An 86,729-nucleotide genomic window follows, 5' to 3' on the forward strand; every position below is an offset into this window, starting at 1 on the left:
GCGCCACCTCCTCGATCACGATCACCGTCGCCAGCGCATCCGCCCCCGCACCACCGAACTCCTCCGGCACGTGCACCGCGTGCAGATCACTGCCCCGCAACGCCTCCAGCGCCTCCTGCGGGAACCGCCCCTCCTCGTCCACCTCCGCCGCGAACGGAGCGATCTTCGCCTCGGCCAGCGAACGCACCGCCTCACGGAGCATCCCGTGCTCCTCGGAGATCCGGAAGAGATCGAAGTCAGCCGCCCCTGCGCTGCCCGCCATGATGCCTGCCTCGTCGTTCAGTGACCGGTGCCCGATCGAGGTCCGATCGGCGCCCGGTGCGAGTCGAATCCGCGGTTAACTACCGTTCAGTAGAGATCCTAGGGCGCCGACCTGCGGCTGCCTAGCGTTCAGGGCGGCCCCTCGGGCGTGCAGGTGATCCCGGCGCGCCCTCGGCGGGCGGATAGCATCAGGGCATCCGTACTGGTCGCGTCCGCATCCAAGGAGAACCCGTGACCCTCCGCATCTCCGTGATCGGCACCGGCTACCTCGGCGCCACGCACGCCGCCGCGATGGCCGAGTTCGGCTTCGAGGTGCTGGGTCTGGACATCGACCCCGACAAGATCGCCATGCTGACCGCGGGTCGCGTCCCGATGTACGAGCCGGGGCTCTCCGAACTGCTGCTCAAGCACGTGGCCGGGCACGAGGGTTCGACCGGACGGCTGCGCTTCACCACCTCCGCCCAGGAGGCCGCCGAGTTCGGCGACGTGCACTTCATCTGCGTCAACACCCCGCAGCGCAAGGGTGAGTTCGCCGCCGACATGTCGTACGTCGACACGGCGATCGACGAGCTCGCGCCGCACCTGACCCGTCCCGCCCTGGTGGTCGGCAAGTCCACCGTCCCGGTCGGCTCGGCGGCCCGGCTGGCCGAGCGGCTGGCCGCGCTGGCACCGGTCGGCGAGGGCGCCGAACTCGCCTGGAACCCGGAGTTCCTGCGCGAGGGGTTCGCCGTGCAGGACACCCTGCGGCCGGACCGGATCGTGGTCGGCGCCCAGAGCGAGCGGGCCGAGCGGGTGCTGCGCGAGGTGTACGCGGAGCCGATCGCGGCCGGGGTGCCGTTCATGGTCACCGACTACGCGACCGCCGAACTGGTCAAGGCGGCCGCCAACTCCTTCCTGGCCACCAAGATCTCCTTCATCAACGCGATGGCCGAGGTCTGCGAGGCGGCCGGCGCGGACGTCACCCAGCTCAGCAAGGCGCTCGCCTACGACGAGCGGATCGGCGGCAAGTTCCTCAACTCCGGCCTCGGTTTCGGCGGCGGCTGCCTGCCCAAGGACATCCGGGCGTTCATGGCCCGGGCCGGCGAGCTCGGCGCCGACCAGGCGCTGACCTTCCTGCGCGAGGTCGACTCGATCAACATGCGGCGCCGCTCCCGGATGGTCGAGCTGGCCCGCGAGCAGTGCGGCGGCGGCTTCCTGGGCCGCCGGGTCGCCGTCCTCGGCGCCGCCTTCAAGCCCAACTCGGACGACATCCGGGACTCCCCCGCCCTCAACGTGGCCGCCCAGATCCAGCTCCAGGGCGCCCAGGTCACCGTCTACGACCCGAAGGCCGTGGACAACGCCCGCAAGATGTTCCCGTCCCTCACCTACGCCCACTCCGCCCTGGAGGCCGCCGAGGGCGCCCACGTGGTCCTCCACCTCACCGAGTGGTCCGAGTTCCGCGAGCTGGACCCGTCCGCGCTCGGCGCCGTGGTCGCCGAACGCCGCCTCCTCGACGGCCGCAACGTCCTGGACGCCGAGGCCTGGCGGGCCGCCGGCTGGACCTACCGCGCCCTGGGCCGCCCGAGCTGACGAGTCCGCTCCCGAGCGCCCGTCCCCGACCCCGGGGACGGGCGCTCGCGCGTTCCCGGACCCAAGTATTTGAACATGTTCAACTCTCGTGCGAGGATCGGGCCACCCGCTGTCCGCCGTGGTCCGAAGACCGGGGGGTCCTTCATGCGCAAGTCGTTCATCCGGTCGGCCGTCGGCTGCGCGGCGGCCGCGCTCCTGCTCTTCTTCGCGAGCCGCTTCGTGCTCGCCCTCGACGACCTCGCCTCCGGCAAACCCGTCAAGGCCGACTGCTCGGAGGTCGTGGACTTCGCGGGCGGATCCATGCCCGCGCAGGCCACCGGGGCCCGCTGCACGGACACCAGCGGCTGGCAGGAGCAGGGGTACACCGGCGAGTTCCGGATGCCCCGGACCGACCTGGCCGCCCGACTGGTCGCCGCGTTCCCGCGCGTCCGGCTGATCAGCGACGAGACCTGGGGAATGACCCTCCGGAACCGCGACGAGACCGATGAGAACCGGCCCCGGGGGAAGGCCTGGGTCGTCGAACTGGAGATCACGTACGACAACGACACGACGGCCCTGGTCAAGCTCAACGCCACCAACATCTGAGCCCAGGAATCCGGCGCCCGCGAACGTCGTTGGTACCGGCATGACGAGCTACGGCGACGAAGCGGCGGTCCGCGAGATCCTCACCCGCACCGGCGACACCTGGGCAGTGGTGGGCCTGTCCAGCAACACCGCCCGGGCCGCGTACGGGGTGGCCAGGGCGCTCCAGGAGTACGGCAAGCGGATCGTGCCCGTGCACCCGAAGGCCGAGACGGTCCTCGGCGAGCAGGGCTACGCCTCGCTCGCCGAGGTGCCGTTCCCGGTCGACGTGGTGGACGTGTTCGTGAACAGCGCGCTCGCCGGGGAGGTGGCCGACCAGGCGGTGGCCGCCGGGGCGAGGGCGGTCTGGTTCCAGCTGGGTGTCGTCGACGAGGCCGCCTACGGGCGGACCCGTGCGGCCGGGCTCGCCATGGTGATGGACAGGTGCCCGGCCATCGAGATCCCCAGGCTTCAGGCCTGAGGGCCGTCCAGCTGCGCGATGGTGGCGATGGACGGGCGGCGGCTCGCGCGCAGCCCGGCGGCCGCCGATTCGGCGTCGCGCAGGACGCGCACGGCGTTGTGCCAGGTGAGCTTGGCCAGGTCGGCCTCCGACCAGTGGCGGCCGAGGAGTTCGGCGACCAGGTTGGGGTAGCCGGCCACCGAGTCCAGGCCGTCCGGCAGGAAGGCGGTGCCGTCGAAGTCGCCGCCGATGCCGATGTGGTCGATGCCGGCCACCTCGCGCATGTGGTCGAGGTGGTCGGCGACGGTGGCCGGGGTGGCGATCGGGCGCGGGTTGGCGGCCTCGAAGGCGCGCTGGCGCTCCATGGCCGGCGGGGTGGTGTCCAGCGGGTGGAAGCCGTGGGCGCGCATGTTCTCGTCGGCGGCCCGGGTCCAGTCGATGGCGGCGGGCAGGATGAACTTGGGCACGAAGGTCGCCATCGCCACGCCCCCGTTGGCGGGCAGCTGGGCGAGCACGTCGTCCGGGATGTTGCGCGGGTGGTCGCAGACCGCGCGCGAGGAGGAGTGCGAGAAGACCACCGGCGCCTCGGTCACCCGCAGGGCGTCGCGCATGGTGTCGGCGGAGACGTGCGAGAGGTCGACCAGCATGCCGAGCCGGTTCATCTCCCGGACGACCTCCTCGCCGAACCGGGTCAGCCCGCCGGCCACCGGCTTGTCGGTCGCGGAGTCCGCCCACGGCACGTTGTCGTTGTGGGTGAGCGTCAGGTAGCGCACGCCCAGCTCGTACAGGGCGCGCAGGGTGGCCAGCGAGCAGTCGATGGAGTGGCCGCCCTCGGCGCCCATCAGGGAGGCGATCCGGCCCTCGGCGCGGGCGGCCTCGATGTCCGCGGCGGTACGGGCCAGACGCAGCCGGTCCGGGTAGCGCTCGACCAGGGCGTGGACGAAGTCGATCTGTTCCAAGGTGGCGCTCACGGCGTGGTCGCCGGCCAGCGAGGAGGGGACGTAGACGGACCAGAACTGCGCGCCGACCCCGCCCTCCGCGAGGCGGGCGAGGTCGGTGTGCAGGCGGTCGCTCTGGTCGGCGGCGAGGTCGAGCGCGCCGAGGTCGTATCCGGCCTGCTCGCGCATCGCCCAGGGGAGGTCGTTGTGGCCGTCCACCACGGGGGCGGTGCGCAGCAGGGCGCGGGCGCGGTCCAGCGGGGTGGGGGAGTCCGTCCGAGAAGTCATACGGGTTGTTCTACCCCACCCCCACCAGGGGAATTACTTGCCGAAGCCGAAGGAGGAGGAACCGGCCACCTTGGCGCGCAGCTTCTGGCCCTTCTCGGTGGCCTGGTTGTTCAGCTCGGCCTGGAACTCGGTCATCTTCTCGGTGAGCTCGGGGTCGAAGGCGGCGAGCATCCGCACCGCGAGCAGGCCGGCGTTGCGCGCGCCGGCCACCGAGACGGTCGCCACCGGCACGCCGGCGGGCATCTGGACGATCGACAGCAGGCTGTCCATGCCGTCCAGGTAGCGCAGCGGCACCGGCACGCCGATGACCGGCAGCGGGGTGACGGAGGCGAGCATGCCCGGCAGGTGGGCCGCGCCGCCGGCGCCGGCGATGATCGCCTTCAGGCCGCGCAGGTGGGCGTTCTCGCCGTACGCGACCATCTCGCGGGGCATCCGGTGGGCGGAGACGACGTCCACCTCGTAGGGGATCTCGAACTCGTCGAGCGCCTGGGCGGCGGCCTCCATGACCGGCCAGTCGGAGTCCGAGCCCATCACGATGCCGACGAGGGGGGCGGTCGAAGCGGGGCTCATTCGGTGATCGTTCCTCGCAGGTAGGCGGCCGCGTGGCGGGCGCGCTCGCGGACGTCTTCGAGGTCGTCCCCGAAGACGTTGACGTGGCCGACCTTGCGGCCGGGCTTCACGTCCTTCCCGTACATGTGGATCCGCAGCCCGGGGTCGCGGGCCATGCAGTGCAGGAAGGGGCGGTACATGTCCGGGTAGTCGCCGCCGAGGACGTTGACCATGACGGTCCACTTGGCACGCGGGCGGGGGTCGCCGAGCGGGAGGTCGAGGACGGCCCGCAGGTGGTTCTCGAACTGCGAGGTGACGGCGCCGTCCTGGGTCCAGTGCCCGGAGTTGTGCGGGCGCATGGCCAGCTCGTTGACCAGGATGCGGCCGTCCCGGGTCTGGAACAGCTCGACGGCGAGGTGGCCGACGATGCCGAGGTCGCCGGCGATCCGCAGGGCGAGCTGCTGGGCCTCGTCGGACAGGGCCGGGTCGAGGTCCGGCGCGGGGGCGGTGACCTCGGCGCAGACGCCGTTCTCCTGGACGCTCTCCACCACCGGGTAGGCGACGGCCTGCCCGCTGGGCGAGCGGACCACGTTGGCGGCCAGCTCGCGGACGAAGTCGACCTTCTCCTCGGCCAGCACCGCGACGCCGGCCAGGAACGGGGCCTGCGCCTGCTCCTCGTCGTCGACGACCCAGACGCCCTTGCCGTCGTAGCCGCCGCGGACGGTCTTGAGGACGACCGGGTAACCGGAGCCCTCCTCGGCGAAGGCGGTGACGTCGGCCGGGTCGGCGACGATCCGGTGCCGGGGGCAGGGCACGTCGATGGAGTCCAGCTTGGCCCGCATCACGCCCTTGTCCTGGGCGTTGACCAGCGCGTCCGGGCCGGGGCGGACGGCGATGCCGTCGGCCTCCAGGGCCCGCAGGTGCTCGGTGGGGACGTGCTCGTGGTCGAAGGTGATCACGTCGCAGCCGGCGGCGAAGGCGCGCAGGGTGTCGAGGTCGCGGTAGTCGCCGAGGACGACGTCGGACACCACCTGTGCGGCGGAGTCCTGGGGCGTGTCGGCGAGGAGTTTGAACCTGACCCCGAGCGGGATGCCCGCCTGGTGTGCCATGCGGGCCAGCTGCCCGCCACCGATCATGCCCACCACTGGAAAATTCACATTGCCCGGGGAAGTCACGCGGCCCAGGATATCCGGGCCGGTCGGGGGCGGTGGAGCCGCAGGTGGGGCCGTCGGGGCGGACGCGCGTAGATGTCAACCTGTCGCCCTGGGGGCTGAGCCGTTCGATGGAAGCGGGTAGCCTGGACGGCCAGGTCCTGGTCTGCGCGGTCCGATCATGTGCGTGCACGCAGGGCTCAAGGGGTGGCCGCGCCGTCGCGGCAGGCCCTTTCGTCCCGCAGGCACATGGAGGCAGTCCGGTATGGCGACGACCGCAGCTTCGAACCCCCCGCTCGCACAGAAGATGCGTGGGATCACGGGCGAAGTCGTGAAGTTCGGCATCGTCGGCCTGAGCGGCGTGGTGGTCAACTTCGCCGTCTTCTGGGTCTGCATCAACGGCATGGGCCTGGCCTCGGTCCGGTCGAACATCGTCGCGACGGTGATCGCGATCGCGACCAACTACCTGGGCTACCGCTACTGGCTCTACCGGGACCGCGACGCCGCCTCCCGCAGGCGCGAGATCACGCTCTTCCTGGTCTACAGCGGCATCGGCATGCTGATCGAGACCGGCGTCCTCGGCTTCTCGGTGTACGTGCTCGACCTGCGCTCGCACTACGAGCAGATCGGCGCCAAGGTGATCGGCCTCGCCGTGGCCACCGTGTTCCGCTTCGTCTCGTACCGCACCTGGGTGTTCAAGGCCGTGCCGGAGCCCGTCGGACTGCCCGCCCAGCAGGCGGTGGACGCCACCAGCGGCCAGGAGCTGGCCGCACAGGCCGAGCTGATGCTGGCCACCGAGCGGATCCGCCTCGCCAAGGCCGAGTAGGCCCCTCGCCCCTGCGCCCCTCGCACCCCCTTCGCTCCTCGCAGCCCCGGCAGCCCGAACGCGGCCGCCGGGGCTTGCCGTGTCCGCCGGGCTTGCCGTGTCCGCCGCGACCGGAGGACAGTGGTTACCGAGGGCGAGCACGGCCGGCGGACGATCGTGGCCGAGGGGGTCCAGGAGGCTCGCCATGACGTTCGTCCAGATCATCGACTGCAGGACCGACAGGCTCGACGACCTCAACCGGCTGCTGGACACCTGGGTCGAGGCGACCCGGGGCAGGCGGACCGCTTCCCACGCGGTGATCGGCACCGACCGTTCCGACACCGCGCACGTGGTGCAGATCGTGGAGTTCCCCTCCTACGCGGCGGCGATGGAGAACTCCGCCCTGCCCGAGACCGACCGGATCTTCCACGAGATGGTGGCGCTCTGCGACGCGCCGCCCACCTTCACCGACCTCGACGTGGTCCGCGACGCGCAGTTCGACTAGGGCGTGTCCGACCATTCGAGTCGGCCCCGGGCCCGTTCAGTCCTGGTGGCTGCGTCCGAGGAAGAGCGCGAACACCGCCGGCTTCAGCGAGAGCAGTTCGAGCCGCCCGCCGTCCGCCTCCGCGAGGTCGCGGGCGACGGCCAGACCGATGCCGGTGGAGTTGCGCCCGCTGACCGCGCGTTCGAACACCCGGTTGCCGAGGTCCGCCGGCACGCCCGCGCCCTCGTCCTGGACCTCGACCACCGCCGAGGTGCCGGACGGCCGGACCCGCAGGGTGATCGTCCCGGCGCCGTGCATCAGCGAGTTCTCGATCAGGGTGGCCAGCACCTGGGCGACCGTCCCCGGGGTGCCGACCGCGGTGACCCCGTGCAGCCCCTCCAGGGAGAGCACCCGGCCCTGCTCCCGCAGCGTCGGGCCCCACTCCTCCACCTGCTGCTTGATCACCTCGTCCAGGTCGAAGGCGACGGCGGTGGGGCTGCGCGGGTCGCGCTGGGTGGTGAGCAGCCGCTGGACCACGTCGGTGAGCCGCTCGACCTGCTGGAGGGCGATGGTCGCCTCCTCCTTGACCGTCTCCGGCTCCTCGGCGAGGGCGGTGATCTCCTCCAGCCGCATGGAGAGCGCGGTGAGCGGGGTGCGCAGCTGGTGCGAGGCGTCGGCGGCGAGCCGGCGCTCGGCGGTGAGCATCCGGGCGATCCGCTCGGCGCTGGTGTCCAGCACCTCGGCGACCCGGTCGAGCTCGGGCACCCCGTAGCGGCGGTCGCGCGGGCGCGGGTCGCCGGAGCCGAGCCGCTCGGCGGTCTCGGCGAGGTCGGTGAGCGGCCGGGCGAGCCGCTTGGCCTGCCAGACGGCGAGGGCCACCGCGGCCTGGACTGCGAGCAGGGCGACCACGCCGAGCAGCAGCAGGTTGTTGGCGATCTCGTGGTCGACGTCCTCGCGGGACTGTTCGACGGTGACGGTCTCGCCGCTGTTGCCGCGCTCGACGGCCTTCAGCAGGTGGTTCCCGGCGGGGCGCTCGCCCGCGGAGACCACCGGCTGGCCGGGCACCTGCACCTCGACGTAGCTGCCCTCGGTGATCTGGCTCTCGAAGGCCCGCCCGGTGACCGGCTCCCCCGCGGCGAGCCGGCTCTCGACCAGGGCGAGCACCCGGACGGCGGCCGCGTCCACCCGGTCCTGGGCCGAGTTGACGATGGTCCGCTTCTCGACCAGGGCGAGCGGTACGCAGAACACCACGACGACCACCAGGACGACGCCCAGCAGCGAGTTGATCATCCTGCGTTTCACGCTGCCGCTCCCCGGGGTGTTCCACTGCCGCGGGCCGAGGGCCCGTTCTCCGTCAGGGACTAATTCTTCTCGAACCGGAACCCGACTCCGCGCACGGTGGCGATGTAGCGGGGGTTGGCCGCGTCGTCGCCGAGCTTCTTGCGGAGCCAGGAGATGTGCATGTCCAGGGTCTTGGTGGAGGTCCACCAGGTGGTGTCCCAGACCTGCCGCATGATCTCCTCGCGGGTGACCACCCGGCCGGCGTCCCGGACCAGGACCCGCAGCAGCTCGAACTCCTTGGCGGAGAGGGTGAGTTCCTCGTCGCCGAGCCAGGCGCGGTGGGACTCGATGTCGATCTTCACACCGTGCGCGCCGGTGGTGAGCTGGTCGACGTTGCCGCGCCGGAGCAGGGCCCGGACGCGGGCGAGCAGTTCGGCCAGGCGGAAGGGCTTGGTGACGTAGTCGTCGGCACCGGCATCCAGGCCGACCACGGTGTCCACCTCGTCCGCGCGGGCGGTGAGCACGAGGACGGGGCAGCTCTTGCCGTCGGCACGCAGGCGGCGGCAGACCTCCAGGCCGTCCATCTCGGGCAGGCCGAGGTCCAGGACGACGAGGTCGACCTCCTCGGTGAGGCCCGCGGCCAGTGCGGTCGGACCGTCCTCGCGGACGAGCACCTCATAGCCCTCGCGTCGCAGGGCCCGGGCGAGCGGTTCGGAGATCGCCGGATCGTCCTCGGCGAGCAGCACACAGGTCATGTGGTGATGGTAGTCCGCCGGGGTAACGCCGGATGCCCTGTGAGGTAGTTCACAGAGCGTGATCGTTATACAAGACCCCGATCGCACCCAACGGGCCGCAGCGGACCGGCCGTTCGGCGAAGAATCTCCGTTTGGATCTTGAAACCGAAGGAAGATGCGCCCATCTACCATCGATAGATCGGGAAGATCTAACGCCGACTTTGCCATTCCCATACCTGATTCAAGGCTTTTGTCATCTGATAAAGCCAAATGTCGCCACGTAGAGTGGTTTCGTCCACGTCCGCCGCCACCCCCCTAGGCGGACGCTGTCAGGCAAGGAACCACTACTCATGGCGTCGAAGACCCTGGACGCCGACATGACGTCGGCCTCTCCCGGCGGCAAGACCTTCCTCGGGCATCCCCGAGGTCTTGCCACCCTGTTCATGACCGAGATGTGGGAGCGCTTCTCCTACTACGGCATGCGCGCCCTGCTCATCTACTACCTGGTCTCCGGTGGCGCCGACGCCGCCGTGGGCAGCCAGGGCGGCGGCCTCGCCATGACGGCGACGACGGCGACGGCGATCTACTCCGTCTACGTCTCGATGGTCTACCTCATGGCCTACCCCGGCGGCTGGTTCGGTGACCGGGTCTGGGGTGCCCGCAAGACCGTCGCCATCGCCGGTTTCGTGATCATGTTCGGCCACATCGCGCTGGCCGTCCCGGGCCAGGCGGCGTTCTTCCTCGGCCTGCTCCTCGTCGCGCTCGGCTCCGGGCTGCTGAAGGCCAACATCTCCACGATGGTCGGCCAGCTCTACAACGGCCCCGAGGACCCGCGCCGCGACGGTGGCTTCACCGTCTTCTACATGAGCATCAACCTCGGTGCCTTCGTCGCCCCGTTCATCATCGGGACGATCGGCAAGGAGTACAGCTGGCACCTGGGCTTCGGTATCGCCGCGGTCGGCATGGCCTTCGGCCTGGTGCAGTTCCTGCTGGGCAGCCGCCACCTGAGCCCCAAGAGCAGCAAGGTCCCCAACCCGCTCAAGCCCGCGGAGCGCAACAGCCTGCTGGTGAAGGCCGGCATCGCCGTCGCCGCCACCGCCGTCTTCTACGCCGTGATCGTCGGGCTGGGCGTCTACACCCTGAACTGGGCCCTCGTCCCGCTCACCCTGGCCGGTCTGCTCATCCCGATCGCCGTGCTGGTCCGGATCAAGCGCGACAAGGACCTCAGCGCCGGCGAGCAGTCCAAGATGTCCGCCTACATCTGGTTCTTCGCCGCGGCCGCCATCTTCTGGATGATCTACGACCAGGGCGGGTCGACCCTCTCCCTGTTCGCCGACAAGAAGACCGCCGACAGCCTGTTCGGCCTCGGCTTCTCGGCCACCTGGTACCAGTCGCTCAACCCGCTGTTCGTGATGGCGCTCGCGCCGGTGTTCGCCTGGCTGTGGCTGTGGCTCTCCCGCCGCAACAAGGAGCCGAACACCATCGTGAAGTTCTCGATGGGCCTGGTCCTGGTCGGCGCCTCGTTCTTCATCTTCATCATCCCGATGAACATGGCGGACGGCGGCACCATGGTCTCCCCGATGTGGCTCGTCTCGATCTACCTGATCCAGACCATCGGTGAGCTCTGCCTCTCCCCGGTCGGCCTCTCGGTCACCACCAAGATGGCGCCGCAGAAGTACGCCTCCCAGATGATGGGCGTCTGGTTCCTCGCCGTCACCGCCGGTGACTGCACCACCAGCCTGCTCTCGCTGGCCGGCGTCAACCTCGACGGCAACGGGATCATCGCGATGCAGGCGTCGCTCGCGGTCCTCGCCGGGCTCGCCGTCTTCGGCTACCGCAAGCGCGTCCAGGCCCTCATGGGCGACGTGCGCTGACGGACCGGCCTACGGCTCACGACTCCGGGGCCGCCGTGGATTCCTGAGATCCGCGGCGGCCCCGGCCGTCTTTTCCCGGCCCCGGCCGTCCTCCGCCCCGGTCACCCAGGCCACCCGGGCCGCCCCGGTCTCCGAGGCCACCCGGGCCGCCCCCGCCGCCGGGCGTTACGCGCTCGACACGGGCCCGGCGGCCGTGCCTATGGTGCCCCTCATGACGACCCCCTCCTTACCCCGTCAGCTGGCCCGCACCCGGCGGTTCACCCTGGGCGTCCCCGTCCAGCCGGAGCCCTCGCCGGACGGCACCACCGTGCTCTTCCTGCGCGGCCGGTCCGGCACCGACCCGCTCGCCTGCCTCTGGGCCCTGGACACCGCCACCGGCGAGGAACGGCTGATCGCGGACCCGGCCGTGCTCGGCGCCGCCGAGGGCATCGCCGGGTACAGCACCGACGCCGCCGGCGCGCTCGCCGCCTTCGCGCTGGACGGCGCCCTGTGGCTGGCCGACACCGCCCGCGGCACCGTCCGTGCCGTCCCCGTCCCCGGCCCGCCGCAGGACCCCCGGCTCGACCCGGCCGGCCGCCGGATCGCCTACGTCGCCGCCGGCGCCCTGCGGGTGGTCGGCGTCGACGGCACGGACGACCGTCCGCTCGCCGAACCCGAGGCCGAGGACGTCTCCTACGGGCTCGCCGAGTACGTCGCCTCCGAGGAGATGTTCCGCGACCGCGGCCACTGGTGGTCCCCCGACGGCACAGCGCTGCTGGTCGCCCGGGTCGACAACCGCCCGCTCGCCCGCCTCTTCCTGGCCGACCCCGCCGACCCGCACCGCCCGCCGCGCGCCGTCCGCTACCCGCTGGCCGGCACCGCCAACGCCGAGGTCTCGCTGCGGCTGCTCGGCCTCGACGGCACGGACACCGGGGTCCGCTGGGACCGCGCCGCCTTCGAGTACCTCACCGCCGCCGGCTGGGACGGCCACGGCCCGTACGCCGCCGTGCAGAGCCGCGACCAGCGCACCGTCCGCACCCTGGCGATCGAGCCGGACGGCGCCACCCGGGTGCTCGCCGAACGGCAGGACGCGCACTGGATCGAGCTGCTCCCCGGCCTGCCGGCCCGCACCGGGGGCGGCGCCCTGGTGGACACCGCCGACCTGGGCGACACCCGGCACCTGACCGTCGACGGCAAGCCGGTCACCCCGCCCGGGCTCCAGCTGCGCGCGGTACTCGGGACGGACGGCGAGCAGGTCCTGTTCACCGCCTCCGACGAACCCACCGAGACCCACCTCTGGACGTACGGACCGGACACCGGCCCACGACGGCTCAGCAGCGGCCCCGGCCTGCACACCGGGGTGCGGCGCGGCGGCACGCTGGTCCTCACCACCCGCACCCCCGGGCACCCCGGCGGCTTCACGACCGCTCTACGGGAAGGGTCGGCACCCCTCCCGCTCACCTCGTACGCCGAGCCGCCCATCGTCACCCCGCGGCCCGAACTGCTCCGGCTCGGCCCGCACGCCCTGCGCGCCGCGCTCTTCCGCCCCGCCGGCCACCGCCCCGGGGACGGCCCGCTACCCGTCCTGCTCGACCCGTACGGCGGGCCCGCGCTGCAGAAGGCCACCACCGGCGGCCCCTGGTGGGACCACGTCTCGCAGTGGTTCGCCGACCAGGGCTTCGCGGTGCTCGTGGTGGACGGCCGTGGCACTCCCGGACGCGGGCCCCGGTGGGAGAAGGCCGTGTACGGCGACAAGACGACGCTCCCGCTGGCGGACCAGGTCGAGGGCCTGCGGGCGGCCGACCGGCTGCGGCCCGGACTGCTCGACCTCGACCGGGTCGGCATCCGCGGCTGGTCCTACGGCGGCTACCTCGCCGCCCTCGCGGTGCTGCGCCGCCCGGACGTCTTCCACGCCGCCTCCGCCGGGGCCGCCCCCACCGACTGGCGGTTCTACGACACCCACTGGCAGGAGCGCTTCCTCGGCCACCCCGACGAGCACCCCGAGCACTACGACAGCGGTTCGCTGATCTCCCTGGCGCCGGAGCTCCGCCGCCCGCTGCTGCTGATCCAGGGCCTCGCCGACGACAACGTCTACCCGGCCCACACCCTGCGGCTGTCCGCCGCCCTGCTCGCCGCCGGCCGCCCGCACGAGGTCCTCCCACTGCGCGCCACCGGTCACCGGCCCACCGACGAGGCGGTGGTGGAGAACCTGCTGCACCACGAACTGCACTTCCTGCGAAGCTCGTTGGACCTGGCATGAGCGAAGGCCCGCCCCCGGTCGCAGGACCGGGGGCAGGCCTTCCACGGACGTGCCCTCAGACCTCCCGGACGCCCGCCCGCCAGACCGCCGCCGTCAGCGGCACTCCCGGCCGGTAGGCCAGGTGGACGTGCGAGGGCGCGTCCAGCAGCAACAGGTCCGCGCGGGCACCGGGGGCGATCACCCCCACGTCACTGCGCCGCAGCGCCCGCGCGCCGCCCGCCGTCGCTGCCCAGACCGCCTCGTCCGGGGTCATCCCCATCTCCCGCACCGCGACCGCGATGCAGAACGCCATCGAACTGGTGAAGCTGGAGCCCGGGTTGCAGTCGGTGGACAGCGCCACCACCGCGCCCGCGTCCAGCAACCTGCGCCCGCTCGGGTACTCGGCCCGGGTGGAGAACTCCGCCCCCGGCAGCAGGGTCGCGACCGTCGCCGACCCCGCCAGCGCCGCCACGTCCTCGTCCGTCAGGTGGGTGCAGTGGTCCGCCGAGGCGGCCCCCAGTTCGACGGCCAGCTGCACGCCCGGCCCGTAGGTGAGCTGGTTGGCGTGCACGCGCGGCGTGAGGCCCTTCTCGATCCCCGCCGTCAGAACAGCCCGCGCCTGGTCCCCGTCGAACGCGCCCTTCTCGCAGAACACGTCCACCCAACGGGCGTGCGGGGCGCAGGCGTCCAGCATCTCGCCGGTGACCAGGTCGACGTACCCGGCCGGGTCCCCGGCGTACTCGGGGGCGACCACGTGGGCGCCCAGGTAGGTGGTCTCCGGGGTGTGCGCGGCGGCGATCCGCAGGGCGCGCGCCTCGTCCTCGACCGTCAGCCCGTAGCCGGACTTGCACTCGATGGTGGTGGTGCCCTGGCGCACCGCCTCCCGGACGAACCGGGCCAGGTTGGCGTCCAGTTCGGCGTCGCTCGCCGCCCGGGTGGCCGCCACCGTGGTCCGGATGCCGCCCGCCGTGTACGGCTGCCCGGACATCCGGGCGTTGAACTCGGCGGTGCGGTCGCCCGCGAACACCAGGTGGGCGTGCGAGTCGACGAAGCCGGGCAGCAGGGCCCGGCCCTCGGCGTCGAAGCGCTCGTCCGCCGCCGGGGCCTGCGCGGCCGGGCCGACCCAGGCGACGGTGCCGCCGTCGACCACCACGGCCGCGTCGGTGAGCAGGCCGAGCGGCCCGGCGCCCTGCCCGGGGTCGTTGGTGACCAGGCTGCCGATGCCCGTGATCAGGGTGGTCGTGGTGCTCAAGACAACGCCTTCCGAAGGGAGTTGAACAGGGTCAGTAGTCCAGTGCGCCGATCGCGGAGCGCAGCGCGCCCGGCACGTCGGTCACCAGTCGGTGCACGCCGTCCCGGACGACGTGCCGGCCGCCGACCACGACGTGCCGCACGTCCGCCGCCGAGGCCGCGAAGACCGCGATCTCGGCGCCGAGCCGGGGCGGCGGTCCCGCCGTGCGGACGGTGTCCAGCGCGATCACCGTGAAGTCGGCGAGCGCCCCGGCCTCGATCCGTCCGGCCTCCGGCCAGCCGAGCGAGGCGTGGCCGTCCTCGGTCCCGGCCCGCAGCAGCGCGTTCGCCGTCCAGTGGCCGCGGGTGCGGGTGCGCAGCCGCTCGTCCAGCTCCAGCGCGCGGGCCTCCTCGAACGGGTCGATCACCGCGTGGCTGTCGCTGCCCAGGGTGATCGGGGAACCCGCCGAGGCCAGCCGGCGGGCCGGGCCGATGCCGTCCGCGAGGTCCCGCTCGGTGGTGGGGCACATGCAGACCGTGGTGGAGGAGTCGGTGAGCAGCCGGACGTCCTCGTCGGTCAGATGGGTGGCGTGCACGGCCGAGGTGCGCGGGCCGAGCGCGCCGTGGTCGGCGAGCAGCCTCGTCGGGGTGACGCCGTGCGCGGCCAGGCAGGCGTCGTTCTCGGCGGTCTGCTCGGAGAGGTGGACGTGCAGCGGCGCCGCGCGCACCGACGCCCAGTGCGCGACGGTGCCCAGCTGCTCGGCCGGGACGGCCCGCACCGAGTGGACGGCGGCGCCGATCCGGGCGTGCTCGCGCGGCTTGAGCGCGTCCGCCCGGACCGCCCAGGCCTCCGCGTCGCCGTCGCTGAACCGCAGCTGCGGCCTGGTCGGCTCGGCGCCGAAGCCGGAGGAGAGGTAGCAGGTGTCCAGCAGGGTGATCCGGATGCCGGCCCGGGCGGCGGCCTCGATCAGCGCCTCGCCCATCGCGTTCGGGTCGGTGTAGCGGACGCCGCCGGGCGCGTGGTGCAGGTAGTGGAACTCGCCGACGGCCGTGATGCCGGCCAGCGCCATCTCGGCGTAGACGGCGGTCGCGAGCTCCAGGTAGCGGTCCGGGTCCAGCGCGCCGGCGAACCGGTACATGGTGTCGCGCCAGGTCCAGAAGGTGCCGGAGCCGACCTGGACGTGCCCGCGCAGCGCCCGGTGGAAGGCGTGCGAGTGGGCGTTCGCCTGACCGGGCAGCAGCAGCCCGTCGAGCCGGACGGCGTCGGGCGGGCAGGGGCCGCTGTCCGGGGTGACGGCGGCGATCGTGCCGCCGGGGCCGGTGGTGATCAGCACGTCCGGCTCGACCACCGGCCCGTTGTCGTGCGGCAGCCAGGCGTACTGCGCCCAGTAGCGCACGTGCTCGTTCACTGGCACGCCAGGTCCTCCAGTACGTCGGCGAGGGCGGCGACCCCGGCCAGGCAGTCGGCCTGCTCGGCGTGCTCGGCCGGGGAGTGCGAGACGCCGGTGGGGTTGCGCACGAACAGCATGGCGGTCGGGATCGCGGAGGCCAGGATGCCGGCGTCGTGTCCCGCGCCGGTGGGCAGCACCGGGGCGTCCAGCAGCTTGGCCAGCCGGTCGCGCAGCGGCCCGTCGAAGTCCACCACCGGGGTGTAGGACTCGCGGGTCAGCTCGACCCGGACGCCGTCGCGCTCGCCGCGCTCGGCGGCGGCCCGCTCGATCTCGGCGACCAGCTCGGTCAGGGTGCGCTCGTCGGCGGCCCGGGAGTCCAGCCAGCCGCGCACCAGCGAGGCGATCGCGTTGGTGCCGTTGGGCTCCACCGCGACCTTCCCGAAGGTGGCCAGCGCGCCCGCCAGCTTGGCCTTCTTGCGGGCGGCGAGCACGGTGTTGGCGTAGGTCAGCATCGGGTCGCGGCGGTCCTCGATCCGGGTGGTGCCGGCGTGGTTGGCCTCGCCGTGGAAGTCGAACCGCCAGCGGCCGTGCGGCCAGATCGCGCCCGCCACGCCGACCGGCTGCCCCTCGGCGAGGCAGCGGCCCTGCTCGACGTGGAGCTCGACGAAGGCGCCGATCCGGGCCAGCCGGTCGTCGTCCGCGCCGATCGCGGTCGGGTCGTAGCCGGCCTTCTCCATCGCGTCGGGCAGCCGCTGGCCGTCGATGTCGCGCAGCTCGTACGCGGCCTCGCGGGACAGCACCCCGGCGGTCAGCCGGGAGCCGATGCAGGCCACCCCGAACCGGGCGCCCTCCTCGTCGCCGAAGTTGACGATCGCCAGGGGCTTGGTGAGCTCCGTTCCCCTGGCGCGCAGTTCGTCCAGCGCGGCGAAGGAGGAGACCACCCCGAGCGGGCCGTCGAAGGCCCCGCCGTCCGGGACGGAGTCCAGGTGCGAGCCGGTGACGACCGCCCCCTGCCCGTTCGGGTCGCCCAGCCAGGCCCACTGGTTGCCGTTGCGGTCCAGCTCGTACGTCAGGCCACGGCTGCGGGCCTGCTGCTCGAACCAGGCGCGGCACTCGGCGTCGGCGGAGTTCCAGGCGAAGCGGCGGTAGCCGCCGGAGGAGGCGGAGCGGCCCACGGGGAGCAGCTCCGCCCACATCTCTTCGAACGACGGAACCGTCACAGCTCACCCATGGGAACGCGCACGCCGCGCTCGTCGGCGACCTCGACCGCCCGGTCGTAGCCGGCGTCGACGTGCCGGATGACGCCCATGCCCGGGTCGTTGGTGAGCACCCGGCGGATCTTCTCGCCGGCCAGCGGCGTGCCGTCGGCCACGGTGACCTGACCGGCGTGGATCGAGCGGCCGATGCCGACGCCGCCGCCGTGGTGGATGGAGACCCAGGAGGCGCCGGAGGCCACGTTGACCATGGCGTTGAGCAGCGGCCAGTCGGCGATCGCGTCCGAGCCGTCCAGCATCGCCTCGGTCTCCCGGTACGGGGAGGCGACCGAGCCGCAGTCCAGGTGGTCGCGGCCGATGACGATCGGCGCGGACAGCTCGCCGGAGGCGACCATGTCGTTGAAGCGCTCGCCGGCCTTGTCGCGCTCGCCGTAGCCGAGCCAGCAGATGCGCGCGGGCAGGCCCTGGAAGTGCACCTTCTCCTGGGCCATCTTGATCCAGCGGTGCAGCGACTCGTTCTCCGGGAAGAGGTCGAGCACGGCCTTGTCGGTCTTGGCGATGTCCTGCGGGTCGCCGGACAGGGCCGCCCAGCGGAACGGGCCCTTGCCCTCGCAGAACAGCGGGCGGATGTACGCGGGGACGAAGCCGGGGAAGGCGAAGGCGCGGTCGTAGCCGGCCAGCTGGGCCTCGCCGCGGATCGAGTTGCCGTAGTCGAAGACCTCGGCGCCGCGGTCCAGGAAGCCGACCATGGCCTCGACGTGCTTGGCCATCGACTCGCGCGAGCGGGTGGTGAACTCCGCGGGCTTCTCGGCCGCGTAGGTGGCCATGTCGTCGAAGGCGACGCCGATCGGCAGGTAGCTCAGCGGGTCGTGGGCGCTGGTCTGGTCGGTGACGATGTCGATCGGCGCGTCCATCGCGAGCAGCTGCGGGAAGAGCTCGGCGGCGTTGCCCAGCAGGCCGATGGAGAGCGGCTGCTTCTTGTCGCGGGCCGCGGTGGCCAGCTCCAGCGCGTGCGCGAGGTTCTTGGCCTCGACGTCCAGGTAGCGGTGCTCGATCCGGCGGGAGATCCGGGACGGGTCGCAGTCGATGCAGATCGCCACGCCCCCGTTCATGGTGACGGCCAGCGGCTGGGCGCCGCCCATCCCGCCGAGGCCGGCGGTGAGGGTGATGGTGCCTTCCAGCGAACCGTTGTACCGCTTGTTGGCGACGGCGGCGAAGGTCTCGTAGGTGCCCTGGAGGATGCCCTGGGTGCCGATGTAGATCCACGAGCCGGCGGTCATCTGCCCGTACATGGTGAGCCCGAGGCTCTCCAGCCGGCGGAACTCCTCCCAGTTGGCCCAGTCGCCGACCAGGTTGGAGTTGGCGATGAGCACGCGCGGCGCCCACTCGTGGGTCTGCATCACGCCGACCGGCCGCCCGGACTGGACCAGCATGGTCTCGTCCTGCTTCAGGCCCTCCAGCGTCCTCACCATGGCGTCGAAGGAGCGCCAGTCCCGCGCGGCCTTGCCCGTGCCGCCGTAGACCACCAGCTTGGACGGGTGCTCGGCCACCTCGGGGTCGAGGTTGTTCATCAGCATCCGCAGGGCCGCCTCCTGCTGCCACCCCTGCGCCGTCAGCCCCGTCCCACGCGCCGCGCGCACCTCACGCGGCCCGCTCGCCTGCTGCACCATAGTTCGGCCTCCCTGCGGATGGATTCATTCAAGCTATGTTCGATTGAATATAACTAAACAGTCGGCTTTCGACCAGACCCCGAAACCATCCGATCAACGCCCGAACCGGAACGCCTGCCGCCAGTAGCCTGCGACCGGAAGCACCAGCCGATCGGCCCAGCGGAGGACGCCATGGCAGCTGTTCCGGCACGCTCCGGCAGGCTGCGTCGCACCGCCGAAGGGATCGAGCGGCGCACCGGCCTGCGGGTCGAGATCATCGGCGGCACGCTGCTGATGTCGCCTCCCCGCCGAGGGAAACACGCCGGCACAGTGCGCCACCTGCGCGAAGACCTCGGACCGCAGCTGCCCGCGAACCTCGGCGCCTACGAGTCGTCATCGATCGCCCTGCCGGACGACGAGGACGACTACGCCACCCCCGACCTGATCGTGCTGCCCGTCGAATGGGAGAACGAGGACGACTGGCGGGCCGATCCCCGCCATGCCGCTCTCGCCGTTCAGGTCGTTCCCGGCCCCTCGCTCATCACCCACATCTCCACCAGGACCAGCTGGTACGCGATCGCAGGCGTTCCGGTCCTCCTCACGGTCGACCCCCGCAAGGGCGCCTGGACACTCCACACCCGCCCCCGCGACGGCGAGTACCAGGGCGTCCTGCACGGCACGTACGGCGAGGCCGTCCCGCTGCCCGCGCCGCTGCCCGCCGAGCTGGACACCTCCGGCCTTCCGCTGTACGCGCCGCGCGGCTGAGTCAGGCCGCCGCGCCGCCGTCCCAGTCGATGCCGATCTCGGCGAGCCAGCGGCGGTCGTCGGCGTCCGGGGCGGGCGGGGACGGCGGGCGGGGGATGTTCTGGACGGGGCCGAGGCCGTACTTCTCGGCGGCCGCGGCGGCGCGGGCGTCGGGTTCGATGACGCCGACGTGGACGGCCGACTCGTCGCCCGGGTCGAGGACGGTCAGTTCGGGTTCGGGCAGGCGCCGCAGGGTGACGCGGCGTCCGCAGGCGGGGCAGGACCATTCGTCGGCGCCCGAGGAGAGGCGGGCGACGAACTTCATCTCGTGGATCACGTGCATGGGTGGCACCCCCTGCAGGAGGGGATGCCCGGGTTTGTGACGGCTACTCCCCCGCCGCCGTTCCGGGCCGTGCTTGTTCCACGCTCATTCCAGGAAGAGGCCGCGCGCCGCCGCCGACTGCTCGATCGCCTCCAACCGGGCTTCCGCTCCCGGCAGTTCGTCGCACATGGACTGCAGCAGCACCCGGCCGAGCATCATCGGGGCGCACGCGGTGTCGAAGACCAGCCCGGTGCCGACGGCGGCCGGCAGCATCAGGTCGGACAGCTTGGCGACCGGCGCGAAGGCGCTGTCGGCCACGGTGAGCACCGTCAGCCCGCACTCGCGGGCCACCGTCAGCGCGTCCATCAGCTCCCGCGGGTAGCGCGGCAGCGCGAAGCAGAGCAGTGCGCTGGCCCCGGCCGCCCGGGCCTGTTCCAGCCGGTCGGCGAGCATGCTGCCGCCCTCGTCCAGCAGCCGGATGTCCGGGTGCACCTTGGCCGCGAAGTAGGCGAAGCCGCGGGCCTGCGCCGAGGCGGCCCGCAGGCCGAGCACCGGCAGCGGGCGGGAGGCGGCGAGCAGCCGGGCGGCCCGGGTGATCGGCTCCGGGTCGGCGAGGAGTTCGGCGAGGTGGCGCAGGTGGGCGATCTCGGCGAGCACGGCCTGCTGGTGCTCGTTGCGCACCGCGTCGTCCGGGGTCTCCGGCGCGGCCTGTTCGCCGCCGCCGAGTTCGCGCAGCTGCTTGCGCAGCGCCGGGTAGCCGTCATACCCGAGCGCGACCGCGAAGCGGGTGACGGAGGGCTGGCTGACGCCCGCGAGTTCGGCGACCTCGACGCTGGACAGGAACGGTGCCTCGGTGGCGTGCCGCACCAGCGAGTGGGCGATCCGGCGCTGGGTCGGCGTCAGCCGGTGCCCCTCGAACAGTTGGAGCAGCCGGGCGGAGGGGCCGACGCTGCCGGTCTCGTCGGTGGCGGTCATCAGCGGTACCTCCGGGTGCGAGGGGGTCGGACGACGACTGTGCAGGAGCGGGCCGCACCTGGCAAAGACGTCTCGTACGGCGGGACGTCCGGTGGGACGCCCCTTGGGTCGGACCGGTCGGGCGGGTCGGACCGGATCGGGCGGGTCGGACCGGGTCGGGGTAACCCTGATTTGTCCCTGAGCCCGCCCGGATTCCTCCTGCGAACGGATGGACCGGGGGCCCCGGCGGCCCCACCCTGGTTCCATGGACACTCGTCAGGACGAACTGCGGCGCGACCTCGACGCCACCCTCCAGGCCCGCAAGGAGCTCGGCAAGGAGTACGAGGAGGCACTCGTCGACTCCTTCATGAAGCGGCTCGACGCCCGGCTGGACGCCCGGGTCGAGCGGTCGGTGGCCCAGCGGTTGGACGACTACGAGCCGCGGTCCCCCCACCGGGGGCAGTCCCGCCGTTCGGGCTGGGGCAAGCGCTCCAACACCGGGCTCGCGGTGACCTCGCTGGTCCTCGGCATCCCGCTGACGGCGATCGCGGGCAGCCCGGAGAGCGGCGGCTTCGCCGGTCTGGTGGTCTGCTGGGCGGGCATCGTCGGGGTCAACCTGGCGGCCGCCCTGGGCGAGCTGCGCAACCGCCGGGACCGCGCGGAGCGCTCGCCGCGGAGCGACTGGGACTGAGCCCCCGTCACTCCGCGGCGACGCCACGACCCCGGCCGGCCGGGCCTCAGGCCAGCGGACCGGTGACCCGCTCGACCGCCCGCACCAGCTCGCCGGAGGCGACCAGCTCGGCGGCGGCCTCCAGGTCGGGCGAGAGGAAGCGGTCGCGGCCGGCGCCGCCGACGCCCGCCGCCCGGGCGGCGGCCATGGCGGCCGCGGTGGCCGGGGCGACGCGGCCCGACGCGTCGGCCTGCTGACGGATCTCCAGCGCCCGGGCGGACGCGGTGAGTTCGACGGCGAGGATCCGGCCGAGGTTGGCCACGGCCTGGCGCAGCTTGCGCGCGGCCGACCAGCCCATCGACACGTGGTCCTCCTGCATCGCGGAGGAGGGGATCGAGTCGACCGAGGCCGGGACGGCGAGCCGCTTGTTCTCGCTGACCAGCGCCGCCTGGGTGTACTGGGCGATCATCAGGCCGGAGTCCACGCCCGGGTCGTCGGCCAGGAAGGCCGGCAGGCCGTGCGAGCGGGCCTTGTCGAGCAGCCGGTCGGTGCGGCGCTCGGAGATCGAGCCGAGGTCGGCGGCGGCGATGGCGAGGAAGTCCAGCACGTAGGCGACCGGGGCGCCGTGGAAGTTGCCGTTGGACTCCACCCGGCCGTCCGGCAGCACCACCGGGTTGTCGACCGAGGCGGCCAGTTCGCGCGAGGCGACCAGCCGGGCGTGCTCCAGGGTGTCCCGGCCGGCGCCGGCGACCTGCGGGGCGCAGCGGATCGAGTAGGCGTCCTGGACCCGCGGCGCGTCGTCCTGGTGGTGGCCGGTGAGGCCGGAGTCCTTGAGGACGGCGAGCATGTTGGCGGCGCTCAGCGCCTGGCCCGGGTGCGGACGGATCGGGGCGTGCAGCTCGGGGGCGAGCACCTTCTCGGTGCCGAGCAGCGCCTCCAGGCTCATCGCGGCGGTGATGTCGGCGGTGGTGAACAGCCGCTGGAGGTCGGCGATGGCCATCACCAGCATGCCGAGCATGCCGTCGGTGCCGTTGATGAGGGCGAGGCCCTCCTTCTCCAGCAGCTCGACGGGCTCGATCCCGGCGGCGGCGAGCAGTTCGGCGGCGGGCTTCTCCACGCCGTCCGGGCCGGTGGCGGTGCCCTCGCCCATCAGGACCAGTGCGCAGTGCGACAGCGGCGCAAGGTCGCCGGAGCAGCCGAGCGAGCCGAACTCCCGCACCACCGGGGTGATGCCCGCGTTGAGCAGGGCGGCCATGGTCCGGGCGACCAGCGGCCGGACGCCGGTTCGGCCGGAGGCCAGCGTCTTCATCCGCAGGAACACCAGCGCGCGGACCACCTCGCGCTCGACCGCCGGCCCCATGCCGGCGGCGTGCGAGCGCACCAGCGACCGCTGCAGCTGGGCGCGCAGCTCGGGGCTGATGTGGCGCACGGCGAGCGCGCCGAAGCCGGTCGACACGCCGTAGACGGGGCGCGGCTCGGCCGCGAGGGCGTCGATCCGCGCGCGGGCGGCCGCCATCTCGGCCAGCGCGTCGGGGCCGATCTCGACCCGGGCGTTGCCCCGGGCGACGGCGAGGACGTCCTCCGCGCTGACGTCGGCCTTGCCGACCAGGACCAGCGGAGCGTCGGGGGCCACAGCACTGTGCATATCCATATACACCATCACATCAGGTGAATGAAGATATGACAACAGGTGCTCGCCATCCGGATTCTCCGCCCTCCGGACCGGCGCCGCACACCGCGGCCCCCGGGCCGCCTCCGCCTCACCTCACGAGTTCACCTCACGAGCTCGGCCTCGATCAGGTCCGCCGCCCGGGCGGTGCCGCCCTCGGCCCGCCCGGCGGCGGACAGCTCGCGCAGCCGCTCGGCCACCGCCGGGTCGCCGACCAGCTCCAGCAGGGCGGCGCGCAGCGCCTCCGCGGTGGCCTGCTCGGTGTCCAGCCGACGGGCGACGCCGAGCCCCACCAGGGCGTCCGCGTTGGCGAACTGGTCGGTGGCCTGCGGCACCGCGATCATCGGCACGGCGTGGAACAGCCCCTCGCTGGAGCCGCCCATGCCCGCGTGGGTGACGAAGGCGTCCGCCTGGGAGAGCACCGACAGCTGCGGCACCCACCGGTGCACCTCGACGGTGTCCGGCACCTCGCCGAGCTCGGCCGGGTCGGTGTGGCTGCCGATCTGGAGCACGGTGTGCCAGCCCGGCAGCTCGCCGAAGGCCCGGACGCAGGCCCGGTAGAAGGCGGGCTGGTGGGTGAAGGCCGAGCCCAGCGAGACCAGCAGCACCTTCTCGGCACCGGCCGGCCGCTCCCACCGCCCCTGGTGGGCGCGGTCGCCGAAGCAGGGCCCGACGAAGCTGATCCGCCGCTCGTCGACCCGGTCGGCGTTGGGCTGCAGGGCGCGCGGGACCAGGGCGATCGCCCGCTCCGGGCGGTTCTTGAAGGCGTCCACGTCGCGCTGCGCCGCACCGGCCTCGGCCAGCCAGTCGGCGAACCGGCGGTAGTGCTCGGCGCCGCCCGGACCGGTGCGGATCGCCTCGAACACCTCCGCGAGGTCCTGCTCGAAGCCCTCCCAGCCGACGAAGGTGGGCGACAGCTGCACGACCGGCACCCCCAGCCGTTCGCCGAGCGCCCGGGCCGCGAAGCCCGCGATGTCGCAGAGCACCAGGTCGGGCCGGTCGTCGGCGAAGGCCTCCAGGAGGACGGGCCACATGGAGAGCGCGTCGTCCAGGAACAGCTCCTGGATCGCCACTGGATCCTCCATCCAGCCGTCCGGGTCGTCGGCGAGCGGCAGCTTCGTCGGGTACGGGACGAAGGCGGCGCCGGTGGACTCGACGGTTTCCCGGAAGGACGGGTCGTTGACGTAGCTGACCCGGTGGCCGCGGGCGACCAGCTCGGTGATCACGGCGAGGCTGGGGTTGACGTGGCCATGGGCCGGAATGGAGACCATCAGGATGTGTGCGGGGCGGTTCACGGGCACCTCCGGGGATAGCGATGAAGACGAGACGGACCGTCTCGCGGTTGCTTGAGAAGACAATACGGTTCGTCTCGCTGTTTCGCATAGAATTTTTCCCATGGCTTCCAGAACCGCCCCCGACCCCGCCCGCCGCAGCGAGCGCGCCCGCGCCGCCGTCCTCACCGCGGCCACCGAACTCGTCGCCGAGGTCGGCTACGGCAAGCTGACCATCGAAGCGATCGCCGCCCGCGCCGGCGTCGGCAAGCAGACCATCTACCGGTGGTGGCCCTCGAAGGGGGCGGTGGTCTTCGACGCCTTCCTCGCCGCCGGCGAGCACGAGGGCAGCCTCGCCCTCCCCGACACCGGCGACCTCGCCGCCGACCTCCGCGCCGTCCTGCGCCCCACCAGCGACGAGCTCGCCGACCCGGGCGCCGACCGCACCTACCGCGCGCTCCTCGCCGAGATCCTCAACGACCCCGCGCTGCACGCCGAGTACCGCACCCGCCTGCTGGACCCGCTGCTGGAGGTCACCCGCGACCGCCTCCGCCGCGCCCGCGAGGCCGGCCAGATCGCCCCCGACGCCGACCTCGACCTGGCCGTCGAACTCTTCTACGGTCCGCTCAACTACCGCTGGCAGTTCCGGCTCGGCCCGCTCACCCACGAGCACGCCGACCTCCTGGTCGACGCCGCCCTCCGGGCGCTCAACCCGCCCGCCGCCGACGGCGGCCGCGGCGCCTGAACCAGCACGCGGCCACCACCGCGACCGGCACGCGGAGCAGCGGCACGAGGGAGGGCCGGGTGAACGGCCCGCCGGACCCACCGCGGGAGCCGTGCCGACGGCGAGGTGCCAGGGGCGCCGTCACCGGGTCCGCCGACGGGCCCCGACCGCGGCCGACGCCTCAGACCGCCGGCGGCGAGGCCGGCCCCGCCAGGGCGACCGAGACCAGGGCCCGCATGGCGCAGGCGGCCTGGCCCAGCGGCAGGGTGGCGTCGTCGGCGAAGAGCTCCACCAGCCAGCCGCCGGCCGGGTTCTGGCCGCCCGCCGCGACCATGCCCCGGTAGCCGGAGACGACGAGCATCGCCTCCTCCGCCGGGTCGTTGCCGGCCGCGCCCGACCGCAGGGCGAAGGCGCCGCCGCGCACGGCGCGGCGGGTCATCGGGTAGTGCCGGAGGTCGAAGACCGCGTCGGGGGCCTCGATCCGGGCCCGCTGGGTCTCGGCGCGGGCGTTGGCGGGGCCGCTGGTCATCCGGTAGACGGCGTGCTGGGCGGTGCGCATGAACTGGGAGCCGGGCGGAACGTACGAGACCCACCAGCCGACGGCGTCCAGCAACCGGGCGGCGGCCTCGGCGACCACGACCAGCTTGCCGAGGGTGTCCGCCGGGTGGACGGCCCGCGCCGCGGCGGCCCGGTCGAGGGAGGCGAGCACGGCGGTGAGCAGCTGCCCCGGGTCGGCGCTGTGGGCGGCGCCGCGGAACCGCCGCCGGTCGCCCGCCCCGGCCCGGCCGTTCGGCCCGCGCCGCCCGTCCGCCCGGTGGTGCGGGTCGGCGGCGTCGGCGAGCAGCACGGTGGGGTCGGGCGAGAATCCGGGGCCGTGGCTGCGCCCGGCGACCACGGGGTGGGCGGCCCGGGCCGCCTTGGCCCGGTACTGGGCGGCGTCGGCGAGCCGGAACAGCCGGTCGGGGGTGGTGACGGGCCCGATCGAGTCCCCGGTGGAGGCGACGCCGCAGGCCACGCCCTCGCCCTCGGAGAGCGCGAGCGCCCGGGCGCACAGCTCCTCGGCGACGGCGACCACCTCGTCGGCCTTCTGCCCCTCCACCAGCAGGCAGAACTCGTCGCCGCCGAGCCGGGCGGCGAGGCTGCCGGGGAGCTTGGCGGCGGCCAGCGAGAGCTGGTGGGCGAACCGCTCCAGCAGCCGGTCGCCCATCTCGTGGCCGAGCTGGTCGTTGACCCGCTTCAGTCCGTTGACGTCGCAGACCACCAGGGAGACCACGGTGTTGTCCCGGTTGTGCGCCTCCAGCGCGCTCTCCAGCCGGGCGTCGACGGCCCGCCGGTTGGCCAGGCCGGTGAGCGGGTCGGAGAAGGCGAGCCTGCGCAGGTCGGCGAGGCGCTCGGTCTGCGCCAGCCCGGCCGAGACCTGGGCGGCGAGCAGCGTCGCGTAGTCGGCGTCGCCCTCGGTGAACGCGGGCATCCCGGCCGACCGGGCGAGGTAGAGCTCGCCCCAGGCCTGGCCGTGCAGCACGATCGGCGCGACCACGCAGCAGGCCCGCCCGCGCCGGCGCAGCGCCGCGGCGCGCTCCTGGCAGTACGCGCCGGCGGTCGGGTGGGCGTGCCCGGCGTGCGGCTCGCTGTTCTCGGCGGTCTGCAGCCAGGCGCGCGGCAGCCGCCCGGTGGTCCAGCGTTCCTCCAGGTACGTGACGATCTCGGGGAAGTCGGCGACCGGGTACGACTCGTCCTCGGGCAGTTCCTCCTCGCCCGGCGCGAGTTCTCCGTGGTTGACCAGGACCCGCAGCCGGCCGGACTCCCGGTCCCAGACCGAGACGGCGGCCATCGTGGCGCCGAGCGCCTCGGTGGCCCGGGTGGCGGCGGCCCGGACGGCCTCCAGCGGGGTGAGCGCGGCGGCCATGTCCTGGGCGAGCTCGACCACGGACTGCAGCCTCAGGTCGGGCAGCGGGTCGGGGTTCCGCGGACGGCCGCAGTCGCAGTCGCGGTCCGTCATGATCGCCTCGCTGCTCACCGGCTCGCCTCGCTCCCTGTGCTCGGTCCTGCCAGACCCCCGCCGACCGGCCGCACCCGACCGGCCGCTTGCACCAAGACTATGGCGGTTTCATGCGGTTATGCCCCGTTTGCCCGGACGGACCCGCAGCCGACCGTACGGGTTTCAACCGTTCGGCACCCGGAAGCCGTACCCGCCGCGGGAGAGCCGCACCCATCGCGGGAGAGCCGCACCCACCACGGGTGAGCGCGCCCACGGGACCTCCGCACCGCGGACGGCTTCTCCGCTCCCACGCCTTCCCCGCTGGCGGAGCGCTATTCGCCTTCCCCGCGGACGGGCCGCCGTTCGCCCTCTCCGCGGGCGGAGCGCTACTCGGCCTTCAGCCGCCGGGTGAGCAGCCACGGCTCGACCAGTCCGAGCCCCCGCACCGGCCGCCGCCACATCGGCTGCAGGTGGAACCGGGCCCCGGCCTCCGGGGCCGGCATCGGCAGCCCGGAGGCGGGCATCCCGGCCGCGGCCGACAGCGCCTCGGCCAGGCCCGGCCCCTCCGAGTCGGCCGGGGCGACGCTGCCGTTCTGCTCCAGCGCGGCCGCGAACTCGCCGTCGATCAGCACCGCGTCCTTGGGGGCGATCGAGGTCAGCCGGCTGGCCAGGTTGACGGTGGTGCCGAAGACGTCGCCCATCCGCGAGGTGACCGTGCCGAAGGCCATGCCGACCCGCAACGGCGGGATGGTGTCGTCCCCGGCCAGCGCCTCGATCAGGCTCAGCGCGATCTCGGCGGCGGTCGCCGGGTCCTCGGAGACGTAGAGGATCTCGTCGCCGAGCGTCTTGATCACCCGGCCGCCCTGGCCGGCGATCAGGTCCGAACAGGTGTTCTCGAAGGTCTCGACCAGCTCGCCGAGCTCCTCCTCCTCCAGCCGCCGGGACAGCCGGGTGAAGCCGACCAGGTCGGCGAAGCCGACGGCGAGCCGTCCGCTGGTGATCTCGTTGTCCTCGGCGGCCTGTACCACCCGGCCGGTGACGGCCGCCAGCTGGCGCCGCCAGACGTACACCAGGAACTGCTCCAGCTCCGGCAGCAGCAGCTCGACCAGCGGGTACGCGACGTCGGCCCGGGTCAGCCCGGGCTCGGCGGACTGGGTGAGGTTCTCCAGGAAGGTGTCCATCTGCCAGCCGGCCAGCCGGGCCGTGGTCTGACCGGTGGAACGGGCCACCTGGATCGCCATCGACTCGCTGAGCAGCCCGGACTCCACCAGGCCGGCCAGGCGGCGCAGCGCGATCACGTCGCCGTCGGTGAGCGCGCGGGACTGGCCGATGTCGGGGAAGCCCATGGCGCGCCAGAACCGGGTGGCCAGCTCCATCGGGACGTCGGCGGCGCGCGCGGCCTGGTACGGGGTGTAGCGGCGCGGCGCGTCCAGGATCAGGCGTTCCAGTTCGAGCGCGACCGTGGGGTCGTTGCTGCCCGCCGTCGCGCCGCTGCTGCCGTCCTCTGCCACCGGTCCGTCCCCGTGCGATCGCCGCACTCGCCTCGTGTCCTACCTGTCCGGGCGCGCCGTCCGCCACCCGGGCGGACAGTGGCGCGCCTCACACCGCTGCCAGGTGGAATGTTCGCACGGAATCGTCGGATCCGGGGCATCAGCCCGGGTCAAGGGGTGGTGAAGACTGCCGTTCAGCGGGCCTCGGGGCGTACGTGGACGACGTCCCCGGCACCGACCGCCCGGCGTACGCCGTCGGGCGTGCGGACCACCAGCCGCCCGTCGCCGTCCACCGCCACCGCCTCGCCGACCAGCTCGCGGTCGCCCGGCAGGTGCACCTTCACCCGGCGGCCGAGCGTGGTGCAGCGGTCCGCGTAGGCGCGCAGCAGGTCGCTGGCGTGCGGGTCGCCCGCGGCGGCCGTCCACTCCCGGTACAGCTCGGCCAGCTCGCGCAGCAGGGCGCGCAGCAGGGTGCCCCGGTCGGTGGTGGAGGCGCCGGCCAGCGCGAGCGAGGCGGCGGCGGGGACGGGCAGTTCCTCCGTGCGCAGCGAGACGTTGAGGCCCATGCCGACCACCACCGCGCCGCCCGACAGCTCGGTGAGGATGCCGCCGAGCTTGCGCTCCGCGCCGTCGATCTCCGTCTGGAGGTCGTTGGGCCACTTCAGGCCGACCTCGACCCCGGCGACCCGGCCGAGCGTGCTGGCCGCGGCCACCCCGGCCAGGATCGGCAGCCAGCCGTACCGCTCGACCGGCACCCCCTCGGGGCGCAGCAGCACGGACAGGAACAGCCCGGAGCGGGGCGGGGCGGTCCACTGCCGGCCCAGCCGGCCGCGGGCGGCGCTCTGCGCCTCGGCCACCAGCACCGCGCCCTGGGCGGCGCCCGCCGCGGCCCGGGCGGCGAGGTCGCTGTTGGTGGAGCCGGTCTCGGCGACGACGTCCAGCGAGGTCCACAGGCCGCCCGGGACGAGCAGGTCGTGGCGCAGCGCCTCCTCGTCCAGCGGCGGACGGTCCAGGTCGGTCCAGGGCGACGGTCCGGCGTGGCCGAAGCCGCGCAGTCCGCTGCGGCGGGGGGTCTCGGGTGTGGTCATGGGAAAACCCTAGATCGGGTCCGGGACGCAGGCCGCCCCATCGTCCCGCAGAACACCCGTCAACAGAACTGTGTCGATGGTCATGACGCCAGGACGTGCCGCATCGCCCTCCGCGCTGGCTACGCTACCCAGCGGTAGTTCGTAGCGCCGCCCTGCCCTCATGCGCGGGCCCACCACCCGGCCCCGCGCGCACTCGAACAGGTCGCGGCCATGGATCAGGGAGAGCCACCGGATGACCGAGGCGTCGTACGACCCCCACACCACCGCCGGCAAGCTCGCCGACCTGCGGCGAAGGCTGGACGAGGCGGTGCACTCCGGCTCCGCGAAGGCCGTGGAGAAGCAGCACGCCAAGGGCAAGCTGACCGCCCGCGAGCGGGTCGCGGAACTGTTGGACGAGGACTCCTTCGTGGAGTTCGACGAGTTCGCCCGGCACCGCTCGACCAACTTCGGCCAGGAGAAGAACCGGCCGTACGGCGACGGCGTGGTGACCGGCTACGGCACCGTGGACGGCCGCCAGGTCGCCGTGTTCGCCCAGGACTTCACCGTCTTCGGCGGCTCGCTCGGCGAGGTGTTCGGCGAGAAGATCGTCAAGGTGATGGACTTCGCGCTGAAGACCGGCTGCCCGGTCATCGGCATCAACGATTCCGGCGGCGCCCGGATCCAGGAGGGCGTGGTCTCGCTCGGCCTGTACGGCGAGATCTTCCGGCGCAACGTGCACGCCTCCGGCGTCGTCCCGCAGATCTCGCTGATCATGGGCCCCTGCGCGGGCGGCGCGGTGTACTCCCCCGCGATCACCGACTTCGTGGTGATGGCCGACCGGACCTCGCACATGTTCATCACCGGCCCGGACGTGATCAAGACCGTCACCGGCGAGGACGTCGCGATGGAGGAGCTGGGCGGCGCGCGCACCCACAACGCCAAGTCGGGCAACGCGCACTACCTGGCCGCCGACGAGAAGGAGGCGATCGAGTACGTCAAGAGCCTGCTCTCGTACCTGCCGTCCAACAACCTGAGCGACCCGCCGTCCTACCCCGAGCAGGCCGACCTCACGGTCACCGAGGAGGACCTCGAACTCGACACCATCGTGCCGGACTCGGCGAACCAGCCGTACGACATGCGCACGGTGATCGAGCACATCGTCGACGACGGCGAGTTCCTGGAGACCCAGCCGCTGTACGCGGGCAACATCATCACCGGCTTCGGCCGGGTCGAGGGCCAGTCCGTCGGCATCGTCGGCAGCCAGCCGATGGACCTGGCCGGCTGCCTGGACATCAACGCCAGCGAGAAGGCCGCCCGCTTCATCCGCACCTGCGACTCGTTCAACGTCCCGGTGCTGACCTTCGTCGACGTGCCCGGCTTCCTGCCCGGCACCGAGCAGGAGTGGGACGGCATCATCCGGCGCGGCGCCAAGCTGATCTACGCCTACGCCGAGGCCACCGTCCCGCTGATCACCGTGATCACCCGCAAGGCCTTCGGCGGCGCGTACGACGTCATGGGCTCCAAGCACCTGGGCGCCGACCTCAACCTGGCCTGGCCGACCGCGCAGATCGCCGTGATGGGCGCGCAGGGCGCGGTCAACATCCTGCACCGCCGGGAGATCGCCGAGGCCGAGGCGGCCGGCACCGTCGAGGAGAAGCGGGCCGAGCTGATCGCCTCGTACGAGGACACCCTGCTGAACCCGTACCTGGCGGCCGAGCGCGGCTACGTGGACGCGGTGATCGCGCCGAGCGAGACCCGCCGGCACATCGTCCGCGGTCTGCGGGCGCTGCGCGGCAAGCGCGAGGTGCTGCCGCCGAAGAAGCACGGCAACATCCCCCTGTAGGCCCCGTCCCTGTCGGGAGAGAAGCAGCCATGTCCCCGATCCACGTACTGCACGGGCAGCCGACCCCCGAGGAGCTGGCCACCGTCCTGGCGGTGGTCCAGGCCCGGGCCGCCGCCGCGCAGGCCGCCGCCGAGGCGGCGCGCCTGGCCGGTGCCGGCCCGGCGTCCCCCTGGAACGACCGTGCCCGCCTGCACCGCCCCGCCGTCCGCCACGCCGTGAACGCCTGGCGGACCTCGGGCTGGGCGCACTGACACCCGCCGCGCGGAGCGGGCGGCCGGCCCCGCCGGCTGCCCGCTCCGCGTGTTCCCGGGCGCCCGCTCCGCCCGCTCCGCCCGGAACCTGAGTACGGATACTCAGGCGCCCGCGCCCCTCGCGGCGCACTCTGGACGGGTGCTCTGGTCAGATCCCCGTGACGAGCCCTCGCCCGAGGCCCGTCGGATGCAGGAGCGGATGCAGCGGGCCGGCAAGGTGATCGCCGTCCTGGTGCTGGTCGGCGCCGTGCTGATGATGCTCTCCCAGCCCTTCACCTGAACCGTTCACCCGAACGGCGGATAGGAGCACCCCCTACCCTGGTGGGCATGACCGACCAGCGCGCCCTCGTCCTCGCCTCCGCCTCCCCCGCCCGCCTCGGGCTGCTGCGCCAGGCGGGCCTCGACCCGCGCGTGGTGGTCAGCGGCGTCGACGAGGACGCGATCACCGCCGCCACCCCCGCCGAACTCGCGCTCGTGCTGGCCGAGGCCAAGGCGAAGGCCGTCGCCGCCGAACTCGCCGACGGCGAGCTGGTGATCGGCTGCGACTCCGTCCTGGAGCTGGACGGCCGGGCCCTCGGCAAGCCCGCCGACGCCGCCGAGGCTCTGGCCCGCTGGCAGTCGATGCGCGGGCGCGCCGGCGTGCTGCGCACCGGCCACTGCGTGATCGACACCGCGACCGGCCGGCAGTCCTCGGCCACCGCCTCCACCACCGTCCGCTTCGGCACCCCGGACGACGCGGAGGTCGCCGCGTACGTGGCCTCGGGCGAACCGCTGCACGTGGCCGGGGCGTTCACCCTGGACGGCCGCTCGGCGCCGTTCATCGACGGCATCGACGGCGATCCGGGCAACGTCATCGGCCTCTCCCTGCCGCTGCTGCGCCGGCTGCTCGCCGACCTGGGCGTGCGCATCACCGATCTGTGGGCCGACTGACCTGCCGCACCGCGCCCCTGTCGCCCTAAGCTGACCGGCGTCCGAACGGGGAGGGGCGCGGAAGATGACCGACAGCGTGCTCAACGTGGTGCTCGGCCTGGTGGCCAGTGCGATCAGCGCTGTCCTCGGCTGGCTGGCCCAGGTGCTGCGGCGGCGCCGCAAGGTCGAACGGGTACGGGCGTTCTTCGGACTGCCGAGCGGCAGCGAGTGCCTGATCGTGGTGCCGCGCAGCATCGGGACGGGCTCGCACGCGCACACCGTGACCCGGCGCGACGCCTACGCGCTGATGTGGCTGGCCGGGCTGGTCGAGGAGTGCGGGGCGCGTCCCGAACTGGTCGCCCACGACGCCGCGCACCGCGGCCTGGGCGCCAAGACCGAGCTGTGCCTGGGCGGTCCGGTCAGCAACGAGCGGATGGCCGCGCACCTGGCCTGGGCCCTGCCCGGCGTGCTCGTCACCTCCGGGCCGGGTCCCGGCAGCAACGTGATCGTGGTGGGCGATCGCGACTACACCGCCGACCGCGACCAGGCGCACGCCCTGCTCGCCCGGATCTCCACCCCGGACGGCGGCCGCCCGGTGTTCCTGGTCGCCGGCCAGACCGGCGTCGCCAACCAGGCCGGGGTGCGCCACCTGGTCGCGCACCACCGCGAACTCGCCCGGACGTACGGGCAGGACGGCACCTTCGCGCTCGTCCTGCGGGTGGTCAATCCGGAGGCGTACGGGCCGGACATGGTCGAGGTGGCGGCCGATGTGACGGCCGAGGCGCTGCAGCGGCCAGGTGCCCGCTCAGGCGCCGCTTGAGCGGTCCGCGCGAGACTGTGGCCGATGCCACCTCCCGCCACGCCGCCGGCCGGTCACCCGCCGTGGCCCCGCCCGATCCGGGCGGACCGGCGCCGACCTGCGGCGTCGTCCGCGGGGCCGCGGAAGGGGCCGGAAAAGCCATCACCGAGCGTGTGGGATAGTTCACAACCCGGGGCTACTCGCCGGTACTGCCCAGGAATCCATAAACTCAACGAGGTTCAAGAAGGGAGCCACAGTGCGCAAGGTGCTCATCGCCAACCGCGGGGAAATCGCCGTCCGCGTCGCCAGGGCCTGCTCGGACGCCGGTATCGCCAGCGTCGCCGTCTACGCCGAGCCGGACCGGGATGCGCTGCACGTCCGCGCGGCCGACGAGGCTTACGCGCTGGGCGGTGACACCCCCGCTACCAGCTACCTGGACATCGCCAAGGTCCTCAAGGCGGCCGCCGACTCCGGCGCCGACGCCGTCCACCCCGGCTACGGGTTCCTGTCGGAGAACGCCGACTTCGCCCAGGCCGTCCTCGACGCGGGTCTGATCTGGATCGGCCCGCCGCCGCAGGCCATCCGCGACCTCGGCGACAAGGTGACCGCCCGGCACGTCGCCCAGCGGGCCGGTGCCCCGCTGGTGGCCGGCACGCCGGACCCGGTCTCGGGCGCCGACGAGGTCGTCGTCTTCGCCCGGGAGCACGGCCTGCCGGTCGCCATCAAGGCGGCCTTCGGCGGTGGCGGCCGCGGCCTCAAGGTCGCCCGCACGCTGGAGGAGATCCCCGAGCTGTACGAGTCCGCGGTGCGCGAGGCCGTCGCCGCCTTCGGCCGCGGCGAGTGCTTCGTCGAGCGCTACCTGGACAACCCGCGGCACGTGGAGACCCAGTGCCTGGCCGACAAGCACGGCAACGTGGTGGTCGTCTCCACCCGTGACTGCTCGCTGCAGCGCCGCCACCAGAAGCTCGTCGAGGAGGCGCCCGCGCCGTTCCTGACCGCCGAGCAGAACGCCGAGCTGTACCGGGCGTCCAAGGCCATCCTGAAGGAGGCCGGCTACGAGGGCGCCGGGACCTGCGAGTTCCTGGTCGCCCTGGACGGCACGATCTCCTTCCTGGAGGTCAACACCCGTCTCCAGGTGGAGCACCCGGTCACCGAGGAGGTCACCGGCCTCGACCTGGTCCGCGAGATGTTCCGGATCGCCGACGGCGAGGAGCTCGGCTACGGCGACCCCGAGGTGCGCGGCCACTCCTTCGAGTTCCGCATCAACGGCGAGGACCCGGGCCGCAACTTCCTGCCCGCGCCCGGCACCGTGACGCTGTTCGCCCCGCCGTCCGGCCCGGGCGTGCGCCTGGACTCCGGCGTGGAGACCGGCTCGGTCATCGGCCCGGCCTGGGACTCGCTGCTGGCCAAGCTGGTCGTCACCGGCCGCGACCGCAAGCAGGCCCTGGAGCGGGCCCGCCGCGCGCTGGCCGAGTTCAAGGTGGAGGGCATGGCCACCGCCATCCCGTTCCACCGGGCGGCCGTCGTCGACCCGGCGTTCGCGCCGGAGGTGCACGGCAGCGACGAGCCGTTCAAGGTCTTCACCCGGTGGATCGAGACCGAGTTCGACAACACCATCCCGCCGTTCGCCGGCGCGGCCGGTGACGGCGAGGAGGCCGAGACCCGGGAGACCGTGGTGGTCGAGGTCGGCGGCAAGCGGATCGAGGTCTCGCTGCCGTCCTCGCTGGGCGTCGCGGCGGCCCCGGCGGCCGGTGCGGCGGGTGCCGCCAAGGCCAAGCGCCGGGTGGGCGCCAAGAAGGCCGGTTCGGCCGTCAGCGGTGACACCCTGGCCTCGCCGATGCAGGGCACCATCGTCAAGGTCGCCGTGGAGGAGGGCCAGGTCGTCGCCGAGGGCGAGCTGATCGTGGTCCTGGAGGCGATGAAGATGGAGCAGCCGCTGAACGCCCACAAGGCGGGCACCGTCTCCGGCCTCAAGGCCGAGGTGGGCGCGAGCGTCAGCAGCGGCGCCGCGCTCTGCGAGATCAAGGACTGACGCCGCCGCGGGAGGCACCGTCCCCCGGACCGGTCCGTACGCCCTTCGGGGGCGTGCGGACCGGTCGCGTTTCCGGGGTCCGCCGATCGCGTCCCGCGGGCTCCCCGCGGGCTCAGCGCCCGCGCGGCAGCCCCAGCTCGGCCAGCCGGGTCGGCATGCCGCCCGGGCCGACCGGTCCGCCGTGCGCGCCGGGGCGGCGCTGGCCGGGCAGCGGGGCGCCGCCGGGGGGCGGGCCGCCGCGGCGGGCCATCGGGCCGGGCTGGGTCTGGTGCACCGGGCCGCTGCCGGTGCCGTGCACCGGGGCGTCGCCGCTCGGGCCCGCGCCCAGCGGGGCCAGGTCGACCTGCACCCCGCAGTCGGCGAGCGCGTCCAGTTCGCGGACGGTGGCGTCGTCCGCGGTGGCCTGCTCGTCGGTGACCAGCCGGGTGATGGTCTCGGTGGCGACGGTCTGGAACATGCCGGCCGCGCCGAGCTTGGTGTGGTCGGCGAGGACGATCACCTCGGCGGCCGCCAGCACCATGGCCCGGTCCACGCTCGCGGACAGCATGTTCGCCGTCGACAGCCCTCGCTCGGCCGTCAGCCCGCTGCCGGAGATGAAGGCCTTGGTGACCCTCAGCCCCTGCAGGGACTGCTCCGCGCCGCTGCCCACCAGCGCGTAGTTGGAGCCGCGCAGGGTGCCGCCGGTCATCACCACTTCGACCCGGTTGGCGTGCGCCAGCGCCTGGGCGACCAGCAGCGAGTTGGTGACCACCGTCAGCCCGGGCACCCGGGCCAGTCTGCGGGCCAGCTCCTGGGTGGTGGTGCCGGCGCCGACCACCACCGCGTCGCCCTCCTCCACCAGGCCGGCGGCGAGGTCCGCGATGGCGCTCTTCTCCGCCGCGGACAGGTGGGTCTTCTGCGGGTATCCGGGTTCGCGGCTGAAGCCGCCGGGGAGCACCGCGCCGCCGTGCCGGCGGTCGAGGAGCCCTTCTGCCTCCAGCGCCCGCACGTCACGGCGCACGGTCACTTCGGAGGTCTGGACGACGCGGGCCAATTCCCGGAGCGAGACGGCTCCGTTGGCGCGCACCATTTCGAGGATCAACTGGCGACGTTCTGCTGCAAACACAGAACCGACGGTAACCTGCGTGACCGTCTGCTTTCAGGCGTTTGCAGCTAGTAGCGGGAATTGCTCACGCACGAGCGGCGCGTGACCGTAGAATACGCGCCGCCCATACCCCCGGAACCGCGCCCGCCGTCCGGGTGACGGCCATGCCCGCGCGAAGGGCGGCCGCCGATCGGCGACCGCCCTCAACTGTGCGCCGGACGCTCAGGATTCGCCGTCGGCCCGCTTGCGGATGTGCAGCTGCCGGGCGGCCTCGGCGGTCGAACCGGAGACGGACGGGTAGACGGTGAAGGCGCTGGCCACCTGTTCGACCGTCAGATTGGCGTCCACCGCGAGCGAGATCGAGTGGATCAGCTCGCTGGCCCGCGGGGCGACGACCACGCCGCCGACCACGATGCCGGTGCCCGGGCGGCAGAACAGCTTCACGAAGCCGTCCCGGATGCCCTGCATCTTCGCCCGCGGGTTGCCGCGCAGCGGGAGCTTGACCACGACGGCGTCCATCTTGCCGCACTCCACGTCGGCCGCCGTGTAGCCGACGGTGGCGATCTCCGGGTCGGTGAAGACGTTGGAGGCCACGGTCTTGAGGTTCAGCGGCTGCACCGCGTCGCCGAGCGCGTGGTACATCGCGATCCGGCCCTGCATGGCCGCCACCGAGGCGAGCATGAAGACGCCGGTGCAGTCGCCGGCCGCGTACACGCCGGGGGCGCTGGTGCGGGAGACCCGGTCGACCTGGATCTGGCCCCAGTCGTTGAGCTTGACCCCGGCCTCCTCCAGGCCCATCTCGGAGGTGTTGGGGATCGAGCCGACCGCCATCAGGCAGTGGGTGCCCTCGATCACCTTGCCGTCGGCCAGCATGACCTCGACGCGGTCGCCGATCCGCTTGACGCTCTCGGCGCGCGAGCGGCCCATCACGTTCATGCCGCGGCGGCGGAAGACGTCCTCCAGCACCTCGGCGGCGTCCGGGTCCTCGCCCGGCAGCACCCGGTCGCGGCTGGAGACCAGGGTCACCTTGGAGCCGAGCGCCTGGTAGGCGCCGGCGAACTCGGCGCCGGTCACGCCGGAGCCGACCACGATCAGCTCGCGGGGCAGCTCCTCCAGGTCGTACACCTGGGTCCAGGTGAGGATCCGTTCGCCGTCCGGCTGGGCGTCCGGCAGCTCGCGCGGGTGGGCGCCGGTGGCGATCAGCACGGCGTCGGCGCGCAGCGACTGCACGGTGCCGTCGGGCGCGTCCACCAGCACCTCGCGGGAGCCGTCCGCGGCCTGCCCGCCGGTGCCGAGCCGGCCGCGGCCGCGCAGCACGGTGACGCCGGCCCGGGTGACGGACTGGGTGATGTCGTGGGACTGCGCGATGGCCAGGCGCTTCACACGGCGGTTGACCTTGCCCAGGTCCACGCCGATGACCCGGGCCGCCTGCTCGACCGGCGGAGTGTCGTCCGCGACCAGGATGCCCAGCTCCTCGTACGAGCTGTCGAAGGTGGTCATCACCTCCGCGGTCGCGATCAGGGTCTTCGACGGAACGCAGTCCGTGAGCACCGCCGATCCGCCCAGACCGTCGCGGTCGACGACGGTCACCTCCGCGCCGAGCTGAGCGGCCACCAGCGCCGCCTCGTAGCCGCCGGGTCCGCCACCGATGATCACGATCCGAGTCACGCTCCCCATTGTCCCGCACGCCGGGACGGCCGCCACGCCGGGGTCCGGGCTCCCGTACGTTCGTCCAGTAGCCCCGGCCCGCCCGCCGCCCGGGCTACGCTGGCCCCCATGCCCCTTTACGCCGCGTATGCCACCAACCTCGATGCCCGGCAGATGACCCGCCGAGCCCCGCACTCCCCGCTGCGCGGCACGGGGTGGCTAGCCGGTTGGCGGCTCACCTTCGGCGGCGAGCAGCTCGGCTGGGAAGGCTCGCTGGCCACCGTGGTCGAGGACGAGAAGGACCAGGTCTTCGTCTCGCTGTACGACGTCGCGCCGATGGACGAGGAGGGCCTGGACCGCTGGGAGGGCGTCCAGCTCGGCATCTACCGCAAGATCAAGCTGCGCGCGCAGACCCTGGACGGGGACATCCCGGTCTGGACGTACGTGCTCAACGACTACGAGGGCGGCCTGCCCGCGGCCCGCTACCTCGGCCTGATCGCCGACGCCGCGGAGAGCGCCGGCGCCCCGCACGACTACGTGATGGACCTGCGCCGCCGCCCCTGCTGAGGGATTCCCGGGGCTCCGTGCGCCTGCGGGCCGCGCGCCGGGCGTGCGGGTACGGAGGGCGCGGAGCACCGTCTGTGTGGGAACCGACGAACCGGGCGGCCCGGAACCGCCGCCGAGCTGTGTTTTCGGGTCATCCGGGTAACGATCCGGCATGCCGCGGCGGAATTTCTACGCGCGTAGCCGATTCCCGTCTATCCTCGGACCCGTGAACGCTTCTCCTCAGTCGGTCGTCTCCGCCGACCCCTACGCCGCCGCCCAGGCCGCCGCCGAGCGCCTGCGCGAGCTGACCGGTGCCGAGCGGCACGACGTCGCCCTGGTGATGGGCTCCGGCTGGGTGCCGGCCGCCGACGCCCTGGGCGAGACCGTGGCCGAGTTCCCGGTCACCGAGCTCCCTGGCTTCCCCGCCCCCGCCGTCGCCGGCCACGCCGGCACGATCCGCTCGGTGAAGATCGGCGACAAGCGCGCCCTGATCTTCCTCGGCCGCAACCACTACTACGAGGGCCACGGCGTCGCCACCGTCGTCCACGGCGTGCGCACCGCCGCCGCGGCCGGCTGCGGCATCATCGTGCTGACCAACGGCTGCGGCGGTCTGCGCCAGGGCTGGACCCCGGGCCAGCCGGTCCTGATCAGCGACCACATCAACCTGACCGCGGACTCCCCGATCGTCGGCGCCAACTTCGTCGACCTCACCGACCTCTACTCCAAGCGCCTGCGCGCGCTCTGCCGCGAGGTCGACCCGTCCCTGGACGAGGCCGTCTACGTCCAGTTCCGCGGCCCGCACTACGAGACCCCGGCCGAGGTCAACATGGCCCGGGTGATCGGCGGCGAGCTGGTCGGCATGTCCACCACCCTGGAGGCCATCGCCGCCCGCGAGGCCGGCGCCGAGGTGCTCGGCATCTCCCTGGTCACCAACCTGGCCGCCGGCATGACCGGCGAGCCGCTCAACCACGCCGAGGTGCTGGAGGCCGGCAAGGCCTCCGCCGAGCGCATGGGCGAACTGCTGGCGAAGGTCCTTGAGCGGATCTGACGCCCACCAGGCGCAGAATCATGACCGACGGGGCCCACGGGCGGCGTGATCCGCTGATCACGCCCTCCCGTGGGCCCCGTCCGCATGCGCGACCCCTTTTCTTGCGGAACCCTCCGGTCACAGCGGAAACCCTCCTCCCGATCAACCGCGGAACCTCCGGCCGACACACCGACGCACTCCCGATGGAGCTGGCATGACGCAGGCACTCAACCCCGATCTCCTCGCCCGGGCCCGGACCTGGCTGGCCGAGGACCCCGACCCGCAGACCCGCGAGGAACTCGCCGCGCTGCTGGCCCTGGCCGAGGGCCCGGAGGCCGAGACCGACGCCAAGCTCGCCTGGTCGGAGCTGGCCGAGCGGTTCTCCGACCGGCTCCAGTTCGGCACCGCCGGCCTGCGCGGCGAACTCGGCGCCGGCCCGATGCGGATGAACCGCGCCGTGGTGATCCGGGCCGCCGCCGGCCTGGTCGCCTACGTCAAGCAGCAGGGCCTGGGCGACCTGGTCGTCATCGGCTACGACGCCCGCCACAAGTCCTACGACTTCGCCCGCGACACCGCCGCCGTGGTGGTCGGCGCCGGCCTGCGCGCCGCGCTGCTGCCGCGCCCGCTGCCGACCCCGGTGCTCGCCTTCGCCGTCCGCCACCTGGGCGCGGCCGCCGGCGTCACCGTCACCGCCAGCCACAACCCGCCGCAGGACAACGGCTACAAGGTCTACCTGGGCGACGGCTCGCAGATCGTCCCGCCGGCCGACGCCGGGATCGCCGCCGAGATCGACGCGATCGGCTCGCTGGACGAGGTCCCGCGCGCCGAGGAGGGCTGGGAGGTGCTCGGCGAGGAGGTCGTCGAGGCCTACCTGACCCGGGCCGTCTCCATCATCGACGAGCACGGCCCGCGCGACCTGGAGGTGGTCTACACCCCGATGCACGGCGTCGGCCGCGACACCCTGGTCGCCGCGTTCCGCCGGGCGGGCTTCCCCGCGCCCACCGTGGTCGCCGAGCAGGCCGAGCCCGACCCGGACTTCCCGACCGTGGCCTTCCCCAACCCGGAGGAGCCGGGGGCGATGGACCTCGCCTTCCGCACCGCCGCCACCGTCGGCCCGGACATCGTGATCGCCAACGACCCGGACGCCGACCGCTGCGCGGTGGCCGTCCCCGCCAACGGCAACGCGGTCGGCGGCGGCGCCGGCGCGGCCGGCTGGCGGATGCTGCGCGGCGACGAGGTCGGCGCGCTGCTCGGCTCGGCCCTGGTCGCGAAGAAGGCCGAGGGCACCTTCGCCACCACCATCGTCTCCGCCACCCTGCTCGGCCGGATCGCCGAGGCGGCGGGGCTGGGCTACGCCGAGACCCTGACCGGCTTCAAGTGGCTCTCCCGCGCCGAGGGCCTGCGCTACGGCTACGAGGAGGCGCTCGGCTACTGCGTCGACCCGCAGGGCGTCCGGGACAAGGACGGCATCACCGCCGCCCTGCTGGTCGCCGAGCTGGCCGCCACGCTCAAGAAGTCCGGCCGCACCCTGTCCGACCTGCTGGACGACCTGGCGCTGGAGCACGGTCTGCACGCCACCGACCAGCTCTCCGTCCGGGTCAAGGACCTCACGCTGATCGCCGACGCGATGCGCCGGCTGCGCGAGCAGCCGCCGACCGTCCTGGCCGGTCTGCGGGTCACCCGCGCCGACGACCTGTCGGCCGGCTCCGCGGACCTGCCGCCCACCGACGGGCTGCGCTACTACCTGGCCGGCGAGGGCGTCCGCTCCGCCCGCATCGTGGTCCGCCCCTCGGGCACCGAGCCCAAGCTCAAGTGCTACCTGGAGGTCGTCCTCCCGGTCGCCTCCGCGGCCGACCTCGGTCCCGCCCGCGAGCGCGCCGCCGCCCTCCTCGCCACCGTCAAGCACGACCTCGCCGAGGCCGCCGGCATCACCGCCTGACGTCCGCGCACATGTGAAGGGGCCCGCCGGTCTTGACCGGCGGGCCCCTTCGTGCGGTCTGCGGGGTCAGACCGCGATGACGGTGATCAGCGCGATCAGGCCGGCCAGGGTGGGGGCGATGACCCACCAGCACCAGCGGACCTCGACCGGGCCGGTGGCGGAGGGTCGGGCGGCGTTGCGCTCGGCCGTCTCCTGGAGGACGGCGGTGACCTGGTCGGACCAGGCGCGGGTGGGGTCGGGCGAGCCCTGGACGACCGGGTTGGTCCGCTTGGCCATGCCCAGCCCCAGGCCGGTCCTGGAGGCGTGCTCGGCGGCGCTGGGGCTCTGCGCGCGGGTGGCCCGCTTGCGCTGCCGCAGCGACACCGGCACGGCCCAGAGCTGGTACTTCTTCCCGCCGGCGAGCAGCTCGACCGAGTACCCGGCGCGCAGCGCGTCCACCGAGGCCCACGGCGCGACGACGGTCCGCCACGGGTTGCGCACCACCAGCCGGTCGCGGCCGGCCGTCACGGCCGGGCGCAGCGTGTACGCGATCACCGGGAAGGCGAACACCGGCACCGCCGCGAGCGAGACGTACGGGGTCTTCCCGGTCCCGCTCACCACCGCGTCGCCGATCAGCCAGGCCGCCACGACCAGCAGCAGCACTCCGGAGATCACACCGGGGACAGAGCGGTACACGCGGTCGGCGTACTCGGGCTCCCCGTCGGGGGCGGCGGGGCCCTGGTGGGGCTTGCCGTCGGAATCGGTCATGACGTCGATTCTGCCCCATGCCCCTCACCCCGAGGTCTCGGTCCGGCCACGAATGGCGAGCGCCCTAGCGGTTTGCTACGCGCGTAGATATGCTGCCCTGGTGACTATGTCCACTGTTGCAGCCAATGCCCCCGGCGTTGCGGGCAGCGGCCTTCAGGACGTTGCGGCGTCCGAGGCCTCGCTCCGCCGATTCCTGCACGGCCTGCCCGGCGTCGACCAGGTCGGCCTGGAGGCGCGTGCCGCCGCTCTCGGTACCCGCTCGATCAAGACCACGGCGAAGGCGTACGCCATCGACCTGGCGATCTCGATGATCGACCTGACCACGCTGGAGGGCGCGGACACGGTCGGCAAGGTGCGCGCGCTGTGCGCCAAGGGCAGGACCCCCGACCCGACCGACCCGGCCACCCCCCGTGTCGCCGCCATCTGTGTCTATCCGGACATGGTCGCCACCGCGAAGGCCGCCCTGAAGGGCACCGACATCCAGGTCGCCTCGGTGGCCACCGCCTTCCCGGCCGGCCGCGCCGCCCTCCCGGTCAAGCTCGCCGACACCGCCGACGCGGTGGCCGCGGGCGCCGACGAGATCGACATGGTGATCGACCGCGGCGCCTTCCTCTCCGGCCGCTACCTCGACGTCTTCCACGAGATCACGGCCGTCAAGGAGGCGTGCGAGCGCCCCGACGGCAGCTCCGCCCACCTCAAGGTGATCTTCGAGACCGGCGAGCTCCAGACCTACGACAACGTCCGCCGGGCCTCCTGGCTGGCGATGCTGGCCGGCGCCGACTTCATCAAGACCTCCACCGGCAAGGTCGCCGTCAACGCGACCCCGCCGGTCACCCTGCTGATGCTGGAGGCGGTCCGCGACTTCCGCGCGGCCACCGGCGTCCAGGTCGGCGTCAAGCCCGCCGGCGGCATCCGCACCACCAAGGACGCCATGAAGTACCTGGTGATGGTCAACGAGACCCTCGGTGACGACTGGCTGACCCCGCACTGGTTCCGCTTCGGCGCCTCCAGCCTGCTCAACGACCTGCTGATGCAGCGCCAGAAGCTGGCCACCGGCCGCTACTCCGGCCCCGACTACGTGACGGTGGACTGATCACCATGGCCAAGAAGAAGAACACCGAGGAGCCCGTGGCCAAGCCCGCCGGCGGCCTCTTCGCCTACGCCCCGGCCCCGGAGTCCCCCGCCGCCGCGGGCGACATCGCCACCTCCTACGGCCACTTCATCGGCGGCGAGTTCGTCGACTCCTCCGGCAACGAGGCCCTGAAGACGGTCAACCCGGCCACCGAGCAGGTGCTCGCCGAGTTCGCCCAGGGCACCGAGGAGGACGTGGACCGCGCGGTCGCCGCCGCCCGCAAGGCCTTCGCCGACTGGTCGGCGCTGCCCGGCAGCGAGCGCGCCAAGTACCTGTTCCGGATCGCCCGGATCATCCAGGAGCGCAGCCGCGAGCTGGCCGTGCTGGAGTCGATCGACAACGGCAAGCCGATCCGCGAGACCCGCGACGTCGACCTGCCGCTGGTCGCCGCCCACTTCTTCTACTACGCGGGCTGGGCGGACAAGCTGGACTTCGCCGGCTTCGGCCCGAACCCGAAGCCGTTGGGCGTGGCCGGCCAGGTCATCCCGTGGAACTTCCCGCTGCTGATGCTGGCGTGGAAGATCGCGCCCGCGCTGGCGACCGGCAACACGGTCGTCCTGAAGCCGGCCGAGACCACCCCGCTGACCGCGCTGCGCTTCGCCGAGATCTGCCGCCAGGCCGGTCTGCCGAAGGGCGTCGTCAACATCGTCACCGGTGACGGCCGCACCGGCGCCGCGCTGACCTCCCACCCGGACGTCAACAAGGTCGCGTTCACCGGCTCCACCCCGGTCGGCCGCGCCATCGCCAAGCAGCTGGCCGGCACCCGCAAGAAGCTCTCGCTGGAGCTGGGCGGCAAGGCCGCGAACATCGTCTTCGACGACGCGCCGATCGACCAGGCGGTCGAGGGCATCGTCAACGGCATCTTCTTCAACCAGGGCCACGTCTGCTGCGCGGGTTCGCGCCTGCTGGTCCAGGAGTCGATCCAGGACGAGCTGCTGGACGCCCTGAAGCGCCGGATGGCCACCCTGCGGGTCGGCGACCCGCTGGACAAGAACACCGACATCGGCGCCATCAACTCGGCCGAGCAGCTGGCCCGGATCACCGCGCTGACCGAGGCCGGCGAGGCCGAGGGCGCCGAGCGCTGGTCTCCGGCGTGCGAACTCCCGGGCACCGGCTTCTGGTTCAAGCCGACCCTGTTCACCGGCGTGAGCCAGGCCCACCGGATCGCCCAGGAGGAGATCTTCGGCCCGGTCCTGTCGGTGCTGACCTTCCGCACCCCCGCCGAGGCGGTCGAGAAGGCCAACAACACCCCGTTCGGCCTCTCCGCCGGCATCTGGACGGAGAAGGGCTCGCGCATCCTCTGGATGGCCAACCGGCTCCGGGCCGGCGTGGTCTGGGCCAACACCTTCAACAAGTTCGACCCCACCTCGCCGTTCGGCGGCTACAAGGAGTCGGGCTACGGCCGCGAGGGTGGCCGCCACGGTCTGGAGCCCTACCTGAATGTCGAGGCCTGAGATGTCTGACACGACCTTCCAGCGTCTTGACGTCCTCAAGACCTACAAGCTGTACGTCGGCGGGAAGTTCCCGCGCTCCGAGAGCGGGCGGGTGTACGAGGTGACCGACGCAAAGGGCGAGTGGCTCGCCAATGTCCCGCTGGGCACCCGCAAGGACGCCCGCGACGCCGTCGTGGCCGCCCGCAAGGCGGTCAAGGGCTGGTCCGGCACCACCGCGTACAACCGCGGCCAGGTGCTGTACCGGGTGGCCGAGATGCTCCAGGGCCGGCGCGAGCAGTTCGCCGCCGAGGTGGCCGTCTCCGAGGGCATCGGCCCGAAGAAGGCCGCCGCGCTGGTGGACGCCGCGATCGACCGCTGGGTCTGGTACGCGGGCTGGACCGACAAGGTCGCCCAGATCGCGGGCGGCGCCAACCCGGTCGCCGGGCCGTTCTTCAACCTCTCCACCCCGGAGCCGACCGGCGTGGTCGGGATCGTCGCCCCGCAGGCCGGGTACGGGCACTCGCTGCTCGGCCTGGTCTCGGTGATCGCCCCGGCGATCGCCACCGGCAACACGGTCGTGGTCGCGGCCGCCGCGGACGCCCCGCTGCCCGCGCTGTCGCTGGGCGAGGTGCTGGCCACCTCGGACGTCCCGGGCGGCGTGGTCAACATCCTCTCGGGCCGGACGGCGGACATCGCCCCCACCCTGGCCTCGCACCAGGACGTCAACGCGCTGGACCTCACCGGAGCCATCGCCGTCGACGGTCCCGGCGCGCCGCAGCCGCTGGAAGCGGCCGCCGCGGATACCCTGAAGAGGGTAGTCCGTCCGGTGCTGGACCCGTTCGCCCAGGACTGGACCAATGTGCCCGGTACGGACCGGCTACTCTCGTTCCTGGAGACGAAGACGGTCTGGCACCCGATGGGGATCTGACCTCCCCGCTCCGAGTAACAACTCCACAAGCTGGCCGTCCCCAGTGCCCTCACCCCCCCAGGGCCCGGACGGTCATTGGACGGACCCGCGCCTCTCCCCCCCTGGCGCGGGTCCGTCGGCGTTCCCGCGACTTTCGTCGCCGCCCGGGCCGACTTTCGGGGCTCCCGGTCCGTGCGCGTCCGGACCATGATCATCGGGACGGAACCGGCCGAGGGGGCGCGATGGAAGAACTGGGCGAGCTGATGGCACTCGTCACGGACGGCGTGCTGCGCCGGTGGCGGGTGGCCCGGGCCCACCGCCGGCTGGCCGCCGGGAAGGCGGTGCGGCTGCCCTGCTCGGCCCGCTCCGACCGGCCCGGCCGACGGCCCGGCTACGTCAACGGGACGCTGGGGATCACCCCCGGAGCCGCCACCGCGTGCTTCCGCGCACGCGGCGCCGACCCGCTCGAACTGCCCGTCGGGGGCACCTTCCACGAACCCGAGCCCGACACCTGGCACGACCAGGACTGGGCCGCCACCGCGTACCGGCCGCCCGGCGGCGGGGAGCCGGTGTACCTCCAGGTGGACAGCCGCTGCCTGCCGATGGTCCGGTCCGCCCTGGCCGGCCCGAAGCCGCGGCAGAAGGTCCGAGCCGACCGGTTTCGGCAACCGGCCGGGATGCGTCAGACTGATGTCCCGTGAGTGACTCCCCCATGAACCCCGCACCGACCGGGCATGCCCGGGTGATCCTGCTCTCCGGGCCCTCCGGGTCGGGGAAGTCCTCGCTGGCCGAGCGCAGCGGCCTGCCGGTGCTCCAGCTCGACGACTTCTACAAGGACGGGGACGACCCGACCCTGCCGCGGCTGCCGGACGGCGCCGTCGACTGGGACTCCCCGCTGGCCTGGCACCGCGACCAGGCCGTCGCCGCGATCCGCGCCCTGCACGAGCACGGGCGCACGGACGTCCCGGTGTACTCGATCCCGGACAACGGCCGGATCGGCACCCGCGGCCTGGAGCTGGGCGAGGCGGGCGCGTTCATCGCGGAGGGCATATTCGCCGCCGAGATCACCGCCGAGTGCGCCGACCAGGGCCTGCTGGGCGACGCCCTGTGCCTGCGCAACGGCGCGCTCACCACGGCCTGGCGCCGGCTGCGCCGGGACGTCCGGGAGGGCCGCAAGTCGCTGCCGGTGCTGCTGCGCCGGGGCCTGCGGCTGATGCGGGCCGAGCGGTCCGTCGTCGGGCGGCAGGTCGCACTCGGCTCGTACGCGTGCGCCGGCCCGGAGGCCGAGCGGCGGATCCGCGCCGCGGCCCGGACCACCGAGCTCTCCGCGGCCTGAACCCCGCGGCCGGATCCCGCGGACCGGCCCGGCCCGGACCGGCCCGCGCCGTGGGGCCGTGACACCCAGGACATGACGAAGGGCCCGGTGCGTCTCCCCCGCACCGGGCCCTTCGCCTTCCCCGAACGGTCCTCGGCTCCCCCACGGGCGTGCTCCCCCGAGCCGCTGCCCCCGGACCGTGACCGTCCGCTTCCCGTCCCCCGACGGGAGTCCTCGTTACGCGACCAGCTCGCCGAACGCCCGGACGGTGTCGCCCGACTTGTTCAGGTGCTCGTCCTCGCGCAGCCGGCGCAGGGCGCGCCAGATGCTGCTCTTGACCGTGCCGACGCTGATCCCCAGCACGTCGGCGATCTCCGGGTCGGTCTTGCCCTCGTAGTACCGCAGCACCAGCATGGTGCGCTGGTTCTCCGGCAGCTTCGCCAGCGCCTGCCAGAGCACGGTGCGCAGCTCGGTGCCGCCCATCGCGTCGGTGTCGCCGGCCGTCTCCGGCAGCTCCTCGGTCGGGTACTCGTTGACCTTGCGGCGCCGCCAGGCGGAGATGTGCAGGTTGGTCATGGTGCGGCGGAGGTACCCGCCGACCGCGGCCTTGTCGGTGATCCGGCCCCAGGCCCGGTAGGTGCTGAAGAGCGCGCTCTGCAGCAGGTCCTCGGCCTCGTAGCGGTCACCGGTCAGGTGGTAGGCCGTGGCGTACAGGGAGGCGCGGCGCTCGCGCACGTACGCGGTGAACTCCGTGATGTGGTCCTCCGCGACGGCCGGGTGCTCCCCCTGCGCGCCTCCCTGTCCCGCCTCGGTGGTGCGGGCCGCGGCGGGGTTCAGCCGCAGCAGCGTCGCACCGGCGGCCTCACGACCGGTCGGCTCCCCCGAACCGACCGTCCGCAGACCGTTCCCCCCGGTCCCCCGGTTACCCCCCGGGGCGTCCTTGCCCTCGACGCGGACGGGGAGGATCCCCCGCAGCGTGAGGGTGTTGGCGGAGTCGGCCGAACTCCCCAGACGGCCGATCCCGTACAGCTCCCCCGTCCTGCCGCCGCCGCTCACCCGACGGGCGCCAGGGTTTCCACCGGTGCTGTGCGCGCACCCCCGCACGGTCACGGCACCGGAGTTCTCGTCGGTCCTGACCTCGTACCGGGTCCGGTGGGACGTGGCTGACGAACGCGCGGTGCGGACAGCCGGGTTGGTCCGGGTCTGAAGCATGGCGTTCATCGTGCGCCCCCTGGGTCGGTACGAGCGGTTCCGGTAGCCGCCCTTCAGCCGGCCTTGCGGCCCGCTGTCCTGCGGCGACATGGAAAATCCTGCCCGCCGGTTGTGATGGCGCTGTCCGCCGACTGTCACAGGGGTGTCACAGGAGGGGGCCGAACATCGCGGACCGCCTCCCTCCGTACCGGACGCCGGTGGCGTCCGTTCCGGTTCCCGGAGGGACGGTGGGTGGTCCGGGGGGTGATTCGGCGCGGCCGGTGGGCCAAAATGGGGCCGTGCCTTTCCTCCTTCTGATCGAGGACGACGACGCCATCCGGACCGGCCTCGAACTCGCTCTCACCCGCCAGGGCCACCGCGTGGCCACCGCCGCCTCCGGCGAGGACGGCCTGAGGCTCTTCAAGGAGCAGCGGCCCGACCTGATCGTGCTGGACGTGATGCTGCCCGGGATCGACGGCTTCGAGGTGTGCCGCCGGATCCGCCGCACCGACCAGCTGCCGATCATCCTGCTCACCGCGCGCTCGGACGACATCGACGTGGTGGTGGGCCTGGAGTCCGGCGCGGACGACTACGTCGTGAAGCCGGTGCAGCCACGCGTGCTGGACGCCCGGATCCGGGCGGTGCTGCGGCGCGGCGAGCGGGAGAGCTCGGACTCCTCCGCCTACGGCAGCGTGGTGATCGACCGCGCGGCGATGACCGTCACCAAGGACGGACAGGACCTCCAACTCACCCCGACCGAGCTGCGGCTGCTGCTGGAGCTCAGCCGCCGCCCCGGCCAGGCGCTCTCCCGCCAGCAGCTGCTGCGGCTGGTCTGGGAGCACGACTACCTCGGCGACTCCCGCCTGGTGGACGCGTGCGTGCAGCGGCTGCGGGCCAAGGTCGAGGACGTGCCGTCCGCGCCGACGCTGATCCGCACCGTCCGCGGGGTGGGCTACCGGCTGGACCCGCCGGCCTGACCCCGAACGCCTCCGACCAGCCCCACCCGCCCCTGAACTCCCGTACCACGACAGGCTCTTGTGACTGACCATCAGACGACTGCCCGGCGGTTCCCGACGGGCCGGTGGCGTCGGCTGCGCTCCCTGCGGGTGCGGCTGATCGCGGTGTTCGCGGCCGTCGCGCTGCTCGCCGCCGTCTCGGCCTCCGGCATCGCGTACTGGCTGAACCGCGACGCGGTGCTCAAGCGCGCCCAGGACACCGCGCTGAACGACTTCCGGGTCTCGCTCACCCGCAACGTCTCCGAGCTGCCGCTGAACGCGAGCTGCCCGGAACTGGCCGCGCTGGCGTCCAACGTGGCCAGCTCCGGGCTGACGTACGACGTGGTGGTGGTCGACGCGGCGCACCCGGAGTGCACGGCCTCCTCCGACCCCGCGAACTTCACGCTGGCGGACGTCCCGGCGGCGCTGCAGTCCACCGTCGCCAAGCCGCGCGAGATCACCGAGAACAACCCGTACCCGTACCACCTGTACTGGCAGCGGCAGAACCTGGAGGGCCGGCCGTTCGTGATCGGCGGCACCAAGGTGGTGCCGAACGGCCCGACGGCGTACATGTTCAAGTCGCTGGAGAACGAGCGGGCCGACCTCAACACGCTGGGCTGGTCGCTGGCCATCGCCACGCTGCTCGCGCTGATCGGCTCGGCGCTGCTCGCCCAGGCCGCCTCGGCGACCGTGCTGCGGCCGGTCAAGCGGCTCGGGGACGCCGCCCGGAGGCTCGGCGAGGGGCACCTGGACACCCGGCTGGAGGTCGAGGGCTCGGACGAACTCGCCGACCTGGCACGGACCTTCAACCGGGCCGCGGAGTCGCTGCACGAGCAGGTCGAGGAGCTGAGCGCGCGCGAGGCGCAGAGCCGGCGGTTCGTCGCCGACATGTCGCACGAGCTGCGCACCCCGCTGACCGCGATGACCGCCGTGACCGACATCCTGGAGGACGAGGCCGAGTCGCTGGACCCGATGATCGAGCCGGCCGTCCGGCTCGTGGTCAGCGAGACCCGGCGGCTGTCCGACCTGGTGGAGAACCTCATGGAGGTGACCCGCTTCGACGCCGGTACCGCCAGGCTGGTCGCCGACGAGGTGGACATCGCCGACCTGATCATGTCCTGCATCGACGGGCGGGCCTGGTACGACGCGGTCGAACTGGACGCCCCGCGCGGCATCCTGGCCGTGGTCGACCCGCGCCGGCTCGACGTGGTCTTCGCCAATCTCATCGGCAACGCGCTGAAGCACGGCGGCTCGCCGGTGCGGGTCGGGGTCCGGCAGGACGGGGAGTCGGTCGTGGTCGAGGTCTCCGACAGCGGTCCGGGCATCCCGGAGGACGTGCTGCCGCACGTCTTCGACCGCTTCTACAAGGCGGACCGCGGGCGGGCGCGCTCGGAGGGCAGCGGCCTCGGGCTGTCGATCGCGATGGCCAACGCGCAGATACACGGGGGGACGATCACGGCGGCGAACGGGGAGGTCGGCGCGGTGTTCACCCTGACCCTGCCGCTGGCCCCGCCGCCTCCGCCGTCAGCGGGCGGGGCCGAAGGCGGCCCCGCCGGCGACGCCGCCGAGGACAAGGACACCACGTGACCGCCCCCACCGACACCGCCGTCCCCCGCACCGTCCTGCGCCGCGGCGCCGGCGTGCTGCTGCTGCTCGCGCTGGCCTCCGGCTGCGGCATCCGGCCGACCGCCGTACCGGTCGACGCCGGCGCGCCCGCCAGCCGGACGGCCTGCCCGACCACGCCGCACATACCGGCGGCCCTGGCCACCCCGCCGGGACCGGCCCCGACCGTGACCCCGACCCGCGGCACCAAGGCGGCCGTGAGTCCGAGCCCGTCGCCCACCCCGGTGACGCCGGGCAGCCCGCCGCCGGACAACGTGTTCGGCGCGGTGCCGACGACCTCGCCCTGCCGGTAGGCCGCCGGGGAGGAGGGAGCGGACGGGACTCGGGGGGCGCGTTTGGGAATGTTCACGCCGGGTGTGGAACCGACGTGCCGTCGACCCACGTCCTTCCCCCCGTGCAGCGAGATGGCACCAGGACACGCCACGAGCGTTCCGGCGCGGGGACCGAGAGCAGCCCGGCGGCGGCCGTCCACCGTCCCCTCCGGTTGGCCGGGCTGGCGGGTCTCACCGGCCACCTGGCACTGGCGCTCTGGCTGGTGCTGAGACCACTGCCGGTGGCCTGGGTGTACGACGCCAACCTGACGCCGCTCGCCTCGCTCCGCTCCTCCAGCGGCTGGCAGGTGGTCGGCGAACTCCTGCTGCTGGCCCCGCTCGGGGTCCTGCTGCCGCTGGCCGGCGGCCGGCTCCGGGCCCCCTGGCTGCCCTCCTTCCTGCGCACCACCGGCGTCTCCGCGCTGCTGGCGACCGCGCTGGAGTTCCTCTCGTCCTGGGCGCCCGGGCACGTCCTCAACGTGGACCACATCCTGCTCGCCGTGGCCGGCGTGGCCGTCGCCCACCTCGCGCTCGTCCCCGGCCTGCGGCACCTGCTGCGGGACCGGCGGCCGCGGGCGCCCCGGATGCCGGTGCTCTCCGTGCCGCCGGTGGCCGCCGTCACCCCGGTCACGGCCGTCGCACCCACCGCCCGCCGGCGCGCCTACGCCGAACCGACGCCGCCCGCCCGCTGAGCCGGCCCCGGGGCCCGGACCACCCGGCCGCCGACCTCCACCAGCCCGCCCGGACACGGTCCGGCCAGCAGCTGCGAACCCCGGCCCTGGGTGACGGTCAGCGCCCGCCCCAGGCTCGCGGCCAGCAGCAGGGCGGCCGCTCCCGTCGCCTCGTCCTCGTCGATCCCGTCGCCCCGCCCGGGGAAGGCCCGGGCCCGTACGGTGCCGGCCGCCTCGTCCTGCCAGGCCCAGGCGTAGACCCACTCCCCCGGCGGCGGCACCTCCAGCGCCTCCACCTCGGCCGCCGAACCGTACTGCCGCAGCGTGCGTCCCGGGGCCCACTCCGGCCGGGCCGCGATCCGGGTCAGCCCGTCCGCGCGCCGCACCGCCACCTCGCCGGCGACCGTGACCAGCCGGTCCACCCCGAGCAGCCAGGCCGCGCCCACGCACGGGTGGCCGGCGAACGGCAGGGGCACCGACGGGGTGTAGATGTCGATCTCCCCGCGCTCCGGGTCGTCGACGAACACCGTCTCGCTGAAGCCCAGTTCGCGGGCGATCCGCTGCCGGTCCGCGCGCCCCGGAACGGCGGCGCCGTCGCGCACCACGCCGAGCGCGTTGCCGTGCCCGCCGTCCGGCCCGCAAAAGACCCGCAGCACCTCAAAATCCGTCATTTCCCACCTCGTCGACTGCCGCTGCGGCACAGCGCAATGACACCGTGACACAAAGGCGGCGACGAATGTCGGCCGCCTTTAGTACTGTGCGCTCTCGTCCCCGAACGGCGCCTGCCGTTTTTCTTCTTCCCTTCCCCAGGAAACCGCTTTGAACAATCTGGACTTCAGCGCCGAACCGCTCTTCTCCTGGTACGTCGTACTGCTGGCGCTCAGCGGCGTCATCATGGTGGCCCTCGGGGCCGCCGCCGGCGGGCTGAAGGTCGGCCTGCGCGTCCTCAACGTCGTCCTCGGCCTCGGCTTCCTCGGGTACGCCTACTACCTGGCGTTCGTCTTCGAGGGCGGCACCTACTACATCTTCTTCAAGGTGTTCATCCTGCCGGTCGGCATGATCGTCGCCTCGGTGAAGGCGCTCGTCGAACGCGGCAACGCCAAGCAGCAGCAGTCCGCCCAGGCGGCCGCCGCGTTCAACCCGAACGCGCCGTTCAACCCCAACGCCCCGCAGGCCCCGTTCAACCCGAACGCCCCGCAGGCCCCGTACGCCCAGCAGCCGGGCGCGCCCGTCCCGCCGCCGGCCGGCGCCCCGGTTCCCCCGGTCGCGCCGCAGGCCGCTCCGCCCGCCCCGCCGCAGGGCGGCGCGCCGTACCAGCCGGGCGTCCCCCCGCAGCCGGTGGCGGACAACCCGTACGCGCAGCCGCAGCCGCCGCAGAACCCGGTCGGCTGACCGCACCACCGGCCCGTACACACCGGAAGGCCCGTCCGTCCCCGCACGACAGCGGGGGCGGACGGGCCTTCCGGCACGTCAGGGCCGGTTCCCGGCACCGCCCCGCACCCGGTTGCGGCGCCGCGCCACCACCAGGGTGCCGACACCCATGGCGATCGCGGTCACCCCGGTGATCGCCATCGGCTCCGCGGCCGTGCCGCCACCGGTGGAGGCCAGCCGGGTGTCGGCGGCCGGGGCGGCCACCGCCCGCGAGCCGCCCGTCGCCGGACTCGGCGCCATCGGCGGGGCCGCCGCCGGGACGACCGGGGCGGCGGACGGCTCCGGCGCCTCCGGGCCCGGGGCGGGTTCCTGGAACGCCGGAGCGGCCCTGGCGGTGGGACCCGTCGCGGACACGGTGATGAAGTCGGCCGCGGCGCCGACCGCCTCGGCCGCGCTCTCGCCCGGCTCCGGCAGGGTGTCCGCGACGGCGACCAGGGACTCGAACAGGATCGGGGCGTCCCTGGTGAAGGCCAGCCGGACCTCGACGGTGCGGCTCCCGCCCTTCGCCAGCGCGATGACGTCGGCGTCCCGGTCCCCGGTCCGCAGCCCGAGGCACAGCCAGGCCGGGTGCCCCGGGCTGTCGGCCAAGGTGGCCTCCCGCCACTGCCCGTCGACGGCACGGAACTCGAACTTGACGGTGCTCGAAGGGAGTTCGGCCGCCCCCTGGAACACGGCCGCGGGCACGACCCGCAGGTCCTTGCCGCTCCGGTTGGTGAGGACCAGCGTGAACGGCTTCGCCTCCCCGCCCACCGTGAACGAGGTGGGCACGCCCTCGAACCCGACCTCCACGGTGGCCGCCGGGGTGGCCGGTGCCGTGGTCGGCACGGTGGTCGGCGCCGCCGCCGGGGCGACGACCAGGTCCGGGTGGCCGCTCTCCGCACCGGTGGTGCGCTGCTCCGGCGGCAGGGCCGGGTCCGAGACCACGGAGTCGAAGCCCGGCGTCACCCGCCCGGCAGGGGCGTCGGCGGTGACGGTGAGCCGCAGCCGGTAGACGGCCTCGGCGCCGGCCGCCAGCGACAGCACGGCGGGCTGGTCGAGCGCCCAGCGGGCGCCGGCCCCCGCGGCGTTCACCCTGGCGTCCTGCCACTGGGCGGCGCCGGGCGACCGGTACTCCAGCCTGAAGTGGCCCTGCCCGGCGTCGGCGCCGGCGCCGGTGTCCGCGAGGCCGAAGAACGAGGAAGGGACGTCCAGCCGGTGGTCGGCGGTGTTCCGGAGCGTCGCGGTGAACTCCACCGCCGCGCCACCCGCCGTGACGGTGCCGGGAAGACCCCCGAAGGTGATCGTGACCGGCGAGGGACGGGTCCGGGTGCCCGGGACCACCGCGACGGCCTGCGGCGCGGCGAGGACGGCCGGGCCCTCGACGGCCGCCAGGCCGGAGGCCAGCGTGACGGCGGCGGTCGCGGTCAGGAATCTGCGATGCCGAATGCGCAATTCAACCTCACGAGAGAATGCGGGACAGAACCCATCAGGACGTGAAATCGCTTGCGCGAGAGGTTGTTCCACAACGAAGTCGGGCTCTTCGTCCGCCCCCCGGCCGACTGCGATCGGCAGCATCCTACCGAGCCGGCCGGGCCCCTTCGGACGGGCCCGGGCGCACGTTCCGGCCCTCGGCCCTCGGGGTCACCCTGAGGGCTACCCCGACGTCCGGCTACGCCTACCCGGTAACCCTTCGGGGCGGAGAATCACCTGCCGGACGGAGGACCGGGGGCCGCCGGCGACAGAGTATGGAAGCAGCCCGCCGGACCGGCCGGACCGGGCCGCCACCACACGGAGAAGACCATGACCGCGCGCCTCGCCCGTCCCCGCCACAACCGCGTCATCGCCGGCGTCTGCGCCGGGATCGCCGAACGCTTCGGCCTGACCCCGTGGACCGTCCGGCTGATCTTCCTGTTCTCCTGCCTGCTGCCCGGCCCCCAGTTCCTCCTCTACCTGGCCCTCTGGCTGCTGCTCCCCCAGGAGCCGTGAGCCCGGCGGCCCGGCGGACGGCGACGGGCCGCCCGCCCCGGTGTATCCCGGGGTGGGCGGCCCGTCGCCGTGCCGTGGGCCGGGGCGTGCCGGTCGGGCGCGCCCCGGACTTCAGCCGGTCAGGCCGGGGAGGGCCGGCAGGGTGCTGGTCAGCGCGCCGATCGGGGTCTTGTCCAGGCCCGGGACGGTCGGGAGGGCGGCACGCTGCTGGGTGACGCCGGCCAGCGGGGTCTCCCCGGCCGGGACGGCCTTGCCCACGCTCGGGGCGAGGGTGCCCAGCGTCTCGGTCACCTTGCCGGCGGCGGGCAGCTTGGCGGCGGTGTCGGTGACCGCACCGGTCACCGCCGGGTTCGTCAGCGCGCCGGTGGGCAGCCCGAGGCCGCCGGCCGCCTGGCCGTCGGCCGCGGAGGCGGTACCGGCGCCGACCGCCGCGATGGCGATGCCGAGCGCCGCGGTGCCCGCGGCCTTGAGAGCCTGCTTCATGGTGGGTCCCCTTTGGGTCCTCGTCGGTGGCCGACTTCACGCACGGGACCGACGGACGGGCGACCGCCGCCGAGCCGTATCGGCAATGACGGGCACACCGTAGTGAGCCGGTCACCCGGGAACCAAAGGGCGTTCACTCACCCGAGTGAGTAGTCGGATGAACGCCAACTCTCGTGCGGGAACACGGCGTTCATCCGACCCGGCGGGCCCGGGGCACCGCCCCGGCGGCTCAGTTGCCGCCGGCGCCCACGCTGAACAGCCACTCCGCCTTCAGCTCGGCGTAGCCCGGCTTGATCACGTCGCTGATCATCGCCAGCCGCTCGTCGAAGGGCAGGAACGCGGACTTCATCGCGTTCACGGTGAACCACTCCAGGTCGCCCAGGGTGTAGCCGAAGGCCTCCACCACGTGGCCGAACTCCCGGCTCATGCTGGTGCCGCTCATCAGCCGGTTGTCGGTGTTCACGGTGACCCGGAACTTCAGCCGGCTGAGCAGCCCGATCGGGTGCTCGGCGTACGAGGCCGCGGCGCCGGTCTGGATGTTGGAGGTCGGGCACATCTCCAGCGGGATGCGCTTGTCGCGCACGTACGCGGCCAGCCGGCCGAGCTCGACCGTGCCGTCCTCGCCGACCGTGATGTCGTCGACGATCCGCACGCCGTGGCCGAGCCGGTCGGCGCCGCAGCACTGCAGGGCCTCCCAGATCGACGGCAGGCCGAAGGCCTCGCCCGCGTGGATGGTGAAGTGGTTGTTCTCGCCCTTGAGGTAGTCGAAGGCGGCCTGGTGGCGGGTGGGCGGGTAGCCGGCCTCGGCACCGGCGATGTCGAAGCCGACGACGCCCGAGTCCCGGTGGCGGTTGGCCAGTTCGGCGATCTCCTGCGAGCGGGCTGCGTGCCGCATCGCGGTGATCAGGGTGCCGATGCGGATCCGGTGGCCGGCTGCGCGGGCGTTGGCCTCGCCGAGGCGGAAGCCCTCCTGGACGGCCTCGACGACCTCGTCGAGGCTCAGCCCGGCCTCCAGGTGCTGCTCGGGGGCGTAGCGGACCTCGGCGTACACGACGCCGTCGGCGGCCAGGTCCTCGGCGCAGTCCGCGGCGACCTTGATCAGCGCCTCACGGGTCTGCATCACGGCGCAGGTGTGCGCGAAGGTCTCCAGGTAGCGGACCAGCGAGCCGGAGTCGGCGGCCTCGCGGAACCACTCGCCGAGTTCCTTGGCGTCGGTGGTGGGCAGGCCCTGGTAGCCGCAGGCGGCGGCCAGCTCGACCACGGTCTCCGGGCGCAGCCCGCCGTCCAGGTGGTCGTGCAGGAGGACCTTCGGCGCGCGGCGGATCTGGTCGGCGGTGGGGATGCGCGGGCCGGTGCCCGCGGTGGTGACGGGGATCTGCTGTTCCATTGCGGAAATATAGCCCCTACGCGCGTAGACCGACCACCGCGAACACCACCGGATGGTCCAAACTCCACGCGGAATTCCACCGCCCGGTCCATACGATCCGCCAAAACGCCGGACCGCCGCCGAGCGGGCGTCAGTCGTGCTGCAGCAGCCGCCCCCGCCGGGACAGCACGAAGTCCCGGAAGGTCCGCGCCGGCGGGGTCAGCGGCCGCCCCGCCGCCCAGGCCAGCCCGATCGCCCGGCGGGTGCGCGGCGCCGTCACCTCCAGCTCCACCACCCCCGGTCGCGGCACCAGGGCCGGCGGCAGCAGCGCCACCCCCAGCCCGGCCGCCACCAGCCCGCGCAGCGTCTCCGCCTCCTCCCCCTCGAACGCCAGCCGGGGGACGAACCCGGCCTGCGCGCAGAAGCCGTCCGTGATCGCGCGCAGCCCGTACCCCTGCTCCAGTCCGACGAACGGCTCCTCGGCCACCTCCGCCAGCCGGATCCGCCGCCGCCCGGCCAGCCGGTGGTCCGCCGGGACGACCAGGTGCAGCCGCTGCTCGTCCAGCGGGCGGGCGGCGAACGCCGGGTCCTCCGGCAGCGGCGCGACCAGACAGAGGTCCAACTCCCCGGCCCGCAGCCGCTCCAGCATCGCCGCGCCGTAGTCCTGCACCAGCTGGAACCGCACCCGCGGGTGCGCCGCGCGGAAGCCGCGCAGCAGCGCCGGCACCGCGTCCGGCCCCATCGTGTGCAGGAAGCCGAAGGCCACCAGGCCCGCCTCCGGGTCCGCCTCCGCCCGGGCCGCCGCCGCACCGCGCTCGACCTCGGCCAGCGCCCGCTCCACCGAGGCCAGCAGCAGCCGGCCCGCCCGGGTCAGCTGCACCGTACGGCCCTGACGGGCCAGCAGATCCACCCCCAGCTCCTCCTCCAGCCGGGCCACCGAGCGCGACAGCGTCGGCTGCGGCACCCCGAGCAGCGCGGCCGCCTGGGTCACGTGTTCCAGCCGGGCCACCGCCGCGAACCGGGCCAGCCGGGGCGCCAGCAGCACCGCCGGCTCCCGCGGGCCCAACTCGGCCACCCGGTACCGCTGCTCGCCACCGTCCGCCGACTCCGGACCGGACATCGCGCCACCACCTCGACTCATACACCAGTGCATCGATCATCCACGCTTCATGCATTGGACGCATCAACGGCGCCAGGCCTACGGTCGACGACATGCAGCCCGCCGATACCGGGGCATCCGTGACCACCCCGGATGCCCCCGCCACCGCCCCCTCCGCCGTCACCGCGGACGACCGCCACCGCCCCGGCCAGCGCGACTTCCGCCGCGCCAACCTCGCCCTCTTCGCCGCCGGGGTCGCGACCTTCGTCCTGCTCTACTCCACCCAGGGCCTGCTGCCGATCCTCTCGGCCGACCTCGACCTCACCCCCGGCCAGGCCAGCTGGACGGCCTCCGCCGCCACCCTCGGCCTCGCCCTCGGGCTGCTCCCGGCCAGCGCGCTCTCCGACAAGTACGGCCGCACCGCGGTGATGACGGCCTCCACCCTCGCCGCCTCCGCCCTCGCGCTCGCCCTGCCCTTCGCCCCGGACCTCACCGCCCTCGTCACCCTGCGGGTCCTCCAGGGCGCCGCCCTCGCCGGGCTCCCCGCCACCGCCATGGCCTACCTCGCCGAGGAGGTCCACCCCAGTGCGCTGCCCTCCGCGATGGGCCTGTACGTGGCCGGCAACAGCATCGGCGGAATGGGCGGCCGGCTGCTCTCCGGCTGGACCGCCGCCGGACTCGGCTGGCGCTGGGGCCTCGCCGCCTCCGCCGTCCTCGCCCTGCTCGCCGCGCTCGCCTTCCGGCTGCTGATCCCCGCGGCCCGGCACTTCACCCCCGCCCCGGTGGACGCCCGCGCGCTCGCCCGGACCGTCGGACGGCACCTGCGCAACCCGCTGCTGGTGCGGCTGTACGCGCTCGGGATGCTGTTCATGGCCGTGTTCGGCGCGGTCTACAACACCGTCGGCTACCGGCTGATCTCCGCGCCGTTCCACCTGCCGGAGTCGATCGCCGCCTCGATCTTCGTGGTCTACCTGGTCGGCACCGGCACCTCCGCCGCGGCCGGCCGGCTCTCCGGCCGCCTCGGCCGGCGCGGCGCCCTCTACGTCTCCATCGGCGTGACCGCGGCCGGCCTGCTGCTCTCCCTCGCCGAGTCCCTGGTCTGCGCCCTGCTCGGCCTGGTCCTGATCACCGCCGGCTTCTTCGCCGGCCACGCCACCGCCTCCTCCTCGGTCGGCCGCACCGCCACCGAGGGCCGCGCCCAGGCCTCCGCCCTGTACCTGATCGCCTACTACCTCGGCAACAGCCTCGGCGGCACCCTCGGTGCCGACGCCTACCACTCCGCCGGCTGGCCCGGCGCCGCCACCGTCGGGCTCGCCGCCATGACCCTCGCCGCCGCCGTCACCCTCTACGCCACCCACCGGGCCCACGCGGCCCGCCGAACGGTCGCGAACGCTTGACAGCCGCCGCGGATACACTCCGGAACATGAGCATCGATCCTGCTGTGTACGCCAGGCTGCTCGAGATCGCGGATCAGCTGCCGAAGGTGCCGGGGATAGGGAAGATCGAGATCGCCGACGGCCAGATCGTCATGATGATGTCGCCCGTGAAGCGTCACGAACTCGCCGTGCTGCGCCTCTCCCGACAGATCAACGCCCAGTTGTCGGCCACCCACCCCGGTCACATCGCGTATCACGGTGCGGATCTCCAGGACGCGGGGCTCGGCCAACTGCGCAACCCGGACCTGATGGTGTTCCCCGAGGCGACCCTGGAGGGCGAGCAGCGGGCGGTCCTCCCGCACGAGGTGCTGCTCGTCGTGGAAGTCGTCTCCAAGTCGAACCCCGAGAACGACTACCACGACAAGGTCCGCGACTACTCGGCCATGGGGATTCCGTTCTACCTGCTCGTCGATCCCCGCACGGGCACGGGCATCGTGCACTCGGAACCCGGCTACGAGGCCCGGGAGAAGTTCGTCTTCGGCGACAGGATCGCCGTCGGCCCCTGGACGCTCGACACCAGCGGTCTGCTCACGTACGCCTGATCCGGCGTACGTGAGCAGACCTCAGGACCCTCAGGCGATGCGGTCGAGGACGATCGGGTTCGGGGTGAAGGCCGTGCCCGCCGGGGCGACCTCGATGCCGCCGGCCAGGGCCTCGACGGCGTAGTCGAAGCGCTCCGGGGTGTCGGTGTGCAGGGCCAGCTCGACGACGTCGGCCGGGCTGCCGCCGTCACCCTCTACGCCACCCACCGGGCCCACGCGGCCCGCCGAACGGGGCAGCTGGGCAGACTTTCCGCCAGGTAGACTTTCCCCATGGCAGACCTCAAGCGCCGCCGACGCCCCCACCTGGTGTCCACGCCCGTGCGGAAGAAGGGCGTGGTCACCATTCCGCAGGAGATAAGAGAGCAGCTGGACCTCCAGGAGGGCGACCAGCTGGTCGTCGCAGTGGAGGACGGCCGCATCGTGCTGACCCCGGCCTCGGTCATCCCGGACGACCAGGCGTGGTTCTGGAACGGCTCCTGGCAGGAGAAGGAGCAGGAGGTCGACGAGGCGATCGCCGCGGGCGAGCGGGGCGAGGTGTTCCAGGACGGGGACGCCTTCCTCCAGTCACTCGCCGACGAGGCCGGCCTCGACCTGGGGGAGATCAAGCGCCGTGCCGACGTATGAGTCTCTGGCTCACTTCCTGCGCGACTGGAAGGGCCTGACCGCCGCGCAGAAGGCCGCGTTCCTGGTCGCGGTGACCCAGTTCGTCACCGACCTCCGAGCCGGACAGGGCTTCCGCCGAGGCCTGCGGGTGAAGAAGATGCAGGGCCATCCCGACATCTGGGAGATGACCTGGGCCCCGGACGGCCGGGCGACCTTCAGCTACGGAACCCCGGTCCAGGACAGCGAGCCGCACATCGTCTGGCGCCGGATCGGCACCCACGACATCTTCGGCCGCCCCTGATCGGGGAAAACGCCGGGCCGCCCACCGGTGCACGGGTGGGCGGCCCGTTCACGACCGCCCTCAGGCGATGCGGTCGAGGACGATCGGGTTCGGGGTGAAGGCCGTGCCCGCCGGGGCGACCTCGATGCCGCCGGCCAGGGCCTCGACGGCGTAGTCGAAGCGCTCCGGGGTGTCGGTGTGCAGGGTCAGCAGGGGCTGGCCGGCCACCACGGTGTCGCCGGGCTTGGCGTGCATCTCGACGCCGGCGCCGGCCTGGACCGGGTCCTCCTTGCGGGCGCGGCCGGCGCCCAGGCGCCAGGCGCAGACGCCGATCGCGTAGGCGTCCAGGGCGGTGAGCACGCCGGAGGCGGGCGCCGGGATGACGTGCTGCTCGCGGGCGACCGGGAGCGGGGCGTCGACGTCGCCGCCCTGGGCGGCGATCATGCGGCGCCAGTGGTCCATCGCGGAGCCGTCGCGCAGCGCGTCGGCCGGGTCCTTGCCCTGCACGCCGGCCGCGGCGAGCATCTCGCGGGCGAGCGCGAGGGTCAGCTCGACGACGTCGGCCGGGCCGCCGCCCGCGAGCACCTCCAGGGACTCCCGGACCTCCAGCGCGTTGCCCGCGGTGAGGCCGAGCGGGGTGGACATGTCGGTGAGCAGCGCGACGGTGTTGACCCCCGCGGTGGTGCCCAGGCCGACCATGGTGCGGGCGAGTTCGCGGGCGTCGTCCAGGTTCTTCATGAACGCGCCGGAGCCGACCTTGACGTCCAGGACCAGCGCGCCGGTGCCCTCGGCGATCTTCTTCGACATGATCGAGGAGGCGATCAGCGGGATGGCCTCGACGGTGCCGGTGACGTCGCGCAGCGCGTACAGCTTCTTGTCGGCCGGCGCGAGGCCGTCGCCCGCCGCGCAGATCACCGCGCCGGCGGAGCCCAGCACGTCCATCATCTCCTCGTTGGAGAGCAGGGCGCGCCAGCCGGGGATGGACTCCAGCTTGTCCAGGGTGCCGCCGGTGTGGCCGAGGCCGCGGCCGGACAGCTGCGGGACGGCGGCGCCGCAGGCGGCGACCAGCGGGGCGAGCGGCAGGGTGATCTTGTCGCCGACGCCGCCGGTGGAGTGCTTGTCGCTGGTGGGCAGCGGCAGCGAGGAGAAGTCCATCCGGACGCCGGAGCGGATCATGGCGTCGGTCCAGCGGCTGATCTCGCGCGGCTTCATCCCGTTCAGCAGGATCGCCATCGCCAGCGCGGACATCTGCTCGTCGGCGACCTCACCGCGGGTGTAGGCGTCGATGACCCAGTCGATCTGAGCGTCGCTCAGCTCTCCGCGATCGCGCTTGGTCCTGATGACGGAGATGGCGTCCATGCGTGCTCCAAGAGGGGTTTCAAAAGCGAAGAGTGTCGCGAGATGACCGGGTTCCGGCCCACTCGCGACACTCTACGCGCGTAACAATTGCTGCGGCTAGGGCCAACCGGGCCCTTAGAGCCGCTCCGGTCCGAACGCGTCGGGAAGGACCTCGCTCATCGGCTTCACGCCCGAGGCCAGTTCGACCAGCAGCCCCGGCCCGCCGTGCTCGTACAGCAGTTGGCGGCAGCGCCCGCACGGCATCAGCAGCTCGCCGGCGCCGTCCACGCAGGTGAAGGCGACCAGCCGGCCGCCGCCGGAGGAGTGCAGCGCGGACACCAGCCCGCACTCGGCGCACAGCCCGAGCCCGTACGAGGCGTTCTCGACGTTGCAGCCGGTGACCACCCTGCCGTCGTCCACCAGGGCGGCCGCGCCGACCGGGAACCTGCTGTACGGCGCGTACGCGCGGCCCATGGCCTCGCGCGCCGCCGCGCGCAGCAGCTCCCAGTCGATCGCGGGCGGCGCCGCAGGCGCGGGGGTGGTCACTTGCCCTGGCCCTTGCGGTAGATCTGGCCGTCCGCCTTGGGCATCCGCAGGCGCTGCGAGGCCAGCGAGAGCACCACCAGGGTGATCAGGTACGGCGTGGCGACGATCAGCGGGCGCTGCACCTCGTCGGTCAGCGAGTACCAGGCGATCAGGCCGCCGGCCACCACGAAGGAGACCACCGTCGCGGTGTACTTGCGGCGGTACAGCTGCCAGAGCGCGAACAGGATCATCGCGATGCCGACGATCAGGATCAGCACGTGCACCGACTCCGGGTCGCGCAGCTGGAGGCTGTCGGTGAAGCCGAACAGACCGGCGCCCATGGCGAGGCCGCCGGGCATCCAGTTGCCGAAGATCATCGCAGCGAGGCCGATGAAGCCGCGGCCGAGGGTCTGGCCGTCCTTGTAGAAGTGCGCCGCGACCAGCGAGAGGTACGCCCCGCCGAGGCCGGCGAAGGCGCCGGAGGCGATGACCGCGAGGTACTTGTACTTGTAGACGTTGACGCCCAGCGACTCGGCGGCGGTGGGGTTCTCACCGCAGGAGCGCAGCCGCAGGCCGAACACCGTGCGCCAGAGCACGAAGTAGCTGACCACGATCAGCGCGCCGGCCAGCAGCACCACCACCGAGATGTTGGTGACCAGGCCGCCGAGCACGCCCGCGACGTCCGAGACGAAGAACCAGTGGTGGCTCTCGATGCTCTTCAGCCCGGAGGACAGGCCCGGGACGGTGATGTACGGCAGCGGGTCCGCCGGCGGGGACTGGTTCTGGCCGGCACCGACCGAGACGTAGTCCTTGTAGTAGATCCGGTTGACGTACGCGCAGATGCCGGGGATCAGCAGGTTGATGCCGACGCCGGAGACGATGTGGTCGACGCCGAAGGTGACCGTGACGACCGCGTGCAGCAGGCCGCCGACCGCCCCGCCCAGCATGCCGGCCAGCAGGCCGACCCACGGGTTGACCAGGTAGCCCGCCCAGGCGCCGCAGAAGGTGCCGGCGACCATCATGCCTTCGAGACCGATGTTGACCACACCGGCCCGCTCGGACCAGAGACCGCCCAGACCGGCCATGCCGATCGGCACGGCGGCGCCGAGCGCGGCGGTGACCTGCCCGGAGGAGGTCAGCGAGTGGTTGCCGGTGGCCAGGCCCACGGCGGAGAACAGCACCAGGGCGCCCGCGATCAGGAGCAGGACGACCGGCCAGGACAGCTTGCGCTTCTTCGCGGGTGCGCCCGACGCCTTCGGACGGGCAGCCGTTGCCGTGCTCATGCGGACACCTCCTTCTTCTCACTGTTCGCGGCAGCCTGGGCGGCGAGCTGGGCGCCGACCTTCTGCTGCTGACGCTTCAGGCCGTAGCGGCGCACCAGCTCGTACGCGACGACGACGCAGATGACGATGGTGCCCTTCATGACGTCGACGATCTCGAACGGGAAGCCGCCCTGGAGCGGCAGCACCGAGCCGGTGACGTCCAGGAAGGCGAACAGCAGCGCCGCGAAGGCCATGCCGATCGGGCTGTTCCGGCCGAGCAGGGCGATCGAGATGCCCAGGAAGCCCAGACCGGGCTGGAAGCTCTGGCCGAAGTAGTACGAGTTCTGCAGCAGCTCCGGCAGGCCGATCAGACCGGCGATGGCTCCGGAGACCACCATCGAGATGACCACCATGCGCTTGACGTTCACGCCGGAGGCGGTCGCCGCGGACTCCGAGCGGCCGGTGGCGCGCAGGTCGAAGCCGAAGCGGGTGCGGGTCAGCACGAACTGGAAGACCACTCCGACCAGGGCCGCGACGAAGATGAAGCCCCAGAGCGTTCCGCCGGCCGTCTCCAGCGAGAAGAAGTGGCTGGACTGCGAGATCGGCTCGGTCTGGATCGAGTTGGTGGTGCCGCTGGTCTTCGGCGCGAAGATGCCGGGGACGAGCAGCAGACCGATGATCGCGGTCGCGATCGAGTTCAGCATGATGGTCGAGATGACCTCGCTGACGCCGCGGTAGACCTTCAGCAGACCGGCGATGCTCGCGTACAGACCGCCGACCAGCATGGCCGTGACCAGCAGCAGCGGGATCTGGATGAAGGCCGGCAGGTCCACCTTGGCGCCGACGAAGGCCGCGAACAGTGCCGCGACCTTGTACTGGCCCTCGACGCCGATGTTGAACAGGTTCATCCGGAACCCGAACGCGGCGGCCGCGGCGGCCAGGTAGTAGGTGGTGGACCGGTTGAGGATGCCCACCTGGCCGTCCGACTTGCCGGCGTACGTGATCATCACGTTCCAGGCGTCGAACGGGTTCTTGCCCGAAGTCGCCAGCAGGACGGAGCAGATCGCGATGGAGAGCAGGACCGCGAGCACCGGCGCCGCCAGCGCGAGCACGATCCGCTCACCGCTGAACCGCTGGGCCAGGCCGGGCTTCGCGGCGGCGGGGTTGGGACTGGTCATGGGTTACTCCCCCGCCTGCGGGTCGTCGGCGGTGTCGGTGGGCTGGTGCCCGGCCTCGGCCTCGGTGCCCTCGGCCGCGACGGCCTGAGCCTCGGCGACGGCCTCCGGCTCGGACTCCAGGTGGCCGCTGGCGGCACCGGTCATCGCGGTGCCGAGGTCCTCGGCGGTGACGGTGGCCGGGTCGGCGTCGGCGACCAGGCGGCCGCGGTAGATGACCCGGATGGTGTCGGACAGGCCGATCAGCTCGTCCAGGTCTGCGGAGATCAGCAGGACGGCCAGGCCGGCCCGCTGGGCGACCCGGATGTGTTCCCAGATCTGCGCCTGCGCGCCGACGTCCACACCGCGGGTGGGGTGGGCGGCGATCAGCAGCTTGGGCTGGTGGCTCATCTCGCGGCCGATGATCAGCTTCTGCTGGTTGCCGCCGGAGAGCGAGGCCGCGGTGACCTCGATGCCGGGAGTGCGGACGTCGTACTCCTCGACGATCCGCCAGGTGTCCGTGCGGGCGGCGGCCGGGTCGAGCAGCACGCCCTTGGAGTTGGGCGCCTCGGTGACGTGGCCGAGGATGCGGTTCTCCCAGAGCGGGGCCTCCAGCAGCAGGCCGTGCTTGTGGCGGTCCTCGGGGATGTAGCCGATGCCGGCCTCGCGGCGGGCCCGGGTCAGGGTGCCGGAGAGGTCCTTGCCGTCCAGCGTGACGGTGCCGGCGTTCAGCGGCAGCATCCCCATGACGGCCTCGACCAGCTCGGCCTGGCCGTTGCCCTCGACACCGGCGATGCCGAGGATCTCGCCCTTGTGGATGCGCAGCGAGATGTCGTCGAGGACGACGCGCTCGATGCCCTCGGCGTCGGTCTTGGCGATCCGCAGGCCCTCGACGTCGAGCATCACGGCGTCGGTGACGGTCGACTCACGGCTCTCCGGGGAGGGCAGCTCGGCGCCGACCATCAGCTCGGCGAGCTGCCGGGCGGTGACGGCCTTCGGGTCGGCGTCGCCGACCGTGGTGCCGCGCCGGATGACGCTGATCGCGTCGGCCACCGCGAGCACCTCGTGCAGCTTGTGCGAGATGAAGATGACGGTGACGCCCTCGGACTTGAGCTCGCGCAGGTTGTCGAACAGCGCGTCGACCTCCTGCGGGACGAGCACGGCCGTGGGTTCGTCGAGGATCAGGATCTTGGCGCCGCGGTACAGCACCTTGAGGATCTCGACGCGCTGGCGGTCGGCGACGCCGAGGTCCTCGACCAGGACGTCCGGGCGCACGCCCAGGCCGTACTGGTCGGAGATCTCCTTGATCTTCGCCTTCGCCCTGGCACCGATGCCGTGGAGCTTCTCGCCGCCGAGGACGACGTTCTCCCACACCGTGAGGTTGTCGGCGAGCATGAAGTGCTGGTGCACCATGCCGACGCCGCGGGAGATGGCGTCGCCGGGGGTGTTGAACTCGCACGGCTCGCCGTTGATCGCGATGGTGCCCTCGTCCGGCTTCTGCATGCCGTAGAGGATCTTCATCAGCGTCGACTTGCCGGCGCCGTTCTCACCCATCAGGGCGTGCACGGTCCCGGTGCGGACGGTGAGGTTGATGTCGTGGTTGGCCACGACACCCGGGAAGCGCTTGGTGATGCCGCGCAGTTCGACGGCCGGTGTCGCCGTCCCCGCGCTGGGGGTGCCGTCCTTGCGCAGGGGGACGGGGTCGGATGCGGTGATGGCGGTCTCCTGGTGGTCTGGAGGCGCGTCGTTGCGCTCGGAGGGCCAAGGGGGAACGGAGAGACGGAACGGGGCCCGGGGGTACGCGTTGAGCGCACCCTGCCGGGCCCCTCCCGTGAACTGTGTGGATGCGTCGCCCTGCCGGGCAGGCGGCGGGCTCTGCGGCGTCCGGGACGCGCGGTGCTTACTTGACCGGCGCGGTCGGAATGGTGGTGGCGCCGGACTTGATCGCGTCGGAGGCGACCTTCAGCTTGTCCTGGATGTCGTCGATCTTGCCGCCGGTGATGGCGAGCGAGACGCCCTCGGCCTTCAGGTCGAACAGCTTGACGCCGGTCGGGCTCTGGCCCTGCTTGACCGACTGGATGTACGAGAACACCGCGGTGTCGACGTTCTTGACCATCGAGGTCAGGATGCTGTTCTTGTACTTCGCCAGGGCCGGCTGGCTGGCCTGGTCGGAGTCGACACCGATGGCCAGGGCGCCCGACTTGTTGGCGACGGCCTCGATGGCGCCGTTGCCGGAGGAGCCGGCGGCGGTGTAGATGACGTCCGCGCCCTTGTCGAGCTGGCCCTGGGCGGCCTCCTTGCCCTTGTCGGGCGAGGCGAAGCCGGTGAAGTCCGGCGGGGTGGTCAGGTAGGTGGTCTCGACCGTGATGTTCGGGTCGACGGACTTCACACCCGCCGTGTAACCGGCCTCGAACTTCTTGATCAGCTCGGACTGCACACCGCCGATGAAGCCGACGTGCTTGGCCTTCGACTTGTTCGCGGCGGCGACACCGGCCAGGTACGAGCCCTCCTGCTCGGCGAAGAGCAGCGAGGTGACGTTGGCCGGCTGGTCCTTGTCGTTCGAGTCGATGATCGCGAACTTGACCGTCGGGTTGTCCTTGGCGATCTTGTTGACCGCCGGCTGGTAGACGAAGCCGACCGCGATGATCGTCTTGTAACCCGCGTCGATCAGGTTCTTGAGACGGGTCTCCTTGTCGGCCTCGGCCTCGCCCTGCTTGGCCTCGGCCTCGGTCACGCCGACGCCCAGCTCGGACTTGGCCCTGTCGAGGCCACGGGCGGCGGAGTCGTTGAACGACTGGTCGCCGCGGCCGCCGATGTCGTAGGCCATGCCGACCTTGAGCGAACCGTCGCCCGAGCCGGAAGAGGAGGAGTCGGTGCTCTTTGCGCCGCAAGCGGCGAGCGAGGCCATGCCCAGGGAACCCGAGAGCACAACCGCGGCGAGCTTCATTGAACGGCGCAAGGGGATATCTCCTTCTACACGCAACCGTTTGGCGTGGTCGGACGCCACCGTAACGCGCGTAGAACACGGTTGTGTTACGGGGTGCCGGAGCATACGGGTTGTTATCAAACCGTGGTCTGATGTTCTCCCCGGGGCTCTATCCCCCGCGCGGACGGTGATCCGAGGTCGGTTCGGTCAGTTTACGTAACCCCGACGGGACCCCGGATCCGGCCGTTCCGCTTCGCTCCGGCCGCACCGCCCCCGGACCTGCCGTCAGCTGCCGTCCGCCTCCAGGGCCAGCGCCGAGAACAGTTCCACGCCGATGCCGATCGCCCGCTCGTCCACGTCGAACCGGCCCTGGTGCAGGTCCCGGACCGTGGCATCGCCGGGGGCGCGGACGCCGAGCCGGGCCAGCGCGCCCGGGGCGTGCTCCAGGTACCAGGAGAAGTCCTCGCCGCCCAGGCTCTGCTCGGTGCCCTCCACCACCACGGCGCCGTCCCCGCCGAACCGGGCATGCATCGCCCCGTCCAGCAGGGCGACCGAGACCGCCTCGTTCACCACCGGCGGCACCCCGCGGTGGTAGTCCAGCGTCCACTTGGCCCGGTGGGTCTCGGACAGCTTGGCGATCAGCTCGTGCAGCAGGTCCGGCGCCTCCCGCCAGCCGTCCAGCTCCAGGCAGCGGACGGTGCCCTCCAGCTCGGCGTGCTGCGGGATGACGTTGGGCGCGGAGCCGGAGGCGATCCGCCCCCAGACCAGGCTGACGCCCCAGCGCGGGTCCATCCGGCGGGCCAGCGCCCCCGGGAGGTCGGCGGCCGTCCTGGCGACCGCGGTGACCAGGTCCGTGGTCAGGTGCGGACGGGCGGTGTGCCCGCCGGGGCCGTCCAGGTGCAGCACCAGGCGGTCGCAGGCCGAGGTGATCGCCCCGACCCGCAGGGCGATCCGGCCGACCTCCACCTTCGGGTCGCAGTGCACCGCGAAGATCCGCCCGACACCCGCCATCCCGCCGGCCTTGATGACGTCCAGCGCGCCGCCCGGCATGACCTCCTCGGCGGGCTGGAACACCAGCCTGACGGGACGGTGCAGCTCGCCGGCACGGGCGGCCTCGGCCAGCACCAGGCCGGTGCCGAGCACCACCGAGGTGTGCACGTCGTGGCCGCAGGCGTGGGCCCGGCCGGGGACGGTGGAGCGGTACGGCACGTCGGTCTTGGCGTCGTCGATCGGCAGCGCGTCGATGTCGGCGCGGAAGGCCAGGAACTCCGTTCCCGGAGCGGTGCCGGGCGGGACGATGTCGACGAGCATGCCGGTGCCGCCGGGCAGCACCCGGGGTTCGAGCCCGGCGGCCGCCAGCCGGTCGCGCAGCAGCCCGGTGGTTCGGAACTCCTGGCGGCCCAGCTCCGGGTGCCGGTGCAGATCACGACGGAAGGCGATCAGCTCGGGCTCCAGCGCCCGGACCCGGTCGCGCAGATCGGCGGCGGGGCGTGGGACGGCGAGAGTGGTGCCCGGCTGAGCGGGCTCAGGACGGTTCATCTCGCCAATCGTAGGCCTGTTGGGGGGATTTGGCCCGACTTCCGGAAAACTAGTCCCCGGATGGGTGCATACCGGCCGGACACGTGGGTATGACATCTTGTTTCAGCCGCCTTCCCCGGGTTGCGTGCCCTGTGCAACGACCACCCCGGCCGACGGTCACGGCCCGCCACTTCCCCGATGACACCGACGGGTTGACGGCCGTTCAGCAGAACGTCAGAAGCGCTCCACCGGGGAGTACGTCCCCCACACTCCGCGCAGCGCGTCGCACACCTCGCCGACGGTGGCCCGGGCGGCCAGCGCCTCCTTCATCGGGTACAGCACGTTCCCCGTCCCCTCGGCGGTGCGGCGCAGCGCGTCCAGCCCCCGGGTGACGGCGCCGGCGGAGCGCTCGGCCCGCAGCCGGGCCAGCCGCCGCGCCTGCCGCTCCTCGATCGCCGGGTCCACCCGCAGCGGCTGGTAGGGCTCCTCCGTGTCCGACCGGAAGCGGTTGACCCCGACCACCGTCCGCTCCCCGGAGTCGGTCTCCTGCTGGAGCCGGTAGGCGGTGCGCTCGATCTCGCCCTTCTGGTAGCCCCGTTCGATCGCGGCCACCGCGCCGCCCTGCTCCTCGATCCGGTCCATCAGCGACCGCGCCGCGGCCTCCACCTCGTCGGTGAGCGACTCGACGGCGTAGGAGCCGGCGAACGGGTCGACGGTGGCGGTCACGTCGGTCTCGTACGCGAGCACCTGCTGGGTGCGCAGGGCGAGCCGGGCGGCCTTCTCGGTGGGCAGCGCGATCGCCTCGTCGTAGCTGTTCGTGTGCAGCGACTGGGTGCCGCCGAACACCGCGGCGAGCGCCTGCACGGTGACCCGGGCCAGGTTGACCTCGGGCTGCTGGGCCGTGAGCTGCACTCCGGCGGTCTGGGTGTGGAAGCGCAGCATCTGCGAGCGCGGGTTCCGGGCGCCGAACACGTCGCGCATGATTCTGGCCCAAATCCTGCGTGCCGCACGGAACTTGGCTACTTCCTCCAGCAGTGTCGTGCGGGCCACGAAGAAGAACGAGAGCCGGGGGGCGAAGTCGTCCACGGCCATCCCGGCGGCGATCGCGGTGCGGACGTAGGCGATGCCGTTGGCCAGCGTGAAGGCGATCTCCTGCGCGGGGTCGGCCCCGGCCTCGGCCATGTGGTACCCGGAGATGGAGATGGTGTTCCAGCGCGGGATCTCGGCCCGGCAGTACCGGAACACGTCGGCGACCAGCCGCAGCGAGGGCTGCGGCGGGAAGATGTAGGTGCCGCGGGCGATGTACTCCTTCAGCACGTCGTTCTGGACCGTGCCGGTGAGCGCCGCCGGCGCCACCCCCTGGGCCTCGCCGACCAGTTGGTAGAGAAGCAGGAGCAGGGCGGCGGGCGCGTTGATGGTCATCGAGGTGGACACCCCGCCGAGCGGGATGCCGTCGAACAGCACCGCCATGTCCTCGACGCCGTCCACGGCGACGCCCACCTTGCCGACCTCCCCGGCGGCGAGCGGCGCGTCCGAGTCGTAGCCCATCTGGGTGGGCAGGTCGAAGGCGACCGAGAGTCCGGTGCCGCCGCCCGCGATCAGCTGCCGGTAGCGGGCGTTGGACTCGGCGGCGGTGCCGAAGCCCGCGTACTGGCGCATCGTCCAGGGGCGGCCGGTGTACATCGTCGGATAGACGCCCCGGGTGTAGGGGTACTCCCCCGGCCGGCCCAGCCGGGCGCCGGCCTCCCGGCCGGCCAGGGACTCGGGACCGTACAGCGGCTCGATCGCGAAACCCGACTCGGCGCGGCGCGGTTCGGCTGTCATGGGGGTGCCTCCTCCGGAGCTGGGGAGCGGGTCCTCGCAATGTAGGGCCTGACCGGCCCGCCGCGGCGGCGACGCGGTTGAGATGATCGGGTGAACGACCGATGAGCCCCAGGGAGTGGCAATGACCGAGCAGAAGGTGGCCGTGGTCACCGGTGCCAGCAGCGGAATCGGCGCGGCGACCGCCCGCCGGCTGGCCGCCGAGGGCTTCGACGTGGTGCTGACCGCCCGGCGCACCGACCGCGTCGAGGCGCTGGCCGAGGAGATCGCCGCCCGGGGCGGTTCGGCCCGCGCGGTCACCCTGGACGTCACCGACCGGGCCGCGGTGGACGCCTTCGCCGCCGCGGTCGGCCGGGTGGACGTCCTGGTGAACAACGCCGGCGGCGCGATCGGCGCGGAGAGCGTCGAGCACGGGGACCCGGCCGACTGGCGGGCCATGTACGAGGTGAACGTGCTCGGCGTGCTGCACGTGACGCAGGCCCTGCTGCCGGCCCTGCGGGCCACCGGCGACGGCACGGTGCTGGTGCTCTCCTCGACCGCCGCGCTGGCCGCGTACGAGGGCGGCGGCGGGTACGTCGCCGCCAAGCACGCCGCGCACACCATCGCCGCCACGCTGCGGCTGGAGCTGTGCGGGGAGCCGATCCGGGTGATCGAGATCGCGCCCGGCATGGTGAAGTCCGAGGGCTTCGCGGTAACCCGCTTCCGCGGCGACGAGGAGAAGGCCGCCGCCGTGTACGCGGGCGTGGCCGAACCGCTCACCTCGGAGGACATCGCGGACACCGTGGCGTGGGCGGTCACCCGGCCCTCGCACGTGAACATCGACCTGCTGGTGGTCCGCCCCCGGGCGCAGGCCGCCAACCACAAGGTCCACCGCGCCTGAGCCCGGCCCGGCGGGCGGCCCCGGAGCAGGGGCCAAGATCGAACACGTCACCCCCCGGTGGTACACACGTGCGATGAGAACCTTCCGGGCCGCCCGCCCACGGGTCCTGCTGACCGCGCTGGCGGCAGGCACCCTGCTCCTCGCCTCCGCCTGCGACGACACCGCCGCGCCGGCCCAGGACCGGGCCGCGGGCACCACCGCGCCCGCCGCCACCACCCCCACGGCCACCCCGACACCGACGCCCAGGCCCACCGGCGAGGCCGACCCGGCACTCAAGCCCTTCTACGGCCAGCAGATCACCTGGGCCGACTGCCCGGCCGACGCCCAGGCCGAGAAGGCCAAGATCGACATATCCGGCCTGCGGTGCGGCACGCTGCACGTCCCGCTGGACTACGCCGCCCCCGCCACCGACGCGCTCGACCTCGCGCTGGTCAAGTACCCGGCCGCCAAGCCGGACCAGCGGATCGGCTCGCTGATGGTCAACCCCGGCGGCCCCGGCGAATCCGGCGTCGGGATGGTCAAGTACGGCGCCAAGCAGTTCGCCGGCACCCTGCACGACCGCTTCGACGTGATCGGCTTCGACCCCCGCGGCACCGGCGACAGCTCCCCGGTCGTCTGCTACGACGACAAGCAGCACGACGCCGTCAACCAGACGGACGCCTCCCTCGACCCGGCCGTCCGCAAGGCCGAGCACGTCAAGCAGGCCACCGAGCACGCCGCCGCCTGCCAGGCCAGGTCCGGCAGGCTGCTGCCCTTCGTCGGCACCCGCAACACCGCCCGCGACCTGGACGTGCTGCGCGCCGCGGTCGGCGACAAGCAGCTCAACTACCTCGGCATCTCCTACGGGACGTACCTCGGCGCGCTCTACGCCGAGGAGTTCCCGAAGAACACCGGCCGGCTGATCCTGGACGGCGCGGTCGACCCCGGCCAGGACCGGCTGGACCACGGGGTCGACCAGCAGGTCGGCTTCGAGAAGTCCTTCGAGCGCTTCGCCGCCGACTGCGTGGAGAACCACGCCGACGAGTGCCCGCTCGGCAAGGACGGCACCAAGGCCGCGAAGAAGGCCGCCGACTTCCTCGACGGGCTGTACGACCACCCGCTGACCACCAAGGACGGCCGCAAGCTCGGCCGCGACCAGGCCTGGACCGGCACCATCTCGCTCCTCTACGGCGACGAGACGACCGCCTGGAAGTACCTGCGCGCCGCCCTCGGCTGGGCGATGGTGCGCGACAAGGGCGACTACCTGCTGGCCTTCGCCGACGACTACAACGGCCGGGACGCGGACGGCCACTACAGCCCGGTGGACGAGGCCAACAACGCGATCGGCTGCGCCGACGCCGCCCGCCCCGCGCCCACCCCCGAGCACGCCAGGGCCGCCGTGGACCGGCTGCTCGCCGAGGCGCCGCTGATGTCCAGGGGCGTCACGGTGGACGACTTCAGCGAGGCCGGCTGCGCCTACTGGCCGTTCAGGACGCAGGAGACGCCGCACACCGTCCGGGCCGAGGGCAGCGCGCCGATCCTGGTGGTCGGCAGCACCGGCGACCCGGCCACCCCGTACGCCTCGGCCGAGGCGCTGGCCAAGGGCTTCGCCAACGCCACCCTGCTCACCCGGGTCGGCGAGGGGCACGGCGCCTTCGGGAAGGGCAACGCCTGCATCGACCGGGCCATGGAGGCCTACCTGACCGAGGGCACGATGCCGGCCCCGGGCACCCGCTGCGACTGAGTCCCGCGGGCCGGACCGGACCGGCCCGGGTCCTCGGTGGACGGCGGCGCCGCGGCCGGCGGCAGGACACGGGGAGGGCGCTGACGCGCAGGTGTCAACGTCACAACTTGATAGCTCGTCCGGATGAATTCGGCGCGCGCCCTCCCCAACTGATGACCGCTCAACTACCTTTGAGGCGCAGGTCGACCGGCGCCAACGCGCCCCTCGGCAGCCCCCATCCCACCCGTTCACCACCCCACTCCACCGGCACCTTCCCGCCCTCACGAGGAGGACCCGCTGGCCAGCGACATCCCGTCACAGCGGCTCGACGTCAGAACAGAGCCGACCCTCCTCGGGTTGCACCGCTTCAACGAAGCCGACGCCGGCGCTGCCGAGGAGGCCCTGCTGGCCTGCTGCGGCAGCCACCGCTGGGCCCTGCGGCTCACCGCACACCGGCCCTACCCCGACATCGAGTCCCTGCTGGCCGCCGCCAGCGAGGCCTCCTACGACCTCCGCCCGGCCGACCTCACCGAGGCGCTGGCGGACGAGAGCTGGATGCCGCAGCCGCTGCTCGGCATGCGGGCTCCCGGAAGCCAGGCCGCGCACACCGCACTGCGGGCCGCGCACGCCGCGTACGAGGCCCGGTTCGGCCACGTCTTCGTGGTCTGCCTGGAAGGGGTCGCCCCGGAGGAGATGCTCGACACCGTGCTCTCCTCCATCCGCACCCGCCTCGCCAACGACCCGGACGAGGAGCGGCTGATCGCGTCCGACGAACTCCGCCGGATCGCCCTCACCCGCCTGGAGCACCTGGTCGCCACCCCCTCGGAGGCCGCGGCGCGCTGAGCGCACATCACCCACCCCTTCTCACCCACTCCTCTTCACCCGCGCGGGTGACCCCGCCCGCGAAACCGCCCGGACGAGTGAGGCCGCGGCACCATCCGATCCGAACCACCACCGAATCCGAACCCGCCCCGCCCCGTGCCCCCACCCTCCGGCACGGGGCGCGAGCATGTCGTCACCCATCGTGACACCCTCGGGTTTGGTTCCCGCCCCGCTAGGCCAGAAGTGCCTGATTGATCACACCTGGGGCCCCCGGAGGCGGTTCACGGAAAGGCGTCGATAGGATGCTGGCGGCCGGTGGACCGTACCCGGCCGGGCTGACCGACACCGAAGCCGGCCGAGCCCCCAATCGCTTCCGGAGGGTTTTTCCGTGCCGGCTGGAACGCTGTACCGCGGCCGGGAAGGCATGTGGAGCTGGGTGGCTCATCGAGTCACCGGCGTCCTCATCTTCTTCTTCCTGTTCGCCCACGTCCTGGACACCGCCCTCGTGCGAGTGTCGCCGGAGTCCTACGACACCGTCATCCAGACGTACAAGACTCCGCTCGTGAACCTGATGGAGTACGGCCTGGTGGCCGCCATCCTGTTCCACGCCCTCAACGGCCTGCGCGTCGTCGCAGTGGACTTCTGGTCCAAGGGCCCGAAGTACCAGAAGCAGATGCTCTGGACCGTCGTCGGCGTCTGGGTCGTCCTGATGGCCGGTTCCTTCTACGGGATCCTCCAGCACACGCTGATCTCCTGGTTCGGGAAGTGAGCCGAGACATGTCCACGGAATACTCCGACGCCATCGTCGTCCCCTCCAAGCAGGCGCACACCGGCAGGGGACTGGGCACCGGCAACCCCGCCGACGCGTTCGTCATCGAGCCTCCGCGCCAGCGGACCAAGAAGACCCCGCGTCGCACCCGCACCAACTTCGAGATGCTGGCCTGGCTCTTCATGCGCCTGTCCGGTGTCGTTCTGGTCGTGCTGATCCTCGGCCACCTGCTGATCATGCTGGTGCTCGACGGCGGCGTCTCCAAGATCGGCTTCGCCTTCGTGGCCGGCCGCTGGGCCTCGCCGTTCTGGCAGGGCTGGGACCTCCTGATGCTCTGGCTCGCCATGCTGCACGGCGCCAACGGCATGCGTCAGGTGATCAACGACTACGCCGAGAAGGACTCGACCCGGCTCTGGCTCAAGGGGCTCATGGGCACCGCCACGGTCTTCACCGTGCTGCTCGGCACCCTGGTGATCTTCACCTTCGACCCCAACATCTGAGCCGCGAGCACCATCGACCATCGGCAGAGGCCAGAGGCGAGTTAACCCCCCATGCAGATTCACCAGTACGACACCGTCATCGTCGGCGCCGGCGGCGCCGGCATGCGAGCGGCCATCGAGTCGACGCAGCGCAGCCGCACCGCCGTCCTGACCAAGCTCTACCCGACCCGGTCCCACACCGGCGCGGCCCAGGGCGGCATGTGCGCCGCCCTCGCCAACGTCGAGGAGGACAACTGGGAGTGGCACACCTTCGACACGGTCAAGGGCGGTGACTACCTGGTCGACCAGGACGCCGCCGAGATCATGTGCAAGGAGGCCATCGACGCCGTCCTCGACCTGGAGAAGATGGGCCTGCCCTTCTCCCGCACCGAGCAGGGCCGGATCGACCAGCGCCGCTTCGGCGGTCACTCCCGCAACCACGGCGAGGCCCCGGTCCGCCGCTCGTGCTACGCGGCCGACCGCACCGGCCACATGATCCTCCAGACGCTGTTCCAGAACTGCGTCAAGCACGGCGTCGAGTTCTTCAACGAGTTCTACGTCCTCGACCTGCTGATCAGCGAGGGCAAGACCTCCGGCGTCGTCGCGTACGAGCTGGCCACCGGCGAGATCCACGTCTTCCAGGCCAAGTCGGTCGTCTTCGCCTCCGGCGGCACCGGCAAGTTCTTCAAGGTCTCCTCCAACGCCCACACCCTCACCGGTGACGGCCAGGCCCTGGTCTACCGCCGCGGCCTGCCGCTGGAGGACATGGAGTTCTTCCAGTTCCACCCGACGGGCATCTGGCGCATGGGCATCCTGCTCACCGAGGGCGCCCGCGGCGAGGGCGGCATCCTGCGCAACAAGGACGGCGAGCGCTTCATGGAGCGCTACGCCCCCGTCATGAAGGACCTCGCGTCCCGTGACGTCTGCTCCCGCGCGATCTACACCGAGATCCGCGAAGGCCGCGGCTGCGGTCCGGACGGCGACCACGTCTACCTGGACCTGACCCACCTGCCGCCGGAGCAGCTGGACGCCAAGCTGCCGGACATCACCGAGTTCGCGCGCACCTACCTCGGCATCGAGCCCTACACGGACCCGATCCCGATCCAGCCCACCGCGCACTACGCCATGGGCGGCATCCCGACCAACGTCGAGGGTGAGGTCCTGCGCAACAACACCGACGTCGTCCCGGGCCTGTACGCGGCCGGCGAGGTCGCCTGCGTGTCCGTGCACGGCGCCAACCGCCTGGGCACCAACTCGCTGCTGGACATCAACGTGTTCGGCCGTCGCGCGGGCATCGCCGCCGCCGACTACGCCAACGCCAACGAGTTCGTCGAGCTGCCCGAGGACCCGGCCGAGAAGGTCCAGGCCCTGGTCGACGGCCTGCGCGAGAGCACCGGCACCGAGTCCGTGGCGCAGATCCGCAAGGAACTGCAGGAGACCATGGACGCCAACGCGATGGTGTACCGCACCGGCGCCACCCTGAAGCAGGCGGTCGAGGACATCGCCGCGCTGAAGGAGCGCTACAAGAACGTCTCCATCCAGGACAAGGGCTTCCGGTACAACACGGACCTGCTGGAGGCCGTCGAGCTGGGCAACCTGCTCGACCTGGCCGAGGTGCTGGCCGTCTCCGCGCTGGCCCGCGAGGAGTCCCGCGGCGGCCACTACCGCGAGGACTTCCCGACCCGTGACGACGTGAAGTTCATGCAGCACACCATGGCGTACCAGGAGGTTGCCGCCGACGGCACCACCTCCATCCGCCTCGACTACAAGCCGGTCGTCACGACCCGCTACCAGCCGATGGAGCGTAAGTACTGATGAGCACTCCGACCGTGGAGAAGCACTCGGCCGCTCTGGACGCGGTCGAAGCCGGTGCCGTCCAGCCGATCACCGTCACCTTCCGGATCCGCCGGTTCAACCCGGAGGAGCACCCGGACCCGGTGTGGGTGGACTACCAGCTGACGATGGACCCGAAGGAGCGCGTCCTGGACGCGCTCAACAAGATCAAGTGGGAGCAGGACGGCACCCTCACCTACCGCCGCTCCTGCGCGCACGGCATCTGCGGCTCCGACGCCATGCGGATCAACGGCCGCAACCGGCTGGCGTGCAAGACCCTGATCAAGGACGTCGACCCGGAGAAGCCGATCACGATCGAGGCCATCAAGGGCCTGACGGTCCTCAAGGACCTGGTCGTGGACATGGACCCGTTCTTCCAGGCGTACAAGGACGTCATGCCGTTCCTCATCACCAAGGGGAACGAGCCGACCCGGGAGCGCCTGCAGTCCGCCGAGGACCGCGAGCGCTTCGACGACACCACCAAGTGCATCCTGTGCGCCGCGTGCACGTCGTCCTGCCCGGTGTTCTGGAACGACGGCCAGTACTTCGGCCCGGCCGCCATCGTCAACGCGCACCGCTTCATCTTCGACTCGCGCGACGAGGGCGGCGAGCAGCGCCTGGAGATCCTCAACGACCGTGAGGGCGTGTGGCGCTGCCGCACCACCTTCAACTGCTCCGAGGCCTGCCCGCGTGGCATCGAGGTCACCAAGGCGATCCAGGAAGTGAAGCGGGCGCTGGTCACCCGCCGCTTCTGATCCCCGCCCGACACCCCGAAGGCCCCCGCCCGATCCTCCGATCGGGCGGGGGCCTTCGCCCGTTTCAGCGCAGCGCGCCGAGGTCCTTCGCCGCCGACCAGCCGCTGAAGGTCACCAGGTGCCGGTCGGGAGTGACGGCCCGCAGGTCCGACGTGCCGTCCCCGTCACCGTCGCCCGAGCCGCCGAGCGTCGGGTACGCGGCGGTGGTGAAGCCGGTGGCGACCACGTTCGCCGAGGGGTCGGCGAGGGCGGAGTGGTCGAAGGTGCCGTCGGCCTGCTTCGGAGCCGGGTACGCGTCAGTCGGTGGCCGGGGTGCGGCGGGTGGTGGCGCGAAGGCCGCGCACGCCGATGGTGCCGACGGCGATGCCGAGGGCGAAGGAGGTGACGGCGAGGAGCAGGTGGACCCAGAAGAAGGCGGTGGGCTGGGAGTGGTCGCCGTTGGTGAAGGCCTGGCCGCCGGAGTCCTTCCAGAGGTTCTTCACGAAGGTCGTCCAGATGATGATCGACCAGACCCCGAAGGCGGTCAGGAACCAGGAGGTGCGGCGGCTGAGCTTCATGGGGGTCCTCGGCGTGTGAAGGCGGTGTGCTTCCCCAGTATGCGCGGGCCGCCGATCGGCGTAGGGCGGGCCCCTCCTGCGGAGGACGGGCCCCGGGGGGAGGGCGCCGGGAGCCGTGAGTGGGTACGGTCTGCTGGTGCCCACACCCCGTCTCACGTTCGCACGCCTGTGCGCCGCGGTCACCGCGGCCCTGCCGGTACTGCTCGCCGCCCCGGCGGGCGCGGCCCCGCGGCAGCCGCCCCCGTCGGTCGCGATCGGCGGCGAGCGGCTCGGGCTCCCGGGGGTGCAGGTCGCCCCGATGGCGGGCGCTCCGCCACTGCCCGCCGACCTCACCGGCCAGTCCTGGATAGTCTCCGACGCGGCGTCGGGGGAGGTGCTGGCGGCCAGCAATCCGCATCTGCGGCTGCCCCCGGCGAGCACTCTGAAGATCCTGTTCGCGGACACCGTGCTGCCCAAGTTCGACCGCAACGCGGTGCACCGGGTGGCCGACGAGGAGATCCAGGGGATCGGCCCCGGCAGCAGCCTGGTCGGTATCAAGGAGAACCTGGACTACCGGGTCGAGGACCTGTGGCGCGGGGTCTTCCTGAGCTCCGGCAACGACGCGGTGCACGTCCTGGCGCACATGAACGGCGGGGTGCAGCGGACCGTCGCCGAGATGCAGACGCGCGCCGACACGCTCCAGGCGCGGGACACCAGGGTGATCTCCCCGGACGGCTACGACATGGACGGCCAGGTGTCCTCGGCCTACGACCTGTCACTGTTCGCCCGGGCCGGTCTGCGCAACGCGGACTTCCGGGTGTACTGCGCGACCCGGGACGCGATGTTCCCGGGTGCCGTCGACCGGAACACCGGCCAGCGCGGCAGCTTCGGGATCGCCAACACCGACCGGCTGCTGGGCAAGTACCCGGGCCTGATCGGCGTGAAGAACGGCACCACCACCAACGCCGGCTCGACCTTCGTCGGCGCCGCCGAACGCGGCGGCCGCACCCTGCTGGTGACGGTGATGCACCCGTCGAGCTACCAGAAGGTGTACGACGAGACGGCCGCGCTGCTGGACTGGGGCTTCGCCGCGGCCGGCAAGGTCCAGCCGGTCGGCCGGCTGGTCGACGAGCTCTCGCCCGGAGGCGCCGAGCCGACCGGCCAGGCCGGCGGCGGTGACGGCACGCCCGCGCCGCCGCCGCACCCCGCCGCACCGGCGGCCGCGGCGCCCACCGCGGCGCCCACCGCGGCGGGCGGGGGCGGCCGGTTCGGCGTCGTCGGCTGGTCGGCCGTGGTGCTCGCCGGTGTCGCGCTCGGGTACGGCGCGCTGGTGCTGCGGCGCCGAACCGGCTGAACTCCGGCCCGCGGCGGGGCCCGGCCTCAGTCCTGGGGCCGGGCTTTCCCCTTTCCCTTTCCCTCCGTCCTCTCCTTCTTCCGGGCCCGGGCGGCCTGCTCCGCGGCGTCCGCCCGGGCCGCCGCCTCCGCCTTGTCGGCCGCTTCCAGCAGCGTCCGCCCGTGCGCCCTGGTCCGCTCCCGGGCGGCCTGCGGGTCGGCCGTCGCCGTCCAGGCCACGCAGTACATCAGCAGCCGGGAGACGAAGTTGATCCAGAGCAGCAGCGCGACCGGCGTGGCGAACGCCCCGTAGAGGCTCCGTCCGGCGATCGAGCCCAGGTAGGAGGCGAGCAGGATCTTCAGCAGCTCGAAGCCGACGGAGCCGATCAGCGCGCCCTGCACGAGGTCCCGGCGGCGCTGGTCGGTGATGCCGGGGAAGGGCGCCAGCAGGTAGGCGAAGAGCAGCATGTCGCACGCTATGGCGATCAGCACGCCGACGGCGGTGAGCAGGTACCCGCTGTTGAGGCCGATCGCGTCGGCGATCCGGCCGGCCAGCGTGGTCCCGGTGGCGGAGGCGGCCAGTGAGAACAGCGAGACCAGGCCGAGGCCGCCCAGCACCGCCACGTCCCAGGCCTTGCGCAGCACCGGGTTGCCCTCCTCCTGGGGCAGTTGCCACAGGTCCCGGATCGAGGTGCGCATGGTGTCCACCCAGCCGAGGCCGGAGATCAGCAGCAGCGCCCCGCCGACCAGCCCGACGGTGCCCGCGTTGGACACCAGGGCCGGCAGGTTGAGCGCGTCCGAGAGCCCCGGCAGCTGGTCGGAGATGTGCTTCTGCAGCTCGTGCACCCGGTTGTCGCTGAGCGCCGCGGCGGCGATCGCCAGGCCCACCGTGAGCAGCGGGAAGAGGGCGAGGAAGCCGAAGAAGGTGACGGCGCCGGCCAGCCGGTTGCCCCGGGCGGCGGAGAAGTACTCGTACACCCGGTACGGGCGGCTGCGCAGCACCCGGGCCACGAGCGGGCCGAGGACCGGCAGACGGGTCAGGAAGTCCACCCACCGGTTATACCGGCCCTGTCCCCCGAATGGGTGTCAGGCCCCGGGTGGGTGTCCCGTGGGTTTCGGCGGACCCGGCGAGGACGCGCGGGACGCCGCGCGGCTACCGCTTGACGAGTCGGCGGGCCTTGGCGAGGGCTCGGACGGCCTGGTAGGCCCCGTAGCGGCCGTGGCTGAGCAGTTCGGTGCGCACGCCGTCCACGCCGGCCGGCGGCCGGTAGCCGGCCGGCCGCAGCCGGGCGCAGTGCCCGGCGGCCCGGCGGAAGTACTCGCGGCGGTCGCCGGGCGGGACCCGGCCGGGCTTGGAGACCACGGTGTTGAGGTGGTGCAGCATCCGGCCGTAGACGACCGGGCGCCAGCGCTCCAGGTCGGGGCGGCGGTCGAGGAAGGCGAAGACCAGGTCGTACTGGGCGAACACGTCGAAGTGCTTGCGGCTGGCGGTGGCCAGGATGTTGCCGCCCTCCTGGCGCTGGCGGTAGTGCACGCCGACCTGGTCGAGCAGGGTGATCCGGGCGGCGGCGAGCAGCGCCGGGTACGTCCAGGGGGTGTCCTCGTAGTAGCCGGCCGGGAAGACCAGCCGCTGTTCGGCGATGAAGCCGCGGCGGTAGGCCTTGTTCCAGACGACCTGGAGCAGGTCGAGCAGGTCGGGGCGGGCGTCGAGGTCGAAGACGTCCGGGGAGGCGGCGCCGAAGACGTGGGCGGAGGCGGCCCGGGTGATCCGGCCGTCGGCGTAGGTGCGGGCGTAGTCGTAAACCAGGATGTCCGGGTCACCCGTGGCGGTGAGCCGCTCGTCGATGCCCTTCAGCAATCCGGGGGTGAGTGTGTCGTCGCTGTCGAGGAAGATCACGTAGTCCCCGGTGGCGACCTCCAGGCCGGCGTTGCGGGCCCGGCCGAGGCCGACGTTCTCCGGCAGGTGCAGTACCCGGACCCTGGCGTCGGCGGCCGCGGCCTCGTCCAGCAGGGCGCCGCAGCCGTCCGGGGAGCGGTCGTCCACGGCGATCAGTTCGAAGTCCGGGCCGTCCTGGCCGAGTACCGAATCGAGGCATTCGGAGAGGTAGTCCTGGACCTGGTACACGGGGACGATCACGCTGAAACGGGACACGGACCCAGCGTAGTGGTCCCGGGGTGGGCGAGGTCCCCGGAGGTAGGATCGGGGGCGCACGTACGCACCGATCCAAGTGCGGCCAGGCCCCGTACGGGCTGCCACGCTCCTCCAGAGAAAGGCCTGCGTAGCCGATGGCTCCCCGCCTCTCCATCGTCGTCCCGATCTACAACGTCGAGCGCTACCTCGTCGAATGCCTCGACTCGATCGCCGCCCAGACCTTCACGGACTTCGAGTGCGTCATGGTCGACGACGGTTCGAAGGACGGCAGCGCGGCGCTCGCCGAGGCGTACGCGGCCGAGGACTCCCGGTTCCGGCTGGTCCGGCAGGTGAACAAGGGACTCGGCGCAGCCCGCAACACCGGCATCCGGCACATCGACCCGGACTCCGAGTTCCTGTGCTTCGTGGACAGCGACGACTCGATGCCGCCGAGCGCGTACGAGCTGATGATCAACACGCTGGACGAGACCGGCTCGGACTTCTGCACCGGCAACGTGCTGCGCTTCCGCGCCGTGGGCTACTACCAGTCCGGCGGCCACCTGAAGCCGTTCAAGGAGACCAGGCTCAAGACCCACATCACCGAGATCCCGGCGCTGGTCACCGACCGCACCGCGTGGAACAAGGTGTACCGCCGCTCGTTCTTCGACGGCGCCGGCCTGCTCTACCCCGAGGGCATCCTGTACGAGGACGCGCCGGTCAGCGTGCCGCACCACTACCTGGCCAAGAGCGTGGACGTGCTCTCCGAGCCGATCTACCACTGGCGCGAGCGCGAGGTCGGCGAGATGTCGATCACGCAGATGCGCACCAACCCCAAGGGCCTGATCGACCGGGTCGCCTCGGTCGAGCTGGTGCGCGCCTGGCTGATGAAGCAGACCGAGCCGCGCTTCGCCGAGTACCTGCGCTCCTACGACGAGAACACCCTCGTCGAGGAGATCCCGATGTTCTTCTCGTCCCTGGTGGAGGGGGACAAGGACTACCGGGACGCCTACCTCCAGCACGTCGGCCGGCTGCTCCGGGCGATCGGCTCCGACCACGTCGGCCGGCTGCGCGCGCCGGTGCGGCTGAAGTACCACCTGACCCTGTCGGGCCGGATGGACGAGCTGGTCGACCAGATCACGTACGAGCGCGAGAGCGGCGGCGGTGTCCAGGCCCGCGGCCTGCTGCGCCCGTACGCCGACTACCCGTTCCTGCGCGGCGGGCGCAAGAGCGTGCCGGCCGGGGTGCTCAAGCTGGACAACTCGCTGGTCATCCGCAGCCGGCTGTACCGGAGCGTCTGGGAGGACGGGAAGCTGCGGCTGACCGGGCACGCCTACCCGGAACAGCTGGGCGCGGCCGGCAAGCACGACATGGTCCGCACCCTGGTGCTGCGCGAGGCCAAGGGCCGCCGGGTCATCGCGGTGCCGATGAGGACGACGTACAGCCCCGAGGCCACCGCGAGCTGCCAGCACGACCTGTACAGCTGCGACTGGTCCGGCTTCAACGTGGCCATCGACCCGAAGAGGCTCAGGCACCGCGGCCAGTGGAAGGACGGCAACTGGCGCGTCCTGGTGGCCGGCGCCGGCAAGGGCGGGGTCTACAAGGGCCGGATCTCGGCCGGGTGGAGCGACAGCGCGCAGTTCCTCCCGTCGCACTGGGTCGAGCCGGACGTGCGGATCGTGCCGTGGATCCGGGACAACTTCGTCTACCTCCGGGTGGAGACGGTCAAGGCCCGGGTGACCGGCCTGGCCGCGCACGGCGACCGGCTGGAGGTCTCGGGCGCGGCCCGTTCCGGCCCGAGCTTCGCCGGGGCGCGGCTGCGGCTCACCCACGCCGAGTCGGACCGCCACGTGACCTTCCCGCTGGAGCTGGGCGCTCCGGTCGGCTCGCTCCAGCCGTTCACCGCGCTCGCCCCGGTCGCCGAGCTGACCGCCGTCCGCGAGGCCTGGGCCGAGCTGGACCCGGTGGCCGGCGAGCGCAGCCGCGACCACTGGGACGGCTCCCTGCTGCTGGCCGACGGCAGCACCGTCCCACTGGCCTGGGACGACCGCAACGCGCCCGAGCGGCTGCACCTGGCGCTGAACCCGCAGGCCCCGGTGGCCGAGCGCCGGGCGCTCTACTCCAAGCCCTCCCCCAACGGGCACCTCCAGTTCACCGACCAGGTGCTCCAGCCGCTGGTGGACGACGTGTCCTCGCGCGGCGCCGACGGCTTCCTGCTGAGCGGCTCGTTCCCGCTGCCCGGCGCGCACCGCTGGGAACTGGTGGTCCGTCACAAGTGGCGCGAGGAGGAGCACGCCTACCCGGTGGAGATCTCCGACGGCCGGTTCCGCACCGCGCTGCCCGCCGTGCCGACCGCCTCCTTCGCCGGCCGGGTGCCGCTCTCCCGGGGCACCTGGCACGTCGTCTTCCGCCCGGTCGGCGTGCAGGTTCCCGAACTGCCGGACGCCGCCGCGCTGGTCACCCCGGACTGCTTCGACGTCCTGCCGGTCGTGGTGGAGTCCCGCGGCAAGCGGATACTGCTGGAGCGTCGCGACCACGACGGCCTGTCGCTGGAGTCGGACTCGGTGCTGCTGCCCGAGGAGCGGGCCGGCTTCCGCCAGCGCCAGCTGCAGAGCGTGGACTACCCGGCCGCCCGACGGCTGCCGGTGCGCGACACGGTGGTGTACCACACCGGCAAGTACGGCACGTACTCCGGCTCGCCCCGGGCCGTCCACGAGGAGCTGGTCCGCCGCGGCCTGCCGCTGGAGCACCTGTGGGGCAACGACGACATGCAGGCCGAGCTGCCGCAGAGCGCGACCGCGCTGCGGTACCGCAGCCCGGAGTGGTACGAGGCGCTGGCCACCGCCAAGTACGTGGTGGCCAGCACCCACCTGCCCGACTTCTTCGTCCGCCGTCCCGACCAGGTGGTCGTCCAGACCTGGCACGGCACCCCGCTGAAGCAGATCGGCTTCGACTTCGAGAAGGTCTGGTTCACCGACTCCAAGTACCTCAAGAGCCTGGCCCGGGAGGTCCCGAACTGGAGCCTGCTGGTGGCCGGCAACCGCTGGTCGGCCCCGGTGCTGCGGCGCGCCTTCGACTTCAAGGGCGAGATCCTGGAGAGCGGCTCGCCCCGGAACGACCTGCTGTTCGCCTCCGACCGGGAGAAGACCGCCGAGCAGGTCCGGGAGCGGCTCGGCCTGCCCGAGGGCAAGAAGGTCGTGCTCTACGCGCCGACCTGGCGCGAGGACCGGCGCCGGCCGCAGGACGGCTACCAGATCGACCTGCGGATCGACCTGGCGGCGGCGAGGGCCGCGCTCGGCGACGACCAGGTGCTGCTGGTGCGCCGGCACCACCTGATGTGCGGCCAGATCCCGGGCGCCGGCAACGGCTACATCTGGGACGTCGGCAGCTACCCCGACATGGCGGAGCTGCTGCTGATCGCCGACGTGCTGGTGACCGACTACTCGGCGAGCGTGTTCGACTTCGCGGCGACCGGCAAGCCGATCGTGTTCTTCACCTACGACCTGGAGCACTACCGGGACAACCTGCGCGGCTTCAGCCTGAACTTCGAGGCCGAGGCGCCCGGCCCGATGCCGGCCACCTCCGAGGAGCTCGTCTCCGTGCTCGGCCGGGTGGACGGGATCACCGCCGAGTACGCGGACCGGGCCACCGCGTTCCGCGAGGCGTACTGCGACCTGGACGACGGAAAGGCCGCCGCCCGGGTGGTCGACGCGATGCTCCGCAAGGAGTAGCCGCCGCACACGCTCCGGCGGGCGCCCGGCACCGCGGGGGCGGGGCCCGGGGGGTGGGCGGGCCC

Annotated in this window: 80 protein-coding genes and 2 pseudogenes; 43 read left to right on the top strand and 39 right to left on the bottom strand. The window is 72.8% G+C overall.

Annotation, left to right across the window (positions count from 1 at the left end; all coding sequences use genetic code 11):
- Window positions 1-262: acyl-CoA dehydrogenase family protein (locus ACFWJ4_RS13175; RefSeq protein ID WP_380542853.1), on the bottom strand; the 262-nt coding region annotated here is incomplete at its 3' end.
- A 230-nt stretch (window positions 263-492) separates the two neighbouring features.
- On the opposite strand from ACFWJ4_RS13175, the gene ACFWJ4_RS13180 reads away from it, so the two are divergent.
- From ACFWJ4_RS13180 to ACFWJ4_RS13190, 3 genes are all read left to right on the top strand, one after another.
- On the top strand, window positions 493-1,830 hold the full coding sequence (locus ACFWJ4_RS13180) for a UDP-glucose/GDP-mannose dehydrogenase family protein (RefSeq protein ID WP_359906155.1): 1,338 nt from the start codon (window positions 493-495) through the stop codon (window positions 1,828-1,830).
- A 144-nt stretch (window positions 1,831-1,974) separates the two neighbouring features.
- Window positions 1,975-2,415, top strand: a complete 441-nt coding sequence (locus tag ACFWJ4_RS13185; RefSeq protein ID WP_380542856.1) for a hypothetical protein — start codon at window positions 1,975-1,977, stop codon at window positions 2,413-2,415.
- A gap of 40 nt (window positions 2,416-2,455) precedes the next feature.
- A complete protein-coding gene (locus tag ACFWJ4_RS13190) occupies window positions 2,456-2,872 on the top strand; it encodes a CoA-binding protein (RefSeq protein ID WP_380542859.1) in 417 nt (138 codons plus the stop codon).
- Here the strand turns inward: ACFWJ4_RS13190 and ACFWJ4_RS13195 are convergent.
- The 3 genes from ACFWJ4_RS13195 to ACFWJ4_RS13205 are packed head-to-tail and all read right to left on the bottom strand — an operon-like array spanning window position 2,863 to window position 5,783.
- Window positions 2,863-4,077: a dipeptidase gene (locus ACFWJ4_RS13195; protein WP_380350551.1), complete on the bottom strand. Its 1,215-nt coding sequence runs from the start codon at window positions 4,075-4,077 to the stop codon at window positions 2,863-2,865. The genes ACFWJ4_RS13190 and ACFWJ4_RS13195 overlap by 10 nt on opposite strands.
- A gap of 33 nt (window positions 4,078-4,110) precedes the next feature.
- Window positions 4,111-4,647, bottom strand: coding sequence for a 5-(carboxyamino)imidazole ribonucleotide mutase (gene purE, locus ACFWJ4_RS13200; protein WP_359906144.1), 537 nt, complete (start codon window positions 4,645-4,647; stop codon window positions 4,111-4,113).
- Complete coding sequence (locus tag ACFWJ4_RS13205) at window positions 4,644-5,783, bottom strand: 5-(carboxyamino)imidazole ribonucleotide synthase (protein ID WP_359906141.1); 1,140 nt, start codon at window positions 5,781-5,783, stop codon at window positions 4,644-4,646. The genes purE and ACFWJ4_RS13205 overlap by 4 nt, the downstream gene beginning before the upstream one ends.
- Window positions 5,784-6,084: 301 nt before the next feature.
- Between ACFWJ4_RS13205 and ACFWJ4_RS13210 the strand changes: the two genes are divergently transcribed.
- Both ACFWJ4_RS13210 and ACFWJ4_RS13215 read left to right on the top strand, forming a co-directional pair.
- Entirely contained in the window at window positions 6,085-6,603 is a 519-nt protein-coding gene (locus ACFWJ4_RS13210) for a GtrA family protein (RefSeq protein ID WP_359906138.1), read from the top strand.
- 184 nt (window positions 6,604-6,787) lie between these two features.
- Window positions 6,788-7,084, top strand: a pseudogene (locus ACFWJ4_RS13215) (ester cyclase); the annotation flags it as partial.
- A gap of 39 nt (window positions 7,085-7,123) precedes the next feature.
- Here ACFWJ4_RS13215 and ACFWJ4_RS13220 read toward each other — a convergent pair.
- Together ACFWJ4_RS13220 and ACFWJ4_RS13225 are read right to left on the bottom strand one after the other, a co-directional pair.
- The gene (locus tag ACFWJ4_RS13220; RefSeq protein WP_359906135.1) at window positions 7,124-8,368 is read right to left on the bottom strand and encodes an ATP-binding protein; all 1,245 of its coding nucleotides are present in this window, start codon (window positions 8,366-8,368) and stop codon (window positions 7,124-7,126) included.
- Between the two features lie 59 nt (window positions 8,369-8,427).
- Window positions 8,428-9,102: a response regulator transcription factor gene (locus ACFWJ4_RS13225; protein WP_030058577.1), complete on the bottom strand. Its 675-nt coding sequence runs from the start codon at window positions 9,100-9,102 to the stop codon at window positions 8,428-8,430.
- Window positions 9,103-9,431: 329 nt separating this feature from the next.
- Here ACFWJ4_RS13225 and ACFWJ4_RS13230 point away from each other — a divergent pair, with 329 nt between their 5' ends.
- Both ACFWJ4_RS13230 and ACFWJ4_RS13235 read left to right on the top strand, forming a co-directional pair.
- Window positions 9,432-10,955, top strand: a complete 1,524-nt coding sequence (locus tag ACFWJ4_RS13230; protein WP_359906132.1) for an oligopeptide:H+ symporter — start codon at window positions 9,432-9,434, stop codon at window positions 10,953-10,955.
- 211 nt (window positions 10,956-11,166) lie between these two features.
- Window positions 11,167-13,194, top strand: a complete 2,028-nt coding sequence (locus ACFWJ4_RS13235) for a prolyl oligopeptidase family serine peptidase (protein ID WP_380542862.1) — start codon at window positions 11,167-11,169, stop codon at window positions 13,192-13,194.
- Window positions 13,195-13,249: 55 nt separating this feature from the next.
- Here ACFWJ4_RS13235 and hutI read toward each other — a convergent pair whose 3' ends face one another.
- The 4 genes from hutI to hutU are packed head-to-tail and all read right to left on the bottom strand — an operon-like array spanning window position 13,250 to window position 18,678.
- The gene (hutI, locus tag ACFWJ4_RS13240) at window positions 13,250-14,425 is read right to left on the bottom strand and encodes an imidazolonepropionase (RefSeq protein ID WP_380542865.1); all 1,176 of its coding nucleotides are present in this window, start codon (window positions 14,423-14,425) and stop codon (window positions 13,250-13,252) included.
- 31 nt (window positions 14,426-14,456) lie between these two features.
- Window positions 14,457-15,818: a formimidoylglutamate deiminase gene (locus ACFWJ4_RS13245; protein WP_380542868.1), complete on the bottom strand. Its 1,362-nt coding sequence runs from the start codon at window positions 15,816-15,818 to the stop codon at window positions 14,457-14,459.
- Complete coding sequence (locus tag ACFWJ4_RS13250) at window positions 15,809-16,990, bottom strand: allantoate amidohydrolase (protein WP_380542980.1); 1,182 nt, start codon at window positions 16,988-16,990, stop codon at window positions 15,809-15,811. Before ACFWJ4_RS13250 ends, ACFWJ4_RS13245 begins: the two co-directional genes overlap by 10 nt.
- A 20-nt stretch (window positions 16,991-17,010) precedes the next feature.
- Window positions 17,011-18,678, bottom strand: a complete 1,668-nt coding sequence (gene hutU, locus ACFWJ4_RS13255) for a urocanate hydratase (RefSeq protein WP_359906110.1) — start codon at window positions 18,676-18,678, stop codon at window positions 17,011-17,013.
- A gap of 171 nt (window positions 18,679-18,849) precedes the next feature.
- On the opposite strand from hutU, the gene ACFWJ4_RS13260 reads away from it, so the two are divergent.
- Window positions 18,850-19,422: a Uma2 family endonuclease gene (locus ACFWJ4_RS13260; RefSeq protein WP_380542871.1), complete on the top strand. Its 573-nt coding sequence runs from the start codon at window positions 18,850-18,852 to the stop codon at window positions 19,420-19,422.
- A 1-nt stretch (window position 19,423) separates the two neighbouring features.
- Here ACFWJ4_RS13260 and ACFWJ4_RS13265 read toward each other — a convergent pair whose 3' ends face one another.
- Both ACFWJ4_RS13265 and ACFWJ4_RS13270 read right to left on the bottom strand, forming a co-directional pair.
- A complete protein-coding gene (locus ACFWJ4_RS13265; RefSeq protein ID WP_380542874.1) occupies window positions 19,424-19,744 on the bottom strand; it encodes a hypothetical protein in 321 nt (106 codons plus the stop codon).
- An 84-nt stretch (window positions 19,745-19,828) separates the two neighbouring features.
- Window positions 19,829-20,698: a MurR/RpiR family transcriptional regulator gene (locus ACFWJ4_RS13270; protein ID WP_224278798.1), complete on the bottom strand. Its 870-nt coding sequence runs from the start codon at window positions 20,696-20,698 to the stop codon at window positions 19,829-19,831.
- A 244-nt stretch (window positions 20,699-20,942) separates the two neighbouring features.
- Here ACFWJ4_RS13270 and ACFWJ4_RS13275 point away from each other — a divergent pair, with 244 nt between their 5' ends.
- Window positions 20,943-21,368: a hypothetical protein gene (locus tag ACFWJ4_RS13275; protein ID WP_380542877.1), complete on the top strand. Its 426-nt coding sequence runs from the start codon at window positions 20,943-20,945 to the stop codon at window positions 21,366-21,368.
- 46 nt (window positions 21,369-21,414) lie between these two features.
- On the opposite strand, the gene hutH is transcribed toward ACFWJ4_RS13275, so the two are convergent.
- Together hutH and ACFWJ4_RS13285 are read right to left on the bottom strand one after the other, a co-directional pair.
- Window positions 21,415-22,992 carry a histidine ammonia-lyase gene (gene hutH, locus ACFWJ4_RS13280; RefSeq protein ID WP_380542880.1) on the bottom strand — a complete coding sequence of 526 codons (1,578 nt, stop codon included), beginning with the start codon at window positions 22,990-22,992 and terminating at the stop codon, window positions 21,415-21,417.
- A gap of 128 nt (window positions 22,993-23,120) precedes the next feature.
- Window positions 23,121-24,287 carry a macrolide family glycosyltransferase gene (locus tag ACFWJ4_RS13285; RefSeq protein ID WP_380350561.1) on the bottom strand — a complete coding sequence of 389 codons (1,167 nt, stop codon included), beginning with the start codon at window positions 24,285-24,287 and terminating at the stop codon, window positions 23,121-23,123.
- A 124-nt stretch (window positions 24,288-24,411) separates the two neighbouring features.
- On the opposite strand from ACFWJ4_RS13285, the gene ACFWJ4_RS13290 reads away from it, so the two are divergent.
- Entirely contained in the window at window positions 24,412-25,032 is a 621-nt protein-coding gene (locus ACFWJ4_RS13290) for a TetR/AcrR family transcriptional regulator (RefSeq protein WP_380542883.1), read from the top strand.
- Window positions 25,033-25,759: 727 nt separating this feature from the next.
- Here the strand turns inward: ACFWJ4_RS13290 and ACFWJ4_RS13295 are convergent.
- The 3 genes and pseudogenes from ACFWJ4_RS13295 to ACFWJ4_RS13305 all read right to left on the bottom strand — a co-directional run.
- Window positions 25,760-26,917 (bottom strand): annotated as a pseudogene (locus ACFWJ4_RS13295) (diguanylate cyclase domain-containing protein); the annotation flags it as partial.
- A 458-nt stretch (window positions 26,918-27,375) separates the two neighbouring features.
- Entirely contained in the window at window positions 27,376-28,500 is a 1,125-nt protein-coding gene (locus tag ACFWJ4_RS13300) for an adenylate/guanylate cyclase domain-containing protein (protein ID WP_380542886.1), read from the bottom strand.
- 173 nt (window positions 28,501-28,673) lie between these two features.
- The gene (locus tag ACFWJ4_RS13305; protein ID WP_380542889.1) at window positions 28,674-29,567 is read right to left on the bottom strand and encodes a biotin--[acetyl-CoA-carboxylase] ligase; all 894 of its coding nucleotides are present in this window, start codon (window positions 29,565-29,567) and stop codon (window positions 28,674-28,676) included.
- Between the two features lie 232 nt (window positions 29,568-29,799).
- On the opposite strand from ACFWJ4_RS13305, the gene ACFWJ4_RS13310 reads away from it, so the two are divergent.
- The 6 genes from ACFWJ4_RS13310 to ACFWJ4_RS13335 all read left to right on the top strand — a co-directional run bounded on the left by ACFWJ4_RS13310 (window position 29,800) and on the right by ACFWJ4_RS13335 (window position 35,380).
- Window positions 29,800-31,389, top strand: a complete 1,590-nt coding sequence (locus ACFWJ4_RS13310; RefSeq protein ID WP_359906088.1) for an acyl-CoA carboxylase subunit beta — start codon at window positions 29,800-29,802, stop codon at window positions 31,387-31,389.
- A 29-nt stretch (window positions 31,390-31,418) separates the two neighbouring features.
- Complete coding sequence (locus tag ACFWJ4_RS13315; protein ID WP_380350528.1) at window positions 31,419-31,640, top strand: acyl-CoA carboxylase epsilon subunit; 222 nt, start codon at window positions 31,419-31,421, stop codon at window positions 31,638-31,640.
- A gap of 139 nt (window positions 31,641-31,779) precedes the next feature.
- The gene (gene mmpB / locus ACFWJ4_RS13320; RefSeq protein ID WP_380542892.1) at window positions 31,780-31,920 is read left to right on the top strand and encodes a morphogenic membrane protein MmpB; all 141 of its coding nucleotides are present in this window, start codon (window positions 31,780-31,782) and stop codon (window positions 31,918-31,920) included.
- A 47-nt stretch (window positions 31,921-31,967) separates the two neighbouring features.
- Window positions 31,968-32,570, top strand: coding sequence for a nucleoside triphosphate pyrophosphatase (locus ACFWJ4_RS13325; RefSeq protein WP_359906079.1), 603 nt, complete (start codon window positions 31,968-31,970; stop codon window positions 32,568-32,570).
- A gap of 64 nt (window positions 32,571-32,634) precedes the next feature.
- On the top strand, window positions 32,635-33,369 hold the full coding sequence (locus tag ACFWJ4_RS13330) for a hypothetical protein (protein ID WP_380542894.1): 735 nt from the start codon (window positions 32,635-32,637) through the stop codon (window positions 33,367-33,369).
- Window positions 33,370-33,604: 235 nt separating this feature from the next.
- The gene (locus ACFWJ4_RS13335; protein ID WP_380542897.1) at window positions 33,605-35,380 is read left to right on the top strand and encodes an acetyl/propionyl/methylcrotonyl-CoA carboxylase subunit alpha; all 1,776 of its coding nucleotides are present in this window, start codon (window positions 33,605-33,607) and stop codon (window positions 35,378-35,380) included.
- A 112-nt stretch (window positions 35,381-35,492) separates the two neighbouring features.
- On the opposite strand, the gene ACFWJ4_RS13340 is transcribed toward ACFWJ4_RS13335, so the two are convergent.
- Window positions 35,493-36,449 carry a DeoR/GlpR family DNA-binding transcription regulator gene (locus tag ACFWJ4_RS13340; protein WP_380542983.1) on the bottom strand — a complete coding sequence of 319 codons (957 nt, stop codon included), beginning with the start codon at window positions 36,447-36,449 and terminating at the stop codon, window positions 35,493-35,495.
- Between the two features lie 237 nt (window positions 36,450-36,686).
- Window positions 36,687-38,141, bottom strand: coding sequence for an NAD(P)H-quinone dehydrogenase (locus ACFWJ4_RS13345; protein ID WP_359906067.1), 1,455 nt, complete (start codon window positions 38,139-38,141; stop codon window positions 36,687-36,689).
- A 99-nt stretch (window positions 38,142-38,240) separates the two neighbouring features.
- Between ACFWJ4_RS13345 and ACFWJ4_RS13350 the strand changes: the two genes are divergently transcribed.
- The 3 genes from ACFWJ4_RS13350 to ACFWJ4_RS13360 all read left to right on the top strand — a co-directional run bounded on the left by ACFWJ4_RS13350 (window position 38,241) and on the right by ACFWJ4_RS13360 (window position 41,623).
- Window positions 38,241-38,678 (top strand): gamma-glutamylcyclotransferase, encoded by a 438-nt coding sequence (locus tag ACFWJ4_RS13350; RefSeq protein ID WP_224284955.1) that lies wholly within the window; start codon window positions 38,241-38,243, stop codon window positions 38,676-38,678.
- A gap of 205 nt (window positions 38,679-38,883) precedes the next feature.
- Complete coding sequence (locus ACFWJ4_RS13355) at window positions 38,884-39,705, top strand: purine-nucleoside phosphorylase (protein WP_359906064.1); 822 nt, start codon at window positions 38,884-38,886, stop codon at window positions 39,703-39,705.
- 193 nt (window positions 39,706-39,898) lie between these two features.
- Window positions 39,899-41,623 carry a phospho-sugar mutase gene (locus ACFWJ4_RS13360; protein ID WP_380542900.1) on the top strand — a complete coding sequence of 575 codons (1,725 nt, stop codon included), beginning with the start codon at window positions 39,899-39,901 and terminating at the stop codon, window positions 41,621-41,623.
- Window positions 41,624-41,689: 66 nt separating this feature from the next.
- On the opposite strand, the gene ACFWJ4_RS13365 is transcribed toward ACFWJ4_RS13360, so the two are convergent.
- Entirely contained in the window at window positions 41,690-42,370 is a 681-nt protein-coding gene (locus ACFWJ4_RS13365; RefSeq protein WP_380542903.1) for a PH domain-containing protein, read from the bottom strand.
- A 106-nt stretch (window positions 42,371-42,476) separates the two neighbouring features.
- Between ACFWJ4_RS13365 and deoC the strand changes: the two genes are divergently transcribed.
- The 5 genes from deoC (at window position 42,477) to ACFWJ4_RS13390 (ending at window position 47,178) form a co-directional block, all read left to right on the top strand.
- A complete protein-coding gene (gene deoC / locus ACFWJ4_RS13370; RefSeq protein WP_380542906.1) occupies window positions 42,477-43,463 on the top strand; it encodes a deoxyribose-phosphate aldolase in 987 nt (328 codons plus the stop codon).
- A 5-nt stretch (window positions 43,464-43,468) separates the two neighbouring features.
- The gene (locus tag ACFWJ4_RS13375; RefSeq protein ID WP_359906054.1) at window positions 43,469-44,956 is read left to right on the top strand and encodes an aldehyde dehydrogenase family protein; all 1,488 of its coding nucleotides are present in this window, start codon (window positions 43,469-43,471) and stop codon (window positions 44,954-44,956) included.
- 1 nt (window position 44,957) lies between these two features.
- On the top strand, window positions 44,958-45,863 hold the full coding sequence (locus ACFWJ4_RS13380; RefSeq protein ID WP_380542909.1) for an aldehyde dehydrogenase family protein: 906 nt from the start codon (window positions 44,958-44,960) through the stop codon (window positions 45,861-45,863).
- A gap of 221 nt (window positions 45,864-46,084) precedes the next feature.
- On the top strand, window positions 46,085-46,543 hold the full coding sequence (locus ACFWJ4_RS13385) for a hypothetical protein (protein WP_380542912.1): 459 nt from the start codon (window positions 46,085-46,087) through the stop codon (window positions 46,541-46,543).
- Window positions 46,540-47,178: an ATP-binding protein gene (locus tag ACFWJ4_RS13390; RefSeq protein ID WP_380542914.1), complete on the top strand. Its 639-nt coding sequence runs from the start codon at window positions 46,540-46,542 to the stop codon at window positions 47,176-47,178. The genes ACFWJ4_RS13385 and ACFWJ4_RS13390 overlap by 4 nt, the downstream gene beginning before the upstream one ends.
- A gap of 216 nt (window positions 47,179-47,394) precedes the next feature.
- Here the strand turns inward: ACFWJ4_RS13390 and ACFWJ4_RS13395 are convergent, their stop codons facing one another.
- Entirely contained in the window at window positions 47,395-48,267 is an 873-nt protein-coding gene (locus tag ACFWJ4_RS13395) for a SigE family RNA polymerase sigma factor (protein ID WP_380350557.1), read from the bottom strand.
- Between the two features lie 380 nt (window positions 48,268-48,647).
- Here ACFWJ4_RS13395 and ACFWJ4_RS13400 point away from each other — a divergent pair, with 380 nt between their 5' ends.
- The 4 genes from ACFWJ4_RS13400 (at window position 48,648) to ACFWJ4_RS13415 (ending at window position 51,969) form a co-directional block, all read left to right on the top strand.
- Window positions 48,648-49,325 carry a response regulator transcription factor gene (locus ACFWJ4_RS13400; protein ID WP_030257458.1) on the top strand — a complete coding sequence of 226 codons (678 nt, stop codon included), beginning with the start codon at window positions 48,648-48,650 and terminating at the stop codon, window positions 49,323-49,325.
- Between the two features lie 60 nt (window positions 49,326-49,385).
- Window positions 49,386-50,930 (top strand): HAMP domain-containing sensor histidine kinase, encoded by a 1,545-nt coding sequence (locus tag ACFWJ4_RS13405; RefSeq protein WP_359906043.1) that lies wholly within the window; start codon window positions 49,386-49,388, stop codon window positions 50,928-50,930.
- Complete coding sequence (locus ACFWJ4_RS13410; protein ID WP_359906041.1) at window positions 50,927-51,259, top strand: hypothetical protein; 333 nt, start codon at window positions 50,927-50,929, stop codon at window positions 51,257-51,259. Before ACFWJ4_RS13405 ends, ACFWJ4_RS13410 begins: the two co-directional genes overlap by 4 nt.
- A 101-nt stretch (window positions 51,260-51,360) precedes the next feature.
- Window positions 51,361-51,969 (top strand): VanZ family protein, encoded by a 609-nt coding sequence (locus ACFWJ4_RS13415; protein WP_380542917.1) that lies wholly within the window; start codon window positions 51,361-51,363, stop codon window positions 51,967-51,969.
- On the opposite strand, the gene ACFWJ4_RS13420 is transcribed toward ACFWJ4_RS13415, so the two are convergent.
- Window positions 51,939-52,619, bottom strand: coding sequence for a PhzF family phenazine biosynthesis protein (locus ACFWJ4_RS13420; protein WP_380542920.1), 681 nt, complete (start codon window positions 52,617-52,619; stop codon window positions 51,939-51,941). The genes ACFWJ4_RS13415 and ACFWJ4_RS13420 overlap by 31 nt on opposite strands.
- A 148-nt stretch (window positions 52,620-52,767) precedes the next feature.
- Between ACFWJ4_RS13420 and ACFWJ4_RS13425 the strand changes: the two genes are divergently transcribed.
- Window positions 52,768-53,340 carry a hypothetical protein gene (locus ACFWJ4_RS13425; RefSeq protein ID WP_380542923.1) on the top strand — a complete coding sequence of 191 codons (573 nt, stop codon included), beginning with the start codon at window positions 52,768-52,770 and terminating at the stop codon, window positions 53,338-53,340.
- A 78-nt stretch (window positions 53,341-53,418) separates the two neighbouring features.
- Here the strand turns inward: ACFWJ4_RS13425 and ACFWJ4_RS13430 are convergent, their stop codons facing one another.
- Window positions 53,419-54,810 (bottom strand): hypothetical protein, encoded by a 1,392-nt coding sequence (locus ACFWJ4_RS13430; RefSeq protein ID WP_380542926.1) that lies wholly within the window; start codon window positions 54,808-54,810, stop codon window positions 53,419-53,421.
- 348 nt (window positions 54,811-55,158) lie between these two features.
- Here ACFWJ4_RS13430 and ACFWJ4_RS13435 point away from each other — a divergent pair, with 348 nt between their 5' ends.
- Window positions 55,159-55,344: a PspC domain-containing protein gene (locus tag ACFWJ4_RS13435; RefSeq protein WP_359906026.1), complete on the top strand. Its 186-nt coding sequence runs from the start codon at window positions 55,159-55,161 to the stop codon at window positions 55,342-55,344.
- Window positions 55,345-55,455: 111 nt separating this feature from the next.
- On the opposite strand, the gene ACFWJ4_RS13440 is transcribed toward ACFWJ4_RS13435, so the two are convergent.
- The 3 genes from ACFWJ4_RS13440 to ACFWJ4_RS13450 form a co-directional block, all read right to left on the bottom strand.
- Window positions 55,456-55,827, bottom strand: a complete 372-nt coding sequence (locus ACFWJ4_RS13440) for a hypothetical protein (RefSeq protein WP_380542928.1) — start codon at window positions 55,825-55,827, stop codon at window positions 55,456-55,458.
- Between the two features lie 229 nt (window positions 55,828-56,056).
- A complete protein-coding gene (locus ACFWJ4_RS13445; protein ID WP_380542931.1) occupies window positions 56,057-57,214 on the bottom strand; it encodes an adenosine deaminase in 1,158 nt (385 codons plus the stop codon).
- Window positions 57,215-57,344: 130 nt separating this feature from the next.
- Window positions 57,345-58,313, bottom strand: a complete 969-nt coding sequence (locus ACFWJ4_RS13450) for a LysR family transcriptional regulator (protein WP_359911524.1) — start codon at window positions 58,311-58,313, stop codon at window positions 57,345-57,347.
- 92 nt (window positions 58,314-58,405) lie between these two features.
- Between ACFWJ4_RS13450 and ACFWJ4_RS13455 the strand changes: the two genes are divergently transcribed.
- Window positions 58,406-59,689: an MFS transporter gene (locus tag ACFWJ4_RS13455; RefSeq protein WP_380542934.1), complete on the top strand. Its 1,284-nt coding sequence runs from the start codon at window positions 58,406-58,408 to the stop codon at window positions 59,687-59,689.
- Between the two features lie 26 nt (window positions 59,690-59,715).
- Complete coding sequence (locus ACFWJ4_RS13460) at window positions 59,716-60,270, top strand: Uma2 family endonuclease (RefSeq protein ID WP_359911529.1); 555 nt, start codon at window positions 59,716-59,718, stop codon at window positions 60,268-60,270.
- Between the two features lie 30 nt (window positions 60,271-60,300).
- On the opposite strand, the gene ACFWJ4_RS13465 is transcribed toward ACFWJ4_RS13460, so the two are convergent.
- On the bottom strand, window positions 60,301-60,477 hold the full coding sequence (locus ACFWJ4_RS13465; protein ID WP_380542937.1) for a hypothetical protein: 177 nt from the start codon (window positions 60,475-60,477) through the stop codon (window positions 60,301-60,303).
- A gap of 63 nt (window positions 60,478-60,540) precedes the next feature.
- On the opposite strand from ACFWJ4_RS13465, the gene ACFWJ4_RS13470 reads away from it, so the two are divergent.
- Window positions 60,541-60,894 carry an AbrB/MazE/SpoVT family DNA-binding domain-containing protein gene (locus tag ACFWJ4_RS13470; protein WP_380542940.1) on the top strand — a complete coding sequence of 118 codons (354 nt, stop codon included), beginning with the start codon at window positions 60,541-60,543 and terminating at the stop codon, window positions 60,892-60,894.
- A complete protein-coding gene (locus tag ACFWJ4_RS13475) occupies window positions 60,881-61,174 on the top strand; it encodes a hypothetical protein (protein WP_380542942.1) in 294 nt (97 codons plus the stop codon). Before ACFWJ4_RS13470 ends, ACFWJ4_RS13475 begins: the two co-directional genes overlap by 14 nt.
- A gap of 60 nt (window positions 61,175-61,234) precedes the next feature.
- Here the strand turns inward: ACFWJ4_RS13475 and ACFWJ4_RS13480 are convergent, their stop codons facing one another.
- The 8 genes from ACFWJ4_RS13480 to ACFWJ4_RS13515 all read right to left on the bottom strand — a co-directional run bounded on the left by ACFWJ4_RS13480 (window position 61,235) and on the right by ACFWJ4_RS13515 (window position 71,700).
- Window positions 61,235-62,512, bottom strand: a complete 1,278-nt coding sequence (locus tag ACFWJ4_RS13480; RefSeq protein ID WP_359911531.1) for a thymidine phosphorylase — start codon at window positions 62,510-62,512, stop codon at window positions 61,235-61,237.
- 114 nt (window positions 62,513-62,626) lie between these two features.
- On the bottom strand, window positions 62,627-63,037 hold the full coding sequence (locus ACFWJ4_RS13485) for a cytidine deaminase (protein WP_359911534.1): 411 nt from the start codon (window positions 63,035-63,037) through the stop codon (window positions 62,627-62,629).
- Window positions 63,034-64,299, bottom strand: a complete 1,266-nt coding sequence (locus tag ACFWJ4_RS13490) for an ABC transporter permease (protein WP_380542945.1) — start codon at window positions 64,297-64,299, stop codon at window positions 63,034-63,036. The genes ACFWJ4_RS13485 and ACFWJ4_RS13490 overlap by 4 nt, the downstream gene beginning before the upstream one ends.
- Window positions 64,296-65,456 (bottom strand): ABC transporter permease, encoded by a 1,161-nt coding sequence (locus ACFWJ4_RS13495; RefSeq protein ID WP_359911540.1) that lies wholly within the window; start codon window positions 65,454-65,456, stop codon window positions 64,296-64,298. The genes ACFWJ4_RS13490 and ACFWJ4_RS13495 overlap by 4 nt, the downstream gene beginning before the upstream one ends.
- Before the next feature lie 3 nt (window positions 65,457-65,459).
- Window positions 65,460-67,040, bottom strand: a complete 1,581-nt coding sequence (locus ACFWJ4_RS13500; protein WP_380350510.1) for an ABC transporter ATP-binding protein — start codon at window positions 67,038-67,040, stop codon at window positions 65,460-65,462.
- Window positions 67,041-67,332: 292 nt separating this feature from the next.
- On the bottom strand, window positions 67,333-68,391 hold the full coding sequence (locus ACFWJ4_RS13505) for a BMP family protein (RefSeq protein ID WP_380542948.1): 1,059 nt from the start codon (window positions 68,389-68,391) through the stop codon (window positions 67,333-67,335).
- A 252-nt stretch (window positions 68,392-68,643) separates the two neighbouring features.
- Window positions 68,644-69,897 carry an amidohydrolase gene (locus ACFWJ4_RS13510; RefSeq protein WP_380542951.1) on the bottom strand — a complete coding sequence of 418 codons (1,254 nt, stop codon included), beginning with the start codon at window positions 69,895-69,897 and terminating at the stop codon, window positions 68,644-68,646.
- Window positions 69,898-70,110: 213 nt separating this feature from the next.
- Window positions 70,111-71,700 (bottom strand): methylmalonyl-CoA mutase, encoded by a 1,590-nt coding sequence (locus ACFWJ4_RS13515; protein WP_380542954.1) that lies wholly within the window; start codon window positions 71,698-71,700, stop codon window positions 70,111-70,113.
- Window positions 71,701-71,821: 121 nt separating this feature from the next.
- Here ACFWJ4_RS13515 and ACFWJ4_RS13520 point away from each other — a divergent pair, with 121 nt between their 5' ends.
- From ACFWJ4_RS13520 to ACFWJ4_RS13550, 7 genes are all read left to right on the top strand, one after another.
- Entirely contained in the window at window positions 71,822-72,577 is a 756-nt protein-coding gene (locus ACFWJ4_RS13520; protein WP_359911551.1) for an SDR family oxidoreductase, read from the top strand.
- Window positions 72,578-72,650: 73 nt separating this feature from the next.
- The gene (locus ACFWJ4_RS13525) at window positions 72,651-74,300 is read left to right on the top strand and encodes an alpha/beta hydrolase (RefSeq protein WP_380542957.1); all 1,650 of its coding nucleotides are present in this window, start codon (window positions 72,651-72,653) and stop codon (window positions 74,298-74,300) included.
- 336 nt (window positions 74,301-74,636) lie between these two features.
- Entirely contained in the window at window positions 74,637-75,122 is a 486-nt protein-coding gene (locus ACFWJ4_RS13530; protein WP_359911557.1) for a 2-oxo-4-hydroxy-4-carboxy-5-ureidoimidazoline decarboxylase, read from the top strand.
- Window positions 75,123-75,489: 367 nt separating this feature from the next.
- Window positions 75,490-75,870, top strand: coding sequence for a succinate dehydrogenase, cytochrome b556 subunit (gene sdhC / locus ACFWJ4_RS13535; RefSeq protein ID WP_033332398.1), 381 nt, complete (start codon window positions 75,490-75,492; stop codon window positions 75,868-75,870).
- A gap of 8 nt (window positions 75,871-75,878) precedes the next feature.
- On the top strand, window positions 75,879-76,370 hold the full coding sequence (gene sdhD, locus ACFWJ4_RS13540; RefSeq protein ID WP_359911559.1) for a succinate dehydrogenase, hydrophobic membrane anchor protein: 492 nt from the start codon (window positions 75,879-75,881) through the stop codon (window positions 76,368-76,370).
- 51 nt (window positions 76,371-76,421) lie between these two features.
- Window positions 76,422-78,164, top strand: coding sequence for a succinate dehydrogenase flavoprotein subunit (gene sdhA / locus ACFWJ4_RS13545; RefSeq protein ID WP_359911562.1), 1,743 nt, complete (start codon window positions 76,422-76,424; stop codon window positions 78,162-78,164).
- Window positions 78,164-78,937 carry a succinate dehydrogenase iron-sulfur subunit gene (locus tag ACFWJ4_RS13550; protein WP_359911565.1) on the top strand — a complete coding sequence of 258 codons (774 nt, stop codon included), beginning with the start codon at window positions 78,164-78,166 and terminating at the stop codon, window positions 78,935-78,937. The genes sdhA and ACFWJ4_RS13550 overlap by 1 nt, the downstream gene beginning before the upstream one ends.
- Window positions 78,938-79,001: 64 nt before the next feature.
- Here the strand turns inward: ACFWJ4_RS13550 and ACFWJ4_RS13555 are convergent, their stop codons facing one another.
- The gene (locus tag ACFWJ4_RS13555) at window positions 79,002-79,163 is read right to left on the bottom strand and encodes a hypothetical protein (protein WP_380542959.1); all 162 of its coding nucleotides are present in this window, start codon (window positions 79,161-79,163) and stop codon (window positions 79,002-79,004) included.
- Between the two features lie 70 nt (window positions 79,164-79,233).
- The gene (locus ACFWJ4_RS13560; protein WP_359911571.1) at window positions 79,234-79,494 is read right to left on the bottom strand and encodes an SCO4848 family membrane protein; all 261 of its coding nucleotides are present in this window, start codon (window positions 79,492-79,494) and stop codon (window positions 79,234-79,236) included.
- A gap of 136 nt (window positions 79,495-79,630) precedes the next feature.
- On the opposite strand from ACFWJ4_RS13560, the gene ACFWJ4_RS13565 reads away from it, so the two are divergent.
- Window positions 79,631-80,827 carry a D-alanyl-D-alanine carboxypeptidase family protein gene (locus tag ACFWJ4_RS13565; protein WP_380542962.1) on the top strand — a complete coding sequence of 399 codons (1,197 nt, stop codon included), beginning with the start codon at window positions 79,631-79,633 and terminating at the stop codon, window positions 80,825-80,827.
- Between the two features lie 26 nt (window positions 80,828-80,853).
- Here ACFWJ4_RS13565 and ACFWJ4_RS13570 read toward each other — a convergent pair whose 3' ends face one another.
- Together ACFWJ4_RS13570 and ACFWJ4_RS13575 are read right to left on the bottom strand one after the other, a co-directional pair.
- A complete protein-coding gene (locus ACFWJ4_RS13570; protein ID WP_380542965.1) occupies window positions 80,854-81,855 on the bottom strand; it encodes a YihY/virulence factor BrkB family protein in 1,002 nt (333 codons plus the stop codon).
- A 103-nt stretch (window positions 81,856-81,958) separates the two neighbouring features.
- The gene (locus tag ACFWJ4_RS13575) at window positions 81,959-82,957 is read right to left on the bottom strand and encodes a glycosyltransferase family 2 protein (RefSeq protein ID WP_359911576.1); all 999 of its coding nucleotides are present in this window, start codon (window positions 82,955-82,957) and stop codon (window positions 81,959-81,961) included.
- Window positions 82,958-83,091: 134 nt separating this feature from the next.
- On the opposite strand from ACFWJ4_RS13575, the gene ACFWJ4_RS13580 reads away from it, so the two are divergent.
- Window positions 83,092-86,664, top strand: coding sequence for a CDP-glycerol glycerophosphotransferase family protein (locus ACFWJ4_RS13580; RefSeq protein WP_380542968.1), 3,573 nt, complete (start codon window positions 83,092-83,094; stop codon window positions 86,662-86,664).
- The last annotated feature ends 65 nt before the right edge of the window (window positions 86,665-86,729 follow it).

Source organism: Kitasatospora sp. NPDC127067 (genome assembly GCF_042724755.1).
In the GTDB taxonomy this organism is placed as follows: Bacteria; Actinomycetota; Actinomycetes; order Streptomycetales; family Streptomycetaceae; genus Kitasatospora; species Kitasatospora lactacystinica.

What these genes read in the sequence shown, in the direction of transcription:
- ACFWJ4_RS13195 (WP_380350551.1), bottom strand. Translation starts at nt 4,077, where the DNA reads ATGACTTCTCGGACGGACTCCCCCACCCCGCTGGACCGCGCCCGCGCC.
- hutH (WP_380542880.1), bottom strand. Translation starts at nt 22,992, where the DNA reads ATGCACAGTGCTGTGGCCCCCGACGCTCCGCTGGTCCTGGTCGGCAAG.
- ACFWJ4_RS13450 (WP_359911524.1), bottom strand. Translation starts at nt 58,313, where the DNA reads ATGTCCGGTCCGGAGTCGGCGGACGGTGGCGAGCAGCGGTACCGGGTG.
- ACFWJ4_RS13235 (WP_380542862.1), top strand. Translation starts at nt 11,167, where the DNA reads ATGACGACCCCCTCCTTACCCCGTCAGCTGGCCCGCACCCGGCGGTTC.
- ACFWJ4_RS13520 (WP_359911551.1), top strand. Translation starts at nt 71,822, where the DNA reads ATGACCGAGCAGAAGGTGGCCGTGGTCACCGGTGCCAGCAGCGGAATC.
- ACFWJ4_RS13285 (WP_380350561.1), bottom strand. Translation starts at nt 24,287, where the DNA reads ATGGTCTCCATTCCGGCCCATGGCCACGTCAACCCCAGCCTCGCCGTG.
- ACFWJ4_RS13490 (WP_380542945.1), bottom strand. Translation starts at nt 64,299, where the DNA reads ATGAGCACGGCAACGGCTGCCCGTCCGAAGGCGTCGGGCGCACCCGCG.
- ACFWJ4_RS13375 (WP_359906054.1), top strand. Translation starts at nt 43,469, where the DNA reads ATGGCCAAGAAGAAGAACACCGAGGAGCCCGTGGCCAAGCCCGCCGGC.
- ACFWJ4_RS13350 (WP_224284955.1), top strand. Translation starts at nt 38,241, where the DNA reads ATGCCCCTTTACGCCGCGTATGCCACCAACCTCGATGCCCGGCAGATG.
- sdhA (WP_359911562.1), top strand. Translation starts at nt 76,422, where the DNA reads ATGCAGATTCACCAGTACGACACCGTCATCGTCGGCGCCGGCGGCGCC.
- ACFWJ4_RS13525 (WP_380542957.1), top strand. Translation starts at nt 72,651, where the DNA reads ATGAGAACCTTCCGGGCCGCCCGCCCACGGGTCCTGCTGACCGCGCTG.
- ACFWJ4_RS13270 (WP_224278798.1), bottom strand. Translation starts at nt 20,698, where the DNA reads ATGACCGCCACCGACGAGACCGGCAGCGTCGGCCCCTCCGCCCGGCTG.
- ACFWJ4_RS13185 (WP_380542856.1), top strand. Translation starts at nt 1,975, where the DNA reads ATGCGCAAGTCGTTCATCCGGTCGGCCGTCGGCTGCGCGGCGGCCGCG.
- ACFWJ4_RS13190 (WP_380542859.1), top strand. Translation starts at nt 2,456, where the DNA reads ATGACGAGCTACGGCGACGAAGCGGCGGTCCGCGAGATCCTCACCCGC.
- ACFWJ4_RS13290 (WP_380542883.1), top strand. Translation starts at nt 24,412, where the DNA reads ATGGCTTCCAGAACCGCCCCCGACCCCGCCCGCCGCAGCGAGCGCGCC.
- ACFWJ4_RS13470 (WP_380542940.1), top strand. Translation starts at nt 60,541, where the DNA reads ATGGCAGACCTCAAGCGCCGCCGACGCCCCCACCTGGTGTCCACGCCC.
- ACFWJ4_RS13230 (WP_359906132.1), top strand. Translation starts at nt 9,432, where the DNA reads ATGGCGTCGAAGACCCTGGACGCCGACATGACGTCGGCCTCTCCCGGC.
- ACFWJ4_RS13435 (WP_359906026.1), top strand. Translation starts at nt 55,159, where the DNA reads ATGACCGCGCGCCTCGCCCGTCCCCGCCACAACCGCGTCATCGCCGGC.
- ACFWJ4_RS13365 (WP_380542903.1), bottom strand. Translation starts at nt 42,370, where the DNA reads ATGACCGATTCCGACGGCAAGCCCCACCAGGGCCCCGCCGCCCCCGAC.
- ACFWJ4_RS13340 (WP_380542983.1), bottom strand. Translation starts at nt 36,449, where the DNA reads ATGGTGCGCGCCAACGGAGCCGTCTCGCTCCGGGAATTGGCCCGCGTC.
- ACFWJ4_RS13495 (WP_359911540.1), bottom strand. Translation starts at nt 65,456, where the DNA reads ATGACCAGTCCCAACCCCGCCGCCGCGAAGCCCGGCCTGGCCCAGCGG.
- sdhD (WP_359911559.1), top strand. Translation starts at nt 75,879, where the DNA reads ATGTCCACGGAATACTCCGACGCCATCGTCGTCCCCTCCAAGCAGGCG.
- ACFWJ4_RS13420 (WP_380542920.1), bottom strand. Translation starts at nt 52,619, where the DNA reads ATGACGGATTTTGAGGTGCTGCGGGTCTTTTGCGGGCCGGACGGCGGG.
- ACFWJ4_RS13305 (WP_380542889.1), bottom strand. Translation starts at nt 29,567, where the DNA reads ATGACCACACCCGAGACCCCCCGCCGCAGCGGACTGCGCGGCTTCGGC.
- ACFWJ4_RS13310 (WP_359906088.1), top strand. Translation starts at nt 29,800, where the DNA reads ATGACCGAGGCGTCGTACGACCCCCACACCACCGCCGGCAAGCTCGCC.
- ACFWJ4_RS13385 (WP_380542912.1), top strand. Translation starts at nt 46,085, where the DNA reads ATGGAAGAACTGGGCGAGCTGATGGCACTCGTCACGGACGGCGTGCTG.
- ACFWJ4_RS13380 (WP_380542909.1), top strand. Translation starts at nt 44,958, where the DNA reads ATGTCTGACACGACCTTCCAGCGTCTTGACGTCCTCAAGACCTACAAG.
- ACFWJ4_RS13440 (WP_380542928.1), bottom strand. Translation starts at nt 55,827, where the DNA reads ATGAAGCAGGCTCTCAAGGCCGCGGGCACCGCGGCGCTCGGCATCGCC.
- purE (WP_359906144.1), bottom strand. Translation starts at nt 4,647, where the DNA reads ATGAGCCCCGCTTCGACCGCCCCCCTCGTCGGCATCGTGATGGGCTCG.
- deoC (WP_380542906.1), top strand. Translation starts at nt 42,477, where the DNA reads ATGTCCACTGTTGCAGCCAATGCCCCCGGCGTTGCGGGCAGCGGCCTT.
- ACFWJ4_RS13510 (WP_380542951.1), bottom strand. Translation starts at nt 69,897, where the DNA reads ATGAACCGTCCTGAGCCCGCTCAGCCGGGCACCACTCTCGCCGTCCCA.
- ACFWJ4_RS13580 (WP_380542968.1), top strand. Translation starts at nt 83,092, where the DNA reads ATGGCTCCCCGCCTCTCCATCGTCGTCCCGATCTACAACGTCGAGCGC.
- ACFWJ4_RS13360 (WP_380542900.1), top strand. Translation starts at nt 39,899, where the DNA reads ATGACGCAGGCACTCAACCCCGATCTCCTCGCCCGGGCCCGGACCTGG.
- ACFWJ4_RS13250 (WP_380542980.1), bottom strand. Translation starts at nt 16,990, where the DNA reads ATGTGGGCGGAGCTGCTCCCCGTGGGCCGCTCCGCCTCCTCCGGCGGC.
- ACFWJ4_RS13550 (WP_359911565.1), top strand. Translation starts at nt 78,164, where the DNA reads ATGAGCACTCCGACCGTGGAGAAGCACTCGGCCGCTCTGGACGCGGTC.
- ACFWJ4_RS13330 (WP_380542894.1), top strand. Translation starts at nt 32,635, where the DNA reads ATGACCGACAGCGTGCTCAACGTGGTGCTCGGCCTGGTGGCCAGTGCG.
- ACFWJ4_RS13210 (WP_359906138.1), top strand. Translation starts at nt 6,085, where the DNA reads ATGCGTGGGATCACGGGCGAAGTCGTGAAGTTCGGCATCGTCGGCCTG.
- ACFWJ4_RS13460 (WP_359911529.1), top strand. Translation starts at nt 59,716, where the DNA reads ATGAGCATCGATCCTGCTGTGTACGCCAGGCTGCTCGAGATCGCGGAT.
- ACFWJ4_RS13560 (WP_359911571.1), bottom strand. Translation starts at nt 79,494, where the DNA reads ATGAAGCTCAGCCGCCGCACCTCCTGGTTCCTGACCGCCTTCGGGGTC.
- ACFWJ4_RS13345 (WP_359906067.1), bottom strand. Translation starts at nt 38,141, where the DNA reads ATGGGGAGCGTGACTCGGATCGTGATCATCGGTGGCGGACCCGGCGGC.
- ACFWJ4_RS13275 (WP_380542877.1), top strand. Translation starts at nt 20,943, where the DNA reads ATGGACACTCGTCAGGACGAACTGCGGCGCGACCTCGACGCCACCCTC.
- ACFWJ4_RS13260 (WP_380542871.1), top strand. Translation starts at nt 18,850, where the DNA reads ATGGCAGCTGTTCCGGCACGCTCCGGCAGGCTGCGTCGCACCGCCGAA.
- ACFWJ4_RS13480 (WP_359911531.1), bottom strand. Translation starts at nt 62,512, where the DNA reads ATGGACGCCATCTCCGTCATCAGGACCAAGCGCGATCGCGGAGAGCTG.
- ACFWJ4_RS13445 (WP_380542931.1), bottom strand. Translation starts at nt 57,214, where the DNA reads ATGGAACAGCAGATCCCCGTCACCACCGCGGGCACCGGCCCGCGCATC.
- ACFWJ4_RS13325 (WP_359906079.1), top strand. Translation starts at nt 31,968, where the DNA reads ATGACCGACCAGCGCGCCCTCGTCCTCGCCTCCGCCTCCCCCGCCCGC.
- ACFWJ4_RS13455 (WP_380542934.1), top strand. Translation starts at nt 58,406, where the DNA reads ATGCAGCCCGCCGATACCGGGGCATCCGTGACCACCCCGGATGCCCCC.
- ACFWJ4_RS13515 (WP_380542954.1), bottom strand. Translation starts at nt 71,700, where the DNA reads ATGACAGCCGAACCGCGCCGCGCCGAGTCGGGTTTCGCGATCGAGCCG.
- ACFWJ4_RS13225 (WP_030058577.1), bottom strand. Translation starts at nt 9,102, where the DNA reads ATGACCTGTGTGCTGCTCGCCGAGGACGATCCGGCGATCTCCGAACCG.
- hutU (WP_359906110.1), bottom strand. Translation starts at nt 18,678, where the DNA reads ATGGTGCAGCAGGCGAGCGGGCCGCGTGAGGTGCGCGCGGCGCGTGGG.
- ACFWJ4_RS13265 (WP_380542874.1), bottom strand. Translation starts at nt 19,744, where the DNA reads ATGCACGTGATCCACGAGATGAAGTTCGTCGCCCGCCTCTCCTCGGGC.
- ACFWJ4_RS13315 (WP_380350528.1), top strand. Translation starts at nt 31,419, where the DNA reads ATGTCCCCGATCCACGTACTGCACGGGCAGCCGACCCCCGAGGAGCTG.